Genomic DNA, 103367 nt, shown 5'->3' with positions numbered 1-103367 from the left:
ATTCCAGCTCCACCCCGAACAGTCCACCGACGCCATCGTCATCCACCACCCCGAAGCCAAGTACTTCAACGCCCGCTGAGACGCGTCTCACCGAGCACACTGATCGGATACGTCGTAGACTGGTCGGTCCACCGCAGGCCGGTTCCCCATGTGGGAACCGGCCTGATCGTCCCTCAAGGAGGTGCGCCCGGATGACCAGTACGGTCCCTGCGCCAGACACTCGTACGGCCGAAGGCTCAGCCCTGCAGGCCGTGCTCCTCGACATGGACGGAACCCTGGTGGACACCGAGGGCTTCTGGTGGGACGTCGAGGTCGAGGTCTTCGCCGGCCTCGGCCACGCTCTCGACGACTCCTGGCGCCATGTCGTGGTCGGCGGTCCCATGACCCGTAGCGCGGGGTTCCTGATCGAGGCCACCGGTGCGGACATCGCCCTCGCGGAGCTCACCGGGCTGCTGAACCAGGGCTTCGAGGACCGTATCGACCGTGCTCTGCCGCTGATGCCGGGGGCGACCCGGCTGCTGGCCGAACTCGCCGCGCACGAGATCCCGACGGCCCTGGTCTCCGCCTCGCACCGGCGCATCATCGACCGGGTGCTCACCTCGCTCGGGCCCCAGTACTTCGCCCTGACGGTCGCCGGTGACGAGGTGGGGCGCACCAAGCCACACCCCGATCCGTATCTGTTCGCCGCCGCCGGACTCGGCGTGGACCCGGCCAGATGCGCGGTCGTCGAGGACACCTCGACCGGCGTCGCGTCGGCAGAGGCCGCGGGCTGCCATGTGGTGGCGGTGCCGTCCGTGGCGCCCATCGCCCCGGCCGCCCGGCGCACCGTCGTGACCTCGCTCGAACAGGTGGACCTGGCATTTCTGCGCGGCCTGATGACGGAAATGCGCTAGGCGTTCACCCAGCGTGCGGTGCCGATAGCGCGGTAATTCCCCGAGGGTAATTCGACCGGGGCGGATGGCCGAATTCCGGTATCGGATCAGACCGCCGGGAATGTGACGTTCCCCACTCAGGCTGGGGTCGACAGGGGGAGAGGCGTATGGTCTCCGACCTCTGCCGGGGGTCTGCGGCGTGCCCTTGTGTCCCGATTCGTGAAACCCTGCACTAATCCTTCCGCCCTCGGGTTTTCGGTCCGTCCACAGCCGGTTTCGCTGCGTGATGGGGCCTCAACTCCGGTGGCTGCGAACAGTCCTGCAGGTGCGGACTAATCTCCTAGCGAGAACATCGCCCTTACCCCGTGATCCGCTGCGCCACCCCTGCATGCCGGGTACACGGACTCGACAGCTCTGGAGAAACTCGAGCATGAACCGCAAGACTTTGGTGCTGCCGGCCGTGATCGGCCTGCTCGCGCCGGTGCTCGCCGCCTGCGGTGGGTCCGGCAGCGGGAGTGACAGCGACGGTGCGATCGTCGTCGGCACCACGGACCGGTTCACCGCCTCGAAGGACGCCCCCGCGCCCCTCGACCCGGCGTACGCCTACGACGTCGGCACCTGGAACATCCTGCGCCAGACCGTGCAGACCCTGATGATCCAGCCGAAGGGCGAGGGCGAACCCGTACCCGAGGCCGCCCAGAGCTGCGGCTTCACCGACTCCGGCAACGAGCGCTACGCCTGCAAGCTCCGGGACGGCCTCAAGTTCGCCAACGGCGACGCGATCACCGCCGAGGACGTGAAGTTCTCGATCGACCGCGCCCTCGCGATCAAGGCCGACAGCGGTGTGTTCGCCCTGCTGTCCACCATCGACACCATCGAAACGCAGGGCGACAACGAAGTCATCTTTCATCTGAAGACCGCGGACGCCACCTTCCCGTTCAAGCTGTCGACCCCCGTCGCCGGCATCGTCGACCCCGACGACTACGAGAAGGGCAAGCTGCGCGACGGCTTCGACGTGGACGGCTCGGGCCCGTACACCATGCAGGCCGAGGTCAAGGACGACGAGCTCGTCGACGCCGTGTTCACCAAGAACCCCAACTACAAGGGGACGCTCAAGGTGAACAACGACAAGATCAGCCTGCGCTCCTTCGAGGGCGCCGACGCCATGGGCACCGCGCTCGACAAGGGCGACATCGACGTGATGACCCGCACCATGTCGCCGGAGCAGATCAACAAGCTCACCAACGCCACGGACGGCGACATCGACATCGTCGAGACGGCCGGCCTGGAGATCCGCTACCTGGGCTTCGACACCAACGCCCCGACGGTGAAGTCCAAGGCGGTCCGCCAGGCGATGGCCCAGCTGATCAACCGCAGCGAACTCGTCTCCAAGGTCTACGGCTCCCAGGCCGAGCCGCTGTTCTCGATGGTCCCGGCCAGCATCACGGGTCACTCCAACGCGTTCTTCAACAAGTACGGCGACCCGAACGTCACCAAGGCCAAGTCCCTGCTGAGCCAGGCCAACGTCACCGCCCCGGTGAAGCTGACGCTGCACTACACGACCGACCACTACGGCCCGGCCACCAAGCAGGAGTTCGAGGTGCTGCAGAAGCAGCTCAACGACAGCGGCCTGTTCGACGTCAGCATCGAGGGCGCCCCCTGGTCGACCTTCCGCTCCGCCGAGCAGAAGGGCGAGTACGACGTCTACGGGATGGGCTGGTTCCCGGACTTCCCGGACGCCGACAACTACCTCGCGCCGTTTCTGGACAAGGACAACACCATCGGCTCGCCGTATGTGAACAGCGAGATCCGCAACACCCTGATCCCGGAGTCCCGCCGCGAGGCGGACCGGCTGTCCGCGGCCGCCAGCCTGACGGACATTCAGGACATCGTCGCCGACGACGTTCCCGTCCTGCCGCTGTGGCAGGGCAAGCAGTACGTCGCCGCCCGCGACGACGTCACGGGGACCGCGTACGCGCTCAACTCCTCCTCGACGCTTCAGCTGTGGGAGCTCGGCCGTGGTGTGAGCGGCTGAACCTCCCGTGCCCGGGGCCCGGGAGGGTGGCCCCGGGGTTCCCGAAATCGACGACAAGGCACCTACTAGTGAACAAGCGCAACCCGTGGCCGGTCCTGCCCATCGTGGCTGGGCTGGCCTCCGGCCTGTTGACCGGCTGCGGAACGGGGTCCGGCGACTCCGGGGGCAGCGGCTCCTCCGTGGTGATGGGGATGTCCGACGAGGTCCTGGCCACCGACCCGGCCTCCGGCTACGACCCCGGCTCCTGGCTGTTGTTCAACAACGTCTTCCAGTCGCTGCTGAGCTTTCCCAAGGGCGGCACGGAACCCCAGCCGGAGGCCGCCGAGGAGTGCTCCTTCACGGACACGCGGACCCAGGTCTACGAGTGCACCCTGAAGGACGGTCTCAGGTTCAGCAACGGTGACTCGCTCACGTCCGAGGACGTCAAGTTCTCCTTCGACCGCATGCTGAAGATCAACGACGACGCCGGTCCCGCGATCATGTTCCCCATGCTGGAGAAGGTCGACACCCCGGACGAGAAGACGGTGGTCTTCCACCTCAACACGCCCGACGCCACGTTCCCGAGCAAGATCGCCTCGGGTGCCGGCTCCATCGTCGACCACACCCAGTACGACGCCGACGGACTGCGCGAGGACGGCGAGGCCGTCGGCTCCGGCCCGTACAAGCTGGACTCCTTCGGCGAGGACGAGGCCGTCTTCTCGGTCAACGAGAACTACAAGGGCACCGCCGACGCGCAGAACACCGGCGTCACGCTGAAGTTCTTCCACGGCGACCAGTCCGCACTGAAGAAGTCACTGCTCGCCAACAAGGTCGACATCGCCTACCGAGGCCTGTCCGCGAGCGACATCGCCGACATCGAGCAGGCCGACGACAGCTCCGGCGTGGAGATCGTCGAGGGCAGCAGCGCCGAGGTCCAGCACCTGGTCTTCAACATGGACGACCCGGTCACCGGCCGGCTCGGCGTCCGCAAGGCCATCGCCCACCTGCTCGACCGCGACGCCCTCATCAAGGACGTCTACCAGGGCACGGCCACCCCGCTGTACTCGATCATCCCGGCGGGTATCTCCGGCCACAACACGGCCTACTTCGACACCTACGGCGCCCGCCCCTCCAAGGCCAAGGCCGCCGCCGCCCTCCAGGCCGACGGCATCACCGGCAAGGTGAAGCTGACCCTGTGGTCGACCCCGTCCCGCTACGGCCCCGCCACCGACGACGAGCTGACGGCGATCGCCGAACAGCTCAACGCCAGCGGCCTGTTCGACGCCGAGGTGCAGTCCGTCGCCTTCGACAAGTACGAGAAGGACATCGCCGACGGCAAGTACGGCGTCTACGTCAAGGGCTGGGTGCCCGACTACCCGGACGCCGACAACTTCACGGCCCCCTTCTTCGGCGAGGGCAACGTGCTGAGCAACAACTACGCCAACAAGGCGATCACCGGCACGCTCATCCCGCAGACCGCCGCCCAGAGCGACCGCGCCGCCACCGACGACCCCTACGGCAAGCTCCAGGACATCGTCGCCGACGAACTCCCGGTCCTGCCCGTCTGGCAGGCCAAGCAGTACGCCGTCACCCGTGACGACGTCTACGGCCTGGAGTACTGCCTCGACGCCTCGACCGTGTTCCGGTTCTGGGAGCTCAGCAAGGGCTGAGCGAGGGCCCCACGAACGCCGAGGGCGCCCCCTGCTGGTGAGCGGGGGCGCCCTCGGCGTCGTAGAACCGTTTACTGCGCGCCGGGGCGCACCAGCCCGCTCTCGTACGCGTACACCGCCGCCTGAACCCGGTCGCGCAGCCCCAGCTTGGTGAGGACGTGACCGACGTGCGTCTTGACGGTGGTCTCGCTGACGAAGAGGTCGGCGGCGATCTCCGCGTTGGACAGGCCGCGTGCCACCAGCTTCAGCACCTCCACCTCCCGGTCGGTGAGGGTGTGCAGCGTGTCCGGGACCGGTTCCTCGCCGGACGGCAGATGCGTGGCGTACTTGTCGAGGAGCCGGCGCGTGATGCTCGGCGCGAGCATCGCCTCGCCCGAGGCCACCACCCGGATCGCCTGGACCAGTTCGTTGGCCGGGGCGTCCTTGAGCAGGAACCCGCTGGCTCCCGCGCGCAGCGCCTCCACCACGTACTCGTCGAGGTCGAACGTGGTCAGCACCAGCACCTTGGCCGGGCCGTCCCGCCCGGGCCCGGTGATCTGCCTGGTCGCCTCCACACCGTCCATCCGGGGCATACGGATGTCCATCAGAACCACGTCGGGCTGCAAGGCCCGCACCTGATCCAGAGCCTGGAGGCCGTCTCCGGCCTCGCCGACGACCGCGAGATCCTGCTCGGCCTCCAGAATCATCCGGAAGCCGGTACGCAGCAGCGGCTGGTCGTCGACCAGTAGGACGCGGATGGCCACGTAAGTCTCCTTCGCTAGTCCGGCCCCATTCTGCCCTGCGTCGCGTCCCCGGACTCCAGCGCCCTCACCGCCAGCGGATAGGGCGGGGGAGTGCCGCCGAACTCCGGGCAGTGGGCCTGGTGGTCGCACCAGCCGCACAGCTTGGTGGGACGGGGCCGCCATTCGCCGGTGTCCGTGGCCTCCCGGATCGCCTCCCACAGCGCGTGCAGCTTGCGCTCGACACGCTCCAGGTCGGCGAGAACGGGGTCGTACGTCACGACGTCACCGCTGCCGAGGTAGACGAGCTGGAGCCGGCGCGGGATCACGTTCTTCAGCCGCCACACCACCAGGGCGTAGAACTTCATCTGGAACAGGGCACCCTCGGCGTACTCGGGCCGGGGCGCCTTGCCCGTCTTGTAGTCGACGATCCGCACCTCACCGGTGGGCGCCACGTCGACCCGGTCGATGATCCCGCGCAGCTTCAGCCCGGACTCCAGCTGGGCCTCGATGAACAGCTCGCGCTCGGCGGGCTCCAGCCGGGTGGGGTCCTCCAGCGAGAACCAGCGCTCCACCAGCCGCTCCGCCTCGCCGAGCCAGCGCGCCAGCCGCTCACCCTCCGGATCGTCCGCGAACAGCTCGACGACCTCGGGGCGGCTCTCCCTGAGCCGGTCCCACTGGCCGGGGATGAGCGACTTGGCTCGGGGCGCGGTCCGCTCCGCGGCCGGGGCGTCGAAGAGCCGCTCCAGCACCGCGTGCACCAGCGTGCCCCTGGTCGCCGCCTCGCTCGGCTTCTCGGGCAGCCGGTCGATCACCCGGAACCGGTACAGCAGCGGGCACTGCATGAAGTCACTGGCACGCGAGGGGGACAGGGAGGTCGGTGCTATGGCGGTGGACCGGGCCGGGGCCGTCGTGGCCGCGGTGTCCCCTGCCTCTGCCTCTGTCGCCGTCACCGGCTCGGCTGGGACCGGCTGCTCCACCTCTGTGGTCTCGCCGCCGACGGCCGCCGTGACTCCCCCTGTGCTCGTCTCCATGACGACAGACCATACGGCCCGCCACTGACAGTGACCCATTCACGGTCATGGCCGGTGCGACGACGGAGGAAACGCGGGGGTGCCGGGGCGGACGCGTCGCGACGGCCGCATACCATCGACCCGAGACCCTCCCGTCCGGCAGGCACGGGAGACGCTTCGAACGAGGGGACACCGTGGACGAGAGCGGCGGTAGCGGGCAGCCGCGGCCCGGCAACGACGAGTCGGCCGAGCGCCACGCGACACCTGCGGCCCCGGCCCCCGACCCCGCACGCCCCAACCCCACCGTCACCGACGAGAACCCTCCACCCGACGAACCGACCATGGTCGTACGACGGTTGGACGCGCCCCACGAGGAGAACACCGGGGACGACCGGACGGGCAGCGAAGCCGTGGGCCACGAAGGCGAGAGCCACGAAGCCGGCGGCTCCGCGGCCAAGGGCCATGAAGCCGGCGGTGTCAACGGTCACGAAGGCAGAGCGCCCGAAGATCCCGCCTCCGGGGCAACGGGTCCGCGAACCGACACTCCCGGCACACAGGGCGCCGAAGCAGCGGGGCTCGCACCGCACGCGCCCGAAGCGGCGGGCCCCCGACCGCACGGTGCCGAAGCGCAGGGACCTGAGAATCCGGCCACGGCAGAGCTCGGCTCCAAAGCCAGGGCCGCCACAGACTTCGGCTCCGACTCCGAGGCCCAGGCGGAGCTCGGCTCTGACCCCAAGGCCCCGTCAGAGCTCGGTTCCGACGCCAAGACCCCCGCAGAGCCCAGCGGTGACGCCGGAGCTCCCGCACCCGACGGCTCCGAAACCCACGCCTCCGCAGGCCACGGACAGCGCACGCAGGGTAGCGAGGCCCAGGCCCCCGCAGGCCAGGGGCAGGGCGCCGGCGCCCCCGGCCCTGCCCCCGCCGCCGCGCCCCACACCGAGGGCCCCCCTCACACCGAAGCCCCCGTCGGCGGTCGCCCGCCCGCCCCCGCACCCCACCCCGGCGACCACCCCAGCACCGACACCTCCGTCGGCGACCGCACCCTCGCCCGCTCCGGTCTCGCCAAGGGCCGTCCGCCCAGGCGCCGCCGGGAACCCGGGCCCGGCGGTGGGCTGCTGATGGGGCGGCCGTTCGGGGTGCCGGTGTATGTCGCGCCCAGTTGGTTCCTCGTCGCCGCACTGATCACCTGGGTGTTCGGCGGTCAGCTCGACCGCGTGCTGCCGGAGCTCGGCGCCGCCCGCTACCTGGTCTCCCTCTTCTTCGCGGTCGCCTTCTACGCCTCGGTGCTCGTCCACGAACTGGCCCACACGGTCGCGGCCCTCCGCTTCAAGCTGCCCGTCCGCCGCATCCAGCTCCAGTTCTTCGGCGGGGTCTCCGAGATCGAGAAGGAGGCCGAGACCCCGGGACGGGAGTTCTGGCTGGCCTTCGTCGGCCCGCTGCTGTCCCTCGTTCTCTCCGGCCTCTTCTACCTCGCCCTGCTGCCCGTCGAGCCCGGCACGGTCCCGGGCGTGCTGCTGGCCGGCCTGATGATCTCCAACCTCATCGTCGCCGCCTTCAACCTCCTGCCCGGCCTGCCCCTCGACGGCGGCCGCATGCTCCGCGCGGTCGTCTGGAAGATCACCGGCAAGCCGATGAGCGGCACCATCGCCGCCGCCTGGGTCGGCCGCGCCCTCGCCGTCTGTGTCCTGATCGGCCTGCCGCTGCTCACCCAGTCCGGGGCGCTCGGCTCCAACGCCGAGGACAACGTCGGCATGGACACCGTCATGGACGCCCTGCTCGCCGCGATCCTCGCCGCGATCATCTGGACCGGCGCCGGCAACAGCCTGCGCATGGCGCGGCTGCGCGAGCACCTGCCCGACCTGCGCGCCCGCAACCTCACCCGTCGCGCGGTCCCCGTGGAGACGAACACCCCGCTCTCGGAGGCCCTGCGCCGCGCCAACGCGGCCGGCGCCCGCGCCCTGGTCGTCGTCGACGCCGACGGCAACCCGATGTCCCTCGTCCGCGAGGCCGCCATCGTAGGCGTACCGGAACACCGACGCCCCTGGGTCGCCGTCAGCAGCCTCGCCCAGGACCTCACCGAGGGCATGCGCGTGTCCGCGGAGCTGGCCGGCGAGGACCTCCTGGACGCCCTGCGCACCACCCCGGCCACCGAGTACCTGGTCGTCGAGGACACCGGTGAGATCTACGGCGTCCTGTNAGCTGGCCGGCGAGGACCTCCTGGACGCCCTGCGCACCACCCCGGCCACCGAGTACCTGGTCGTCGAGGACACCGGTGAGATCTACGGCGTCCTGTCGGCGGCCGACGTGGAGCGGGCCTTCGTGAAGGCGATGGCCCGCCCGAGCTGAACACCGGGTGGTCGGCGCCTCCCCCAAACGCCGGTAGGCTGGTCACATGTCCGAACCGACCGGTGCCGCCCGCAGGCGCGGGCCCTTCAAGGTCGGGGACCAGGTTCAGCTGACCGACCCCAAGGGCCGCCACTACACGTTCACGCTCGAGGCCGGGAAGAACTTCCACACCCACAAGGGTTCCTTCCCGCACGACGAACTGATCGGCGCTCCAGAGGGCAGCGTTGTCCGCACCACCGGGAACGTCGCCTACCTCGCGCTGCGCCCCCTGCTCCCCGACTACGTCCTGTCCATGCCCCGCGGGGCAGCCGTCGTCTACCCGAAGGACGCGGGGCAGATCCTCGCCTTCGCCGACATCTTCCCCGGCGCACGCGTCGTCGAGGCCGGCGTCGGCTCCGGCTCGCTCAGCAGCTTCCTGCTGCGCGCCATCGGCGACCAGGGCATGCTGCACTCGTACGAGCGCCGCGAGGACTTCGCCGAGATCGCCCAGCAGAACGTGGAGCGCTACTTCGGCGGCCCGCACCCGGCCTGGCAGCTCACCATCGGTGACCTCCAGGACAACCTGAGCGACCCCGACGTCGACCGGGTCATCCTCGACATGCTCGCCCCGTGGGAGTGCCTGGAGGCCGTTTCCAAGGCGCTCGTCCCCGGCGGCATCCTGTGCTGCTACGTGGCGACCACCACCCAGCTCGCCCGGACCGTCGAGTCCATCCGCGAGATCGGCTGCTTCAACGAGCCGTCGGCCTGGGAGTCGATGATCCGCAACTGGCACGTCGAGGGCCTGGCCGTCCGCCCGGACCACCGGATGATCGGCCACACCGGCTTCCTGCTCACCGCCCGTCGCCTCGCCGACGGCGTCGAGCCGCCCATGCGCCGCCGCCGCCCCGCAAAGGGCGCCTACGGCGAGGACTACACCGGCCCCAACGCCGACGCGGGCGCAGGCCGCTAGCGCACGCCCCCAGGGCGGCCTCGTGCCGCGACAACGCGCAAACGCCGTGGCCGAGTTCCCGCAGACCGTCGGGAACTCGGCCGCGGCGCATCCATGTTGACGCGGAGCCAGAATCCGTGGCTCCCATGGTCCGGCCCGTCGGTCCGGGGGTTCGCCGGGCCGGTGCCAGGTGAACTGCCACCCCGGCGTTCCCCCGCACTGTGACGTGTGGCACCATGCAGGCCACCCCCACCGGTACAGCCCCACGGGAGACCCACCTAGTGCAGCAATCCGCCGTCCCGGAACTGGCACACACCCACACCCGTCCGATCCACTGGGTCGCCACCGCGACGGCGGTCGCCGCGGTCGTGGCCCTCTCCTCGGTCCTTCAGCCCAACCCGGCCACGGCGGCCCAGGCGGCCGGCCCGGAGACCAAGGGCGCCCCGGCCGTCACCGCGCCCCCCGATCCCACGGGTGTCGACTTCCCGCTCGAGTGCGGTCGGGTCAAGGAACTCGTGCTGAAGAAGGCCTCCGGAGACCTTGACGGCGACGGCAGGCCGGAGACGGTGGTCGTGGTGCACTGCGACGCGGCGATGGGAACCCCGCCCGACGGCGTGTACGTCCTCACCCGGGCGGCGGACGGCGGCAAGCCCCGGGTGGTCGCCACTCTGGTCGACCCCAAGGACCGACTCACCGTGACCGACTTCGCCCTCCGTGACGGAGCCGTCCTCGCGACACTGCTCGGCTACTCGTCCGCCGACGTGCCCAGTTGCTGCCCGGACGTCAAGGACAGCGCGAAGTGGGCGTGGAAGCACGGTGCGTTCGTGCGCTCGACACCCGCCGGTGCACAGAACGTCTGAACCGCGACGACCCGCCTGTGTGACACATCAGACAGCGGTAACGGGGCGTGGTGTCAAGGTCACTCGGCGTCAGGACCGAAGACCTCGACCTTGTCCGAAACGCGACGGACGTGGATGCAGTCGCCCGGGCATTCCTTCGCGGAGTCCACCACATCGGTGAGAAGCGGCAACGGTACGGGCGTTGTGGCGCCCTTGTCCTGAAGGAGCTCGTCGCCGGAGCCCTTCACGTAGGCCAGGCCGTCGATGTCCAGCTCGAACACCTCGGGCGCGTACTGGGCGCAGATGCCGTCGCCGGTACACAGATCCTGGTCGATCCAGACCTCCAGATCCTCGCTGGTGGCCCCGGCCTGCTGCTGCACGGTCATCTCTCCTGCCGTTTCTGCGTCGAGCCGGACGGGAATCCGGCCAGCTCTGACGGGCGTTGAACACTTTGACCCTACCTCCGGCAGCTTTCCAATCATGTTCGGTGGGTATTCCCCTGGCGTGAGGGAGAGCGCAAGGGTGAAGATCGGACACACCCCGACAGTCTTTTGATCTAGGGGTTTCAATCGACACCCACCCAGGTAGGGTCTGGAAGCGTCCAGCTCCCCTTGGAGGAGGTGAGGACCGTGGCAGCCCACGACGACGACATGAACCGCGGCATCCGCCCGGGACGAGGGTCCGAGGACCCCGTCGGGCAGATTGCCTACCTTGAGCAGGAGATCGCCGTCCTGCGACGTAAGCTCGCCGACTCTCCGCGACACACGAGGATTCTCGAAGAGCGGATCGTCGAGCTGCAGACCAATCTGGCCGGCGTGTCCGCTCAGAACGAGCGACTCGCTAACACTCTCCGTGAGGCCCGAGACCAGATCGTGGCTCTCAAGGAGGAAGTCGACCGGCTCGCGCAGCCGCCGGCCGGCTTCGGTGTCTTCCTGCAGGCGAACGAGGACGGCACCGCCGACATCTTCACCGGTGGCCGCAAACTCCGGGTGAACGTCAGCCCCAGCGTCGAGGTCGACGAGCTCCGGCGCGGCCAGGAACTGATGCTCAACGAAGCTCTCAACGTGGTCGAGGCCATGGAGTACGAGAGCGTCGGCGACATCGTCACCCTCAAGGAGATCCTCGAGGACGGCGAGCGCGCCCTCGTGGTGGGGCACACCGACGAGGAACGGGTGGTGCGGCTCGCCGAGCCACTGCTGGACGTCGTCATCCGTCCCGGCGACGCCCTGCTGCTCGAACCCCGGTCCGGCTATGTCTACGAGGTCGTACCGAAGAGCGAGGTCGAGGAGCTCGTCCTCGAAGAGGTTCCGGACATCGGCTACGAGCAGATCGGCGGTCTGGGCGGCCAGATCGAGGCGATCCGCGACGCGGTCGAGCTTCCGTACCTCTACCCCGACCTCTTCAAGGAGCACGAACTGCGGCCGCCCAAGGGCGTCCTGCTGTACGGGCCTCCCGGATGCGGCAAGACACTCATCGCCAAGGCCGTCGCCAACTCGCTGGCCAAGAAGGTCGCCGAGGTGACCGGGCAGGCCACGGGCAAGAGCTTCTTCCTCAACATCAAGGGCCCCGAGCTCCTGAACAAGTACGTCGGCGAGACCGAGCGGCAGATCCGCCTCGTCTTCCAGCGTGCTCGTGAGAAGGCCAGCGAGGGCACTCCCGTCATCGTCTTCTTCGACGAGATGGAGTCCCTCTTCCGCACCCGTGGCTCCGGTGTCAGCTCGGACGTGGAGAACACCATCGTCCCGCAGCTGCTCGCCGAGATCGACGGCGTGGAGGGCCTGCAGAACGTGGTCGTGATCGGTGCCTCCAACCGTGAGGACATGATCGACCCCGCCATCCTGCGACCCGGCCGGCTGGACGTGAAGATCAAGATCGAGCGTCCGGACGCCGAGGCGGCCAAGGACATCTTCGGCAAGTACCTCACCGAGCGTCTGCCGCTGCACTCCGACGACGTCGGCGAGCACAGTGGAAGCAAGGCCGGCACGGTCCAGAGCATGATCCAGACGGCCGTGGAACACATGTACGCGGAATCCGAGGAAAACCGCTTCCTGGAGGTCACCTACGCCAATGGCGACAAGGAAGTCCTGTACTTCAAGGACTTCAATTCCGGCGCCATGATCGAGAACATCGTGGGCCGCGCCAAGAAGATGGCGATCAAGGACTTCCTGGAGCACAACCAGAAGGGCCTGAGGGTTTCCCACCTCCTGCAGGCCTGTGTGGACGAGTTCAAGGAAAACGAGGACCTGCCCAACACCACCAACCCGGACGACTGGGCCCGTATCTCCGGCAAGAAGGGCGAACGGATCGTTTACATTCGTACGCTCATCACCGGAAAGCAGGGTGCGGACACCGGACGCTCCATCGACACGGTGGCGAACACCGGTCAGTACCTGTAAAAGACAGGGCGGCTGCGGGTGCCCTTACCGGGTACCCGCAGCCGACTGTTTTTCGGGCGATGCTGGAGCAAGGCAATGACGCAAATGATCTCCCCACCAGCGCAGTGGCGTTCTAGGCTCTTCGGTACCGCCGAGTCGCGCAGTGCGGGGACGGGCACCGCACACGCACCGGAGCGCCAGCGGTACTTGAGCGGTGCCCCCGACCGAGGGCGCCGCCGGGCAAGGAGGGCCGCATGACCGTACGGCGAGTAATGGGCATCGAGACGGAGTACGGGATCTCCGTCCCCGGTCACCCCAACGCCAATGCCATGCTCACCTCGTCCCAGATCGTCAACGCCTACGCGGCGGCGATGCACCGGGCCCGCCGGGCCCGCTGGGATTTCGAGGAGGAGAACCCGCTGCGGGACGCGCGAGGCTTCGACCTCGCCCGCGAGGCCGCCGACTCCAGCCAGCTCACCGACGAGGACATCGGCCTGGCCAACGTGATCCTCACCAACGGTGCGCGGCTCTACGTCGACCACGCGCACCCCGAGTACAGCTCTCCCGAGGTCACCAACCCCTGGGACGCCGTCCTGTGGGACAAGGCCGGCGAGCGGATCATGGCCGAGGCCGCCGAGCGTGCCGCCCAGCTCCCGGGCGCACAGCCGATCCATCTCTACAAGAACAACACCGACAACAAGGGCGCCTCCTACGGGACGCACGAGAACTACCTGATGAAGCGGGAAACCCCGTTCTCGGACATCGTGCGCCACCTGACGCCGTTCTTCGTCTCCCGCCAGGTCGTCACCGGGGCGGGCCGCGTCGGCATCGGCCAGGACGGGCACGAGCACGGCTTCCAGCTCAGTCAGCGTGCCGACTACTTCGAGGTCGAGGTGGGCCTGGAGACCACCCTCAAGCGCCCGATCATCAACACCCGCGACGAGCCGCACGCCGACGCCGAGAAGTACCGCCGCCTGCACGTGATCATCGGCGACGCGAACCTCTCGGAGATCTCCACCTACCTGAAACTGGGCACGACGGCGCTCGTCCTGTCCATGATCGAGGACGGCTTCATCGCCGTCGACCTGGCGGTCGACCAGCCCGTCCGCACCCTGCACCAGGTCTCCCACGACCCGACGCTCAAGCGTCTGGTCACGCTCCGCAGCGGCCGGACCCTCACCGCGGTCCAGCTGCAGATGGAGTACTTCGAGCTGTCGCGCAAGTACGTGGAGGAGCGGTACGGCGCGGACGCGGACGACCAGACCAAGGACGTACTGGCCCGCTGGGAGGACACTCTCAACCGCCTGGAGCACGACCCCATGAGCCTGGCCGGCGAGCTGGACTGGGTCGCCAAGCGGGAGCTCATGGAGGGCTACCGGCGCCGGGACGACCTCGACTGGGATGCCGCCCGGCTGCACCTGGTGGACCTCCAGTACGCCGACGTACGCCCCGAGAAGGGCCTCTACAACCGTCTGGCGGCCCGCGGCCGCATCAAGCGGCTGCTGAACGACGACCAGGTCGAGCGGGCCCGTACGAAGCCGCCGGAGGACACGCGTGCGTACTTCCGCGGCCGCTGCCTGGAGCAGTACGCCGACGACGTCGCCGCGGCCTCCTGGGACTCCGTGATCTTCGATCTGCCGGGCCGGGACTCGCTCCAGCGGGTTCCAACCCTCGAACCGCTTCGCGGAACGCGAAATCACGTCAAGGAGCTCCTGGACCGCTGTCGGACGGCGGAAGACCTGGTCAGGGTGCTGTCGGGCAACTGAGGGGGTACTCGGGGCCGACCCGGTCCCACAGGGTGGAATCCCCGCCGTCCGGGAATCATCGAGGTGGTCCCCGGACGTTGAGGGAACTGCGGGGCCGATGTCGGACCCTGCTTGTAGGGTCTGATCAAGAACGTCGAACCGAGCGGGGTGAGGGTTATGGCGACCAAGGACACCGGCGGCGGACAGCAGAAGGCGACGCGCAACACCGAGGAGGTCGAGGAGGCGCCCGAGGCGCAGGCATCCGAAGACCTCAAGGAGCGCCAGGAGAAGCTGAGCGACGACGTCGACTCGGTACTGGACGAGATCGACGACGTCCTCGAGGAGAACGCTGAGGACTTCGTGCGTTCCTTCGTGCAAAAGGGCGGTCAGTAACGCCCGTTGTCCGTCCCGGAGTCGGCCTGCGCACAGCAGGTCGTCGCCGGGACGGATGACCGGCGTCGGCACGGGTATGGTCCGTGCACAGATTTGATGATCGGCTCGGCCGTTCCCGTCGGGCCGCCGCCTTACGTGGAAGGAATCGCGTGGAAGCCAACCCTCGTAGCACCGGGCGTCTGCCGGCTGCCTTCCTGACGCCCGGCTCGTCCTCCTTCATGGACTTCCTGTCCGAACACCAGCCGGAGATCCTCCCGGGCAACCGGCAGCTCCCGCCCACCCAGGGCGTGATCGAGGCGCCGCACGGCACCACGATCGTGGCCGTGACGTTCCCCGGCGGTGTCGTGCTCGCCGGTGACCGGCGCGCCACGATGGGCAACGTCATCGCCCAGCGCGACATCGAGAAGGTCTTCCCGGCCGACGAGTACTCGGCCGTCGGCATCGCCGGCACCGCCGGTCTCGCGGTCGAGATGGTCAAGCTCTTCCAGCTCGAGCTGGAGCACTTCGAGAAGGTCGAGGGGGCGCAGCTCTCCCTGGAGGGCAAGGCGAACCGCCTGTCGACCATGATCCGTTCCAACCTCGGCATGGCCATGCAGGGCCTCGCCGTGGTCCCGCTCTTCGCCGGGTACGACGTGGACCGGGGCAGGGGCCGCATCTTCTCCTACGACGTCACCGGCGGCCGCTCCGAGGAGCACAACTTCGCCGCCACCGGCTCCGGCTCGATCTTCGCCCGGGGCGCCATGAAGAAGTTCTTCCACGACGGCCTGACCGAGGCCGAGGCCACGATGCTCGTGGTGCAGGCCCTCTACGACGCGGCAGACGACGACTCGGCGACCGGCGGTCCCGATGTCGCCCGCCGGATCTACCCGATCGTCACCGTGATCACCGAGGACGGCTTCCGCCGGCTCGGCGAGGACGAGTCCTCCGAGATCGCCCGCTCGATCCTGGAGCGGCGCCTGGAGCAGCCCGACGGCCCGCGCGCCGCCCTGCTGTAGCCGACGGGCCGGTCCTACCAAGGTGATCCACGGAATTCGACGGAACTCAGAAGAGAGGGACGGATAACCGGTGTCGACGCCGTTCTATGTCTCACCCCAGCAGGCCATGGCCGACCGGGCGGAGTACGCCCGCAAGGGCATCGCCCGTGGCCGCAGCCTGGTCGTGCTGCAGTACGCCGACGGCATCGTCTTCGTCGGCGAGAACCCGTCCCGCGCGCTGCACAAGTTCAGCGAGATCTACGACCGGATCGGCTTCGCGGCCGCCGGCAAGTACAACGAGTACGAGAACCTCCGCATCGGCGGCGTCCGGTACGCCGACCTGCGCGGTTACACCTACGACCGTGACGACGTGACGGCCCGCGGTCTGGCCAACGTCTACGCGCAGACCCTGGGCACGATCTTCTCCTCCGCGGCCGAGAAGCCGTACGAGGTGGAGCTGGTCGTCGCCGAGGTCGGGGAGACGCCCGAGGGCGACCAGATCTACCGGCTGCCGCACGACGGTTCGATCGTGGACGAGCACGGCTCGGTCGCGGTCGGCGGCAACGCCGAGACGATCAGCAACTACCTGGACCAGCGTCACGAGGACGGTATGTCGCTCGCCGGGGCGCTGAAGCTGGCGGTCCAGGCCCTGTCCCGCGACACCAACGGCAGTGAGCGGGAGATCCCCGCGGAGCGTCTGGAGGTGGCGGTGCTGGACCGTACGCGCCCCCAGAAGCGCAAGTTCAAGCGCATCGTCGGCGGCCAGCTCGGCCGGCTGCTGGAGACCGGCGGAGCGACCACCGAGGCCGAGAGCGCCGAGGAACCCGACGAGAAGTAGTCCACCGCGACCTGATGTGCCCCGGCCGACCCTCGGCCGGGGCACAGGTGCTTCAGGAGGCCCGCGGTGGCGCCGTGGAGCCCCGGACGACCAGCTCGACGGGAATGTCCCCGGCCTCGGGCGTACGGCCCTCCAGGACCGCCAGCAGGGCCCGCATCCCGCGTTCGCCGAACAGCTCCGCGTCCAGCCGCACGGTCGTCAGCTCCGGGTCGATGGCCGTGGCCAGGGCGAGGTCGTCGAGCCCGGTGACGGACACGTCGTCGGGCACCCGCAGGCCGAGGCGGCGCAGCGCCTTGTAGGCACCGGCGGCGAGCTTGTCGTCGTCGCACACCAGCGCGGTCGGCCGTGGGCCGGGGGCGGACAGGGCGGCCTCCGCGGCGGTCACGGCGCCCTCGATGGAGATCGGCGCGCGGGCCGTGCGGACCGTGGTGCCGGGCACGGCACCGACCCGTGCGGCCAGTTCCCGGGCGCGTACCTCGAAGGTCCAGGACGGCACGTCCGCCGCGAGGTGCAGGAAGCGGCGGTGTCCGAGGCCCAGCAGGTGCTCGGCGACCTGTCGTACGCCGTCCACGATGTCCAGGTTGACCGTGGCCGCTCCGAGGCTTCCGGAAGGGTCGCTGTCCAGCATCACCAGCGGCAGCTGGTCGCCGCGGATCGCGGTGAGCGCGTCGGCGGCCATGGAGGAGGCGATGACGCCGTCCAGGGCGGCCTGCGCGGAGGCGAAGGGGTCCCGGGCGGGGCCGACGCCCTCGGGGGAGGGGTACAGGACCACACCGAAGCCGTGTTCGGCGGCGACCCGGGCGGCGCCCGTGTAGACGCCGGCGAAGAACTCGGTCGTCAGCGCGGGGACCACCAGGAGGACCGTGCGGGTGTGTCCCAGGCGCAGGTTGCGGGCCGCCAGGTTGGGCCGGTAGCCCAGCTCCCGCGCGGCCTCCCGGACGCGCTCGGCGGTCGTCTCCGACACCCGCCCGCGCCACTTGTCGCCGAGGACCAGCGAGACCGCGGCCTGCGAGACGCCGGCGGCCTGGGCGACGTCACGGCTCGTGGGGCGGGTGCTGCCTCGTGCCACCGGCTGCCTGCTCTTTCGTCTGGACGCGTGAACAGCGCACATGGTACGTATGACAGAGGACGTTATACGTAAAACCTCAAGCGTCACCGGCGCACCGGGCGAGCAAAGGGCGGGACATGGCGGCGGGATACCTGGACATCCTCAGGGCGAGGCACGCCGTCCGGCTGCTCGCCGGCACGCTGGTGGGGCGGCTGCCGAACGCCACCGCCGCCATCGCGATCGTGCTGTTCGTGCGTGCGGAGGGCGGCACCTACAGCCTGGCCGGCGGGCTCGCGGCCGCGTACGGCGTGGCCAACGCCGTGGGCCAGCCGGTGCTCGGGCGCCTGGTGGACCTGCACGGCCAGCCGCGCGTCCAACTGCCCGCCGCGCTCGCGTCGGCCCTCGCGATGGCCGCCTTCGCCTTCGCGGGCACCGACCCGCTGCCGCTCGCCTACGCCGCCGTGGCGGCAGCCGGGCTCTTCACGCCGCCCCTGGAGGGCGGCCTGCGCGCGCTGTGGCCGAACGTCCTCCCCAAGGAGGACCAGGTGCACACCGCGTACGCCATGGACGCGGTCGCCCAGGAAATCATGTTCACCGTCGGGCCGTTGCTGGTGACCCTGTGCACGGCCGTGTGGTCGGCTCAGGCGGCGCTGCTCGTCCTGAACGTCGTCGGGGTGCTGGGCGCGCTCTCCGTGGTCGTGTCGCCGCCCTCGCGCGCGTGGCGCTCGGCGCCGCGCGAGGCACACTGGCTCGGCGCCCTCAGGTCGCCCGGACTTGTCGCCCTGCTCGGAGCGTTCCTCTTCGTGGGCATCGCGCTCGGCTCCATCACGGTCGCCTCGGTGCCGTACGCGGACGACAACGGCGGTGACGCGGTGTACGGCTGGCTGATGGCGGCCATCGGCCTGGGCGCGCTCATCGGCGGCGTGTTCTACGGGGCGCGGCAGTGGACCGGTGAGCCGGCCCGGAGACTGCAGGTCCTGGTGGCCTTCCTGGCGGTGTGTTACCTGCCGCTCACCCTGATGCCGGGCGCGGTCGCCATGACGCTGCTGACGGTCCTCGCCGGCCTCTTCCTCGCGCCCGCCATCGCCTGCGCGTTCGTACTGGTGGACCGGCACGCCCCGCGCGGGACGGTCACCGAGGCGTTCTCCTGGCTCGTGACCACGTTCACCGTCGGCGCGTCGCTGGGAACGGGCCTCGCGGGCCCGGTCGTCGAGGCGGGCGGAGCCCTGTGGGGCTTCGTCATGCCGGGCGCCGCAGGAGGCGTGTCGCTGCTGGTTCTGCTGGCCACAGGGCGGGTCCTCACAGCTTCCGCCAGGGGCGCGGTGGTTGCGTCTTCATCGGAAAATGATCCAAACCGTGCTGTCGAACCCCGTTTCAGCTCGGGGGATCGGGCGTAATGTTCACTCATGGACCGCCGCATTTTCGGGCTGGAGAACGAGTACGGCGTCACGTGTACGTTCAGGGGACAGCGGCGCCTGTCTCCCGACGAGGTGGCGCGGTACCTCTTCCGCCGTGTCGTGTCATGGGGCCGCAGCAGCAATGTCTTTCTGCGAAACGGCGCCCGCCTCTATCTCGACGTGGGATCACATCCGGAATACGCGACACCCGAATGTGACAACGTGACCGAACTGGTCACCCACGACAAAGCGGGCGAGCGCATTCTCGAAGGACTACTGGTGGACGCCGAACGACGCCTGCACGAGGAAGGAATCGCGGGCGACGTCTACCTCTTCAAGAACAACACCGACTCGGCGGGCAACTCCTACGGCTGCCACGAGAACTATCTGGTGGCCCGGCACGGGGAGTTCTCCCGGCTCGCGGACATTCTCATTCCGTTCCTCGTCACGAGGCAGCTTCTCTGCGGCGCCGGCAAGGTGCTGCAGACCCCGCGGGGCGCGGTGTACTGCGTCAGTCAGCGGGCCGAGCACATCTGGGAGGGCGTCTCCTCGGCGACGACCCGCTCCCGGCCGATCATCAACACCCGCGACGAACCGCACGCCGACGCCGAGCGCTACCGCCGCCTGCACGTCATCGTGGGCGACTCCAACATGTCCGAGACGACCATGCTGCTCAAGGTCGGCGCCACCGACCTGGTGCTGCGCATGATCGAGGCGGGCACCGTGATGCGCGACCTCACCCTGGAGAACCCGATCCGGGCGATCCGCGAGGTCAGCCACGACATCACCGGCCGCCGCAAGGTCCGCCTGGCCAGCGGCCGCGAGGCCTCCGCCCTGGAGGTGCAGCGCGAGTACTACGAGAAGGCCGTGGACTTCTGCGAGCGCCGCGGCATCCGCACCGGCACCGTGGAGCAGGTCCTGGAGCTGTGGGGCCGCACGCTGGACTCGATCGAGGCCGAGGACCTCGACCGGATCGGCACCGAGATCGACTGGGTCATGAAGTACAAGCTCATCGAGCGGTACCGGGCCAAGCACAACATGACCATGTCCCACCCGCGGGTCGCGCAGATAGACCTCGCCTACCACGACATCCACCGCCGTCGTGGCCTGTACTACCTGCTGGAGAAGAAGGGCCAAGCCGCCCGGATCTGCAACGACTTGAAGATCTTCGAAGGCAAGTCGGTTCCGCCGCAGACCACTCGCGCGCGGCTGCGCGGCGACTTCATCCGGCGGGCGCAGGAACAGCGCCGTGACTTCACGGTCGACTGGGTCCACCTCAAGCTCAACGACCAGGCGCAGCGCACCGTGTTGTGCAAGGACCCGTTCCGTTCCGTGGACGACCGGGTGGAGAAGCTGATCGCAGGTATGTGAGCAACCCGTTCCGGAGGAACGTCCGGAACGCAACACGGGCGCCGTACGTTCTACGTACGGCGCCCTTCTCACGCCGTAGAGTTGCGCGCACGCCATCAACAAGATCGACGATTACGAGGCCCCCACTGTGCGCCGACGCTCACTCCTCATCGCCGTACCCACAGGACTGGTCACTCTCGCCGGATGCGGCGACGACGAGTCCGGCTCCAGTGAGGCGAGCGACAGCGCGTCGCCCTCGGCGTCGGCCTCGCCGTCCGTCCCCGCACCGAAGATCGTCGACGGGCCCCTTCCGGCGATCACCGCGGGCACGAAGTTCGGCGAGAAGCCGACGGTCGCCAAGGGCAGCGGCGACCCGTCCAAGGACCTCGCGGTGAAGACGATCACTGCGGGCAACGGCACCACGGTGGCCGAGAACGACTACATCCAGGCGAACTACCTCGGTCAGATCTGGGACACGGCGAAGGTCTTCGACAACTCCTACGACCGCAAGACGCCCCTGCTCATCCAGCTCGCCCCGAGCAGCATCATCGACGGCTGGCGTTATGCCCTGGCCGGCAAGAAGACCGGCAGCCGGGTCCAGTTCTCCGTGCCGCCCACCTGGGGGTACGGCAAGGAGGGCTACGCGGAGGGCGGCATCAAGGGCACCGACACGCTGGTCTTCGTCGTCGACCTGCTGAAGACGTTCAACGCCAAGAGTTCCGCCAAGGGCACGAACGTCGCGCAGGACAACGTGGACGTGCCGAAGGTCGGCACCAACACCGACGGCAAGGCACCCTCCATCGAGGTCCCCAAGAGCGACGCGCCGAAGAAGCTGGTCGCGAACTACGTCATCGAGGGCGACGGCGAAGAGGTCGCCGCCGAGAACACCGTGCTGGTGCAGTACAAGGGCGTCCTGTGGGACTCCGGCAAGGAGTTCGACTCGACGTACGGCCGCAAGGCACTGACGTCGTTCTCGCTCCAGCAGGTCGTCAAGGGCTGGTCGCAGGGTCTGACCGGCAAGAAGGTCGGCAGCCGCGTCCTCATCGTCGTCCCGCCGGACCTGGGGTACGGCGACAGCCCGCCGGCCGGCAGCGAGATCAAGAAGGACTCCACGCTGGTCTTCTCGGTCGACATCCTCGCCAAGATGTGACCCCACATCCTCGCGAGGATGTGACCCACTGAGATGCAAGACTGTGTCTGTTGCCTTTCCGTACACAAGCAGGAGCTAGAGACGTGAGCATCGACAAGCCCGAGATCGACTTCCCGGGCGGCGAGCCCCCGGCGGACCTGGAGATCAAGGACATCTGGGAGGGCGACGGCGAGGTGGCGCAGGCGGGCCAGACCGTCACCGTCCACTACGTCGGCGTTGCCTTCAGCACCGGCGAGGAGTTCGACGCCAGCTGGAACCGTGGTACTCCGTTCCGCTTCCCGCTGGGTGGCGGCCGGGTCATCAAGGGCTGGGACCAGGGCGTGCAGGGCATGAAGGTCGGCGGCCGCCGCCAGCTGACCATCCCCGCCCACCTCGCCTACGGCAACCAGAGCCCGACCCCGGCGATCAAGCCCGGCGAGACGCTGATCTTCGTGGTCGACCTCCTCGGGGTCTGATCGTCCGACGACCGGTCTCGACCACCTGGGGCCCATGCCTGTCCGGGCATGGGCCCTCGGCTTTTGCCGCGCCACTTCAGGGCGGTACGGTCATCGTTCGTAAGCACCATAGGGAGGCGAAGGGCGTCGATGGCCATTGCCAAGGCCGAGCGACTGATGAACCTGGCGCTGTGTCTGCTCGGGACGCGGCGGCCGCTCAGCAAGCGCGAGCTGCGTGAGTCCATCGAGGCCTACCTGGAAGCCGGGTCGGACGACTCCTTCAACCGGATGTTCGAGCGCGACAAGGACGATCTGCGCGAACTCGGCCTGATCATCGAGACCGTCGAGAACCTGGACGGCGAGATCGGCTACCTGGCCCGCCGCGACAGCAACCGCCTCCCGCCCGTCACCCTGGACGCCGAGGAGGCCGCCGCCCTGGGGCTGGCCGCCAAGGTCTGGCAACAGGCCCGGCTCGCGGGCGCGGCCAGTGGCGCCCTGCAGAAGCTGCGCGCCGCGGGACTCCCCGAGGACTTCGACCCGTACGAGACCCATGGCGCCCTGGAACCACGCATCCCGGTGCACGAGGCCGCGTTCGAGCCGCTGATGCTGGCCTGCCGCGACCGCCGCCCGGTGGTCTTCGACTACCGCAAGGCCACCGCCGCCCACCCCGAGACCCGGCACGTCGAGCCCTGGGCGCTGGAATGCTGGCGTGGCCACTGGTACCTGGCGGGCTGGGACCGCGACCGCAGCGCCGAGCGGGTGTTCCGGCTGTCCCGGATCACCGGCAAGGTACGCACCCGCGGCGCCCGGTACACCGCCCCCGTGCCCGACGTCGTCACCGTCCGCGAGACCGTCGCGAGCTGGGCCGGCGAGACCGCCGACCGCTCCGCGCTGATCCGGCTGCGCTCCGACGCGGGCTACCCCCTGCGGGCCAAGGCCGTCTCGGTACGGGAACTGGGGGACGGCTGGGACGAGTTGGAGATTCCGTACGGCCACGGCCTGGACGCCTGGCTGGTGGAGTTCGGGCCGGACGTGGTGGTCCTGGAGCCCGCCGAACTGCGGGCCGACGTGCTGGACCGGCTGCGTGCCGTGGCCAAAGGCTGAGGGGGCGTAAGAACGTGGTGGGAAAACCGGCCAGGCCGGCGAACGCCATCGACCAGACCCGGCGGATGCTCTCCCTGATGACGTATCTGAGGGAGCGCCCCGGCGCCCGGGTCGAGGACGTCGCCCGGGCCTTCGGGATCACCGAGGACGAGCTGGTCTCCGACCTCGACGTGCTGCCCATGTGCGGCACCAGCTTCCGCGGCGGCGATCTGCTCGACATCGACACCGACGGCGAGCGCATCTGGTGGCACAACCCCGATGACGTGGCCGAGCCCCTGCGGCTCGCCTCCGACGAGGCCACCGCCCTGCTGGTCGCCGCCCGCGCGGTGTCCACGCTGCCCGGCCTGCGCGAGAGCGACCGGCAGGCGCTGCTGCGGGCCACCGCCAAGGTGGAGGCCGCGGCCGGCGAGCAGGCGGGGGCGAGCTCCCGGCTGTCCGTGACCTTCGAGTCGGAGGGCGGCGTGTTCGCGGACGTCGACCGGGCCATCTCGGAGCGGCGCCGCCTGTGGATCCGCTACTACTCGCCCGCCCGCGACGAGGTCACCGAGCGCGAGATCGACCCGATCCGCCTGGTCAGCGTCGGTCACACCTACGTCGAGGCCTGGTGCCGCCGCTCCGAGGCGCGCCGCACCTTCCGGCTCGACCGGGTGGCCGAGATCAAGATCCTCGACGAGCCGTCCGCCCCGCCCGAGATCGAGCTGCGGGACCTGTCCGAGGGACTGGTGCAGCCCGCCGCCGAGGACCCCGAGGTCGTCGTCGAGGTCGGTCCCGGCGGACGCTGGGTCGCCGAGTACTACCCGCACGACAGTGCGGATGAACTGCCGGACGGCGGGCTGCGTATCACCCTGCGCACCCCGGAACCGGCCTCGCTCAAGCGGCTGGCGCTGCGGCTCGGGCGCGACGGCCGGATCGTCTCGCCGCGTGACCTCGCCGACAGCGCCCGCGAGGCGGCCCGCGAGGCACTGGCGGCGTACGACGGGATCGAGGCGCACGGCGGGGTCGAGGCGCACGGCGCTCCCGGAGCGCCCGTGGTGCACGACGGACAGGACGACAGGCAGGAGCAGGCGCTTTGAGCGAGTCGTCGACGCCCGGTGCCGGGGTCACGGTGGCCGCCGCGTTCGCCGGGATGAGGAACGTGACGCCGGTGACGTTCAGGGCGGGCTGCCCGGACTGCCGGGGCCGCTTCGAGCTCGCCGCGAGCGCCCTGCGCCTGGCCATCGGCGCCACGAGCCGCACCACCTTCTACTCGTTCACCTGCCCCGACTGCGCGTCGGTGGTCCGCAAGCCGGCGGGGGAGCGGATCGTCGAGCTGCTGACGGGCGGCGGGGTCAGGACCCTGCGGCTCCACTCGACCCTCTAGGCTCGGCTCCATGTTCTGGCCGATGTTCGCGGTAGCTGTGGGTTTCCTGGGTCTCGCCGTTCTCGGTGTGCTCGCCGTACGGGTCTTCCTGGAGGCGCAGCGTCTGGGCAGGCAGGTCACGGACTCGGCGCGGCGCATCAACCGGGCTGCGGAGGATCTGGAGCGTGCCTCCATGAGCGCGGCCCGCTCTGTGGACTCACTGTGAGTCGTCCGGTGTGTTCCCTGTGAGTCACGGGTGTGATGCGCTTTGGGCCACTTCGCCCTGTCGACTTGGTGGTTCCGGCAGGTACGCTGCATGTCGCGGTCCGGAGAACGAGGCCCGGACCGCGGACAGGGAGTATGCACAGGGATTGCCACGCGTTTACCCCTGAGCGTTACGATCGCTGTCAGCACGATCGTTCGGACACCTGTCCGACCGGTCGGACAGCTCCCCACTCCAGCCGCCTCGGTGAGAAGGTAAAGACTTATGTTCGGAAGGCTCGGCGCCCCCGAGATCATTCTCATCCTCGTCGTCATCATCCTGCTGTTCGGCGCCAAGAAGCTTCCGGACATGGCGCGCTCGCTCGGCAAGTCCGCGCGAATCCTCAAGAGCGAGGCCAAGGCGATGAAGTCCGAGGGTCAGGACAACGCGTCCGCTCCCGCGGCGCCGCCGCACGAGGACCAGCAGCCCCCCGTCCAGCGCACCATCCAGGCCGCCCCCGGTGACGTGACGAGCTCGCGCCCGGTCACCGAGCCGACGGACACGACCAAGCGCTGACGCAGGGCCGGTGACCTCCGGCCCGCCGCACGAGATGGGAACGTGGGTTGCTGAAGTCTGCCCGCAATGAGGAGAAGGATCCCGAGGGGCGGATGCCCCTCGCGGAGCACCTTCGCGAGCTTCGCAACCGGCTCGCGAAGGCGATGCTGGCCATCGTCGCCATCACTGTCGTTGCTGCCTTCTTCTACAACGACATCATCAATCTCATCACCAGGCCGATCCTGGACTCGGTCGGCTGTGAGCAGACCTTCGAGCAACTGGCCAAGTCGAAGTCCAGCGAACCGTGTGCGCAGATCACCATCAACGGTCTGCTCACCCCCTTCACCCTGGCCTTGAAGGTCTCACTGATGGCGGGCGTGGTTCTGGCCTCGCCGGTCTGGCTGTACCAGTTGTGGGGCTTCGTCGCGCCCGGCCTGCACAGGCACGAGAAGAAGTACGCCTACGCGTTCGTCGGCACCGGTGTCCCGCTGTTCCTCGGCGGCGCCTACTTCGCCTACACGGTGCTGCCCACCACGGCGAAGGTGCTGCTCGAGTTCACCCCGGCCGACGCTTCCAACCTGCTGCCGCTGGACGACCTGCTGGACCTCGTCATTCGCATGGTGCTCGTCTTCGGTCTCTCCTTCGAGCTGCCCCTGCTGCTGGTCTTCCTCAACCTCACCGGGGCGATCACCGGCAAGCGGATGCTCGGCTGGTGGCGTGGCATGATCATGGGCATCACGGTGTTCGCGGCCGTCGCCACGCCCAGCACCGACCCGCTGACGATGCTGGCGCTCGCCGGACCGATCTGGGTCCTGTACTTCGGTGCGGTCCTCTTCTCGCTGCTCAACGACCGGCGCAGGCGCCGCCGCGACGAGCTGGGTCCCGCCGACGACGAGGCTTCCGAGCTCGACCTCACCCCCGAGGAGATCGGCGAGGTGGAGACCGTCTCGGCCACCAGGGCGCTGCCCGAGCAGGCGAGCACGGAACGGGTCAACGGTTATGACGACGTGACCTGATCGACTCGGCCGCCCTTGTAACGTCCGGGGCGTGACCAGCGAGATCACCCTCTTCGTCAACCCCACCGCGGGTCGCGGCCGGGGCGCCCACGCGGCGCAGCCGGCCGCTTCGGCTGTCCGGGCGGCCGGCTTCTCCGTGCGTACGGTCCTCGGCGCGAACGCCGAGGACGCCCTTACCCGCGTGCGTGCCGCCGTCGCCGACGGCACTGGTGCCGTGATCGCCGTCGGCGGGGACGGCATGGCGAATCTGGCTCTGCAGGCCGTCGCCGGGACGCGTACCCCGCTCGGCCTGGTCGCGGTGGGCACCGGCAACGACTTCGCCCGGGCTCTTGGTCTGCCGGTGCGCGACCCCGCCGCCGCGGGCCGCGTGATCGCCGACGCCCTCAAGGGCGCCCGGATGCGCGACATCGACCTCGGCCGGGTGGACGGCCGGTGGTTCGGAACGGTCCTCGCCTCCGGCTTCGACTCCCGGGTCAACGACCGCGGCAACCGCATGCGCCGGCCGACGGGGCGTCTCAAGTACGACCTGGCGATGCTCGCCGAACTCGCCGCCTTCCGCCCGTATCCGTACCGGATCACGCTGGACGACGGCGACGTCAGGGAGGTCGAGGCGACCCTGGTGGCCGTCGGCAACGGGTCCTCGTACGGCGGCGGCATGCGGATCTGTCCGGGCGCCGACCTCACCGACGGGCTGTTCGACGTCACGGTGGTCGGGGACTGCAGTCGTACGACGCTGCTCAAGGTCTTTCCGAGCGTGTACCGGGGCCGGCACGTCGACCATCCGAAGGTCACCGTGCTCCGGGCGGCCAAGGTGGAGATCGCCGCGCAGGGGATCACCGGGTACGCGGACGGCGAGCCGCTCGGGCCGCTGCCGCTGACCGCGCGCTGTGTGCCGGCTGCCGTCCGGATCGTAGGGCCGTGAGCTGCGGGAATCCGATGTTTATCGTCATCGGATCCGGATAATGATCGTCCTGTTGTCAGTGGGGCCCGGTAGTCTCGAAAGCACGATGACAGAGGACCTCTCACCGGCCGAGCGGTATGCGGCAGCACGTAGGCGCGCTGTCGAGCAGGCCACCGCGCTCGCCGGTTTCCGCGAGATGTACGACTTCGGCCTCGACCCCTTCCAGATCGAGTCCTGTCAGGCGCTCGAGGCGGGCAAGGGCGTCCTGGTGGCCGCGCCCACCGGCTCCGGCAAGACGATCGTCGGCGAGTTCGCCGTCCACCTCGCCCTGCAGCAGGGCAAGAAGTGCTTCTACACGACGCCCATCAAGGCGCTGTCGAACCAGAAGTACGCCGACCTGTGCCGCCGTTACGGCGCGGACAAGGTCGGCCTGCTGACCGGCGACAACAGCGTCAACTCGGACGCCCCGGTGGTCGTGATGACCACCGAGGTGCTGCGGAACATGCTGTACGCGGGGTCGCAGACCCTCCTCGGTCTCGGGTACGTGGTCATGGACGAGGTGCACTACCTCTCCGACCGCTTCCGGGGGGCCGTGTGGGAGGAAGTGATCATCCACCTCCCGGAGTCGGTCACGCTCGTGTCGCTGTCGGCGACCGTGTCGAACGCCGAGGAGTTCGGCGACTGGCTCGACACCGTGCGCGGCGACACCGAGGTGATCGTCTCCGAGCACCGGCCCGTGCCGCTGTTCCAGCACGTGCTCGCCGGGCGGCGGATGTACGACCTGTTCGAGGAGGGCGAGGGCCACAAGAAGGCCGTCAATCCCGACCTCTCGCGGCTGGCCCGGATGGAGGCCAGCCGGCCCTCGTACCAGGACCGCAGGCGTGGCCGTGCGATGCGCGAAGCCGACCGTGAGCGGGAGCGCCGGCAGCGCTCCCGCATCTGGACACCGAGCCGGCCCGAGGTCATCGAACGCCTGGACGCCGAGGGCCTGCTGCCCGCCATCACCTTCATCTTCAGCCGCGCCGCCTGCGAGGCCGCCGTCCAGCAGTGCCTGCACGCGGGCCTGCGACTCAACGACGACGAGGCACGGGAGAGGGTGCGCGCCCTGGTCGAGGAGCGCACCTCCTCCATCCCGACGGAGGATCTGCACGTCCTCGGCTACTACGAGTGGCTGGAGGGCCTGGAGCGCGGCATCGCGGCCCACCACGCGGGCATGCTGCCGACGTTCAAGGAGGTCGTCGAGGAGCTGTTCGTACGCGGCCTGGTCAAGGCGGTGTTCGCGACCGAGACGCTCGCGCTGGGCATCAACATGCCCGCGCGGTCCGTGGTGCTGGAGAAGCTCGTCAAGTGGAACGGCGAGCAGCATGCCGACATCACCCCCGGTGAGTACACACAGTTGACGGGACGTGCGGGCCGGCGCGGCATCGACGTCGAGGGGCACGCGGTCGTGCTGTGGCAGCGCGGGATAAGCCCCGACCACCTCGCGGGACTGGCCGGCACGCGCACGTATCCGCTGCGCTCCAGCTTCAAGCCGTCGTACAACATGGCGGTCAACCTGGTGGAGCAGTTCGGGCGGCACCGTTCGCGGGAGCTGCTGGAGACGTCCTTCGCGCAGTTCCAGGCCGACAAGTCGGTCGTCGGGATCTCGCGGCAGGTGCAGCGCAACGAGGAGGGGCTGGAGGGCTACAAGGCCTCCATGACCTGCCACCTCGGCGACTTCGACGAGTACGCGCAACTGCGCCGCCAGCTCAAGGACCGGGAGACCGAGCTGGCCCGGCAGGGCGTCAGCGAGCGGCGCGCCGAGGCCGCCGTCGCGCTGGAGAAGCTCAAGCCGGGGGACGTCATCCATGTCCCGACCGGCAAGTACGCGGGCCTCGCGCTGGTGCTGGACCCGGGGCTGCCGGCCGGGCGGTCGAACGGCCATCGCGGCTTCGAGTACCACGACGGCCCGCGTCCGCTGGTGCTGACCGCCGAGCGGCAGGTCAAGCGGCTCGCGTCGATGGACTTCCCGGTGCCCGTCGAGGCGTTGGAGCGGATGCGGATCCCGAAGTCCTTCAACCCGCGCTCGCCGCAGTCCCGTCGGGACCTCGCCTCCGCGCTGCGCACCAAGGCCGGGCACATTCCGACGGAGCGGGCCCGCAAGAAGCGGTCCCAGGCGGCCGACGACCGGGAGATCGCCCGGCTGCGCACCGCCCTGCGCGCGCACCCCTGCCATGGCTGCAACGACCGGGAGGACCATGCGCGTTGGGCCGAGCGCTACCACCGGCTGCTGCGTGACACCTCGCAGCTGGAGCGGCGTATCGAGGGGCGCACGAACACCATCGCTCGGACGTTCGACCGGATCGTGGCGCTGCTGACCGAGCTGGACTACCTGCGCGCCGACGAGGTCACCGAGCACGGCAAGCGGTTGGCCCGGCTGTACGGCGAGCTGGATCTGCTGGCGAGTGAGTGCCTGCGGGCCGGCGTGTGGGAGGGGCTTGCCCCCGCCGAACTGGCCGCCTGCGTCTCGGCGTTGGTGTACGAGTCCCGCGTCTCAGACGACGCCATGGCGCCCAAGGTGCCCTCGGGCAAGGCGAAGGCCGCGCTCGGCGAGATGGTCCGGATCTGGGGGCGCCTGGACGCCCTGGAGGAGGACTTCCGGATCACCCAGACGGAGGGTGTGGGCCAGCGCGAGCCGGACCTCGGCTTCGCCTGGGCGGCGTACATGTGGGCTTCGGGGAAGGGCCTCGACGAGGTGCTGCGCGAGGTGGAGATGCCTGCGGGGGACTTCGTGCGGTGGTGCAAGCAGGTGATCGATGTGCTGGGGCAGATCTCGGCCGCCGCGCATGCCGAGGGGTCTACGGTCGCGAAGAACGCGCGTAAGGCGGTCGACGAGCTGTTGCGGGGGGTTGTCGCCTACTCGTCGGTGGGGTGAGTCCCCCTGGCGTCGCGGCTCGCGGCTCGCGGTTGTGGCTCGCAGGTTGGGGGTCGGGGCCGTGTCGGGGGGTGTCCGTCCTCGGAACGGCGCGGAATCGGTTGCCTGGAGAGGTGCCGGCGTTGACGCGCCAACCGCTGCGGGCGGGACACCCCCCGACACGGCCCCTTGCCGCCGTACGCGGGTGCCGCGCCGCGGGGGCGGCGCACGAGCGGGTGGCGGGGGTGTGACTTCAGCGGCTCAGGTACGCTCGCCAGCCGCCGTACGAGGTGATGTCCTCGGCGTCTGTGAGAGCGTCCGGTTCGCACAGGAAGCCGGGGAGTCGGCTGCCGTCCGCCAGTTCCACGCTGCCCAGCGTCATCGGGCGGGGGAGGGCGGTCAGGAGTCTGCCCAGGCCCTCCGCGGGGAGGCGCCATACCTCTGTCTCGATGGCGGAACCGTCCTCGCCCACGTGGACGAGGCCCGGTTTCGGCGGGTTGGTCCGTAGCGCGTGCAGACGGTAGGCCGGCGCAGTGGTCGTGGTGTGGTCCAGGCGGGCGCCCAGGGCCAGGAGCTGGGGGTTCAGGGGCTGGCCGGACAGGTGGGCGCCCATCACCGCCAGGCGGGTCTCCGGCTGGAGCAGGGCGGCGATCCGGGCCAGGCGTTCGTCCGTGAACGCCGGGCCGATCAGCATCACGCCGAAGGGCAGGCCGTTGACCTCACCGGCCGGGGCGGCGACCGCCGCCAGGTCGAAGAGGTTCGTGGAGTTGGTGAAGCGGCCCAGACGGGCGTTGGCGCCCAGGGGGTCGGCGGCCACCTCGGCGAGGGTGGGGTGGCCGGGGGCGGTGGGGAGGAGAAGGGCGTCCGCGTCGGCGAGTTCGGTGCGGGCGCGGGTGCGCAGGGCCGCCAGGCGGTCGGTGTCGGCGAAGAGCTGGTGGGCCGGGATGTCGCGGGCACGGGTGATGATGCCGGCGACCGTGGGGTCGAGGGACGTGTCACCCTCGGCCATCGCCTTGTCGACAAAGGTTCCGACTGCTGTGTAGCGCTCGGCCACGAACGCGCCCTGGTAGAGCATCGCGGCGGCCTCGGTGAAGGGGCCGAGGTCCAGTTCCTGCACCGACGCGCCCGCCTGGATGAGTTGGGTCACCGCGGCCTCGTACGCCTGTGCCCAGCCGTCGTCCAGGTCGCCGAGCTGGTCGCGTGGCGGGACCGCGATCCGCCATGGGCCCGGCGTTCGCTGGGGGAGCGGTGGGAGGTCTCGGTCGGGTGGGGAGGCCATGTGGGCGAGTGCCTGCTCGGCCTCGGGGAGGGTGCGGGCGAAGACCGTCACGCAGTCGAGGGAGGCGCAGGCCGGGACCACGCCCGTGGTCGGGACCAGGCCGCGGGTCGGCTTCAGGCCGATGATGCCGTTGAAGGCGGCCGGCACGCGGCCCGAGCCCGCGGTGTCGGTGCCGAGGGAGAGGTCGACGATGCCCAGGGCCACCGCCACGGCCGAGCCGGAGCTGGAGCCGCCGCTGATCCTGGTCGGGTCGTGCGCGCCTCGGACGGCGCCGTGCGGGGAGCGGGTGCCGACCAGGCCCGTCGCGAACTGGTCCAGGTTCGTGGTGCCCAGCACGATCGCGCCCGCCGCGCGCAGGCGGGCGACGGCCGGGGCGTCGGCCTCGGGGGCGTAGGCGTACGACGGGCAGCCGGCGGTGGTGGGCAGGCCGGCCACGTCGATGTTGCCCTTGGCGGCGAGCAGGCGTCCGGCGAGGGGGAGTCGCTTGCCGGAGGCGATCTGTTCGTCGATCGTCCGGGCTTCCGCCTCGACCTCCGGCTGCGGTCGCAGGTCGATCCAGATCTCCGGGCGGTCGACCGCTTCGATGCGGGCGTAGGCGGCGCGGACGCGGGCGAGAGTGGTGGACATAGGAGGGTCCTCTTTCAGTTCGCGGCCGGGGCCAGGACGATCAGTGCCGTCCCGGCCTCCACCTGGTCGCCCGGCCTGGCCAGGATCTCCGTGACCACGCCGTCCATCGGCGCTTGCACCCTGGACTCCATCTTCATCGCCTCCAGGGCGAGCAACGGCTGGCCTGCCGTCACCTCGTCGCCCGGCCCGACGTTCACCTGCCAGACCGATGCGGCGAATTCGGCCTCGATCAGGCGGCCGCCGGGCGGGACGGTCACCTCGGCCGGGGGAGCGGCCGGAGCGGTCGCGGCCTCCGCCCGGGTGAACTCGCCCGCCGCCTCCCACGCGTCCCGCTCCGATGAGAACGCCGCCTGCTGGCGGGACCTGAACGCGTCGATGGACTCGGCGTTCTCGGCCAGGAAGGCCTGGTACTCGGCCAGTGAGAAGGTGCCCTCCTCGATGCGCGGTACGAAGCGGCCGGAGGTGATGTCGGCGCGCAGGTCGAGGAGTTCGTCGGCCTCGACCGGGTACCACCTGATCCGGTCGAAGAAGCGCAGGAGCCAGGGGGAGCCGGGCTCGAAGGCACCGCGCTGCTGCCAGCCGGACCAGACCTGGGTCGTCCGGCCCACGAACTGGTAGCCGCCGGGGCCCTCCATGCCGTAGACGCACAGGTACGCGCCGCCGATGCCGACCGAGTTCTCGGCCGTCCAGGTGCGTGCCGGGTTGTACTTGGTGGTCACCAGGCGGTGGCGGGGGTCGAGGGGGGTGGCGACCGGGGCGCCCAGGTAGACGTCGCCGAGGCCGAGGACCAGGTACTCCGCGTCGAAGACCGTGTCGTACACGTCCGCCACCGAATCCAGGCCGTTGACGCGGCGGATGAACTCGATGTTCCACGGGCACCAGGGCGCGTCGTCGCGGACGCCCGCCATGTAGCGGGCGATCGCCTCGCGGGTCGCCGGGTCGTCCCAGGAGAGCGGGAGGTGGACCGTGCGGGAGGGGACCACCAGTTCGTCGCTCGGGGGGAGGTTGGTGGTGATCTCCCGTACGGCGGTGAGGAGTTCGTGCTGTGGCAGGCGGCGCGGGTCCGTCTGGATCTGGAGGGACCGGATGCCGGGCGTCAGGTCGGTGATGCCTTCCGGGCCCTGCTCGGCCACCGCCTCCATCAGGGCGTGGACGCGCATGCGCTGGGCGAGGTCGAGCTCCATCGGGCCGAACTCGACCAGGAGGTTGTCGTCGCCGCTGCGGCGGTAGGTCACCTCGCCGTCCCGGGCGAGGATGCCGCCGTCCACGATGGTGGGGCGGGGGGCGCCCGCCACGTCGACCGGCGTGAACCGCACGGTGTCGCCCGGGCGCAGCTGGCCCAGCTTCCAGCGTTCGGTGCTGATCACCGTCGCCGGGCACACGAACCCGCCGAGGGAGGGGCCGTCCGGGCCGAGCAGCACCGGCATGTCGCCCGTGTAGTCGACGGCTCCCACGGAGTACGGGGTGTCGTGGATGTTGGACGGGTGCAGGCCCGCCTCGCCGCCGTCGGTGCGCGCCCAGCGCGGCTTCGGGCCGACCAGGCGGACGCCCGTGCGCGCCGAGTTGAAGTGCACCTTCCACTCGGCGGCGTAGAAGTCGTGGATGTCCTCCTCGGTGAAGAACTCCGGTGCGGCGTGCGGGCCTTCGACGGCCTTGACGTGCCACACGGCGGAGAAGTCCGGGCGGTCGGTCTGCGGGACCGGCGTGCCCTGGACGGTCGTCCCGCCGTGCAGGACGTCGCCCGTGCGCAGCGCCCGGCCGCCGTGTCCGCCGAACCGGCCCAGGGTGAAGGTGCTCGCGCTGCCCAGGAAGGCGGGCACGTCGAGGCCGCCGGCGACCAGGACGTACGTCCGCAGGCCGTGCTCGGAGGGTGTGCCGATCTCCAGTACGGCCCCCGCGGGCACCGTCACCGGCTCCCACCGCGCGACCGGCGCACCGTCGACGGTGACCGGGGCCGGTGCGCCCGTCACGCACACGGTCGTGGGGTGGGTGAACCGCAGCGACGGGCCCTGGAGGGTGCACTCGAGGCCGGGGGCGCTCTCCTCATTGCCCAGGGCGCGGTTTCCGAGCCGGAAGGACAGGTCGTCCATCGGTCCGCAGGGGGGTACGCCGACCTGCCAGTAGCCGGTGCGGCCCGGCCAGTCCTGCACGGTGGTGAGGGTGCCGCCGGCGACGACCTCGATGCGCGGGGTCGGATCACTCACGGAGGTGAGCGTCGCGGTGGAGTGCGTGGCCGTGGCGAAGTTCCGGTTCGCGAGTGCCGCCCGTACCAGGCCCAGGTTCGTCTCGATGCCGTCGACGCGGGTGCGGGCCAGCGCCTCGTCCAGCCGGCGCAGGGCGTGTGCCCGGTCCGGGCCGTACGCGATGACCTTCGCGAGCATCGGGTCGTACGACGTCGTCACCTCGGTACCGGTCTCGACCCAGCCGTCGACGCGCACGCCCGGCGGGAACTCGACGCGTGTCAACAGGCCCGCGCTGGGCCGGTGCTCGCGTGAGGGGTCCTCGGCGTACACGCGGGCCTCGACGGCGTGGCCGCGCGGGGCGCCCGGGTCGCGGACGACGTCCTGCTCACCGCGCGCCAGCCGCAGCATCCAGGCGACCAGGTCGACGCCGTAGATCTCCTCGGTGACCGGGTGCTCCACCTGGAGGCGGGTGTTGACCTCCAGGAAGTACGCCTCCTCGCGGGCGGCGTCGTAGACGAACTCGACGGTTCCGGCGGAGCGGTAGCCGACGGAGGCGCACAGGTCGTGTGCGGCTGTGGCGAGTTGCTCGCGTATGTGTGCGGGCAGGCCCGGTGCCGGGGCCTCCTCCAGCACCTTCTGGTTGCGGCGCTGGAGGGAGCAGTCGCGGTCGCCGAAGGTGACGACCCTGCCCTCGCCGTCGCCGAACACCTGCACCTCGACATGGCGGGCGTGCTCGACGAGGCGTTCCAGGAAGACGCCGGCGGAGGAGAAGGAGGCGGCGGCGACGCGCTGCACGCGCTCCCAGGCGTCGGCGAGTTCGTCGGCACCGTGACAGGCCGACATGCCGATCCCGCCGCCACCGCCGGTCGCCTTGAGCATGACCGGGTAGCCGATCCCGGCGGCCTGCGCCTGTGCTTCGTCCAGGGACGCCAGCAGGCCCGTCCCCGGGGCCAGCGGCACCCCGGCCGCCTGGGCCGCCGCGCGGGCCGTGTGCTTCGCGCCGAACAGCTCCAGCTGCTCCGGCGCCGGGCCCACGAACACGATCCCGGCGTCCTCGCAGCGGCGCGCGAAGGACGCGTCCTCGGACAGGAAGCCGTAACCGGGGTGGATCGCGCCCGCGCCGGTGTCCTTGGCGGCCTTCAGCACCAGGTCGGCGTCGAGGTACGACTCCTTCGCGGGCGCCGGGCCGAGCCGCACCGCCTCGTCGGCGAGCCGGACGTGCGGGGCGGAGCGGTCCGGGTCGGAGTACACCGCGACCGTGCGCAGGCCGAGTTCGCGTGCGGTGCGGATGATCCGGACCGCTATCTCGCCCCGGTTGGCGACGAGGAGGGTGTCGAAGGTCATGCGGTGCCCGCCTCGGTGATCGTCATCTCCACCGCCGTCGGCTCGAAGCCGTTGCACGGGTTGTTGACCTGGGGGCAGTTGGAGACGAGCACGAGGACGTCCCGTTCGGCTCGCAGGCTCAGCTTCAGCCCCGGGGAGGACAGGCCGTCGACGATGCCCAGGGTGCCGTCCTTCTCGACCGGCACGTTCATGTACCAGTTGATGTTGGAGACCAGGTCACGCTTGCCGAGGCCGTGGCGCGCGCCCTCGGCGAGGAAGTTGTCCACGCACGCGTGCTGGGCCCAGGTGTGGTGGCCGTACCGGAGGGTGTTCGACTCCTTGGAGCAGGCGCCGCCGACCGTGTCGTGCCGGCCCACGTCGTCGGCGACGACGGTCATCAGCGGCGTGTGCTCGTTGGACAGCAGCACGCTGCCCGTGGTGAGGAAGATGTTGCCCTGCGCGTGGATCGTGTCGGGGGCGCTGTAGCGGACCGAGGTGTCGTGGGCGTCGTAGACGAGGAAGTCGACGGCCTGGTTGCCGTGCAGGTCGGTGACGGTGAGAGTCTCGCCGGCGCGGATCACGGCCGACCACGCGGCGCGGGCGGGAACGACGGTCGTGCTCATGCGATCCCCCTGGCGGCAAGGAACTCGGCGGTGTTCAGGAAGGCGCGGCGGCCCTCGGGCGTGGCGTCCCACCGCGGGTCGCCCGGCCGGGTGGCGTCGGCGCGCCAGGCGAGCACCTCCAGCGGGGTGCTGACGTACTCGGCGCGTGGGTCCGCCGGATGCGGGACGTTGGCGAGCAGGACCGTCACGTCCTGCTCGGCGCGCAGCGTCACGCTGCTGCCGGGGCCGGCCGAGCCGGTGAAATCCAGGACGCCGTCCTCGCGGACCTCCACGCCCTGGAAGAAGGAGAGTGACGGCGGCAGGTCGCGGGGCTCCAGGCCGTTCTTGGCGGCGGCCAGCTTGAACAGTTCGCGCCCTGCCGGGGAGGGGCTCTGCGGGGTGCCGTCGCCGTACCGCTCCGCGTTGCGGACGAGGGTGGAGGTGCCGCACAGGGCGTCGTGCCGTCCGGAGGTGTCCGAGACCACCGAGGCGAGGACCCGGCCCTGGTCGGAGAGGAGCAGCCCGCCCTCGCCGAGGTAGGCGTTCCACTGGACCTTCACCGTGTCGGCCACGTTGAGCCGCTCCCAGGGCCGGTCGGCGACGAACAGCAGCAGGTGTGCGCAGGCGTCGCCGTGCGGGTCGGTCAGGCGCAGTTCGGTGCCGCGGGCCAGCACCCGGTGTGTGTAGTTGCCACCCGCCACCGTCTCGGCCCACACCAGGTGGCCCGCTTCGCAGGGCGGGTTCGGCCAGGTGCCGGCCGGTACGACGGGCATGGCCTCGGTGCGCGTGCCCTCCTGGGCGCGGGCATGGGCGCGAGCTCCGTACGTGGTCGCTGTCGCCATCGCGGGTCCTCCGGCTCCGTGTGTCGTCGTCCTGCTGAGGATTAATTTCTGTCGCTCGACAGAAATTAATGGCGGGACGGGTCGCCGGCGTTGCCGCGTCGTTGCCGCTCGGTTACCGGGCCCTCACGAAGATCACCGAGGGCGAGCGTGTGCGAGGATCGAACGCATGGGGACAGCAGGTGCAGACCGGAGCCGACGGGTCGGCAGGCCGCGGGCCGCGCAGCGGCCGGACAGCGGTCTCGAACCGCGCGAGGAACTGCTCGCCGCCGCGGCGGAGTTGTTCACCACGCTCGGCTACGCGGCCACCTCCACCCGTGCCCTCGCTGAGCGCGCGGGCATGCGGCAGGCGTCCATGTACCACTACGTCTCCGGCAAGGAGGGGCTGCTCGCCGAGCTCCTGGAGTCCACGGTCACGCCCTCGCTGGCGTATGCCCGGGAACTCCTCGCCGACGACGCCACCCCGGCCGAGGACCGGCTGTGGGAGCTGTGCCGTGCGGACGTGGACGTGCTGTGCGGCGGGCCGCACAACCTCGGCGTCCTCTACCTGCTGCCCGAGGTGCGCACCGAGGGGTTCGCCGGCTTCCACGCGGTTCGCGCCGAACTCAAGGACGCCTACCGGCAGTTGCTCGCGGCCACGGCGGCGGGCGGTGCGCTCGCCAAGGGTGAGCTCGATCTGCGGACGGATCTGGTGTTCGGGCTGATCGAGGGAGTCATCCTCGTGCATCGCTCCGACCCCGAGCGTCCGGTGTCGGCGTTCGCGGAGGCCACGGCGGACGCCGCGCTGCGCATCGCGGGGGTCTGAGCTCCTCGCGCCGCTCCCGCCGGGGGCACGTCACTCGTCACGGTGGGTGTTTTCGTATGTCCATAGGCCGTGACGCACCGTGTGCGATTGTATCCCCAGCGTGTAAATGGAGCTGAGCGTACTCCTGTCTTCGACCCCGTTTCAGGTGCTTGCTGAATATGACACGGCGATGATCCGGTCGGACTAAGCTCGCCCGCAGCGCACCGAGTTGAGATGTATTCGGGCGCTTGTTCCCAAAAAATACCGAAGATACCGACAGATCCATGACAAACCCCCCTGCAAGCTCCCCCGACACCCAGCCGATTTGTTTCAGAGGGCCCAGATGGTGAGTGTTCAATCTCCTCCCGGTCGCCGTGAACTTCCCTACGCGCGCGTGCTGTTGCTCCCCGCCATATTGATGGCCGCGGTGACCGGGGCCGCCGTCGCCGTGGTGACGGAGCCGGCCCGGGTGGCCGTCGGCTTGTGCGGAGCCGTCGCCACGCTGCTGGTGATCGCGACGGCGGCCGACGCGACGCGGCGCCGCCGCGCACTGCGGGACCTGCGTACGGACCACGCCCGTCACACCGCGTATCTGGAACGGCGGATCGCCGCCCACGACGAGGAGATGACGCGCCTCGCCAAAGAGATCGCACCGGCCGCGCTGGACCGACTGCGCCGTGGAAATACCCCCATGGAGGTGATTCGCGACCTCGGTCTCATCAACCCCGCGTGGAGTGAACTCCCCGAAGCGCAAGTGTCGTTGATCATGACCGTGCTCAAGATCGTCGACCAGGAAGAAGTCCTGCGCGACTCCACGCAGCGCTCCTTCGTCAACATCGCCCGCCGCGTCCAGGCGATCGTCCACCAGCAGGCCAGTGAACTCCGCGAGATGGAGGAGGACCACGGCCGCAACCCCGAGGTCTTCGACGACCTGCTGCGCATCGACCACGGCACCGCGCTGATCGGCCGGCTCGCCGACTCCATCTCCGTCCTCGGCGGCGGCCGGCCCGGCCGGCAGTGGCCCGAACCGGTCGCGCTGTACAGCGTGCTGCGCGGCGCCATGTCCCGGATCCTGGAGTACGGGCGCATCGACCTGTCCTCGATCGCCAAGGTCAACGTCAAGGGCACCGCCGTCGAGCCCGTCATCCACGCCGCGGCCGAACTCCTCGACAACGCCACCCGCTACTCGCCACCGCAGACCAAGGTCCACGTCACCGCCACCGAGGTGCAGACCGGCGTCGCCATCGAGATCGAGGACGCGGGCGTCAGCCTCAGCGAGGAGACCCGAGCCAAGGCCGAGGGCATGCTGGAGCGCGCCAAGGCGGGCCTCGACCTCGAGGACCTCGGGGAGTCCCCGCGCCTGGGCCTGGCCGTCGTCGGCCGGCTCTGCAAGACGTACGACATGCAGGTGTCGCTGCGCGCCTCCGCGTACGGCGGTGTCCGCGCGATCCTCGTCGTGCCGAGCGACATGCTCACCTCCGAGCCCGGCGTCGGACTCGCCCACGGCATCGGCGCCACCGCCGTGCCCCAGGTCGACCTCGGAGCCCTCCCGGGCCCCAAGCGCACGATCAAGAAGCGCCGCCCCACCAGCCCCAAGTTCACGGCCGCGCTCTCCCTGGAGGACGACGTCCCCGACGTCACCGAGTGGACCGCGGGCGGCCTGCCGCAGCGCCGCAGCCGGGTCAAGACCTCGCTCACCCAGCGGTACGCCGAACAGGCCGCCATCGAACAGGCGGAACGGGAGGGCCGGCCGACCATCTGGTCGACCGCCAAGCGCGAGCCCGAGCCCGAGCCGGAGCCGAAGGCGCCCGAGCCCCCGCCGGGCCTGTGGGTCCAGGCGTTCTTCGACGGACTCAAGCGCCCGGGCACCACCGCATCCACCCAGCCGACCAACGAACCGGCCCACGTCGAGGCCGACGACGAGGGGAACCTCAAGTGATCCAGCAGCGAGGCAATTTCGACTGGATGCTCACGGACCTCGCCAAAGGCGTACCGGGCATCCAGATGATCGTGGTGCTGTCCGCCGACGGCCTGCGCATCGCCCGCCACGGCGGTGACCCGGACACCGCCGACCGCGTCGCCGCGGCCTGCGCCGGCCTGCAGAGCCTGGCGACCGCCGTCGCCCAGGAGATCCCGGGCAGCGACGGCGAGATGAAGATGGTGCTCATCGAGATCAACGGCGGCTACTTCTACCTGATGGCCGCCGGCGCCAACGCTTACCTCGCGGTGCTCTCCGACGTGCGCGCCGAACCCGGCTTCATGAGCTCCCGCATGAGCGACCTGGTCATCCGGATCGGCGCGCACCTCACCAGTCCGCCCAGGCGCAACGGCCAGACCGTATGACTCCTCCGCAACGCCAGCGGCGATTCCCCAACCCAGAACCGGTTCCGCAACCCCGGCAGGAGGAACAGGAACCCCCCCAGGGGCAGAAGAAGAATCCCGAGCGGCTGTACGTGATCACCGGGCCGGACGGCGTCGAGCGCGTCGAGCTCGACCTGGTGACGTTAATCGTGGCGCGCGCCGACCCTCCGCCCTCCGCCACGCCCGAGCAGGCGGCGCTGCTCCGGCTGTGCACCGCCCCCCTGTCCGTGGCCGAACTGTCGGCCTATCTCAGTCTGCCGTTCAGCGTGGTGACCGTCCTGCTCACCGAGCTGGTGGCGGCCGAACTGGTGACGGTCCGCGCCCCGGTGATCCGTCAGGCGCTGGCCGACCGTTCCCTCCTCGAAGCGGTGATGCATGGACTTCAAAAGCTCTGACACCATCACGGGTCCCCGAACCGAGGACCACCTCCCGCACACCGCCGAGGCCGCGGTGAAGATCGTCATCGTCGGCGGCTTCGGGGTCGGCAAGACGACCATGGTCGGCTCGGTCAGCGAGATCAAACCGCTGACCACCGAGGAGACCATGACGCAGGCCGGTGTCGGGGTCGACGACAACTACGGCTCCGACACCAAGACGGCCACCACCGTGGCCATGGACTTCGGCCGCATCAGCATCACCGACCAGCTCGTGCTGTACCTCTTCGGCACCCCCGGTCAGGAACGCTTCTGGTTCCTGTGGAACGGCCTGTTCGAGGGCGCGCTCGGCGCGGTCGTGCTGATCGACACCCGTCGGCTCGAGGTCAGCTTCGACGTCATGGGACGCCTGGAGGAGCGCGGCGTACCGTTCGTGGTCGCCGTCAACTCCTTCCCGGACGCGCCCCGTTACCCCGTCGAGGAACTGCGCACGGCACTCGACCTGAGCCCGGACATCCCCATCATCGAGTGCGACGCGCGCCGCCGCGCCTCCAGCCGGGACACGCTGATGACCCTCATGCGCTTCTTGCACTCCCTGGCGATGAAGGGCTCGCTACGACGATGACCGCACCCCCGCCGCGACCGGCCGGCCCCGGCCGAACCAGGCATCCGGGCCGAACCCGGGTCCCGCGCCGGACAAGGCTCCCCCGCCGGACAAGCCTCCCCAGCCAGACCTCGGCCCCGCAGACAGACACGGCCCCCGGATCCACTTCGGAGCAACCACTGTGACGCCTGAATCCCACTCCCTGACCGGTACGGACCCCTCCCTCGGCCCCCCGCCCGGCTGCCCCGCCCACGGACGTGGACCCGGCGGACTGCACCGGCTCTACGGCCCCGAGGCAGAGGACCTCGGGTCCCTGTACGAGCAACTCCGGGAGGAGCACGGCCCGGTGGCGCCCGTGCTGCTGCACGAAGACGTCCCCATCTGGGTGGTGCTCGGCCACACCGAGAACCTGCACATGCTGCGCACGCCCTCGCTGTTCTGCCGGGACAGCCGCATCTGGACCCCGCTCCAGGAGGGCATGGTCAAGCCCGACCACCCCCTCATGCCGCACATCGCCTGGCAGCCCATCGCCTCGCACGCCGAGGGCGACGAGCACCTCAGGCTGCGCGGCGCGGTCACCGGCGCCATGTCGACCATCGACCACCGCGGCATCCGCCGCCACATCAACCGCCACACCCAGCGGCTCGTCAACCGCTTCTGCGAGGAGGGCACGGCCGACCTCGTCAGCGAGTTCGCCGAGCACCTGCCGATGGCCGTGATGTGCGAGATCCTCGGCATGCCCGACGAGTACAGCGACCGGCTCGTGCAGGCGGCCCGCGACGCGCTCAAGGGCACCGAGACCGCCATCGCCAGCCATGGCTACGTCATGGACGCGCTGAGCCGGCTCACCGCCCGGCGGCGCGCCCAGCCCCAGGATGACTTCACCAGCCACCTCATCACCCACCCGGCCCGCCTGACCGACGACGAGGTCAGGGAGCACCTGCGCCTGGTGCTCTTCGCCGCCTACGAGTCCACGACCAACCTCATCGGCAACGTGCTGCGCACGGTGCTCACCGACCCGCGCTTTCGCGCCCAGCTCAGCGGCGGCCAGATGACGGTTCCCGAGGCGGTGGAGCAGTCCCTGTGGGACGAGCCGCCGATCAGCACCGTCCTCGCGTACTTCGCCAAACAGGACACGGAGCTGGGCGGCCGGCGCATCCGCAAGGGCGACGGCATGCTGTTCGGCATCGCGCCGGGCAACATCGATCCACGAGTGCGTCCGGACCTGTCCGCCAACATGATGGGCAACCGCTCCCACCTCGCCTTCGGTGGCGGGCCGCACGAGTGCCCCGGCCAGGACATCGGCCGCGCCATCGCCGACACCGGGGTCGACGCGCTGCTGATGCGACTGCCGGACGTCGAACTCGACTGCGACGAGGACGAGTTGACCTGGGCGGAGTCGATCGCCTCACGCCACCTGGTGGAACTGCCCGTGCGGTTCGACCCCAAGCCGCAGCAGGACGTGCTGGAGAAGCCCGGCCACGCCGCGGTTCCGTCCCAGCGGTCCAACTGGCAGGTCGGCACGCACCCGCCGGAGCCGGCTCCCGTGTCCGTGGCTCAGCCCCAGCCGGTCGCGGCACCCCCGCAGCCGCCCGCGCCGACGCCCGAGCCGGTCCGGCCGATGGGCGCCTGGCGGCGCTTCCTGCGCTGGTGGCGCGGTTACTGACCGGCCCACTCGTCGTACGAGGACCAGGCCTGAAGAGTCCTGGGACTCCGGAAGCGGTGCGCCTTTCCCGTGACCGGATCGGTGAACTCCAGGCTCCGCGCCAGCAGTTGGAGCGGACGTCGGAAGTCACCGGCCGGTACGGGGCCGGTCACCACCGGGTAGAGCGGGTCGCCGAGGACGGGCACGCCCAGGGCGTTCATGTGCACCCGCAGCTGGTGGGTCTGCCCGGTGGTGGGAGTGAGCCGGTACCTGCCGAGGCCGGGCCCGCCGTGCTCGGCCAGTTCGACCCGGCTGACCGCGTTCGGCTCGCCCTCGACCTCGTACGCGGCCAGCACCCCGCGTTCCTTCACGATCCGGCTGCGTACGGTCCGGGGCAGGACGAGCCCGGGGTCGTACGGCGCCACCGCCTCGTACTGCTTGCGCACCAAGCGGTCGCCGAACAGCGACTGGTACGCGCCGCGCTCCTCGGGCCGCACGGTGAACAGCACCAGCCCGGCGGTGAGCCGGTCGAGCCGGTGCGCGGCGCCGAGCGTGGGGATGTCCAGTTCCCGGCGCAGCCGGGCGAGCGCGCTCTCGGTGACATGGCTGCCGCGCGGGGTGGTGGCCAGGAAGTGCGGCTTGTCGGCGACGACGATGTGCTCGTCGCGGTGCACCACCTCGATCGGGAACGGCACCGGCACCTCGGCCGGCAGCTCCCGGTGGAACCACACGAACATCCCCGGTACGTAGGCCGCGTCCGGCGCCACCGCCCGCCCGTCCGCCCCGACGATCCGCCCGGTGTCGAACATGTGGTCGACCACACCGGTGCCCGCTCCGGAGAGCCGTTCCGTCAGGTGGGCGCGCACGGTGGCCCACGGCCCCTCGGCGGGCAGTCGCACCCGCACCGGATCCACCCCCTCGCGCTGCGGCAGGGGAGAGGGCGGGATCCGGCGGCTGCGTGTCATCACGGGCAAGCGTAAGCGTGTACGCCGTGCCCCGAGCGGGGTTACGCGGCGACCGCCTCGGGCACCTCCGCCACCACCGCACGCGCCTTGTAGGCCCGGTAGGCCACGCCGGTCACCACGGTGACGGTGAGGAACAGCACGGTGAACCACTGGAAGTACCAGTGCCCGCCCGCCGGGTCGTACACCGCTGCCCGCGGCCAGGCGAGGTTGACGGTCATGAACAGGCCGTACAGGAGCGCGAGGACGTTGACGGGAACGCCCCAGCGGCCGAGGGAGAAGAGGCGGGCGCCGGCCTCGTCGGTGCCGTCGGCGTCGTCGGCGCCGAACTCGCCGCGCAGTCGGCGGACCAGGAGCGGTCCGGTGACCATCGCGTACGCCAGGTACAGCATCACGATGCAGGTGGTGCCGATGGCCAGGAAGGCGTCCGGGGAGGCGAAGTTGAGCAGCAGCAGGGCCGCCGCCAGGACGCCGACCATCAGGGCCGGGGCGCTCGGCATGCCGGTGCGCGGGTTGACCTTGGCGAGACGGCGGGAGAAGGGGAGCTGGCCGTCCCGGGCCATGGAGAACAGCATGCGGCAGGCGGCCGTCTGGATGGCCAGGGTGGCCACGGCGATCGCCACCACCACGTCGGCCAGCAGGACGCGGCCGACGCCGTCGCCCAGGCTGCTGGTGAGGACGTAGCTCAGGCCGTCGACGGCCAGACGTCCGTCGGTGAGGCTGGGGGCGGCGAGCAGGCCGCCGAGGACGATCAGGGTGGCGAGCAGGCCCGCCGCGCCGAGCGCGACGAGGATGGTGCGGGGCGCGGTGCGCCGGGGGTGGTGCGTCTCCTCGCTCATCTCGCCCGCGCTGTCGAAGCCGATCATCACGTACGCCGCCGCGAACGAGCCCACCAGCAGGGCCCCGAGCAGGCCGGACTGGGCGGCGCCCTCGGTGTGGAAGGTGATGCCGGGGGTGCGTTCGGAGTGGGTCAGCAGCAGGACGACGATCAGGACCGCGCCGATGATCTCGGCGGTGACCCCGACGCGGTTGATCACGGACATCACGCGGTTGTCCAGGATGTTCACCAGCGTGGTCAGGGCCAGCAGGATCACGCCGAGGACGGCCGCGTTGGCCGCGCCGTCCGCCGAGGTGATCGCCGCGTCGGTGCCGATCAGCTGGAAGCCGGACCAGATCGCGGGCAGCACCAGCTGCAGCGCCAGTGCCGCGGCCGCGACCACCACGATCTGTCCGATCACCATGATCCAGCCGGCGAACCAGCCGAACGTGAGGTTCGAAAGACGCGACGACCACTGGTAGATGGCGCCGGAGATCGGATAGCGGGCGGCCAGTTCGGCGAAGCAGGCGGCCACCATCAGCTGCCCGACCAGTACCGCCGGCCAGGTCCAGAAGAAGACGGGGCCGCCGAACGCGTACCCGAAGGCGAAGAACTGGAAGACGGTCGTCAGGACGGAGATGAAGGAGAACCCGGCCGCGAAGGACGCGTACCTGCCCAGGCTGCGGTGCAGTTCCTGGCGGTAGCCGAACTCGGTGAGGGAGCGGTCGTCGGGGGAGTGCGGTGGATCGGGGCGTACCTCGGAGGGGGTGGTGGTGGTCACGGCGGCACCTGCCTTCGGGCGCAGGGAGCGGAATTCCTGTCGGGTGACAGAAATTAGGTAGGCCCTGTTTCGCCCGCGTGACGCCGCCGTATCTGTAGCGGGCCCAAGTCCTCACTCTCCAGTCGTGCCCGCTGAATCGCGATATGTCGCGTCTCGCGCGTGGGTGCCTGGGTGCCTGGGTGCGTGGGTTTCCGGGTGCCGTGCCCGTCCGCGGGATGCGGCCCCGCGGGGCAACGCTATGGCGGCCCGTGCCCCAGCCGGGGCCGCCTGTGAAGTCGACGGGTCACGCGGCGGGCGCCGACCCCTCCTGCTCCGCCTCGATGCGCGCGTTCCAGTCCCGCTTGGAGGCCTGCCAGCCGTCCTCGTTGTGGCCGAGCCGCCAGTAGCCGGAGATCGACAGGTCCTCGCGGGCGACCGCGCGCTCGACCCGCAGAAGATGGCGCAGCTGCTTCACGAAGTGCGCCTCGCCGTGCACGAACGCGTGCACGCGGCCCTCCGGGAACTCCAGCGCCCGTACCGCCTCGGTCAGCGCGTCGCCGATACGGCCCTCGCCGCGGTGCAGCCAGACGACCTCCACATCGGAGTCGATCTTCTGCTCCTCCTCCGGACCGGAGACCTCGATGAAGGCGTGGGCGCGGGCGCCGGCGGGCAGCGCCTCCAGGGAACGGGCGATCGCGGGCAAAGCGCTCTCGTCGCCGACGAGCAGGTGCCAGTCGGCGGTCGGGTCGGGGGCGTAGGCGCCGCCGGGGCCCATGAACCACACGGTTTCACCCGGCTGGGCGCGCAGGGCCCACGGTCCGGCCAGGCCCTCGTCGCCGTGGATCACGAAGTCCAGCGTCAGTTCGCGGTGTTGGGGGTCCCAGGCGCGGACCGTGTAGGTCCGGGTCACGGGCCACTGCTCGCGCGGGAACTCCTCGCGGATCCGCTGCATGTCGAAGGGCTCGGGGTAGGTCGCGCCATCCGCCGGGAACAGCAGCTTCACGTAGTGGTCGGTGCAGGTGTCCGGGGAGAAGTCGGCCAGGCCCTCGCCGCCGAGCACGACGCGCTGCATGTGCGGGGTCAGCCGTTCGGTCCGGACGACCTGTGCGAAGTGGGGCTTCCGCGGCTGTCGTCCCGGTCGTTCTGCCATGGCGGCCTCCCAGATCCCTTTGCTTAGGCTTACCTAAGTTAGCACTTCCCCCCAGTGAACACCCCCCACATGAGAGGTTGGTAAGCAAACACCTCTTCAAGAAGACCTCGACCCCCGGAGCACCGCCTACGCGACAAGCGTCGCGAGCAGCCGCTGCAATGATCCACCCAGCCCCCAGTGGGCCGCCAGCTCCTTCAACGCCACGGCATCGCGCGGCACCCGCGGCAGAGCCGTGTCGACATCCGGCAGCGGAACGTCGTCCGCGACCTTGACGACCTTCGGCGCCACCGCCAGATACGGCCGCGACTCGTCCAGACGCCTGCGCTGCGTCGGCGTGAGCTTCGCCTTCGGGTCGTCGACCGCGGCGATGATCCCGGCCAGGTCGCCGAACTCGGCGAGCAGCTTGGCCGCGGTCTTCTCGCCGATGCCGGGCACCCCCGGCAGGCCGTCGCTCGGGTCGCCGCGCAGCAGCGCAAGATCTGCGTACCCCCTGCCGTCGACCCCATACTTCTCCCGCAGCCACGCCTCGTCCGTCAGCTGCAGCGTGCCGACGCCCTTGAGCGGGTACAGCACGCGCACCCCGCGCCCGTCGTCCACCAGCTGGTACAGGTCGCGGTCGCCGGTGACGATGTCGACCGGGCCCTCGGCCCGCGCGGTGAACGTGCCGATCACGTCGTCCGCCTCGTACTCCGCCACGCCCACGCGGGCGATGCCCAGCGCGTCGAGGACGGCCTCGATGACCGGCACCTGCGGTGAGAGCGTGTCCGGCACCTCCTCCTCGTCGGGGCCCGCCACGTGCTCCTCGGCGACGCGGTGTGCCTTGTAGGAGGGGATCAGCTCGACCCGCCAGTGGGGGCGCCAGTCGGCGTCCATGCAGGCCACCAGGTGATCGGGGCGGTGGTCCTTGACCAGGCGGTCGATGAATTCCAGGAGCCCGCGCACGGCGTTCACCGGCGTGCCGTCCGGGGCCCTCACGGAATCCGGCACGCCGAAGTAGGCGCGGAAGTAGAGCGAGGCGGTGTCGAGGAGCATCAGTCGTCCGGTCACGCCACGCATCATGCCGTACGCCACGGACAGAGACGTGTCGGCGACGCAGCGCTTACCGCGCGTAAACGTCCTGTGAACTGGACCACCTGTGCGTTTGACCGGTACCGACCAGGGCAGGTGCGGCTTCCGGAGCGATGCCGGTTGCGCATTCAACTGTCTGTGGCCCTTCGCCTCCGCGTTCCTGGCCGTCGAGACAAGAGGTACGCGTGTCATCCAGACTTGAGGCCGAAGCGTTGTACAAGGTGTTCGGCAGACGACCGAACGAGGCAGTCGAACGGCTCCGACAGGGCGCCGACCGGGAGGAACTGCGTGCCGACGGCACCACGGCGGCGGTGATCGACGCCTCCTTCACCGTGGAGCCGGGCCAGATCTTCGTGGTCATGGGCCTGTCCGGATCCGGCAAGTCCACGCTGCTGCGCATGCTCAACGGCCTCCTGGAGCCGACCGCGGGAAGTGTCCGCTTCGACGGCGACGACCTGACCGCGCTCTCCGACCGCGACCTGCGCGCGGTCCGCGCGAAGAAGATCAGCATGGTCTTCCAGCACTTCGCGCTCTTCCCGCACCGCAGCGTCCTGGAGAACGCGGCCTACGGCCTGGCCGTCCAGGGCGTGCCCCGCCGCGAGCGTGAGGCGCGTGCCGCCGAGGCGCTGGGCATGTGCGGCCTGGCCGGCTGGGAGAAGTCCTGGCCCGACGAGCTGTCCGGCGGCATGCAGCAGCGTGTGGGCCTGGCCCGCGCCCTCGCCACCAACGCCGACCTGCTGCTCATGGACGAGTCCTTCAGCGCGCTCGACCCGCTGATCCGCCGGGACATGCAGGACCAGCTCCTCCAGCTCCAGCAGACCCTGAAGAAGACGATCGTCTTCATCACCCACGACCTCAACGAGGCCATGCGCCTGGGCGACCGCATCGCCGTCATGCGCGACGGCCGCATCGTGCAGAACGGCACGGCCGAGGACATCCTCATCCGCCCGGAGAACGACTACGTGGCCTCCTTCATCCAGGACGTCGACCGCTCCCGCGTCCTGACCGCGTCCGCCGTGATGGACACGGACGTCCGCGGCGACGAGGGCCGGTGCGGATGTGAGACCGCGACGCCCGACACCCCGTTCACCGAGCTGTGCGCGATCAGCGCCCGCCTGTCCCACCCCGTCACGGTTCTCGACGCGCACGGCACACCCGTCGGCGTCGTACCGAGACAGCGGCTCGTCGGGTTCCTCGGCGACGAGCAGGGCGCCCCCGTGGCCTGCGACTCCCCCCGGGACAAGGGCGGGGACAAGGTGGTGTCCCGTGCCTAGGATTCCGCTCGGCGACTGGGTCAACGACGCCGTCGACTGGCTGCTCGGCCACATGGCCTGGCTCTTCGACTTCCTGAAGACCGTCTTCACCGGCACCTACGACGGCATCAACGCCGTCCTCCAGGCGCCCGAACCCCTGATCCTCGCGGGCATCTTCGCCGTGCTCGCGTTCTGGCTGCGCGGCACGCTGGCCGGTGTCCTCACCTTCGCGGGATTCGCCTTCATCGACTCCCTCGAACTGTGGGACAACGCGATGGTGACCCTGTCGCTCGTCCTCGTCGCCACCCTCATCGCGCTGGTGATATCCGTTCCGGTGGGCATCTGGGCGGCGCGCTCCGACCGGGTCAGCGGACTGGTCCGGCCGGTGCTGGACTTCATGCAGACGCTGCCCGCGATGATCTACCTCATCCCGGCGATCCTGTTCTTCGGCACGGGCGCCTCCGCGGGCATCGTCGCGACCCTGATCTTCGCGCTCGCCCCCGGCGTGCGCATGACGGAGCTGGGCATCCGCCAGGTCGACAAGGAACTGGTCGAGGCCGCCCAGGCGTTCGGCACCACCCCGCGCGACACACTGCTGCGCGTCCAGCTGCCGCTCGCGCTGCCCACCGTCATGGCCGGCGTGAACCAGGTCATCATGCTGGGCCTGTCCATGGCCGCGATCGCCGGCATGGTCGGCACCGGGGGCCTCGGCGGCGACGTCAACCAGGCCATCGGCCAGCTCAACATCGGCCTCGGCTCCGAGGCCGGCGTCGCCATCGTGATCCTCGCGATCTACCTCGACCGCATGACCAGCGCCCTGGGCGTGCACGTCTCCCCGCTGGGCCGCCGCGCCGCCGCCAGGGCGCGCGCCGCGCAGGGCGTGAAGGTCTGGTCGTACCGGCCGCGCCCGCAGATCGCCGTGGTCGGCATCGTCGTCCTCGCCCTCGTGGCGGGCGGCATGGGCGTCTTCGGCGGCGGTACGGGCGGCTCCACGGCCGTCGCCGACGGCAAGGACGTCGGCCAGGGCAAGAAGATCACCATCGGGTACATCCCCTGGGACGAGGGCGTCGCCTCCACCTACCTGTGGAAGGAGATCCTCGAGGAGCGCGGCTACCAGGTCGACACCAAGCAGTTCGACGCCGGCCCGCTCTACACCTCGCTCGCCCAGGGCAGCGTCGACTTCCAGACCGACGCCTGGCTGCCGACCACCCACGAGCAGTACTGGAAGAAGTACGGCGGCAAGCTCGACGACCTCGGTGCCTGGTACGGCCAGACCTCCCTGGAGCTGAGCGTGCCCTCCTACATGAAGGGCATCGACTCGCTGGAGGACCTCAAGGGCAAGGCCGCCACCTTCGGCGGGAAGATCACCGGCATCGAGTCCAGCGCCGGCATGATGTCCCTGCTCAAGAGCAAGGTCCTCAAGGAGTACGGCCTCGACAAGGAGTACAAGGTCGTCGACAGCTCCACGCCGGCGATGCTGGCCGAGCTCAAGCGGGCCTACAGCAAGAAGGATCCGATCGTCGTCACGCTCTGGTCGCCGCACTGGGCGTACAGCGACTACGACCTGAAGAAGCTCAAGGACCCCAAGGGCGCCTGGGGCAAGGGCGACGGCGTGCACACGGTCGCCCGCAAGGGCTTCGCGGACGACAACCCGGTCGTCGGTGAGTGGCTGAAGAACTTCACGATGGACGAGAAGCAGCTCACCGGTCTCGAAGCCGAGATCAACAAGGCGGGCGAGGGCAAGCAGCAGGACGCCGTCCGCGCCTGGCTGAAGAAGAACCCCGGCGTCGTGGACAAGCTGGCCCCGGTCGCGGGCGGCGCCGGCTCGACCCCGGCCGAGGCCAAGAACCCCATCGACGTGGCCTGGTTCCCCTGGGACGAGGACATCGCCGTCACCTACCTGTGGAAGAACGTCCTGGAGCGGCGCGGCTACAAGCTGAACCTGAAGCAGATGGACGTCGGCCCGGTCTACACGGGCCTCGCCTCCGGTGACCTCGACGTCAATTTCGACGCCTGGCTGCCGTACGCGCAGAAGAACTACTGGGACCAGAGCAAGGACAGACTCGCGGACCTGGGCACCTGGTACGAGCCGACCTCGCTGGAGGTCGCGGTGCCCTCGTACGTCAAGGGCATCACGTCCTACGAGGACCTCAAGGGCAAGGCCGGCCTCTTCGACGGGAAGATCATCGGCATCGAGCCGGGCACCGGCGAGATGAACCTGCTCAAGACGAAGGTGCTGCCCGGCTACGGCCTCGACAAGGAGTACCAGGTCGTCGACGGCTCCACGCCCGCGATGCTGGCCGAGCTCAAGCGCGCCTACGCCAAGAAGGAGCCCGTCGCGGTCGTCCTGTGGTCGCCGCACTGGGCGTACAGCCAGTACGACCTCACCAAGCTCAAGGACGACAAGAAGTTCTTCGGCGAGGGCAACACGATCCGCACCATCTCCAACGAGAAGTTCCCCGGGCAGTACCCCCAGCTCACGAAGTGGATCAAGAACTTCACGATGAGCGAGGGCGAACTCGGCAGCCTGGAAGCCGAGATCAACAAGCACGGCCAGGGCCAGGAGGAGGAAGCGGTCGCCGCGTGGCTGAAGGAGCACCCGGACATGGTCGGCCGGATGACCCCGCCGTAGCCGCCGCACCGAAGCCGCCCGAGGGGCGGGCCTCCCCACGCGTCCTGACAGCGTGTGGTGAGGCCCGCCCCTCGGGTCATGTCCGGAACTCCTTGCCCACGGGCGGGATCCGGCCAATCACACAGAGCTACCCACCTCTGGCCCCGACCGCTGTCCGGCCTGCCGGTCGCACTCTTCGTCGCGCGGGAGACGACCGGTCCCGGTGAGCGCGGGGAGCCGATCCACTGGCGCGATCTGTGAGGTCCTGTGACGTACGGTGTGGCGTCGATGTGGCGGCCGCATGAAACGGTTTGCCGAACATGCGTAGGGTGCAGAGAAGTCATCAGAAGCACTGAGTCCGAGCCGTGGCGCAGGGGATGCGGACCGACGAGCCGAGGAGGGAGCCGAAGCGATGGGCGACCACAAAGAACAGCCCCTTCGGGTGGGCGCGGCCGTACGGCGTCGGCGCCGGGCGCTGGAGCTCACCCTCGCCGTCGTGGCCGAGCGCAGCGGGCTGTCGGTCCCGTTCCTGAGCCAGATCGAGAACGAACGCGCGCGGCCCAGCCGCGGCTCCCTCGAAAAGGTCGCCGACGCCCTGCGCACCACCGCCGTCGAACTGCTCGCCGCCGCCGACCCGGCGTGCAGCGTGGATGTCGTGCGCGTCGAGGAAACCGAGGCTCTGCCGCTCGAACCCCGGGTGCGTTCCCTGGTGCGCGGTCATCACCAGATGCACGCCTCGGAGTTCACCGGCGACCACGACGCGGGCCGTGAGTTCCAGTACCGCAACGACCAGTTGATGTACGTCGCCGACGGCGGCGTCGAGATCGAGGCCGAGGGCCGCGCCTACCGCCTCGGCCGCGGCGACACCCTGTACCTGACCGGTGGTGTCCGGCACCGCTGGCGGGCGACGGTGGCCGACACCCGCGTGGTCGTCGTCGCCGTGGCCGAGCACATCGAGGCGGTCCGCGACCGGCCGCGCCGGTGAGGGTCGTCTCGCTCGTCCCGTCCCTCACGGAGGCCGTGGCCGGGACCGGCACCCTGGTCGGCGCCACCGACTGGTGCACGCACCCGGCAGACCTCGACGTGGTCCGCGTCGGCGGCACCAAGAACCCGAAGGTCGACCGGATCCTCGCCCTCGCCCCCGATCTGGTGATCGCCAACGAGGAGGAGAACCGCGCCCCCGACCTGGCCGCCCTGCGCGAGGCGGGTGTCGAGGTGCTGGTGACCGAGGTGCGGGACGTGCCGCAGGCGTTGCGGGAACTGGAGCGCGTGCTGCGCGCCTGCGGGGCGGGGACCTGCCCGCGCTGGCTGGACGAGGCCGAGGAGGCCTGGTCGGCGCCACGGCCGCCCGAGCACCGCAGGACAGCGGTCGTCCCGATCTGGCGCCGGCCGTGGATGGTCCTGGGCCGGGACACCTTCGCGGGCGACGTCCTGGCCCGCCTGGGCGTCGACCACCTGTACACGGGACACGCGGAGCGTTATCCCCGCATCCCTGTCGAGGACCTGAGGGCCGCCGCCCCGGACGTCGTCGTCCTGCCCGACGAGCCCTACCGCTTCACCGCCGACGACGGCCCCGAGGCCTTCCCCGGCCTGCCGTGCGCGCTGGTCAGCGGGCGGCACCTGACCTGGTACGGACCGTCGCTGGCCGAGGCGCCGAGGGTGCTAGGCGAGGCGCTGCGAGCAGCGACCCGCTGAGCAGACCGCGCGCGGTGTGCACGGCGGCGGTGGCCCAGGCGGCGACGAGGACGCCGTAGAGGCCGACGGCGAGCCAGTCGTAGGCGGGCAGCCCCGTGTGCCGGGCCAGGGCCTCCGCACCCGTGACGCAGGTGCCCACCGGGAAGGTGAACGCCCACCAGGTCATCGCGAAGCCCATGCCCCGCCGCCGTGCGCGCAGGACGTGCGCGGCGGCGAGCCCGAACCACAGCAGGGCGAAGCCCATGACGGGAACGCCGTAGAGGACCGCGAAGACGCCGAAGCCCGCGCTGTACGGAGCCGGTACGACGCCCGGCGCCACGTTCGCGAAGTTGCCGGCGGCGGTCGTGGACTGGCCGAGCGGGCCGAGCACCAGGAACAGGGTCGGGGTGAGGGCCAGAGGCAGGGGCCCGCCGGTGATCACGCGGGCGACGATCATCGGCAGCATCGCCAAGGTCGCGAGCAGGCTCAGTCCGAACAGCGCGCAGCAGGCGAACAGCAGCATCTCGCGCGGCCGGCCGGGCGGCAGGTGCGGCACGAGGAGCGGTCCGAGCGCGGCCGACACCATGGGCGCGACGACGGGCAGCAGCCACACGGGCGTCGCCTGTCCCGACTCCACGCGATGGCGTACGGCCATCAGGTACGGCACGGCGACGGCGGCCGCCAGCCCCACGGCCGTTCCGGCGGTGAACAGCACGGCGTCGACGGCGACCGCCGCCTCGGTGCCGATCCAGTCCCGGCCGACGGTGAGCGTGCCGCCGCCGACGGCGAGCAGGGCCATGGCGAGGCAGCCGTAGAAGGGAGCCGTGGCCGGGTCGAGGAGGTGGGCGCGGGCCTGGTCGCGGTGGTGCCTCCAGTGCAGGGCCCGGGCGCCGAGCAGGGCCAGGAGCAGCGTCAGGGAGAGGGCCCAGACGGCGGTGCAGGCGGTGCGCAGGCCGGGGACCTGGAGGGGCAGGCCGGCTCCGGCGGTGGCGACGATGGCGGTGCCCATGACGCAGGCGTACCAGTTCGGCCCGAGGTGGCGGACGGCGAGGGCGCGCGGGGGGTGTGCGGTGGCACGGGGGAGGGGCCGGGCGGCGGTGAGCATGTGTCCACCGTCTCGCCGGTGATGGGCCGCTACCAGGGAGTATGTCTCTATGAGGACATAAGCTGTCTTTATGAGCGGCGATGTGGAACAGGAGAACTCCCGGTACGAGGTGGGCGGCTCGCTCTCGCACCGGGTGCCGGAACTCGGGGCGCTGGAACTGCTGTTGGCGGTGGCGCGGCTCGGAAGTCTCGGCCAGGCGGCGCGCGAGCTGGGCATCACCCAGCCGGCGGCCAGCAGCCGGCTCCGCTCGATGGAACGCCAGCTGGGAGTGGCGCTGGTGGACCGTTCGCCGCGCGGCTCCCGGCTCACCGACACCGGGGCGCTCGTCACGGACTGGGCCCGGCGGATCGTGGAGGCGGCCGAGGCGTTCGACGCGGGGGCGCAGGCGCTGCGGGACCGGCGGGACTCCCGGCTGCGGGTGGCGGCGAGCATGACCATCGCCGAGTACCTGCTGCCGGGCTGGCTGCTCGCCCTGCGCGCCCAGCGGCCGGACACCGCGGTGTCGCTGCTCGCGGGCAACTCGGCGGCGGTCGCGGAGCGGTTGCTGTCGGACGAGGCGGACCTGGGCTTCGTCGAGGGGCTGAGTGTTCCCACCGGCCTGGACTCCGTGGTCATCGCCCACGACCGGCTGATCGTGGTGACGGCGCCGGGTCATCCGTGGGCCCGCCGTCGCCGTGCCCTGGAGGCGTCGGAGCTGGCGGTGACGCCGCTGATCCTGCGCGAGAAGGGATCCGGCACGCGCCAGGTCCTCGACAGGGCCCTGGGCGGCCTGGCGCGTCCGCTGATCGAGCTGTCGTCCACCACGGCGGTGAAGGCGGCCGCGGTGAGCGGGGCGGGCCCGGCGGTGCTCAGCGAGCTGGCCGTGCGGGAGGAGCTGGGGATGCGGCGGTTGGTGAGCGTGCCGGTGGCGGACGTCTCGCTGGCCCGGGATCTGAGGGCGGTGTGGCCCACGGGGCACCGGCCGGTGGGACCGGCGAGGGAGCTGCTGTCGCTGACGCGCGGATGAGCGGGCGCCGGTCGGGGGCTCGCGCTACGAGGAGGCCGCCTCGACCAGCGCTCGCATGACCCGCACGTCCTCGCCCATCTCCGGATGCCACTGCACGCCCACCACCCAGGGGGAGCCCGGCAGTTCGACCGCCTCCACCGTCCCGTCCGCCGCGTACGCCGAGGCGATCAGGCCCGTGCCCAGGCGGTCGACCGACTGGTGGTGGAAGGTGGGCACCGACGTCTCCTCCGGGGCGATGTCGCCGTACGCCGTGCCGGGCACCGGCTTCACGGAGTGCCGGCCGAAGACCCCGGGCCGCACCGCGTGCCCGTCGATGTGCTGGACGAGGGTGCCGCCCAGGGCGACGTTCAGCAGCTGCATGCCCCGGCAGATCCCCAGCAGCGGGATCCGTGCGGCCAGGGCCGCGTCGATCAGGGCGAGTTCCCAGGCGTCCCGGGCGCGGGCGGGCGGTCCGGTGCGGGGGTCGGCCCGCGCGCCGTAACGGACCGGTTCGACGTCCGGGCCGCCCGCGATCACCAGGCCGTCGAGGCGGGCGACGGCCGCTCCGGCGTGCTCCGGGGCGTCCGGCGGGAGCATCGCGGCCAGCCCGCCCGCGCGCTGCACCAGGCGCGGGTAGCCGGCGGGCAGCAGCGCGGCCTCCAGCTCCCACACGCCCCAGCGCGCCCCGGCCTCCAGGTACGTACTGACTCCGATCAGCGGCCTGCCCGGCATGTGTCCCTCCGACCCGTCAATGGACTTCCGTCAAACCTTTTCCGCACGGCCAGTCTCCTCCTCACGCCAGGAATCCCCGCAACAGCGCCGCCGTCCCCGCGCAGTGCTCCCGCATCATCTCCCGCGCCCCGTCCGCGTCCCCGTCGAGGACCGCCTCGACCAGCGCGGTGTGCTGGCGCTGGGAGTGCTCCAGGTTGCGCACCAGCAGCGGGATGCAGTCGAGAAGGTCGTTCACCGAGGCGCGTACCGCCGCGTACCGCGCGGTCAGCGTCGGCGAACCGCACAGCTCGGCGAGTGTGAGGTGGAGCAGCGTGTCCAGGCGCCGGTACTCGGACAGGGGCGCGTCCTGCGTGGCGGCCAGCGCCTGCCGCAGTCGCCCGGCCTGCTCCGCCGACAGCCCGTGCGTCGCGCACAGCCCCGCGGCGCCCACCTCCAGAACCTCCCGGAAGCGGAGCACGTCCTCGATGTCGACCTCGGCGATGCGGCGCCGCAGCTCGTCCTCGCCGCCCGCGTCGGTACGCGGCAGGACGAACGTTCCGCCGTAGCGGCCGCGCCGCGACTCCACCAGCCCCTGGTCCTGGAGCACCTTCAGCACCTCGCGCAGGGTGACCCGGCTGATCCCGAGCCGCTCCGCCAGCTCCCGCTCCGCGGGCAGCCGCTCCCCGCCCTTCACCAGGCCTAGCCGTACGACCTGGAGGATCTGCTCCAACGCCTCCTCGAAGCCGTTGCCCGCCCGCACCGGCCGCAGTACCGGTGTGAGCCGGTCGTCCGGGCCGCCGCCGTCCGCCGCCATGTGGCCGTGCCCCCTTCCCAAGCAATGGTTCTCCGCAATACCTTATGGCTTCCGGCTGATCGAAGAAGCCGAAGGAGGCTTTCCCGTGGCAGACCGCACACCCCCGCTGAGCGTCGAGGAACTGCACACCCTCGTCGCCGGCGGTGAGATCGACACTGTCGTCCTGGCCTTTCCCGACATGCAAGGGCGGCTCCAGGGCAAGCGGTTCGCCGCCCGTTTCTTCCTGGACGAGGTCCTCCACCACGGCACCGAGGGCTGCAACTACCTCCTCGCCGTCGACACCGACATGAACACCGTCGACGGGTTCGCCATGTCCTCCTGGGACCGCGGCTACGGCGACTTCGCCATGCACCCCGACCTGTCCACACTCCGCCGCGTCCCCTGGAACGCCGGTACGGCGATGCTGGTCGCCGACCTCGCCTGGACCGACGGCTCCCCGGTGGTCGCCGCCCCCCGCCAGATCCTGCGCCGCCAGCTGGAGCGGCTCGCCGAGCACGGCTTCACCGCCCAGGTGGGCACCGAGCTGGAGTTCATCGTCTTCAAGGACACCTACGAGCAGGCGTGGGACGCGAACTACCGCGGGCTCACCCCGGCCAACCAGTACAACATCGACTACTCGGTGCTCGGCACCGGCCGCATCGAGCCGCTGCTGCGGCGCATCCGCAACGAGATGGCCGCCGCCGGACTCACCGTCGAGTCCGCCAAGGGCGAGTGCAACCCCGGCCAGCACGAGATCGCCTTCCGCTACGACGACGCCCTGGTCACCTGCGACCAGCACGCCGTCTACAAGACCGGCGCCAAGGAGATCGCCTCCCAGGAAGGCGTCTCGATCACCTTCATGGCCAAGTACAACGAGCGCGAGGGCAACTCCTGCCACATCCACCTCTCGCTCGCGGACGCGGCCGGAAACAACGCCATGGCGGGCTCCCCGCAGGACGAGGGCGGCATGTCGGAGGTCATGCGCCACTTCCTCGCCGGACAGCTGGCCGCCCTGCGCGACTTCTCGCTCCTCTACGCCCCCAACATCAACTCCTACAAGCGGTTCCAGCCGGGCTCCTTCGCCCCGACGGCCGTCGCCTGGGGCTACGACAACCGCACCTGCTCGCTGCGCGTGGTCGGCCACGGCCGCTCCATGCGCTTCGAGAACCGGCTGCCCGGCGGCGACGTCAACCCGTACCTCGCGGTGGCCGGACTCGTCGCGGCCGGCCTCCACGGCATCGAGCAGAAACTGGAGCTCCCCGAGGCGTGCTCGGGCAACGCCTACACCGCCGGGTTCGAGCATGTGCCGACCACCCTGCGGGAAGCCGCCGACCTCTGGGAGAACAGCCCGATCGCCAAGGCCGCCTTCGGTGACGAGGTCGTCGCGCACTACCGCAACATGGCCCGCGTCGAACTGGAGGCTTTCGACGCCGCGGTGACCGACTGGGAGCTGCGCCGCTCCTTCGAACGCTTGTGAGAGGTTTTCCCGTGTCCTACGAGCACGAGCTCCAGGTACTCAACCCGGCGACCGAGGAGGTCGTCGCCACCGTCCCGGCCGCCACCGCCGCCGACGTGGACGCGGCCGTCGTACGCGCCACCGGGGCACAGGCCCGGTGGGCCGCCCTCGCGCCCGGTGACCGGGCCCGGCTGCTGCGCCGGTTCGCCGTCGCCGTCGACGAGCACCTGGAAGAGCTGGCGCGGCTGGAGGTCCGGGAGGCCGGACACACCGTCGGCAACGCCCGCTGGGAGGCGGGCAACGTCCGCGACCTGCTCGACTACGCGGCCGGGGGAGTGGAGCGGCTGACCGGACGCCAGATCCCGGTCCCAGGCGGCCTCGACGTCACGATCCTCGAACCGCTCGGTGTCGTCGGCGTCATCGCCCCCTGGAACTTCCCGATGCCGATCGCCGCCTGGGGCACCGCCCCGGCACTCGCCGCCGGCAACGCGGTGATCCTCAAGCCCGCCGAGACGACCCCGCTCACCGCCCTGCGGCTCGCCGAACTCGCCCTGGAAGCGGGTCTGCCCGAGGGCCTGTTCCAGGTGCTGCCCGGCCACGGCCCCGTCGCGGGCACCGCGCTCGTCGAGCATCCCGGAGTGGCGAAGATCGTCTTCACCGGGTCGACGGCCGTCGGCAAGCAGGTGCTGGCCAAGGGTTCGGCCCTGCTCAAGCGCGTCACCCTCGAACTCGGCGGCAAGAGCCCCAACATCGTCTTCGCCGACGCCGACCTCGAAGCCGCCGCGGCAGCGGCTCCCATGTCCTTCCTCGACAACTCCGGCCAGGACTGCTGCGCCCGCACCCGCATCCTCGTCCAGCGCGGCGCGTACGACCGCTTCCTGGACCTGCTGGCCCCGGGGATCGAGTCGGTGCGCGTCGGCGACCCGGCAGACGAGCAGACCCAGATGGGCCCGCTCATCTCCAACGTCCAACTGCAGCGCGTCCGTTCGTACGTCGACGCCGACGCGCCCGGCATCCGGGGCAAGGCCCCCGAAGGCCCCGGGTTCTGGTTCCCGCCCACCGTCCTCACCGGCGTCGACCCGCACGCGCGCGTGGCCGTCGAGGAGGTCTTCGGCCCGGTCGCGGTCGTCCTGCCCTTCGAGGACGAGGCGGAGGCCGTGGCGCTGGCCAACGCCACCGACTACGGCCTGTCCGGCTCCATCTGGACCCGGGACGTCGGCCGCGCCCTGCGCGTCTCCCAGGCGGTCCGCGCGGGCAACCTGTCCGTCAACTCCCACTCCAGCGTCCGCTACTGGACGCCCTTCGGCGGCTACAAGCAGTCCGGCATCGGCCGCGAACTCGGCCCGGACGCCCTGACCGCCTTCACCGAAACCAAGAACGTCTTCATCAGTACGGAGGGCCCCGCACAGTGACCGCATCGACTGACGACATCATCTGCCGCCGCCTCGTCGGCCGTACCGCCGTCATCACCGGGGCCGGCAGCGGCATCGGCCTCGCCACCGCGCGCCGGCTCGCCTCCGAGGGCGCCCACGTCGTCCTCGGCGACGTCGACGAGACACGCGGCAAGGCGGCCGCCGAGGAGATCGGCGGGACGTTCGTGAAGGTCGACGTCACCGACCCCGAGCAGGTCGAGGCACTGTTCAAGGCGGCGTACGACACCTACGGCAGCGTCGACATCGCCTTCAACAACGCCGGCATCTCCCCGCCCGACGACGACTCCATCCTGGAGACCGGCCTGGAGGCCTGGAAGCGCGTCCAGGAGGTCAACCTGACCTCCGTCTACCTGTGCTGCAAGGCCGCGATCCCCTACATGCGGCGCCAGGGCAAGGGCTCCATCATCAACACGGCGTCCTTCGTGGCCCGGATGGGAGCGGCGACCTCACAGATCTCGTACACCGCGTCCAAGGGTGGCGTCCTGGCCATGTCCCGTGAACTGGGCGTGCAGTTCGCCCGGGAGGGCATCCGGGTCAACGCCCTGTGCCCGGGCCCGGTCAACACCCCCCTGCTCCAGGAGCTGTTCGCCAAGGACCCCGAGCGGGCCGCCCGCCGCCTGGTGCACATCCCGGTCGGCCGGTTCGCCGAGGCCGAGGAGATCGCCGCCGCCGTCGCCTTCCTGGCCAGCGACGACTCCTCCTTCGTCAACGCCTCCGACTTCCTGGTGGACGGCGGAATCTCGGGGGCATACGTCACACCCCTGTAGCCCGCGCCCTACAGTGCCGGAATGAGCATGACGCCCCCGCCCGGCTGGTACCCCGACCCGTCGGCGCCCCATCTGGAGCGCTGGTGGGACGGGACCGTCTGGACCGCACACCTGCGCGCATCCGAGGCCCCCGGGCCCCCGCAGCCGGCCGACCGGGTGTCCGGGCGGGCCAGGGCCGTCGCCGTCACCACCGCTGCCGTCGTCCTCGTCGCCGCGATCGTCACGGGCGTGGCGGTACTGCGCGAAGACGACGACGCCGGCGTCCCGGCCGCCGAGAGCCTGCCGACGGCCGTCACGTCCACGGCCCCCGCCGACCCGCCCACGCCGACCGTCCCGGAGCCGACCGGCGCCGCCCCGGACGTCGTGGTCGACGAACTCAACGGCATCACCCTGCCGTTGCCCGACGGCTGGACCCCGCCGAAGAACGTCGCCGAGGACGACGTCGTCATGACCACCGACGACGGGACGTACGACTGCCCGGCCGGCGTCGGCGTCTGCCGCCACGGCCTCGTCCTGACGCGCACGGTCACCGAGAACGACGAGAAGTCCCCCGAGACCCTCGCCGAGCAGGACATCCCCGAGGCCGCCGACTCGGCGTACGACCGCGACTCCCTCGACCGCCGCCTCCACGGCGGCATCGAGTCGCACGAAACCGTAGGGTCCGGGCCGGTCGCGGTGGCGGGCCGCGCCGGGTACTTCGTGCGCTGGCGGGTCAAGACCGCCCAGGGGCCCGGCGGTTACGTGCAGTCGCTGGCCTTCCGGTCCAGCGTCGGCAGCGAGGCCCCGGTGATCGTGCGGTTCGTCTTCGACGCGGGTCCGGACGGGCCGCCGCTCGCCGACATGGACCGGATCACCAAGGGGATCCGGCCGGTCGGCGACGCGGCCACGGGCGGCGGCGTGGGCAGCAGCATCGGTCCCGAGGACTGAGCTGGCCGCCTGGGCCGAGAGGACTGAGCCGAGGGACGGGCCGAGGGACTGAGCCGGGGAAGGGACCTTCGAGAGGTCCTAGAGGAAGGTGTGTCCTTCCCCGCGGTACGTCGGGACCGTCGCCGTCACCGCGTCCCCCTCGATCAGCTGCAGCACGTCGAACCGCTCGCACAGCTCACCGGCCTTGGCGTGGCGGAACCACACCTTGTCGCCGAGCAGGAGATCGTCGGCCGGGGAGCCGAGCAGCGGCGTCTGCACCTCGCCGGGCCCCTCCTGCGGGTCGTACTTCAGCCCTTCCGGCAGATACGGCACCGGCAGCCGGTCGGGCCCGGCCGCGCCGGAGGCGGGATAGCCGCCGCCCAGGACGGTCACGACCCCGACCCCGGGCCGCCTTACTACGGGCTGGGCGAACAGTGCCGCCGGACGACCGCTGAAGGACGTGTAGTTGTCGAACAGCCGCGGCACGTACAGTCCCGAACCGGCACCGATCTCGGTGACCGCGTCCTCCGCGGCGGTGTGCTGCACACTGCCCGTGCCGCCGCCGTTGACGAACTCCAGGTCCGGCACGACCGCCCGCACCGCGCGCACCACCTCGCCGCGCCGCTCGGCGAGCTCCCGGCGGGCGGTGGCCTGCATCAGCCGTACGGCCCGTGAGCGCAACGGCCGCCCGGCCACGGCGTCGCCGACACCCGCGATGTGGCCTTCGTACGCCATGATCCCGACGACCTTGAACCCCGGCCGCCGGGCCACGGCACGGGCCATGTCGGCGACCTGGGCGGCAGAGTGCAGCGGGGAGCGCAGGGCACCGACCCGCACCCGGCCCCCGAACAGCTTCAGCGAGGTGTCCAACTCCAGGCAGACGCGCACGACTTCGCGCCCGCCGCCGCGCGCCTCGTCGATGAACCTGAGCTGTGCCGGGTCGTCGACCATGACGGTCACGGCCGCGGCGAGCTTGGGATCGGCGGCCAGCTCGGCGAAGCCGGCGCGGTCGGCGGAGGGATAGGCGAGCAGGACGTCGTCGAACCCGGAGCGGGCGAGCCACAGGGACTCGGCAAGGGTGAAGGACATGATCCCCGCGAAGCCGTCCTTGGCCAGGACGCGTTCCAGCAGGGCCCGGCAGCGTACGGACTTGCTGGCGACCCGGACCGGCTTGCCGCCGGCGCGGCGGACGAGATCGTCCGCGTTGGCGTCGAAGGCGTCCAGGTCCACGATCGCCACAGGGGCGTCGAGATGGGCGGTGGCCCGGTCGTAGCGGGTCCGGTCAGCGGCGGGCGCAGTCATGGACGCAGCCTGCCAGACAGGATTACCGCAGGGTAGGGGGACGTTCCGGGCAGATGCCCCGGCCTCGTGGACTGGTTCCCGTTCGCCCAGGAACAACCCGTAGAGTGACGCGCACGCACGGAGGACGTCCCGCCCCCGGTCGCAGGCCCGCGCCGGGATGCCGGTCCCCCCGTGCGGGTATGCGTGCCCGGACGGCCAAGTCCGCCCCGGGCGGGCCACGACGACAACGGCCCGCGTACGAGGAGACGGCCCGGGCACGAGGAAACGGGGGGTGGCCCGCATGAGCACAGAAGCACGCCGCCCCGCGGTCCCCCCGCCCCCGGCCCAACCCCCGGCGACGGGGGACGCGGAGCCCGAGCGCCCGACGACGCCCTCCGCGGGCGGCGCACGCACGAACGCTCCGACCCCGGCAGAGCACGACACATGGGACGGCTTCCTCAGCCCGCGCCGCCCGAGTGCTTCGGCTGGGGGTGACGGGTCTGGTGTGCGTGGGTCGGCTGCTTCGGCCGGGGGTGACGGTTTTGGTGTGCGTCGCCCGGGTGCTTCGGCTGGGGGTGACGGGTCTGGTGTGCGTGGGTCGGCTGCTTCGGCCGGGGGTGACGGTTTTGGTGGGCGTCGCCCGGGTGCTTCGGCTGGGGGTGACGGGTCTGGGGAGCGTGGGTCGGCAGCTTCGGCCGGGGGTGACGGTTTTGGTGGGCGTCGCCCGGGTGCTTCGGCTGGGGGTGACGGGTCTGGTGTGCGTGGGTCGGCTGCTTCGGCCGGGGGTGACGGTTTTGGTGCGCGTCGCCCGGGTGCTTCGGCTGCGGGTGACGGGTCCGGGGCTCGTGGTTGGGCCGCGTCGGCGGGGCGTGACAGTTCTGATGCGCGTGGCCGGGCGGTTTCGGCGGAGGGCGAGGGGACCGGTATGCGTGACTCGGCCGCTTCGGCGCGCGGTGACGGTTCCGGTAGGCGCGGCTCCGCCGTTTCGGCGGGCGGTGACGGTTCCGGGGCGGTGACCTCGCCCCGGCGGGGCACTGAGGCGGACGAAGCCCGTAGGACCTCCGAGGACCCGGACATCCGGCTGCGCTTCCCGAATCTGCGTGCCCCGTCTCCCCGTGGCGCCGCCCTCACGTCCCCGCCCCCGCCACAGGCATCCGCGCGCTTCCCCGACACTCCGCCGACAGCCGCGCCGAGCGCGAAGCCGACTCCCGCGAACGCCGGGACGTCCACGTCCGGCTTCGTGCCGCCCAGGCCGAGCGCTCGGCCCTTCGAACAGGACTTCGTGCCGCCTCGCCCCGGGGCCGGGACCTCCACACCGGGCTCCGTGCCGCCCAGGCCGGGGACCGCGAGCCCCGCGCCAGGTTCGGTGCCGGCTCCCCCCAGCCCCGCAGCCCCGGCGTCGGGCTCCGTGCCGCCCCGACCCAGTCATCGCCCCCCGATACCGCCCCGCCGTCCCGGAGCGCCCGTCGAGACCGCGTCGGAGAGGACCTTCCGGATGCGTCCGATTCCCGCGGAGCTGCCCCCCGAGGTGGACACCCGCCGCGCCGCGACGCCCGCCGAGCCCGTACGTCGTCCCGACTTCCCCCCGCTCCCCGCGCACGAGGCCCCGGTCCCGGGCCGCACCAACTCCCCGCGCACCTCCTCGGCGTCCGACGGCCAGGGAAGCGGCCCGCGGGCGTCTTCGCCGGGCGGCGGCCCCGGAAGCAGCCCGCGCACGTCGCCTTCGCCCGCCGGCAACGGCTCGCGCACGTCCCCCTCGGCCACCGGCCCCGAAAGTGACAGGCGTGCCTCATCACCGGCCGCCGGCCCCGGCCCACGCACGTCGCCCTCGCCCACCGTCAGCGGCCCGCGCACGTCCCCTTCGGCCACCGCCCCCGGAAGCGGCTCCCGTACCCCTGCGGCCACCGGCCCCGGCAGCAGCTCCGGTACCCCTTCGGCCACCGCCCCCGGAAGCGGCTCCCGTACCCCTGCGGCCACTGGTCCCGGAAGCAGCTCCCGTCCCCCTATGGTCCCCGTCCAACCCCCGACCCGCTCGCTGCCCCCCGAGGCCCCCACCGTCCCCGGCAGCCGCTCCCGCATCCCCGCACCGCCCACCAGCCCCCCGAACGTGCCCGGCACTCCCTCGGCGCCCGCCACCCCGCCCTCCGGCACTCCCGCTCTTTCCCCGGACCCCGCCCTCTCCTGGAGCGCTCCCATGGCGCCCGGTGGGACGCCCGGGGCGGGGCGGCCCGTGATCTCGTTCGCGGAGCCGGAGGGGTACGACGACAGGGCGCGACCGCGGTCGCTCGGGATGCTCGCGATGCGGGGACGGCCCCGGATCGCCATGGTGGCCGCCTGTGTCGTGCTCGGTCTGGGGCTCATCGGCGGTGCCGCGACGGGGAGTTGGCTCATCGGGGAGCCGGGGAAGGCCGGGCCGGGCGACACCTTCGCCACGGCCCGCGGGCTGTGGCACAGCATCCCGGTCGACCAGCTGTTCCCGCCGACCGTCGAGGGCCAGGGCGCCGGCCCCGGCGGCGCCGACCGCAGTTGGACGCGCATCGCCGTCGCTCCCGACAGCGGCTGCCAGGACGCCTTCGACCCGCTGCTGCGCAAGGCCCTCACCCCCGTCGGCTGCGGACGCCTCCTGCGCGCCACCTACACCGACGCCACCCGGAGCTACGTCACCACTGTCGGCCTCCTCTTCACCAAGGCCGACGCCGCCGCCATGACCGCCCTCAGCGAACAGTTCAAGAACGAGGGTCTCGGCAGCCGCACCGACCTCATGCCCCGGCCGTACGCCGCCAAGAACACCGTCGCCGCCGACTTCGGCACCGAGCAGCGCGCCTCCTGGACCGTCTCCGTCCTCACCGACGCCCCCGTCGTCGTCTACGCCGTCTCCGGCTGGGCGGACGGCCGTACGGTCGACACCCCGCTGCCCGCCGCCGAGGCCATGGAGTCCGGCGCCACCACCGCCCCCGCCCAGGCCGGCCTCGGCAACGAGGCCCAGGGTCTCGCCGACCGCGTCGAACGCGGGCTGCGCAAGACCGTCAGCTCGCCCTCGGAGAAGCCCTCATGAGCCGCACGAGTCCCGTGAGCCGCACGACCCGCCGAGCCGGCCTCCTGAGCGTCCTGCTCGCCGCCTCGGTCGCGCTCGTCCCGCCCACCGTCGCGCACGCCGACGGCATACGCGCCAAGCAGTGGGCCCTGGACGCGATGCACACCCAGCAGGCGTGGCGCACCACCAAGGGCGCGGGCGTCACCGTCGCCGTCCTGGACACCGGCGTCGAGGCCGACCACCCCGACCTGAACGGCAACGTCCTCACCGGCAAGGACATGATCGGCTTCGGCGCGAAGGAGGGCGACCGCGCCTGGGCCCGCCACGGCACGGCGATGGCGGGCATCATCGCGGGCCACGGACACGGCGCGGGCAACGGCGACGGCGTCCTCGGCATCGCCCCCGAGGCCAAGATCCTCCCCGTCCGCGTGATCCTCGAGGACGGCGACCCGGCCCGCGCCAAGGCCCGCAGCACCCGCGGCAACGCCCTCGCCGAAGGCATCCGCTGGGCCGCCGACCACGGCGCCGACGTCATCAACCTCTCCCTGGGCGACGACTCCGCCTCCGCCCACCCCGAACCCGCCGAGGACGAGGCCGTCCAGTACGCGCTGAGGAAGGGCGCCGTCGTCGTCGCCTCGGCCGGCAACGGCGGTGAGAAGGGTGACCACATCTCCTACCCGGCCGCCTATCCGGGGGTGATCGCCGCGACCGCCGTCGACCGCTTCGGCACCCGCGCCTCCTTCTCCACGCGCCGCTGGTACGCCACGGTCAGCGCCCCCGGCGTCGACGTCGTCATCGCCGACCCCGACCACAAGTACTACGAGGGCTGGGGCACGAGCGCCGCCTCCGCCTTCGTCTCCGGCGCGGTCGCCCTCATCAGGGCCGCCCACCCCGACCTGACCCCGGCACAGGTCAAGAAACTCCTGGAGGACACGGCCCGCAACGCCCCGGCCGACGGCCGCGATGACTCCAGAGGCTTCGGCTTCATCGACCCCGCGGCCGCCCTCACCGAAGCAGGCCGCCTCAAGCCGGAGGGCCTCCAGGCCGCCGCCTACGGCGACAAGTACTTCGGCTCCGGCCCCGACGCGGCCGAGTCCGGCAACGACACCGCCGACTGGGCGGCCCCCCTCGCGGGCGGCCTCGGCGGGCTGCTCCTGGTCGCGGCGGTGGTGCTGTGGCGCGGCCGCCGCGAGCGGCAGGAAGACTCCTGACGGACTGACGGCCCACGACGGCGTACGGCGGCCTCCGGGCGGCTACTTGGAGACAGCCGTCGGGGCGGCAACCGATGCCGACGCGCCGTCACCCGCGAACACCGACACCGCCGCCTTCGCCGCCGCCTCCGCGAGCGAAATACCCTTCGCCTGTGTCGAGTTGCCCTTCGACAGCACCGCCACCAGGTAGTCGTGGCCGTCCACCGTCACCCGCCCGATGCTGTTGATGTCCCACAGCCCGGTCGTGCTGCGCGCCAGCCAGCCGTTCTTCAGGGCCCACGCGGAACCGTCGGCCGCGGCCGACACCCCCCAGTGCTGGTCGACGGCTATCTGCCCCATCAGCCCCTGGACATACGCCCGCGAGGCCTCGCTCAGCTCCGAGTCCCCGCCGAACACCTGCTGGAGCAGGGCCAGTTGGTCGGTGGCTGTGGTCTGGGTGAGCCCCCACAGCATGTCGTCGCCGCCCGAGGTGTCCGTGAGACCGAGCCGCTCGTTCGCGGCGTCGAGACCGTCCGCCTTTCCGATGATCCGCCACAGGGCCGACGCGGCGGTGTTGTCGCTGTTCTCGATCATCGCGGTGGCGTACGACTTCTCCCGCGCGGTGAGATGCCGGTCCGCGTCCTGGGCCTGGAGCAGCAGTGTCGCCAGGATGTCGACCTTGACGATGCTCGCCGTGTCGAACGTACCGTCGCCGTACGAGGCGCTCCCGCCGGAGTCCGGGTCGAGCACGGCCGCGGCCACTTCGGCACTGTCCTCCACGCTCACCGACTTCAGCGCGTGGGCCAGCAGTTCGTCGTGGTCGACGGTCGGCTCCGCCACGGTCTCCACCGATGTCTCCCCGTTCGCCGAAGTGGAAGCGGCAGCCGACGACGAGGCCGACGGCGTCCCCGCCGACGATACGGCGCCCGCACCGGAGTGCGCCTGCGCCTTCACGTACACGGTTCCGGCCGCCGTGGCGCCGAGGACGGCCACGGACGCGAGCGCGGTGTACAGCAGGGGACGGCGCCGGGACGGACCGGAGCGGACGCTGCGGGCGGCTCTGGAAGACTCCATGCCCGCGATGCTCGGGGTACCGGCTGTGCGGGCCGTTAGACGGACGTTAGATGTGTGTCAGGGATATCTGAGAAACCCGTGAAAGTCGTCACGGGCAGGTTTCCGGGCCCGCACAAGCCCAGCAGCATCCCCCCTATAGGGTCGGTGACCGTGGCGAACAAGAACATTCCCGACTCCGGTTTCTCCGACGACGACGGCTCGGCCGACCCCCGGCTGAGCGCGGCGCTCGCCGCCTGGGCCGAGGACCGCACCGCCGCGGGCCCCGTCCTGGAGGCCCTCAAGGGGGCCCGGCTGCTCGTTCCCGTCGTGGCCGTGCTGGGCGAGGTCGAGGAGGACGAGAACGGGCTGCGCCGCGAGAAGACCAGCGACATGGCCGTACCGACCCTGAAGGCCGGTTCCCGCACCGCCCTGCCGGCCTTCACCTCCACCGAGTCGCTGGCCCGCTGGGACCCGGCGGCCCGCCCCGTCGCCGTACCGCTGCACCAGGCCCTCCAGGCCGCCGCGCACGAGAAGGCGGACACGGTCCTGCTGGACATGGCCGGTCCGGTGCCGTTCGAGCTGACGGGGGCCGCGCTGCTGGCGCTGGCGGAGGGGCGTACGACCACGGACCCGCTCGCCGACCCGGCCGTCGTGCGGGCCGTACGGGAAGCGGTGGCCGCCGAGCCCGCCGTGCTGCGCGCCCACCTCGGGCCGGGGCAGGCCGACGGCACTCTCGCCCTGGTACTGGATGCGTCCGCACCGCCCGCCGAGGCCGCCCGGGCCCTCGCGCAGCGGCTCGCCGCCGACGACACACTGAGGGCCCGCCTGGTGCGCGGCCTCGACCTGGCACTGCTGCCGGCCGGAGCGACGCCGCCGGGCGAGCCCCTGTACGTACGCCCGTGAGTCAGCCGTAGATCGGGCCGGTGTACTTCTCACCGGGGCCCTGGCCCCGCTCGTCCGGGACGAGCGACGCCTCGCGGAACGCCAGCTGCAGCGACTTCAGGCCGTCGCGCAGCGGGGCTGCGTGGAACGAGCTGATCTCGGTCGCGCTCGCGTCCAGGAGGCCGGCGAGGGCGTGCACCAGCTTGCGGGCCTCGTCCAGGTCCTTGTACTTGTCGCCCTCCTCCGTCAGACCGAGCTTCACGGCGGCGGCGCTCATCAGGTTGACGGCGACCGTCACGATCACCTCGACGGCGGGGACCTCGGCGATGTCGCGGGTCATCTCGTCGAAGTCGGGGCCCGCGGCGGACTCGGCGGACTCAGCAGGGGTGTCACTCATGCCCCACACGATAGGCCCCGGTGTACGACGGTTCGCACCACCCCCGACAAGCTGCTAACCTTGTGTGACGACCGGCCGGACAGCAATGCCCGGCCCACAAGTGGAGGCTCCGATCTCCCACCTGACCGTCCCCCGGGGCGGCGGGTCACCCCGGTCAGGCGGCCACCATCGTTCCGTACGGACGATGGAGTCGCCCGAATGTGCGCCCCGCGGCATCACCGCGGCGGTGCTCCGGTAGTGCCAGGAGCCCCGCCTGTGATCGTCCGGGGCATTTTTTGTGCTTCGGCGCGGTTAGGTCTGTCTAACAGAGACAAACGCGGCCGTCCGCCAGATGGCCGTGTGGTGCTAACCGAGGAGGATCCATCAGCGCCGAGCCCCGCATCAACGACCGGATTCGCGTTCCAGAGGTGCGACTTGTCGGTCCCAGTGGCGAGCAGGTGGGCATTGTCCCGCTGGCCAAGGCACTGGAGCTTGCGCAGGAGTACGACCTGGACCTGGTCGAGGTGGCGGCGACCGCCCGTCCGCCTGTGTGCAAGCTCATGGACTACGGGAAGTTCAAGTACGAGTCGGCCATGAAGGCCCGTGAGGCGCGCAAGAACCAGGCGCACACGGTCATCAAGGAGATGAAACTCCGGCCGAAGATCGACCCGCACGACTATGACACCAAGAAGGGTCACGTCGTTCGGTTCCTCAAGCAGGGCGACAAGGTCAAGATCACGATCATGTTCCGTGGTCGCGAGCAGTCCCGGCCGGAACTCGGCTACCGACTGCTGCAGCGTCTCGCGGAGGACGTGGCCGACCTCGGGTTCGTCGAGTCGAACCCGAAGCAGGACGGCCGAAACATGATCATGGTTCTCGGTCCGCACAAGAAGAAGACCGAGGCGATGGCCGAGGCCCGCCAGGCTCAGGAGGCCCGCAAGGCCGACGCGAAGGCCAACCCCGGCCGCTCGCAGAACCTCGCGGAATCCGACAGCGTCGAGAACGAAGCCGAGGCCCCGGCCGAGGCTCCCGCCGAGGCGTGATCCCGGGGGACGAGAGTCCCCAGGACCCAACCGATACAAGAGCGACGCTCCACCGTGCCCGGTTTTCGTGACCGGGCACCGGAGCGCCACCGACGAGGAGTGAACGGCGCTATGCCGAAGAACAAGTCGCACAGCGGTGCCAGCAAGCGCTTCAAGATCACCGGCTCCGGCAAGGTGCTCCGCGAGCGTGCCGGCAAGCGCCACCTGCTCGAGCACAAGCCGTCCCGCGTGACGCGGCGCCTCACCGGCAACGCCGAGATGGCCCCGGGCGACGCCAAGAAGATCAAGAAGCTTCTCGGCAAGTGACCTGTCGGCGCGGTCGATCCTCCGGATCACCGAGCGCCACACGTCTGGACCGGGACCCAATCGATTTCGGGCCGTGTGAAGACCACCACGGCCCCGCTACAAGGAGTTAACAAGTGGCACGCGTCAAGCGGGCAGTCAACGCCCACAAGAAGCGCCGGGCGATCCTCGAGGCGGCCTCCGGCTACCGCGGTCAGCGTTCGCGCCTGTACCGCAAGGCCAAGGAGCAGGTCACCCACTCGCTGGTCTACAACTACAACGACCGCAAGAAGCGCAAGGGTGACTTCCGCCAGCTGTGGATCCAGCGCATCAACGCCGCTGCCCGCGCCAACGGCATCACGTACAACCGCTTCATCCAGGGTCTCAAGGCCGCGAACGTCGAGGTCGACCGCAAGATCCTGGCCGAGCTGGCCGTCAACGACGCCGGTGCCTTCGCGGCGCTCGTCGAGGTGGCCCAGAAGGCTCTGCCGAGCGACGTCAACGCGCCGAAGGCCGCGTGACGCTGGCGCTGGCTTGAAGCCGACGTGACTGGACGGACCCGTGGGTACTTGCCTGCGGGTCCGTTGTGTTGCGTGGTGCGGGCGGGTCGGCACCACCCCCACTGCCTTGAGGGCGTGGGGGGACCCCAGATCCGCCGTCGTGGTTGATCGCCGTTGCGGCGGAAAATCGGTTACCGAAGGTGAGTTGCATGCCCCCCGTCACCCCCGAGCTCATCTCCCCGCGTTCCTCCCGTGTCCTGGCCGCCCGGCGGCTCGCCAAGCGGAACTTCCGGGGCAAGGAGCGGCTGTTCCTCGCGGAGGGGCCGCAGGCGGTGCGGGAGGCGGCGGCACACGCGTCCACGCTGGTCGAGCTCTTCGCCACACCGGACGCGGCGGAGCGGTACGCCGACATCATCGGTGAGGCCCGTGCCGCGGGGGCCCGGGTGCATCTCGCCGACGAGCAGGTCATCGCCGACATCTCCACCACGGTCACCCCGCAGGGCCTGGTCGGGATCTGCCGGTTCCTCGACACGCCCTTCGAGGACATCCTCGCCGCCCGGCCCAAGCTGGTCGCCGTGCTCGCGCACGTACGCGACCCGGGCAACGCCGGCACCGTCCTGCGGTGCGCAGACGCCGCCGGCGCCGAGGCCGTCGTCCTGACCGACGCCTCCGTCGACCTGTACAACCCCAAGGCCGTGCGGGCCTCCGTGGGCTCCCTCTTCCACCTTCCCGTCGCCGTCGGCGTGCCCGTCGAGCGAGCCGTGGCCGGGCTGAAGGACGCCGGGGTCCGCATCCTCGCCGCCGACGGAGCCGGGACGGACGACCTGGACGGCGAGCTCGACAAGGGGACCATGGGCGGGCCGACCGCCTGGGTGTTCGGGAACGAGGCATGGGGGCTCCCCGAGGAGACCCGCGCGCTCGCGGACGCCGTGGTCCGCGTCCCGATCCACGGGAAGGCCGAGAGCCTGAACCTCGCCACCGCGGCTGCCGTATGTCTGTATGCGTCAGCCCGTGCACAGCGCGCCTCCGGAGGGTGCCGCTCCGTCACCGAGAGCTAGTAGGGTGACCTGCTCGGGGGCCCTGCGCCGTCTGAGAGGTGGGGTACGGGGATGAGCGTCGGCACGAGCAGCGCACCGGGAGCACGGGACGTACGGCGCCCGCCCGCGTCCCGGCCCGGTGATCTCGCCGAGCTCGGCATCGATCCCGACCAGCTGCCCGACGGGCTGGTCGTCGCGGACGAGGACGGGCGCGTGATCTGCTTCAACGCCGCCGCGGCGCGGATCACCGACCTGCCCGCCGAGGACGCCCTCGGACAGCGGCTGGAGAAGGCCCTGCCGTTAGAAGACCTGGAGGGCCGGCGCTGGTGGCAGCTGACCGATCCCTACGGCGGTCTCGCCATCCGGGTGGGACAGCCCGAGCGCAATCTGCTGCTGCACGGGGGGCGCGAGGTGCTGGTCTCCGCGAAGTACGTGCGCACGCGGCCCACCGGACCGGTCCGCCGGGTCGTCGTCTCCCTGCGTGACACCGAGGCCCGCCGCCGCACCGAGCGCAGCCACGCCGAACTGATCGCCACCGTCGCCCACGAGCTGCGCTCCCCGCTCACCTCGGTCAAGGGGTTCACGGCCACCCTCCTCGCCAAGTGGGAACGCTTCACCGACGACCAGAAACGGCTGATGCTGGAGACCGTCGACGCCGACGCCGACCGGGTCACCCGGCTCATCGCCGAACTGCTCGACATCTCGCGGATCGACTCCGGGCGGCTGGAGCTCAGGCGCCAGCCCGTCGACATCGGCGCCGCCGTCGGGCGGCACATCCAGGCGTACGTCGCCGCCGGCCTGGCCGCCGACCGGTTCCTGCTGCGTCTCGAACAGCCGCTGCCCGACCTGTGGGCCGACCCCGACAAGGTCGACCAGGTGCTCAGCAACCTGCTGGAAAATGCGGTGCGGCACGGCGAGGGAACCGTCACGATTGACATCGCGCCCACGGCGTCCCCGCGCGAAGGGGAGGACGTCGGTACGTCGGTCACGGTGAGCGACGAGGGGTCCGGCATCCCGGAGGAGTCCATGAACCGCGTCTTCACCCGCTTCTGGCGGGGCAGCAAGCGCGGCGGCACCGGCCTCGGGCTCTACATCGTCAAGGGCATCGTCGAGGCCCACGGCGGCACCATCACGGTCGGCCGCGCCCCCGGCGGCGGCGCCGAGTTCCGATTTACGTTGCCCGTGAGCGCTCCGGCCTACCTGACCTGAGCAGCCCGCGGGCGCATTCGAACATCCCCACCCCGTTAGACTCGGCCTTTGGCACCTTTGTGTCCCGAAGCCGACGACGATTCGTCCATGGATCGGTGACGGGGACTCCAGCCAGCCAATCGGAAGCACGGGAAGAGATGTCGGCACCGAATAAGTCGTACGACCCTGTCGAGGTCGAGGCGTTGAAACCGGAAGCGATCGAGCGCATGCGGGACGAGGCGCTCGCCGCCTTCACCGCCGCCGATTCCCTCGACGCGCTCCAGGAGGCCAAGGTCGCGCACACCGGCGGCACCTCGCCGCTGGCCCTCGCCAACCGCGAGATCGGCGCGCTGCCCCCGCATGCCAAGGCCGAGGCCGGCAAGCGCGTGGGCCAGGCCCGCGGCGCCGTGAACAAGGCCCTGGCCGCCCGCCAGGTCGAGCTGGAGGCGGAGCGCGACCAGCGGGTGCTGGTCGAGGAGGCGGTGGACGTCACGCTGCCGTACGACCGCGTACCGGCCGGCGCCCGCCATCCGCTCACCACGCTCTCCGAGCGCATCGAGGACGTCTTCGTGGCCATGGGCTACGAGGTCGCCGAGGGCCCGCAGGTCGAGGCCGAGTGGTTCAACTTCGACGCCCTGAACATCGGCCCGGACCACCCGGCCCGCGGCGAGGCCGACACGTTCTTCGTGCAGGGCCAGGGCGGCGGCACCGAGTCCGGCGTCGTGCTGCGCACCCACACCTCGCCCGTGCAGATCCGCTCCCTCCTGGAGCGCGAGCTGCCGGTCTACGTGATCTGCCCGGGCCGCGTGTACCGCACCGACGAGCTGGACGCCACGCACACGCCCGTCTTCCACCAGGTCGAGCTCCTCGCCATCGACGAGGGCCTGACCATGGCCGACCTCAAGGGCACCCTGGACCACATGGTCCAGTCGCTGTTCGGCGAGGGCATGAAGACCCGGCTGCGGCCCAACTTCTTCCCCTTCACCGAGCCGTCCGCCGAGATGGACATGGTGTGTTACGTCTGCCGCGGCGAGTCCGTCGGCAACCCCGACCGGCCCTGCCGCACCTGCTCCAGCGAGGGCTGGATCGAGCTCGGCGGCTGCGGCATGGTCAACCCCAAGGTGCTGACCGCGTGCGGCGTCGACCCGGAGAAGTACAGCGGCTTCGCCTTCGGGTTCGGCATCGAGCGGATGCTGATGTTCCGCCACAACGTCGAGGACATGCGAGACATGGTCGAGGGTGACGTCCGGTTCACCCGGCCGTTCGGGATGGAGATCTGATGCGGGTCCCGCTTTCCTGGCTGCGGGAGTACGTCGACCTGCCGGCCACTCAGACCGGGCGTGACGTCCAGGCCAAGCTCATTTCGGCCGGCCTCGAGGTCGAGACGGTCGAGCAGCTCGGCCACGACCTCAAGGGCCCGCTCGTCGTCGGCCAGGTGCTGACCATCGAGGAGCTGGAGGGCTTCAAGAAGCCGATCCGCTTCTGCACGGTCGACGTCGGCCAGGCCAACGGCACCGGCGAGCCCCAGGAGATCGTCTGCGGCGCCCGCAACTTCGTCGTCGGCGACAAGGTCGTCGTGGTGCTCCCCGGCGCCACGCTGCCCGGCGGCTTCTCGATCGCCGCCCGCAAGACGTACGGCAAGACGTCCCACGGCATGATCTGCTCCGGCGACGAGCTGGGCATGGGCGACGACGGCAGCCACGGCATCATCGTGCTGCCCCCGGAGACCGAGGTCGGCAAGGACGCCATCGAGCTGCTCGAACTGGTCGACGAGGTCCTGGACATCGCCGTCACCGCCAACCGCGGCGACTGCCTGTCCATCCGCGGCGTCGCCCGCGAGACGGCCATCGCCTACGGCCTGCCGCTGAGCGACCCGGCACTGCTCGACGTCCCGGGACCGAACGCCTTCGGCTATCCGGTACAGGTCCTTGACCCCGTCGGCTGCGACCGCTTCACCGCACGCACCGTCACCGGCCTGAGCCCCGAGGCGCGCTCCCCGATCTGGCTCCAGCGGCGTCTGCAGAAGGTCGGCATGCGTCCGATCTCGCTCGCCGTCGACGTCACGAACTACGTGATGATGGAGCTCGGCCAGCCGCTGCACGCCTACGACCGCTCGCTGGTCCAGGGCACCATCGGCGTCCGCCGGGCCGAGGAGGGCGAGAAGATCGTCACCCTCGACGGCGTCACCCGCACCCTGCACGCCGAGGACCTGGTGATCACCGACGAGCGCGGCCCGATCGGCCTCGCCGGTGTCATGGGCGGCGCCAACACGGAGATCGCCGACCACACCGAGGCCGAGGGCACGACCGATATCGTGATCGAGGCCGCGCACTTCAACGCGGTCTCCATCGCCCGCACGGCCCGCCGCCACAAGCTGTCCTCGGAGGCGTCCAAGCGCTTCGAGCGCGGCGTCGACCCGCAGGCGGCCTCCGCCGCCGCCCAGCGGACGGTCGACCTTCTGGTGCTGCTCGCGGGCGGCACCGCCGAGGCCGGCGTCACCGAGGTCATCGCGCCGTCCGGGCCGCACACCATCGCGGTCGCGGCCGACCACCCGGACAAGGTCGCGGGTGTCGAGTACGGCCGCGAGACGGTCGTACGCCGTCTCCAGGAGGTCGGCTGCGACGTGTACGGGCAGGACGAGCTGATCGTCACCGTGCCGTCCTGGCGGCCCGACCTCGCCGAGGTCAACGACCTGGCCGAAGAGGTCATCCGCCTGGAGGGCTACGAGAACCTGCCCTCCACGCTGCCCAAGCCGCCCTCCGGCCGTGGCCTGACCCACCGGCAGCGGCTGCACCGCCGCGTCGGCCGCGCCCTGGCCGGTGCCGGGTACGTCGAGGCGCCGAACTACCCGTTCGTCAGTGAGCAGGTCTTCGACCAGCTCGGCCTCGCGGCCGACGACCCGGCCCGCCGCGTCGTCAAGCTGGTCAACCCGCTCAACGACGAGGAGCCGGCCCTTCGTACCTCGCTGCTGCCGGGTCTGCTCGCCGCCCTGCGGCGCAACGACGGCCGGGGCTCGCACGACCTGGCGCTGTTCGAGACCGGCCTGGTCTTCCTGCCGCGTGAGGAGCAGCGGGCCGCTGTCTCGCCGCCCGTCGACCGGCGACCGACCGACGAGGAGATCGCCGAGCTTGACGCCGCGCTGCCCGAGCAGCCGCGCCACGCCGCCGTCGTCCTCGCGGGCGCCCGCGAGCAGGCCGGCTGGTGGGGCAAGGGCCGCCCGGCCGACTGGGCCGACGCCGTCGAGGCGGCGCGGACCGTGGCGCGTGAGGCCGGTGCCGAACTGGTCGTCCGCGGCGGCCAGTACGGGCCGTGGCATCCGGGGCGGTGCGCCGAGCTGGCGGTCGTCGCGGACGGTGCCGAGCGGGTCGTCGGTCACGCGGGTGAGCTGCACCCGCGCGTGCTGAAGGCGCTGGGCCTGCCCGCGCGTACCTCCGCGATGGAGCTGGATCTGGACGCCCTGGAGCGGGTCGGTGACGGCACCCCGCAGGCGCCGAGCATCTCCACGTTCCCGGTCGCCACGCAGGATGTCGCGCTGGTCGTCGACAGGTTCGTACCGCACGCCGATGTGGAGGCCGCACTGCGCGACGGTGCGGGTGAACTCCTGGAGGCGATCCGGCTGTTCGACGTGTACGAGAACGCCGAGCAGCTCGGTGAGGGGCGCAAGTCGCTGGCGTACGCGCTGCGGTTCCGCGCGGCCGACCGGACGCTGACGGTGGATGAGGCGTCGGCGGCTCGGGACGCAGCGGTCGCCCTCGCGGGCGAGCGTACGGGGGCTGTTCTCAGGGGTTAGTCGTTGCGGGGCAGGCGGTTGTCGACCGGCTACGGGTTCGTTGTGGCTGGTCGCGCCGTTCCCCGCGCCGCTCGTGGGGGCACGCCCCCACACGCCCAATTCGGTCACCTCACTCGATTGAGTGACTTCTCCTGGTGATCCGGCCCTTTCGGGGATGCGGTCGACAGAATCGGACTGGCCTTTCGGGGTCGGTCCGATTGCGCTGTCAGGCCTAATTGGGGGGCCATCGGCATGATCCGCATCAAGGCTGGGGTGCCCCGCGGGACGGGGCGGACCCGTACGGACTCACGGGGGCCTGGTCGCCGGGGCCTTCCCGCATGGGTCCGGGCCGGCACCCGTCGACCCCTGCGGCAGGTCCTCTCGCTCGGGCTGCCCACGGCCTGGGGCGCCGCCGCGGTCTGGTACAAGCTGGCCTGTCCGCTGGCCCAGCAGGACGGCTTCGGCGCGCGCGCCGTCAGCAGCGCCGTCTTCTTCGCCGTGGGCGCCGGGCTCATTTTCCACGTCCGGCACTCTCTGCTGCGCGAACTCCGGCAGGCGCGTGAGGTCGCGAGCGCCGCCCAGAGCGCGCTGCTGCGGCCGCTGCCCCCGCGCATCGACGGACTGGACGTCGCCGCCGCCCAGCTGTCCGCCGACCGCGGCGCCACCATCGGTGGCGATCTGTACGAGGTCGCCGCCACCGAACACGGCGTACGGGTCGTCATGGGCGACGTCCGCGGACACGGGCTCGCGGGGATCGGCACGGCCGCCGCCGTCCTCGGCAGCTTCCGTGAGGCCGTCCACGACGAGGCCCGACTCGACGGTGTGCTGCGGCGACTGGAACGGGCGCTGGCCCGGCACCTTCGCGAGCGCGCCCGCGCCGAACACCCCTCGGTCGGTCCGGAGCCCGACCATCCGGTCGCCGAGGAGTTCGTGACCGTACTGCTGCTGGAGATCGGCCGGGACGGGGAGGTGCAGGCCCTCAACTGCGGTCATCCGTGGCCCTATCTGCTCAGCGGCACGGGGGTCGAGCCGCTCGCTCGTGCCGACCCGCTGCCGCCCCTCGGCCCGTTCCCGCTGCCGTCCGAACTGTCGCCCGTGCCCTGCGGGCAGCTGTTGCCGGGCGAGGCGTTGGTCCTGCACACGGACGGAGCGGAGGACGCCAGGGACGCACGAGGCCAGTTCTTCTCCCTGGCGGACGCGCTGTCCGAGGCCGTCCGTGATCGTCCCGTGGCTGTCCCCGAGGTGGTCCTGGGAGCGGTTTTCACCGCTCTCCTGCACCACACCCGAGGCGCGCCGACGGACGACGTGGCCCTATTGGTGCTTCGCAACGACCGCTCGGGCCGACGTCCCTCAGGGACGCGAGACGGTGACGCGTGCGGCTCCGCCGCGCGGGTGCGAGCCACCGATCCGCAGCCGACCACGCACCTCTAGCCGATGGCTGACTCGGCCCGGCCGGCGGGGCCGTCCGCCCCGCCACGGAGTGTCGGGCAGGCAGCTGGGCGGACGGCGCGGAATCGGGCCGCCGCACTGTACGAGGGGGAGCCGGCGGCCCGGCCGGCCTCTTGCGAGGCATTTCAGTCAACCGGCTGGAAACTCTCCGCGACAGTGTGCACACAGTGCGGATTCGAGTACTCCGTTCGCACCCCGTGTGAAGGAGGACCCACTACTCTGTCGGCACCGATGCACCCGGGGGGCATCTCATGCAGCCCAACACTCTGCTCGACGCGATCCTGGACGAGGCGGGCATCTCGCACGCGGGACTCGCCGCCCATGTGAACCAGGCGGGCCGGGCGCGCGGCCTCGCGCTGAGATACGAACACACCGCCGTGGCACGGTGGTTGAAGGGGCAGCGGCCCCGCGGTCAGGTGCCCGACCTGATCTGCGAGGTGCTCGCCGTCCGGCTGCAACGACCCGTCACCCTCGACGACATAGGCCTCGGCGTACCCGGTGAGCCGTCCGCCCCGCACGGCACCTCGCTGTCCGGGTTCGTGGAGCGGGCCACCGCCCTGTGGCGCTCCGACGAGCAGCAGCGCCCGCACATCCTGGGCGCTCCCGCGGTCACGGGCACGCCCGCCGTCATGCCCGTGTGGGAGTGGGAGAACCCGCCCGAGGACGTCGACGTATCGCGCGGTGGCCGGCACCGGGTCACGGCGGCCGACCTCGAGATGCTGCGCGCGGCCCGTACGCACTACGAGCAGATGTACCGCAAGGCCGGCGGGGTCGCGACCCGTGCCCGGATCGTGGGCTTCCTGAACGCCGAGGCCGCCCCACTGCTGCGCGGCAGCTACACCGACGAGACGGGCCGGCAACTGCACCGGGCCACCGGCGGTTTGGTGGCGGTCGCCGGGATCTGCGCCTACGACTCCGACGCGCACGGTCTCGCCCAGCGCTACTTCCACCAGGCGCTCAGGCTCGCGAAGGCCAGTGGCGACCGGGGACTTGGCGCGTACGTGATCGCCCTGCTGGTCAACCAGGCGCTGTTCATGCGGGAGTACCGGCAGGCCGTCGCCTTCGCGGAAGCCGCGCTGCGTGCCGCCGGCCGGCACATCACCCCGGCGCTCGCCTCCGACCTGTACGCGATGCAGGCGAAGGCGTACGCGCACCTCGGCGACGGCACGAGTGCGCTGTCCTGCATCCGGCGGGCCGAGCAGGCCGCCGAACGCATCCGGCGCGGTTACGAGCCGGACGAGACGGGCTATGTCCAGCCGGGACTGGTCAACGTCCAGGTGGCGGAGGCGCTTCTGAGCCTGGGTGAGGTGGCGGCGGCTCGGGAGCACGCCATGGCCGCCGTCGACAACCCCGCCCACGACCGGGGCCGGGTGCACCGGCTCGCGATGCTCAGCACGATCGAACTGCGGCAGGGCAACGCCGACAAGGCGGTGGCCATCGCCGTGCAGATGGCCGAGCAGGCCCGGGGAATGGAGTCCCAGCGCCTGCGCGACAGACTCCGGGCGGTGCGCGAACACCTGGTGCGCAGCGGCTGCGCGGGCACCGCCGAGGCCGCCGCACTCATCGACGGGGCACTGCGCGTACCGCTCTAGGACCGGCTCACCACCGCCGACACTCATCGTCCCTGCTGCGATATTGCCACTTACTCGACGGAAGGTGGCAGAACCGTGCAGTGGACGAAGCAGAACGAACGAACTGTGTATGGAAATCGCTGGTTCACCGTCAACCTGGCAGATGTGGAGCTGCCGGACGGCCGGCACCTGGACCACTTCCTCATACGACTGCGTCCCGTCGCCGTGGCCACAGTGGTGAACGAGGCCAATGAGGTCCTCCTCCTGTGGCGACACCGCTTCATCACCGACAGCTGGGGCTGGGAACTCGCGGCGGGCGTCGTCGAGGACGGCGAGGACATCGCGACGGCGGCCGCCAGGGAACTCGAGGAGGAGACCGGCTGGCGGCCGGGACCCCTGCGCCACCTGATGAGCGTGGAGCCGTCCAACGGGCTCACCGACGCCCGGCACCACATCTACTGGGCCGACGAGGGCGAGTACCTCGGACACCCCGTGGACGACTTCGAGTCGGACCGCCGGGAATGGGTCCCCCTCAAGCTCGTCCCCGACATGGTCGCCCGCGGTGAGGTCCCGGCCGCGAACATGGCGGCCGCGTTACTGCTGCTGCATCATCTCCGACTCGGACAGGACGCCACGCCCTGATACGCCCCCCATCGCGTCCTGGAGCCTGCTAGTGCCCCAGGGCCTGCCAGATCGTCACGACGAGCGCGCCCATGGCGGTGAGTACCGCGACCGCGGGCAGCGGCCAGCGGGCGTGCTCCAGGGCGGTGAGCCGGGCGGCCAGGTCGTCGAGTTCCTTGTCGGTCTCCTCGGTGCGATGACTGAGCAGGGCCAGCCCTCCCTCGACGCGCGTGTACGCCACGTCGAGTCGGCGCCGTAACTCTGCGAGTTCCCCATGGACCACGGGATGCTCTGGGTCGGCGGTCACGAGTCCGCTCCTCTCTGTAGTCTTCACATCCCTTGCATGCGCATGAAGAGTCAACTCGCCTGGTGGGCGCGTGGGGAGAGTGTGCGAGGGGCATATGCGAGCCCGGGGCGCACACGGTGTGTGAATGCGACGGGCCCGGCACTCGAAGAGCGCCGGGCCCGTGTTCGTCGCACTGTGTCATCGGCACCCTGGAACGGGCACTGTGCAATCAGCCGTAGGTGTAGAAGCCCGATCCCGACTTCCGGCCCAGCCGGCCCGCGTCGACCATGCGCTGGAGCAGCGGGGGAGCGGCGTACAGCGGCTCCTTGTACTCCTCGTACATCGAGTACGCGACCGAGGCGACCGTGTCCAGGCCGATCAGGTCGGACAGCTTCAGCGGGCCCATCGGGTGGGCGCAGCCCATCTCCATGCCGTTGTCGATGTCCTCGCGGCTGGCGATGCCCGACTCGAACATCCGGATCGCGGAGAGGAGATACGGGATCAGCAGCGCGTTGACCACGAAGCCGGAGCGGTCCTGGGCGCGGATGGCGTGCTTGCCGAGCACCTTCTCGGCGAAGACCTGGGCCCGGCTGAGCGTGCCCTCCGAGGTGGTGAGCGCGGGGATCAGTTCGACGAGCTGCTGCACCGGGGCCGGGTTGAAGAAGTGGATGCCGATGACGTGGTCGGGCCGCGCTGTGGCGACCGCCAGCTTCACCAGGGGGATCGAGGAGGTGTTGGAGGCCAGGATCGCGTCGGGCCGGGTGACGACCTGGTCGAGCACCTGGAAGATCTCGGTCTTCACCTGCTCGTTCTCGACGACGGCCTCGATGACCAGGTCGCGGTCCGCGAACTCGCCGAGGTCGGTGGTGAAGCTGAGACGCGCCAGTGTGGCGTCCCGCTCCTCCTCGGAGATCTTGCCGCGTTCGGCGGCCTTCGCCAGGGAGTTGAACAGCCGGGTCCGGCCGATCTCCAGGGCCTCGCCGGTGGTCTCGGCGACCTTCACGTCCAGGCCGGCGCGGGCGCACACCTCGGCGATGCCCGCTCCCATCTGGCCGCAGCCGACCACTCCGACGCGCTCGATGTCGGTCACATCGTCCCTTTCGCTGGTCTACGGGCATCGCAGGCGCGTGGGTCCGGTGCGCCTGCTCCGTTCGTGCACGTTACCGCCAAGTATCGATGATCGATCGCCGGGGTGGGGCATCCGTCGGGCATCCTGGGCCGCGGAGACGGTCCGTGACCACGCGGACCTGCCTGTTCGGGGGTGTGTATGGGACGAGTGTCACGACGGATGTTCGCGCTGGCCGCGCTGGCGACGCTCACGTCGGCCTCGGGAGGCGCGTGGGCCGCTCCGGGCCACCGGGCGGCCCGGGCGGGGAGGGCCGCCGGGATGCGGGGCGTGTGGCTGGCGACCGTGATGAACCGGGACTGGCCCTCACGGCCGGGCCTGAGCGCGGCGGACCAGCGGGCCGAACTGGTCGCCCACCTCGACAAGGCCGTGGAGACCGGCCTCAACGCGGTGATCTTCCAGGTCCGTCCCACCGCCGACGCCCTGTGGCCCTCGCCGTACGAACCCTGGTCGCAGTACCTCACCGGCGTCCAGGGCAGACACCCAGGCTGGGATCCGCTGGGCACGGCCGTCCAGGAGGCGCACGCGCGCGGCCTGGAACTGCACGCCTGGTTCAACCCGTACCGGATCGCCGCCCACGACGATCCCGGACAGCTCGTCGCGGCCCACCCCGCCCGCCGGCATCCGGACTGGGTGGTGCCGTACGGCGGGAAGCTCTACTACAACCCGGGTCTGCCCGAGGTCCGCGCCTTCGTCCAGAACGCGATGCTCGACGCGGTGAGGAAGTACTCCGTCGACGCCGTGCACTTCGACGACTACTTCTACCCGTATCCGGTGGCGGGCCAGAGTTTCGACGACGACGTGGCCTACGACAGGCACGGCGGCGGCTTCCCGGACCGGGCCGCCTGGCGGCGGAACAACATCGACCTGCTGGTGCGCGAGACCTCGGCCCGGATCAAGGCGATCCGGCCCGCAGCGCGCTTCGGCGTCAGCCCCTTCGGGGTGTGGCGCAACGTCGCCACCGACCCGCTGGGCTCCGACACCCAGGCGCTGCAGACGTACGACGATCTGTACGCGGACACTCGCAAGTGGGTGCGGCAGAACTGGATCGACTACATCGTCCCGCAGCTGTACTGGCACATCGGCTTCGCCGCCGCCGACTACGCGAAGTTGCTGCCCTGGTGGGCGGAGGTGGCCCGGGGCACCGGGACGCGGTTGTACGCCGGTGAGGCGCTGTACAAGGCGGGCGCCCCGGCGCAGCCCGACGCTTGGCGGGACGCCGCCGAACTCTCCCGGCACCTCGCGCTCGCCCAGGACCATCCCGAGGTGCGCGGCCATGTCTTCTTCGCCGCCAAGGACGTGGCGGCGGATCCGATCGGGGCCATGGCACGGGTGGTCGCCGACCACTACGGACGGCCGGCGCGGACTGCGCGGGACGGGTCCTAGGGGTGCCCTGCCCGAGTGCGCTGGTGGTCCCCTAGTGGTTGGTTTCCCGGTGCCGGATCTCGGTGTCCGGGCCGGGTGAGCAGACGCCCTCATGCCCATCCTGGAAGCGGACGCGGTACGGGGGGTTGCCCTCCTGTCCCATCACCTCGACGATCTCGCCGACCTTGTCGTTCTGTCCGACCACCCTGCCGTGCTGGACAAGCTGGTCGCCCACGGTTGCACGCATCTGTCAGGCCTCCTCACCCTGTGCGGGAGCAGCGGTCCGTGGCCTTGAGTTTACGGCGCAGGGCCCCGTCGGGACCGGTGCGTGCAAGCCGCTCAACCTCGCGCCCGCTGCGTGACGGCGATGCACACGAGCACCGCCGCGGCCGTCAGCGGTGCGGCCACCGTCAGCTGCTCGCCCAGCAGCAGCACCGACCACACCAGTGTGAGCAGCGGCTGGGCCAACTGCAACTGGCTGGCCTTGGGGATGCCGATGGCGGCCATGCCCCGGTACCAGACGACAAGGCCGAAGAACTGCGACCCGGCCGCCACCCACAGCAGCCCGGCCACGCTGTGCGCGGTGAGCCGGAGGGGTTCGTACGACAGCGCCAGCGCGGCGGCGGGCACGGCGAGCGGCAGGCACAGCACCAGCGCCCAGCCGATGACCTGCCAGCCCGGCATGACCCGGGCCAGCCGGCCGCCCTCGGTGTAGCCGGCCGCGCACACCAGCAGCGCCCCGAAGAGGTACAGGTCGGCGGTGCTGAGGGCGCCACCGCTCTGCTGCACGGTGAAGACGGCCACCGCGGCGGCGCCAGTGAGCGCCGCGGCCCAGAACGTGCGGGAGGGGCGTGTGCCCATGCGCAGGGCGGAGAACAGGGCGGTGGTCAGGGGGAGCAGACCGACCACGACGGCGGCGTGCGCGGTCGTCGACGTCTTCAGCGCGAGCGTGCTCAGCAGCGGGAAGCCGACGACGACGCCGGCGGCGACCACCGCGAGCCCTGTCCAGTGGCGCCGGGCGGGTACCGGTACGCGCAGCGCGAGCAGGCAGGCGCCCGCGATCAGCGCCGCGAGGACGCTGCGCACGGCGACCAGGGACCAGGGGCCGAAGCCCTCCAGGCCCCAGGCGGTGGCGGGGAAGGTGAGGGAGAAGGCGACGACGCCGAGGGCGGCCTGGAGGGTGCCGGCGCCGGTCGTCCCGCCGGCCGCGCTCGTCCCGCTCCCGCTGGTTCCGGTCGTCCCGGTCGTCCTGTCCGAAGCGGTGACCGCTATCGGGTTCGGTGCGGTAGCGCTACTCTGTGCTCTCATGCAGGAGCGTAGCAGTGTGGCGGATCTGGCGGAGCGACTGCGGCGGGAGCTCGACCGCTACTCGCCGGGTGGAAAGCTCCCGTCGAGCCGTGCCCTCGTCGAGCGATTCCGGGTCAGCCCGGTGACCGTCTCGCGAGCCCTCGCCCAGCTGGCTGCCGAGGGGCTGGTGGTCACCCGGCCCGGCGCCGGCGCCTTCCGGGCGCGACCGCGCACGCGGGCCGCCGCCGCGGGTGACACCTCCTGGCAGGAGGTCGCCCTCAGTGCGGACGGCGCCGCCGACCTCGTACCGCGCTCGGTGGACGCGTCCGGTGTCCTGGTCTCGCTGGCCGCCCCGGCGCCCGGCGTGATCGAGTTCAACGGCGGCTATCTGCACCCCTCCCTGCAGCCGGAGCGGGCGATGGCCGCCGCGCTGTCCCGCGCGGGCCGTCGCCCCGGCGCCTGGGGGAGACCGCCCATCGAGGGACTGCCGGAACTGCGGGAGTGGTTCGCGCGGAGCATCGGCGGCCCCGGCGGGAGTCTCACGGCCGCGGAGGTGCTGGTCACCTCGGGCGGCCAGTCCGCGCTCACCACCGCGCTGCGCGCGCTCGCCCCGCCCGGCGCGCCCGTGCTCGTCGAGTCGCCCACCTACCCGGGCATGCTGGCGATCGCCCGCGCGGCCGGTCTGCGTCCGGTCCCGGTGCCGGTCGACGCGGACGGCGTACGGCCGTCCCTGCTCGCCGACGCGTTCCGGGCCACCGGTGCCCGGGTCTTCGTCTGCCAGCCGCTGTTCCAGAACCCGACCGGCGCCGTGCTCGCCCCCGAGCGGCGCGGCGAGGTGCTGCGCATCGCGCGCGAGGCGGGCGCGTTCGTCGTCGAGGACGACTTCGTGCGGCGGCTCGTGCACGAGGACGCGGGGCCGCTGCCGCGTCCGCTGGCCGCCGACGACCCCGACGGCGTCGTCGTCCACGTCGGCTCGCTGACCAAGGCGACCTCGCCCAGCTTCCGGGTGAGCGCGCTCGCCGCGCACGGGCCGGTGCTGGAGCGGCTGCGCGCCATCCAGGTCGTCGACACCTTCTTCGTGCCCCGCCCCTTGCAGGAGGCGGCCCTCGAACTGGTCGGCTCGCCCGCCTGGCCGCGCCATCTGCGCGCGATCTCCGCGGAGTTGAGGACCCGCCGCGACACGATGACGGCCGCGCTGCGGCTCGACCTGCCCGACCTCGCCCTCCCGCACATCCCGTCCGGCGGCTACCACCTGTGGCTCCGCCTCCCCGACGGGACCGACGAAGTGGCCTTGGTGGCGGCCGCCCAGCGCGCGGGCGTCGCGATCACTCCCGGCCGCCCCTACTTCAGTGCCGAACCGCCCGCCGGACACGTGCGGTTGAGCTTCGCGGCGGTGGCGGGGACCGGGGAGATCGCGGAAGGGGTACGGCGGCTTCGTACGGCCTGTGAGGAGGTGCTCTAGACGTGCTGCGGAGCAGCTTCAACGGTGCTGCGGAGGTGCGTCAGGGGCGCAACGGTGCTGCGGAGGTGCGTCAGGGGTGCCCCACGGGGTGCGTCGGGGGTGTACGGAAAACTGCTCGACGAGATCGCCCGCGAACTGCGAACCTCCCCGCATGACCGACACCCCGAGCCTCGCCGAGGGCTACGAGATCTCCACCGACCCCGACCGCCTCGACGGCGAGCGCGTGCACCGCTGGCTGTCCACCGACGCGTACTGGGCGATCGGGCGGCCCCGGGAGAAACACGACCAGGCGATCCGGGAGTCGCTCAACTTCGGGGTGTACGAGTCGGTTTCGGGGGATCAGGTGGCGTATGCCAGGATCGTCACGGACCGGGCGACCTTCGCATGGCTGTGTGACGTGTACGTCGATCCTTCGGTGCGCGGCAAGGGGATCGGCACGGCGCTCGTCGGGGCCGTGCGGGAGGAGCTGCAGCCGTACGGGCTGCGGCGGATCCTGCTCGCCACGCACGACGCCCACGGAGTCTACGAGAAGCTGGGGTTCGCGCCGTTGGAGAAGCCGGACCAGTGGATGGCGCTGGTCCTCGGGCGGCCGACTCCATAACTCCCAGGTAACACCTCTTGACCTGCGGACTTTCGCGACTCACCATCGCCGCATGCAACTACGGGTCACGTTCGTCGCCGCCGCGCGCAGCTCCCCGCTGCTCGCCGAGCGCTTCGAGGACGACCGTCCGCTGGACCAGGCCGGCTGGGACGAGGTGCAGCGCGTCGCCCACGACCTGATCCCGCTCGCGGTGGCCGAGCTGCGCTACTGCTCGCCGACCCCGCGCAGCCGCGCCACCGGGGACGCCCTCGGCTACTCGCCGCTGGTGCAGCTCGCCCTGCGCGACTGTGACATGGGGCGCTGGCGCGGGCTGACGCTCGGCGAGGCGATGGCCCGCGAGCCGGAGGCGGTGGACGCCTGGCTCGCCGACCCGAACAGCACGCCGCACGGTGGTGAGTCGCTGCGGGAGTTCATCTCCCGGGTCGGCAACTGGCTGGACACCCGCCCCGTCGAGGACGGCGGCCGGATCGTCGCCGTGGCCGAGCCCTCGGTGGTCCGCGCCGCCCTGGTGTACGCCCTGAAGGCGCCGCCCTCGACATACTGGAACATCGACGTCCGCCCGCTGTCGACGACCGTCGTCACGGGCCGTGCGGGGCGCTGGAACCTCCGCCTCGACGGCGTGCCGACTCAGCCCTCGCGGGCGTAGTCGGTGGTCAGGACCAGGTCCTTCGCCGGACCGCCCACGCGCCACACGGTCCGCCAGTGGTCCTGGTCGCGGACGGTGAACTCCCCGCGATAGAGGTCGGCCGAACAGGGATGGTCGGCGACATGACGCCCCGAGGTCAGGTCCAGGGCGTGGAAGGGGCGTCCGTCGGCGAAGCGCACGTCCGCCGGTCCGGGTGAGCCGCCCGGCCCGGGCAGGAAGCGCAGGGTGCGTTCGGCGGGGCGTGGGACGCCCTGCCAGGTGAAGGTGCCGGACTCGTGGTGCAGCAGTCCACCCTCGTACAGCGGGCTGAAAGTCGTCGTGCCGGTGAAGTGGCCCTCCGCACCGCTCACCATGTCCCGCACGGTTCGTTCCACCTGCCAGCTCCCGGCCAGGTAGGCCAGCACGTCCGGCACTGGCCAGAACTCGCCCATCCCGTCCGCTCCTTCGTCACATCCGTTGTTGTGCGACCCATTGACGCGTCCCTGCCCCCTCCCTATCTTGCCGTTCGAAGTGTTGATCATTGTCCGACATTTCGAACAATGGTCTGTGTGCCCCCACAACTCCACACCTCTGAGCCGCGGAGTATCCATGTCACGCACCCGCACCCGCTGGAGACTCGGTCTCACGGCCACCGCCTTCCTGGTGGCGGCCGGTCCGGTCCCGGCGCCCGCGCACGCCGAGGACGTCACCGACTACGCGATCACCGTCGATCCGACCGCCAAGGGCGCGAAGATCGACGACACGATGTACGGCGTCTTCTTCGAGGACATCAACCGGGCCGCCGACGGCGGTCTGTACGCCGAGCTCGTGCAGAACCGGTCCTTCGAGTACTCCACCGCCGACAACACCTCGTACACCCCCCTCACCTCCTGGACGGTGGACGGCACCGGGCAGGTCCTGAACGACGACGGCCGCCTCAACGACCGCAACCGCAACTACCTCTCCCTGGCCGCCGGTTCGTCCGTCACGAACGCCGGCTACAACACGGGCGTCCACGTGGACGAGGGCAAGAAGTACGACTTCTCGGTGTGGGCCCGCGCCACCGGCGGCACCACCCTCACCGTCACCCTCCAGGACGCCGACGGCACCCTGGCGACCGCCCGCAAGGTCGCGGTCACGAAGAGCGGCTGGGCCAAGTACACCGCCGCCTTCACCGCGACCCGCACCAGCAGCGACGGCCGGCTCGCCGTCGCCTCCTCCGCCGCGGCCGCGCTCGACATGGTGTCCCTCTTCCCGCGCGACACCTACAAGCACCAGTCCAACGGCCTGCGCAAGGACCTCGCCGAGAAGGTCGCCGCCCTGCACCCGGGCTTCGTGCGCTTCCCCGGCGGCTGCCTGGTCAACACCGGCTCCATGGAGGACTACAGCGAGGCCTCCGACTGGCAGCGCAAGCGCTCCTACCAGTGGAAGGACACCATCGGCCCGGTCGAGGAGCGTGCCACCAACTCCAACTTCTGGGGATACAACCAGAGCTACGGCCTCGGCTACTACGAGTACTTCCGCTTCGCCGAGGACGTCGGCGCGATGCCCCTGCCCGTCGTCCCGGCCCTGGTGACCGGCTGCGGCCAGAACAAGGCCGTCGCCGACGAGGCGCTGCTCGAGCGGCACATCCAGGACACCCTCGATCTCATCGAGTTCGCAGGCGGACCGGTGACGTCGACCTGGGGCAAGAAGCGCGCGCAGATGGGCCACCCCAGGCCGTTTCACCTCACGCACCTGGAGGTCGGCAACGAGGAGAACCTCCCGGTCGAGTTCTTCGCCCGGTTCAAGGAGTTCCGCGCCGCCATCGAGGCCCAGTACCCGGACATCACCGTCGTCTCCAACTCCGGCCCGGACGACGCCGGTTCGACCTTCGACACGGCCTGGCAGCTCAACAAGGACGCCAAGGTCGACATGGTCGACGAGCACTACTACAACAGCCCGCAGTGGTTCCTGCAGAACAACGACCGCTACGACTCCTACGACCGCAGCGGCCCGAAGGTCTTCCTCGGCGAGTACGCCTCCTGGGGCAACGCCTTCAAGAACGGCCTCGCCGAGGCCGCGTTCATGACCGGCCTGGAGCGCAACGCCGACGTCGTCAAACTCGCCTCCTACGCGCCGCTGTACGCCAACGAGGACTACGTCCAGTGGAGCCCGGACCTGGTGTGGTTCAACAACCACGCCTCCTGGAACTCCGCCAACTACGAGGTCCAGAAGCTGTTCATGAACAACGTCGGCGACCGCGTGGTCCCCTCGACGGCCACCGGCACACCCTCGCTGCTCGCCCCCATCACCGGAGCCGTCGGCCTGTCTACGTGGGCGACCACGGCGGCGTACGACGATGTGTCGGTCACCGGCGCGGACGGGACGGCCCTGCTCGGCGACGACTTCAGCACTGACGCCTCGAAGTGGACCCACACCGGCGGCGGCAGCTGGAGCGTCCAGGACGGACAGTACGTGCAGAGCGACGTGGCCGCCGAGAACACCATGGTCTCGGCCGGCGACCCGTCCTGGCACGACTACGACCTGCACGTCAAGGCCACCAAGAAGGCCGGCAAGGAGGGCTTCCTCGTCGCCTTCGGCGTCAAGGACACCGGCAACTACTACTGGTGGAACCTGGGCGGCTGGAACAACACCCAGTCCGCCGTCGAGCAGGCCGTGGACGGCGGCAAGTCGACGCTCGTCTCCAAGGCCGGGTCGATCGAGACGGGCCGCGCCTACGACATCGACATCAAGGTGCGGGGCCGACAGGTCACCCTCTACCTCGACGGCCAGGAGTGGGGCAGCTTCACCGACGACAAGCCGGCCGAGCCGTTCCGGCAGGTGGTCACCAAGGACAGGAAGACGGGCGACCTGATCGTCAAGGTCGTCAACGCCCAGTCCTCGGCGGCGCGCACGGCGGTCGACCTGGGCGGCGCGAAGGTCGCCTCCCGGGCGAAGGTCACCACACTGGCCGCCGCGCCGGACGCGGTGAACACGGAGACCGCCACAGCGGTGGCCCCGGTGTCGACCACCTTCGAAGGGGTCGCCGACACGTTCACGTACACCTTCCCGGCGAACTCGGTCACCTTCCTGCGGATCAAGCAGAGGTGACCGGATCGGGCGTGGGCCGCCGCCCCCAGGGGGCAGCGGCCCACGCCCGGCACTCCCGGCGGCCGGAGCGCCGGTTCCGGCACCCGTGGCAGAAAAAGCACCCTTCCCGGTGCGGCGGCGCACTCAGCACCCGGTGCGGTAGGCAGCAGGCCATGGGTGAATCGAATTGCATAAACGTGCATCGCAACGTATAGTCATGCCATTCCAGAGGAGGATGAATTCCCATGGCGGTACGTGCGGCAGTGGCCGGAGCGAGTGGATACGCGGGCGGGGAGCTCCTGCGTCTGCTCCTGGCGCATCCCGAGGTCGAGATCGGCGCCCTGACCGGCAACTCCAACGCGGGACAGAGGCTCGGCGCGCTGCAGCCGCACCTGCTGCCGCTGGCCGGCCGTGTGCTCCAGGAGACCACGGCGGACGTCCTGGCCGGACACGACGTCGTCTTCCTCGCCCTTCCGCACGGGCAGTCCGCCGCCGTCGCCGAACAGCTCGGCCCGGACGTGCTCGTCGTCGACATGGGAGCCGACTTCCGGCTGAAGAACGCCGGCGACTGGGAGCGGTTCTACGGCTCCGCGCACGCCGGCACCTGGCCCTACGGCCTTCCCGAACTGCCGGGTGGCCGCGCCGCGCTGGAGGGGTCCAAGCGCATCGCGGTGCCCGGCTGCTACCCGACCGCCGTCTCACTCGCGCTCTTCCCGGCCTACGCCGCCGGACTCGCCGAGGCGGAGGCCGTCATCGTCGCCGCGTCCGGGACCTCCGGCGCCGGCAAGGCGCCCAAGCCGAACCTGCTGGGCAGTGAGGTCATGGGCTCCATGTCGCCGTACGGCGTCGGCGGCGTCCACCGGCACACCCCCGAGATGATCCAGAACCTCAGCGCGGCCGCCGGCGAGAGCGTCTCCGTCTCCTTCACGCCGACCCTCGCCCCGATGCCCCGCGGCATCCTCGCCACCTGCACCGCGAAGGCGCGCCCCGGCGTCACCGCCGAGTCCGTCCGCGCCGCCTACGAGAAGGCCTTCGCCGACGAGCCCTTCGTGCACCTCCTGCCCGAGGGGCAGTGGCCCGCCACGGCGTCCGTCTACGGTTCCAACGCCGTTCAGGTGCAGGTCGCGTACGACGAAGCCGCCGGCCGCATCATCGCGATCAGCGCCATCGACAACCTGACCAAGGGCACCGCGGGCGGTGCCGTCCAGAGCATGAACATCGCCCTCGGCCTTCCCGAGGAGCTCGGTCTTTCCACGATCGGAGTCGCACCGTGAGCGTCACGGCAGCACAGGGATTCCAGGCGGCGGGCATCGCCGCCGGAATCAAGGAGAACGGCAACCCGGACCTGGCCCTCGTGGTCAACACCGGGCCGCGCCGCGCCGCCGCCGGCGTCTTCACCTCCAACCGCGTCAAGGCCGCGCCCGTCCTGTGGTCCGAGCAGGTCCTCAAGACCGGCCAGGTCTCCGCCGTGATCCTCAACTCCGGTGGCGCCAACGCCTGTACGGGCCCGAAGGGTTTCCAGGACACGCACGCCACCGCCGAGAAAGTCGCCGAGGTGCTCGGTCTCGGCGCCGTCGAGATCGCCGTCGCCTCCACCGGCCTGATCGGCGTCCTGCTCCCCATGGACAAGCTGCTCCCGGGCGTCGAGCAGGCGGCCGAGGCCCTGAGCGAGCACGGCGGTGAGAAGGCCGCCATCGCCATCAAGACCACCGACTCCGTCCACAAGACGTCCGTCGTGACGAAGAACGGCTGGACCGTCGGCGGCATGGCCAAGGGCGCCGGCATGCTCGCCCCGGGCCTCGCCACCATGCTCGTCGTCCTCACCACCGACGCCGACCTGGACAGCGCGACCCTGGACAAGGCCCTGCGCGCCGCCACCAAGGTCACCTTCGACCGCGTCGACTCCGACGGCTGCATGTCCACCAACGACACCGTGCTGCTGCTCGCCTCCGGAGCGTCCGGCGTCACCCCGCAGTACGAGGAGTTCGCCGAGGCCGTACGCGCCGTCTGCGACGACCTCGGACAGCAGCTCATCCGGGACGCGGAGGGCGCCAGCAAGGACATCAAGGTCGAGGTGGTCAACGCCGCGAGCGAGGACGACGCCGTGGAGGTGGGCCGCTCCATCGCCCGCAACAACCTCCTCAAGTGCGCCATCCACGGCGAGGACCCCAACTGGGGCCGTGTGCTCTCCGCGATCGGGACGACGAAGGCCGCCTTCGACCCCGACCAGCTCAACGTCGCCATCAACGGCGTCTGGGTGTGCAAGAAGGGCGGCGTGGGCGAGGACCGGGAGAAGGTCGACATGCGCTACCGCGAGGTGCACATCGTCGCCGACCTCGCGGCCGGCACCGAGACGGCCACCATCTGGACCAACGATCTCACCGCCGACTACGTCCACGAGAACAGCGCGTACTCCTCATGAGCATGACCCGCAAGCACACCGCCCTCCCCAAGGCGCAGATCCTCATCGAGGCGCTGCCCTGGCTGGTCCGGCACAACGGCAAGACGGTCGTCATCAAGTTCGGCGGCAACGCCATGATCGACGAGGACCTGAAGGCCGCCTTCGCCCAGGACGTCGTGTTCCTGCACCACGCCGGCCTCAAGCCCGTCGTCGTGCACGGCGGCGGCCCGCAGATCAGCGCCGCCCTCGACAGACACGGCATCGTCAGCGAGTTCAAGGCGGGCCTCAGGGTCACCACCGAGGAGGCCATGGACGTCGTCCGCATGGTGCTGGCCGGACAGGTCCAGCGCGAGCTGGTCGGGCTGCTCAACCAGCACGGGCCGCTCGCCGTCGGCCTCACCGGCGAGGACGCGCACACCATCACCGCCGTCAAGCACCAGCCCGAGATCGACGGGGAACTCGTCGACATCGGGCGGGTGGGCGAGATCACCGACATCGACACGGGCGCGATCGACGCACTGCTCGCCGACGGCCGGATCCCGGTCGTCTCCTCGATCGCCCGAAGCCAGGACGACGGACATGTCTACAACGTCAATGCTGATACGGCGGCTGCGGCACTCGCTGCTGCTCTGGGCGCCGAAACCCTCATGGTCCTCACGGACGTCGAGGGCCTCTACGAGGACTGGCCGAACAGCGACGAGGTGATCAGCCGCCTCACCGCTTCCCAACTGGAGAAACTGCTGCCGGAGTTGAGCTCCGGCATGGTGCCGAAGATGGAGGGCTGCCTGCACGCCGTGCGCAACGGCGTGACCAACGCCCGCGTCATCGACGGCCGGGTCCAGCACTCGATCCTGCTGGAGATCTTCACCGACGAGGGCATCGGCACCATGGTCGTGCCCGACGAGAAGACGGACGTACCGGACGCACAGGGGGAGTCATGAGCAACGAGGAACTGACCACGCGGTGGCAGGGCGCCCTCATGAACAACTACGGCACTCCGCGGCTGCCCCTCATGCGCGGCGAGGGCACCAGGCTGTGGGACGCCGACGGCAAGCAGTACCTCGACTTCGTCGGCGGCATCGCGGTCAACGCGCTCGGCCACGCCCACCCGGCGATCGTCGAGGCGGTCAGCAAGCAGATCGCCGCCCTCGGCCACGTCTCCAACCTCTTCATCGCCGAGCCGCCCGTCGCGCTCGCCGAGCGGCTGCTCCAGCACTTCGGCCGCGACGGCAAGGTGTACTTCTGCAACTCCGGTGCCGAGGCCAACGAGGGCGCCTTCAAGATCGGGCGGCTGACCGGGCGGACCCACATGGTCGCCACCGACGGCGGCTTCCACGGCCGGACCATGGGGGCCCTCGCGCTCACCGGACAGCCCGGCAAGCGGGAGCCCTTCCTGCCACTGCCCGGTGACGTGACGCACGTGCCGTACGGCGACGCGCAGGCGCTGGCCGCCGCGGTCACCGAGGAGACGGCCCTCGTCGTCATCGAGCCGATCCAGGGCGAGAACGGCGTCGTGGTGCCCCCGGCCGGCTATCTGAAGGCGGCCCGGGCGATCACCGCCGCGACCGGCAGCCTGCTGGTACTCGACGAGGTGCAGACCGGGATCGGGCGCACCGGGCACTGGTTCGAGTACCAGGCCCACGAGGGTGTCCTGCCGGACGTCGTCACGCTCGCGAAGGGTCTCGGCGGCGGGCTGCCGCTCGGTGCGACGGTCGCCTTCGGGCGGGCCGCGGAACTGCTGCAGCCCGGCCATCACGGTACGACCTTCGGCGGCAACCCGATCGCCTGCGCGGCCGGGCTCGCCGTTCTCGAGACCATCGCCTCCGAGGGCCTCCTCGAGAACGTCAAGCAGCAGAGCGAGAAACTGCGGGACGGAATCGAGTCGCTCGGGCACCCGTTGATCGCCCACGTCCGGGGAGCTGGCCTGCTCCTGGGTATCGTGCTCACCGAGCCGCTCGCGCCGAAGGCGCAGCAGGCGGCTCAGGACGCCGGCTTCCTGGTGAACGCGCCCGCCCCTGACGTCGTACGGCTGATGCCGGCGCTGAACCTCGGCGACGACGAAGTGGACGCGCTTCTTCAGGCACTGCCCGGCATCCTGGACGTGGCCAAGGGGGACGGATGATCCGGAGAATGAGTCGACGATGAGCCAGGCGCAGGAGCACGAGCAGACCGCAGGGCCTGCCGTACCGCAGACCCGCACCGCACGCCACCGCCGGATCGTGGACATCCTCAACCGGCAACCGGTGCGCAGCCAGAGCCAGTTGGCGAAACTTCTCGCCGACGACGGGCTGAGCGTCACCCAGGCGACGCTCTCCCGGGACCTCGACGAGCTGAACGCGGTGAAGATCCGCAACACCGACGGCGACCTGATCTACGCGGTGCCGAGCGAGGGGGGCTTCCGTACCCCTCGGGCGCCGTTGGGCGGGTCGGCGAAGGAGGAGCGGATGCGGCGGCTCTCTTCGGAGCTGCTGATCTCCGCGGAGGCCTCGGCGAACCTGGTGGTCCTGCGGACACCGCCGGGTGCCGCGCAGTTCCTGGCCTCGGCCATCGATCAGGCCGAGCTGCACGACATCTTGGGGACCATCGCGGGTGACGACACGTTGCTGTTGATCAGCCGGGATCCGGTCGGGGGACAGGCGTTGGCGGATCATCTGCTGCGGCTGGCACAGAACGGGAACGGACACGGTCAAGGGCACTGAGGGGCCGGGTTCCGGTGGCGTGCCGGGTGCGGCTGCGTGAGGGCCGGTCGCGCAGTTCCCCGCGCCCCAGAGGTCCGCTCGGCCGCGGACAGTCGTGCCGCTTGGGGTCTCGCAGTTCCCCGCGCCCCAGAGGTCCGCTCGGCCGCGGACAGTCGTGCCGCTTGGGGTCGCGCAGTTCCCCGCGCCTGCGAGGTCCGCTGAGCCGCGGGCAGTTGTGCCGCTGGGAGGTCGGGGGAGTTCCCCGCGCCCGTGGGGTCCGCTCGGCCGCGGGCAGTCGTGTCGCCTGGGGTCGCGTAGTCCCCGCGCCCGTGAGGTCCGCTGAGCCGCGGGCAGTCGTGCCGCTGGGGCGGCACGGGTGGGCGCGGCGGCACCTCGTCAGCGCCGGGCTGCGCGACCCACCCCCCAGCAGCCCCCAGCAGCCGAGCCGGTCAGCCCAGCCGGGCCGCCAGGCCGCCCGTGCACCGCACCTCGTCGCCCGCCGTGATCAGGAGCGCCTCCACGTCCGGGAGGGACTCCAGCCAGCCCAGTGCCTCCCGCGAGCCCATCGCGAAGGCCGCGGTCGCCCAGCAGTCCGCCCAGACGAGCCGAGGGGCCACCACGGTGACCGCCACCAGGTCGGTCACCGCGGAGCGGCCGGTCCGGGGGTCGACGATGTGCGTGCCGCGCTCGGCCGTGCCGGACGTGGCGACGGCCAGTTCGGGGACCCCCGCCGCGGAGACCACCGCCGCCAGTCCTCCCGGCCGCAGCGGATCCGACACCCCGACCCGCCACGGACGTTCCGGGCCGGGCACGCCGATCAACTGCACGTCCCCGCCGCCGTTGACGCTCACCCCGGTGGCCCCGGCCTCCGCCATCCGCCGGGCGGCCCGTTCCGCGGACCAGCCCTTGACGATGCCGGTCGGGTCGAGGCGGCCCTCGTAGCGCATGCTGAACCAGCCGTCGCTGACCCGCTCCGCCTCGGCGCCCAGTTCGAGCACCTCGGCGACCATCGGGTCGCAGTCGTCGACGGTCAGCTCGCCCCGGGCCAGCCGGGAGACCTGGCTGTCGCCGCGGTAGGTGCTGAACACCTCGTCGACCCGGTGCAGCCCGGCCACCGCCTCGCGCAGTGCCGCCTGTACCCCACCGGGATCCCCGCCGCGGACGTCAAAGGAGAAGACCGTCCCCATGACCTCCTCCGCATGACGAACCGCGGCGGGAGTATGTGCCGGCTCGGCCACCGTGTCAGCCACCGGCCTGGTCCAGGGCCGACTGCAGGGACTGCTTGTAGCCGGCGCTGGTGTAGGTCGCTCCGGAGACGGCGTCGATGTCCGCGGTGCCGGCCGCGACCGCCGCCTGGTTGAGCTTGGGGACGGCGTTGGCGGTGATCTGGTCGCTCTGGCCGCCCTTGGGTGCCTGGACGGTCTCGGCCTTGGTGATCTTGCCGCCGCTGACCGTGATGCGGACCTGGACCGCGCCGTACTGCGTCTGGGCGGCGTCCCCGGTGACGGTCTTGGCGGCCGGGGCGCTGCCCGAGCCCTGGGAAGCCCCGGACTGGGCCCCCGCCGAGGCCTTCGCCTTGTCCAGGGCCGACTGCAGGGACTTCTTGTAACCGGCGCTGGTGTAGGTCGCTCCGGACACCGCGTCGATGTCCGCGGTGCCGGCCGCGACGGCCGCCTGGTTGAGCTTGGGGACGGCGTTGGCGGTGATCTGGTCGCTCTGGCCGCCCTTGGGTGCCTGGACGGTCTCGGCCTTGGTGATCTTGCCGCCGCTGACCGTGATGCGGACCTGGACCGCGCCGTACTGCGTCTGGGCGGCGTCCCCGGTGACGGTCTTGGCGGCCGGGGCGCTGCCCGAGCCCTGGGAAGCCCCGGACTGGGCCCCCGCCGAGGCCTTCGCCTTGTCCAGGGCCGACTGCAGGGACTTCTTGTAACCGGCGCTGGTGTAGGTCGCTCCGGACACCGCGTCGATGTCCGCGGTGCCGGCCGCGACGGCCGCCTGGTTGAGCTTGGGGACGGCGTTGGCGGTGATCTGGTCGCTCTGGCCGCCCTTGGGTGCCTGGACGGTCTCGGCCTTGGTGATCTTGCCGCCCGCGACGGTGATGCGGACCTGGACGGCGCCGTACTGGGTCGTCACCGCGTCCCCGGTGACGGTCTTGGCGGCCTGTGCGTCGCCCGCGTCCTCGGCGGCGCCCGACCCCGCCGAGGCGTTGGCCTTGTCGATGGCCGACTGCAGGGACTGCTTGTAGCCGGCGCTGGTGTACGTCGCTCCGGACACCGCGTCGATCTTCGCGCTCTGTGCGGCCACCGTCGCCTGGTTGAGCTTGGGGACGGCGTTGGCGGTGATCTGGTCGCTCTGGCCGCCCTTGGGTGCCTGGACGGTCTCGGCCTTGGTGATCTTGCCGCCCGCGACGGTCAGCCGGACCTGGACGGCGCCGTACTGGGTCTTCACCGCGTCCCCGGTGACCATGCCGGTCCCGGCGGCCTGGGCGCCGCCCTGGGCCGACTCCTGCGCCGCGGCCGGGGGCACCGCTCCGCCCGCCGCCGCGGCGGACGGGTCGGACGACGGTTTCAGCGACAGCAACAGCACGACACCGGACACGGTGGCGGCGGTCGCGAGCACGACCCGTCGCAGGGGATGACTCTTCCTCATCGCTTCTACAGCTCCTGAAGTCCCGTCGCTCACATCTCGAACGACTCGTGATGGATGCGGCGGGCGGGCACACCCGCACCGCGCAGTGCTTCGTACACGGACTGCGCGAACCCGGGCGGGCCGCACATGAAGACGTCGTGGTTGTCGAGGTCCGGCAGCTTCTGCCGCAGCCGCTCCGCCGAGATGTCGGGGCGTTCGCCGTCCGGGCTGTTGACCGCGTACATCAGCCGGGCCCCGCGCTCGTCGGCGATGGCCGCCAGCTCGTCCCACAGGGCCAGGTCGTGCGTGCTGTTGGCCCGGTAGAGCAGGGTGATGTCGCCGGCCCCGCCGGGCAGCGTCTCGAACAGCGCCCGCATCGGGGTGATCCCGACGCCGCCCGCGACCAGCAGCACCTTGCCGCGGCTGCGGCGGGCCGCGGTCAGCGCGCCGTACGGGCCCTCGGCCCACACCTTGGTGCCGGCCGTCAGCTCACGCAGCCGCTCGCTGTGGTCGCCGATCGCCTTCACCGTGATCCGCAGCATGTCGGGTCGTGGCGCCGCCGACAGCGAGTACGGGTGCGAGCTGAACCGCATGCCCGGCGCCAGGAACCGCCAGCGGAAGAACTGGCCCGCCTCCGCGCCCATCCGGTGCAGCTTCCGCCCGCCGATCAGCACCGACACGATGCCGGGTGTCTCCTCGATGACCGCCGCCACGTACATCCGGTGCCGCAGGTTGAGCCGGATCGGGGTGAGGATCCGGTACCAGATCACCAGCGCGGTCACCGAGCCGTACAGCCCGTACCAGACGGTCTTCGCGGCCGGTTCGACGGCGAACTCGTTGCCGGTGGTGAGCTGGTGCCAGAACGTCAGGAACACCGCCGCGTACGTCAGCAGGTGCACGTGGTACCAGGTGTCGTACGGAATGCGGCGGCGGACCGGGCCGATCGAGAGCAGCCCGATGAGGAACAGCAGACCGGTGCCGATGGCGGCCTTGCCCATGTCCGGCAGCTGGTTGATGGAGTCCATCGTCTGCTGGACGATGTCGCCGAGGCCCTTGCCGGCCTGGAGGGCGTAGCCCCACATGATCAGGAAGACGTGGGCGACCGTCAGGCAGAGCGTGTACCGGCCGCTCATCGCGTGCCAGCGCGCCACCCGGTCGGAGCCCACCCGGCGTTCCAGCGCGGGCACCCGGGCCATCTGGAGCACCACGAGTGCCATGAGGTAGCCGGCGAGCAGGCCGGTGATCCGGCCCGCGTTGAGGATCTTGCCGTTGTTGTCGCTGATGGACGGGGTGTTGGCCCACCACAGCCACAGCACGCCCGCCGCCCCGGCCCATACGGCGAGCAGCAGCAGGGTCGCCGGGGAGCGGCGCGGGCGGATGCGGCGCATCGTCTGGCGGCGGGCGGCGCGGCCGCCTGCGAGCGTGGTGGTCACGGTTCCTCCGGGGCGGGGCAAGGGGGGTGGCGTGGTCCCTTGGCCCACAGATACGTGCCGCGACGCCCGTGTGTTCAGCCGCCTGCCGAGTCCGGTGCACACTGGAGTGACTGGCGGTAACCCTCACTCGTGCACGTCGCTCCCGAGACCGTGTCGATGTCGGCGCTCTGCGCGGTAAACGCCTCGCTCCGGCACCCGGGCCAGGGCGTAGCCGTCGACGGCGTTCACCGTGCGACTCAGTACCGGATGACCGCCGTACGACCGCTCACCGTTCCGATCGCGATGTGCGGCCCCTTCCCGGCCTGGGCCCACGCGAGGATCCGCCGCATGGCGTCCGCCGGCACCGACACACAACCGGCCGTCGCCCCACGCCCGTTGACGTGCAGGAAGATACCGGCGCCACGCCCGCGCACCGGCTTGGCGTAGTTGAACCCGACGACGAGGCCGTACGCGTACTGCGTCCGGTAGGAGATCAGCCGCTCCGCCTCGGCCGCCCCGCAGTCCGCGGGGCGCGGCTCGACCCAGCGGTTGTAGGACCGGGAGTCGTTGTCCTGGCACCACCAGGAGTTCCGCCGCACCGCCCGGTACGGGTACGTCGTCCCGTCCGGCGCCGCCTTGATCCCGAACGCGTACGGCAGGTCGTACAGCCCGGTCGGTGTGGTGTTCGTCCCCTGCTTGCGTGAGGCGCCCTCCACCAGCCCGTTCGCGCCGAAGCGGGCCTTGGCGGAGCCTGCCTTGGTCCACCGCCCCTCCCGCAGGTCCCACCAGGTCACCGTGCCGGACGTCGAGCCGGTCTTCGCGGCCACCGCCGTGATCAGCTGGCTGCCGCCGCCGGTGTCGGCCATGCGTGCGGGCAGCGGCGGCCCGCCGCCGGGCGCGGCACCGAGGACGAGGAGGGACGCGGACACCAGGGTGGCGACGGCAGCGGAGCGCATGGCAACGACCGTACGGTCGCGCGGCGGCGACGGCAGCGGGGATGGGCCGTTCGGGACCGCCCCCGGGGGGTGCCGTCGCCGCCGGTGTCACCGCTTCCGGCGACCTGAGGGCTCAGGGGCCCAGCGGATTGAGCAGGTCCGCCCTCTCCTTGAAGGCGTACAGCAGCAGGTCGGTCATCCCGAACGTGTCCTTGGCCCTGCGCTCGGCGACCGGGCTGAGGAACGGCTGCCAGAACGGGTCGCGCACGACGGAGTACCGGCTGCCCTCCATGGCGCGGTGGAAGACCTCGGCGACGATGCGCCCGCCGACGCCCGTCAGCCGCCCGCTGCCGTTCACCTCGGCCTCGCGCAGGATGTAGAACCACAACGGGCAGTTCTCGGCGAGCTTCTTGCGGAGCCCCTCGCTGAGCTGGACTCCGCCGACGCTGTCGAAGTCGGACGGCCCGAGTGGCTTCACGCCGAGGAACTCGGCCATCTGCTGACCCGTCGCCAGGCTCATCATGTTCGCCCGGGTGAGGTTGCGGAAGGCCAGGTTCAGCTCGACCGGGTCGGGAGCCGGCGCTCCCCGGCCGCCGAACGAGCCGAGCGGAAGGTCGGCCAGCGGGTTGACCAGCTGGGTGTCGATCCGCTTGGCGAGGTTGAACTGCTCGGCCGGCACGGCCAGGTCGTCCCGGCCCGCCTCACGGAAGTCGAACAGGCGCCGGAAGTCGGCGATCCAGTTGGTGGGAAGCCGCTCGAAGGAGCCCGCCTCGGGGTCGGAGGCGTCGGCGGGCGGCGGAGAGAGGATGCCGCTGGTGCCGGTGAACCGGAAGAGCAGCGGTAGCGTCCCCGCCCCCCTGTCGAAGATCCGGTTCCAGTTGTACGCCCCGCGCACCATGCTGTGGCCCAGCCGGTAGGCGGCCACGGAGAACTCGATCGGCATGGTCGGGCGGTCCTTCTGGCCCGGGTACGGCTCGAAGAACTTCCGGCCCCGGGTGAACACCTCGTCGACGACGCCGGGGTCGACGATCCGGGGCAGGAAGTCGTGGCGCAGCATCCACTGGTAGTGCTTGACCACCGTCTCGCGTGCCGTCTCGAACAGGACCGCGCTCGACACACCCTTGTCGACCAGGTCGGCCACGACCCGGTTGTGGAAGCGGATGAAGGCGCAGTGGACCTGGGCGACGACGAGGTTCTCGTCATTGCGCGCGTCCGGGATCAGCGGCCGGCGCCGCTCGGAGATCAGCGAGCCGGCGCCCACCCGGGGCAGGTCGAACCCGCCGAGGGGCAGGCCGACGATGTGGTCGCCGTCAGGGTCGGGCAGCCCCTGGGTGGTGCCGGTGCGCAGCCGCAGGCCGTCGTCCTCGTAGAAGCGGCGGTCGAAGCGGTGGTCCGGGCCGAGGCCGTAGAGGCTGTCGAGGTCCAGGGCGGGCGAGCGGCCCTGCAGGAGCTGGCCGAGCGTGACGTCGTCCTCCAGCTGCGCGGCCGTGGCGTCCAGGGTCAGGTCGTGGTCCACGAACTGGCCCAGGTACGTGAAGCCCGCCGGAACCGCCGGGTTGCCGGAGTCGGGCTGCGGCCCCGCCTTGGTCATCGCCTCGGCGAGTTCCTTGCGGGCGGCACGGTCGAGGAGCCGGTCCGGCCCGGCCTGCGGGCCCAGCCGGGAGAACTGGAACTTGCGCAGGGCCGCGACGGTCGACGCCGTCCGCGGCTGGGCCGGGCCGTCGTCCGCGGAGCCGGCGAGGATGCCCTCGCCGACCACGAAGTACGCGTCACGGACATGGCGTTTGCTCTGTGGCTCGCGTGTAGGTCGGAACATGATTCCCCCATCTGTTCGTGCGCCCAGGCTAGGTGGGGGAGCACGGCGGACGGGAGAATTCCGTCAATATTCACAAGAGGGCCGTGTATGTATAGATCAAATAAAATCGGCTAAATCGGGCCTAGGGGCAACGGCAGCCCGGGCAGCCCGTCCAGGCTCGTCGCGATGTGTTCCTTCTTCGCGAAGTACTCGCTCAGTGACTCGTCGTCCTCGCGCGCGAAGCGCCTGCCGTGCAGGTCGCGGTCCTCGTCGTACGACATGAAGGGCACGGCGTAACCACAGGAGTCCCGGACGAGTTCGGCCCGCACGACGATGATCGCGCGCAGGCCGTGCGAGGTCGGGTCGATGTCCGGGAAGTGGGCGAGCAGTTCCCGGAAGCGCGGATCGTCGCGGAAGACCGGCTCGCCCCGGCCGTGCACCCGCACGATGTTCGGCGGCCCCTGGAAGGCGCACCACATGAGGGTGATCCGGCCGTTCTCCCGCAGGTGCGCGACCGTCTCCGCGGTGGACCCGGCGAAGTCGAGGTAGGCGACGGTGAGTTCGTCCAGGACCGCGAACGAGCCCTTCAGGCCCTTGGGGGAGAGGTTGACCGTGCCGTCGCCGGACAGCGGGGCGGTCGCGGTGAAGAAGAGGGGCTGCGCCTCGATGAAGGTGCGGAGCCTGCCGTCGATGCGCTCGTAAGTCTTTCCCATGTCTAACGATTATGGGGGAAAGTGTTTTGCCTGTCTAAGGAATTCCGGCATCCGCTTCCTCCGGCCGTACGCCCTTGCCCCCAGACGTCCGTGGCCGCCCCGGCCGGCGCTCACTCGGGGCGGCCACAGCGCCTGTCACGTCACTCGGTGACCGTGCAGGCGGCCAGGGATTCCAGGCCCTGCGGCTTCTCGGCGGTGCGGCCGATGGAGATGGCGATGCGGTCGATGGTCGACGCGCGCTTGCCCTCCAGCGGGCCGACGATCGCGTTCTGCACGAAGTTGGGTCCGCCCTGGCCGACCGTGTCGACCAGTCGCTTGTTGGCCTCGTCGATCTGGGTCTGGAGCAGGGCCAGGTTGCGGTCCACCTCGGCCTGCGCGGAGGCCGGGATCGCGGGCAGCTGGGAGGCGACGTCGGGGCAGCTGATGGCCCCCGCCGCGCCGGCCTCGCCCGCCTCGCCGGCGTCCGCGCCGGCCTCCTCGGTGGCGGTCTCGCTCGGCGTGGCCTCGGCCTCGCCGCC

General features: G+C 71.0%; 88 protein-coding genes and 5 pseudogenes. 61 read left to right on the top strand and 32 right to left on the bottom strand.

All coding sequences use genetic code 11. The features are described from left to right. Window positions 1–191: 191 nt before the first annotated feature. The 3 genes from ACWBNA_RS34975 to ACWBNA_RS34965 all read left to right on the top strand — a co-directional run bounded on the left by ACWBNA_RS34975 (window position 192) and on the right by ACWBNA_RS34965 (window position 4556). The gene (locus ACWBNA_RS34975; RefSeq protein WP_482708526.1) at window positions 192–893 is read left to right on the top strand and encodes an HAD family hydrolase; all 702 of its coding nucleotides are present in this window, start codon (window positions 192–194) and stop codon (window positions 891–893) included. A gap of 409 nt (window positions 894–1302) precedes the next feature. Then, entirely contained in the window at window positions 1303–2907 is a 1605-nt protein-coding gene (locus ACWBNA_RS34970; protein WP_482708525.1) for an ABC transporter substrate-binding protein, read from the top strand. A 68-nt stretch (window positions 2908–2975) separates the two neighbouring features. Continuing rightward, entirely contained in the window at window positions 2976–4556 is a 1581-nt protein-coding gene (locus ACWBNA_RS34965) for an ABC transporter substrate-binding protein (RefSeq protein WP_482708524.1), read from the top strand. Between the two features lie 71 nt (window positions 4557–4627). On the opposite strand, the gene ACWBNA_RS34960 is transcribed toward ACWBNA_RS34965, so the two are convergent. Continuing rightward, complete coding sequence (locus tag ACWBNA_RS34960; RefSeq protein WP_030038367.1) at window positions 4628–5299, bottom strand: response regulator; 672 nt, start codon at window positions 5297–5299, stop codon at window positions 4628–4630. Between the two features lie 14 nt (window positions 5300–5313). Beyond that, window positions 5314–6309: a RecB family exonuclease gene (locus tag ACWBNA_RS34955; RefSeq protein WP_482708523.1), complete on the bottom strand. Its 996-nt coding sequence runs from the start codon at window positions 6307–6309 to the stop codon at window positions 5314–5316. A 1046-nt stretch (window positions 6310–7355) separates the two neighbouring features. On the opposite strand from ACWBNA_RS34955, the pseudogene ACWBNA_RS34950 reads away from it, so the two are divergent. The 3 genes and pseudogenes from ACWBNA_RS34950 to ACWBNA_RS34940 all read left to right on the top strand — a co-directional run. Next, window positions 7356–8634, top strand: a pseudogene (locus tag ACWBNA_RS34950) (site-2 protease family protein); the annotation flags it as partial. 46 nt (window positions 8635–8680) lie between these two features. Beyond that, complete coding sequence (locus ACWBNA_RS34945; RefSeq protein WP_482708522.1) at window positions 8681–9583, top strand: tRNA (adenine-N1)-methyltransferase; 903 nt, start codon at window positions 8681–8683, stop codon at window positions 9581–9583. 260 nt (window positions 9584–9843) lie between these two features. Beyond that, window positions 9844–10422 carry a hypothetical protein gene (locus ACWBNA_RS34940; RefSeq protein ID WP_482708521.1) on the top strand — a complete coding sequence of 193 codons (579 nt, stop codon included), beginning with the start codon at window positions 9844–9846 and terminating at the stop codon, window positions 10420–10422. Window positions 10423–10481: 59 nt separating this feature from the next. Here the strand turns inward: ACWBNA_RS34940 and ACWBNA_RS34935 are convergent, their stop codons facing one another. Continuing rightward, the gene (locus ACWBNA_RS34935; RefSeq protein ID WP_482708520.1) at window positions 10482–10787 is read right to left on the bottom strand and encodes a ferredoxin; all 306 of its coding nucleotides are present in this window, start codon (window positions 10785–10787) and stop codon (window positions 10482–10484) included. A 243-nt stretch (window positions 10788–11030) separates the two neighbouring features. Here ACWBNA_RS34935 and arc point away from each other — a divergent pair, with 243 nt between their 5' ends. From arc to prcA, 5 genes are all read left to right on the top strand, one after another. Further along, window positions 11031–12797 carry a proteasome ATPase gene (gene arc / locus ACWBNA_RS34930; RefSeq protein ID WP_482708519.1) on the top strand — a complete coding sequence of 589 codons (1767 nt, stop codon included), beginning with the start codon at window positions 11031–11033 and terminating at the stop codon, window positions 12795–12797. A 233-nt stretch (window positions 12798–13030) separates the two neighbouring features. Further along, window positions 13031–14542, top strand: a complete 1512-nt coding sequence (dop, locus tag ACWBNA_RS34925) for a depupylase/deamidase Dop (protein ID WP_482708518.1) — start codon at window positions 13031–13033, stop codon at window positions 14540–14542. A gap of 156 nt (window positions 14543–14698) precedes the next feature. Then, window positions 14699–14914 (top strand): ubiquitin-like protein Pup, encoded by a 216-nt coding sequence (locus ACWBNA_RS34920; RefSeq protein WP_030038375.1) that lies wholly within the window; start codon window positions 14699–14701, stop codon window positions 14912–14914. A gap of 149 nt (window positions 14915–15063) precedes the next feature. Beyond that, window positions 15064–15909 (top strand): proteasome subunit beta, encoded by an 846-nt coding sequence (gene prcB, locus ACWBNA_RS34915; RefSeq protein WP_053754280.1) that lies wholly within the window; start codon window positions 15064–15066, stop codon window positions 15907–15909. A 70-nt stretch (window positions 15910–15979) separates the two neighbouring features. Continuing rightward, window positions 15980–16726, top strand: a complete 747-nt coding sequence (prcA, locus tag ACWBNA_RS34910) for a proteasome subunit alpha (RefSeq protein WP_482708517.1) — start codon at window positions 15980–15982, stop codon at window positions 16724–16726. A 52-nt stretch (window positions 16727–16778) separates the two neighbouring features. On the opposite strand, the gene ACWBNA_RS34905 is transcribed toward prcA, so the two are convergent. Continuing rightward, window positions 16779–17795: a LacI family DNA-binding transcriptional regulator gene (locus tag ACWBNA_RS34905; protein ID WP_482708516.1), complete on the bottom strand. Its 1017-nt coding sequence runs from the start codon at window positions 17793–17795 to the stop codon at window positions 16779–16781. A 116-nt stretch (window positions 17796–17911) separates the two neighbouring features. Between ACWBNA_RS34905 and ACWBNA_RS34900 the strand changes: the two genes are divergently transcribed. From ACWBNA_RS34900 to ACWBNA_RS34845, 12 genes are all read left to right on the top strand, one after another. Beyond that, entirely contained in the window at window positions 17912–19171 is a 1260-nt protein-coding gene (locus ACWBNA_RS34900; RefSeq protein WP_482708515.1) for an MFS transporter, read from the top strand. 9 nt (window positions 19172–19180) lie between these two features. After that, window positions 19181–20542, top strand: coding sequence for a Pup--protein ligase (gene pafA, locus ACWBNA_RS34895; RefSeq protein WP_053192758.1), 1362 nt, complete (start codon window positions 19181–19183; stop codon window positions 20540–20542). 127 nt (window positions 20543–20669) lie between these two features. After that, the gene (locus tag ACWBNA_RS34890; RefSeq protein ID WP_482708514.1) at window positions 20670–21671 is read left to right on the top strand and encodes an FKBP-type peptidyl-prolyl cis-trans isomerase; all 1002 of its coding nucleotides are present in this window, start codon (window positions 20670–20672) and stop codon (window positions 21669–21671) included. A gap of 83 nt (window positions 21672–21754) precedes the next feature. Further along, on the top strand, window positions 21755–22126 hold the full coding sequence (locus ACWBNA_RS34885) for an FKBP-type peptidyl-prolyl cis-trans isomerase (RefSeq protein ID WP_030835713.1): 372 nt from the start codon (window positions 21755–21757) through the stop codon (window positions 22124–22126). A gap of 129 nt (window positions 22127–22255) precedes the next feature. Then, window positions 22256–23209, top strand: a complete 954-nt coding sequence (locus tag ACWBNA_RS34880) for a helix-turn-helix transcriptional regulator (RefSeq protein ID WP_482708513.1) — start codon at window positions 22256–22258, stop codon at window positions 23207–23209. A gap of 14 nt (window positions 23210–23223) precedes the next feature. Beyond that, window positions 23224–24282, top strand: a complete 1059-nt coding sequence (locus ACWBNA_RS34875) for a helix-turn-helix transcriptional regulator (protein ID WP_482708512.1) — start codon at window positions 23224–23226, stop codon at window positions 24280–24282. After that, window positions 24279–24569, top strand: coding sequence for a hypothetical protein (locus tag ACWBNA_RS34870; protein ID WP_482708511.1), 291 nt, complete (start codon window positions 24279–24281; stop codon window positions 24567–24569). Before ACWBNA_RS34875 ends, ACWBNA_RS34870 begins: the two co-directional genes overlap by 4 nt. Window positions 24570–24579: 10 nt before the next feature. After that, the gene (locus tag ACWBNA_RS34865; RefSeq protein WP_266442604.1) at window positions 24580–24774 is read left to right on the top strand and encodes a hypothetical protein; all 195 of its coding nucleotides are present in this window, start codon (window positions 24580–24582) and stop codon (window positions 24772–24774) included. Window positions 24775–25035: 261 nt separating this feature from the next. Next, window positions 25036–25326: a Sec-independent protein translocase subunit TatA gene (gene tatA, locus ACWBNA_RS34860; RefSeq protein ID WP_482708510.1), complete on the top strand. Its 291-nt coding sequence runs from the start codon at window positions 25036–25038 to the stop codon at window positions 25324–25326. A gap of 47 nt (window positions 25327–25373) precedes the next feature. Next, a complete protein-coding gene (gene tatC, locus ACWBNA_RS34855; protein WP_482708509.1) occupies window positions 25374–26321 on the top strand; it encodes a twin-arginine translocase subunit TatC in 948 nt (315 codons plus the stop codon). A gap of 31 nt (window positions 26322–26352) precedes the next feature. After that, on the top strand, window positions 26353–27243 hold the full coding sequence (locus ACWBNA_RS34850) for a diacylglycerol kinase (protein ID WP_482708508.1): 891 nt from the start codon (window positions 26353–26355) through the stop codon (window positions 27241–27243). 40 nt (window positions 27244–27283) lie between these two features. After that, the gene (locus tag ACWBNA_RS34845; RefSeq protein ID WP_482708507.1) at window positions 27284–30136 is read left to right on the top strand and encodes a DEAD/DEAH box helicase; all 2853 of its coding nucleotides are present in this window, start codon (window positions 27284–27286) and stop codon (window positions 30134–30136) included. A gap of 232 nt (window positions 30137–30368) precedes the next feature. Here the strand turns inward: ACWBNA_RS34845 and atzF are convergent, their stop codons facing one another. Genes atzF through ACWBNA_RS34825 form a run of 4 tightly spaced genes read right to left on the bottom strand, consistent with a single transcriptional unit; the run spans window position 30369 to window position 36971 of the window. Then, window positions 30369–32021 carry an allophanate hydrolase gene (gene atzF, locus ACWBNA_RS34840; RefSeq protein WP_482708506.1) on the bottom strand — a complete coding sequence of 551 codons (1653 nt, stop codon included), beginning with the start codon at window positions 32019–32021 and terminating at the stop codon, window positions 30369–30371. 14 nt (window positions 32022–32035) lie between these two features. Next, window positions 32036–35548, bottom strand: a complete 3513-nt coding sequence (locus ACWBNA_RS34835) for a 5-oxoprolinase/urea amidolyase family protein (RefSeq protein WP_482708505.1) — start codon at window positions 35546–35548, stop codon at window positions 32036–32038. Beyond that, entirely contained in the window at window positions 35545–36150 is a 606-nt protein-coding gene (locus ACWBNA_RS34830) for an urea amidolyase associated protein UAAP2 (protein ID WP_482708504.1), read from the bottom strand. Before ACWBNA_RS34830 ends, ACWBNA_RS34835 begins: the two co-directional genes overlap by 4 nt. Next, window positions 36147–36971 carry an urea amidolyase associated protein UAAP1 gene (locus ACWBNA_RS34825; RefSeq protein ID WP_482708503.1) on the bottom strand — a complete coding sequence of 275 codons (825 nt, stop codon included), beginning with the start codon at window positions 36969–36971 and terminating at the stop codon, window positions 36147–36149. Before ACWBNA_RS34825 ends, ACWBNA_RS34830 begins: the two co-directional genes overlap by 4 nt. Before the next feature lie 166 nt (window positions 36972–37137). On the opposite strand from ACWBNA_RS34825, the gene ACWBNA_RS34820 reads away from it, so the two are divergent. From ACWBNA_RS34820 to ACWBNA_RS34795, 6 genes are all read left to right on the top strand, one after another. Next, on the top strand, window positions 37138–37773 hold the full coding sequence (locus tag ACWBNA_RS34820) for a TetR/AcrR family transcriptional regulator (RefSeq protein WP_482708502.1): 636 nt from the start codon (window positions 37138–37140) through the stop codon (window positions 37771–37773). Window positions 37774–38095: 322 nt separating this feature from the next. After that, the gene (locus ACWBNA_RS34815; protein WP_482708501.1) at window positions 38096–39691 is read left to right on the top strand and encodes a sensor histidine kinase; all 1596 of its coding nucleotides are present in this window, start codon (window positions 38096–38098) and stop codon (window positions 39689–39691) included. After that, the gene (locus ACWBNA_RS34810) at window positions 39688–40095 is read left to right on the top strand and encodes a roadblock/LC7 domain-containing protein (protein WP_383864963.1); all 408 of its coding nucleotides are present in this window, start codon (window positions 39688–39690) and stop codon (window positions 40093–40095) included. The genes ACWBNA_RS34815 and ACWBNA_RS34810 overlap by 4 nt, the downstream gene beginning before the upstream one ends. Further along, a complete protein-coding gene (locus ACWBNA_RS34805) occupies window positions 40092–40508 on the top strand; it encodes a DUF742 domain-containing protein (protein WP_482708500.1) in 417 nt (138 codons plus the stop codon). Before ACWBNA_RS34810 ends, ACWBNA_RS34805 begins: the two co-directional genes overlap by 4 nt. After that, a complete protein-coding gene (locus ACWBNA_RS34800; protein WP_482708499.1) occupies window positions 40489–41112 on the top strand; it encodes a GTP-binding protein in 624 nt (207 codons plus the stop codon). Before ACWBNA_RS34805 ends, ACWBNA_RS34800 begins: the two co-directional genes overlap by 20 nt. Before the next feature lie 160 nt (window positions 41113–41272). Then, the gene (locus ACWBNA_RS34795) at window positions 41273–42757 is read left to right on the top strand and encodes a cytochrome P450 (RefSeq protein WP_482708498.1); all 1485 of its coding nucleotides are present in this window, start codon (window positions 41273–41275) and stop codon (window positions 42755–42757) included. On the opposite strand, the gene ACWBNA_RS34790 is transcribed toward ACWBNA_RS34795, so the two are convergent. From ACWBNA_RS34790 to ACWBNA_RS34775, 4 genes are all read right to left on the bottom strand, one after another. Beyond that, window positions 42751–43701 carry an RluA family pseudouridine synthase gene (locus ACWBNA_RS34790; RefSeq protein WP_482708497.1) on the bottom strand — a complete coding sequence of 317 codons (951 nt, stop codon included), beginning with the start codon at window positions 43699–43701 and terminating at the stop codon, window positions 42751–42753. The genes ACWBNA_RS34795 and ACWBNA_RS34790 overlap by 7 nt on opposite strands. Window positions 43702–43742: 41 nt before the next feature. Next, window positions 43743–45296 carry an amino acid permease gene (locus ACWBNA_RS34785; protein WP_482708496.1) on the bottom strand — a complete coding sequence of 518 codons (1554 nt, stop codon included), beginning with the start codon at window positions 45294–45296 and terminating at the stop codon, window positions 43743–43745. A 283-nt stretch (window positions 45297–45579) separates the two neighbouring features. Next, window positions 45580–46425, bottom strand: coding sequence for a siderophore-interacting protein (locus ACWBNA_RS34780; RefSeq protein WP_482708495.1), 846 nt, complete (start codon window positions 46423–46425; stop codon window positions 45580–45582). Between the two features lie 126 nt (window positions 46426–46551). Next, the gene (locus tag ACWBNA_RS34775; RefSeq protein ID WP_482708529.1) at window positions 46552–47457 is read right to left on the bottom strand and encodes a 5'-3' exonuclease; all 906 of its coding nucleotides are present in this window, start codon (window positions 47455–47457) and stop codon (window positions 46552–46554) included. A 221-nt stretch (window positions 47458–47678) separates the two neighbouring features. On the opposite strand from ACWBNA_RS34775, the gene ACWBNA_RS34770 reads away from it, so the two are divergent. The 4 genes from ACWBNA_RS34770 to ACWBNA_RS34755 all read left to right on the top strand — a co-directional run bounded on the left by ACWBNA_RS34770 (window position 47679) and on the right by ACWBNA_RS34755 (window position 53052). Next, on the top strand, window positions 47679–48767 hold the full coding sequence (locus ACWBNA_RS34770; protein ID WP_482708494.1) for a quaternary amine ABC transporter ATP-binding protein: 1089 nt from the start codon (window positions 47679–47681) through the stop codon (window positions 48765–48767). Continuing rightward, a complete protein-coding gene (locus ACWBNA_RS34765) occupies window positions 48760–51378 on the top strand; it encodes an ABC transporter permease/substrate binding protein (RefSeq protein WP_482708493.1) in 2619 nt (872 codons plus the stop codon). Before ACWBNA_RS34770 ends, ACWBNA_RS34765 begins: the two co-directional genes overlap by 8 nt. A 391-nt stretch (window positions 51379–51769) precedes the next feature. Then, entirely contained in the window at window positions 51770–52342 is a 573-nt protein-coding gene (locus ACWBNA_RS34760; RefSeq protein ID WP_482708492.1) for a helix-turn-helix domain-containing protein, read from the top strand. Beyond that, a complete protein-coding gene (locus ACWBNA_RS34755) occupies window positions 52339–53052 on the top strand; it encodes a helical backbone metal receptor (RefSeq protein ID WP_482708491.1) in 714 nt (237 codons plus the stop codon). Before ACWBNA_RS34760 ends, ACWBNA_RS34755 begins: the two co-directional genes overlap by 4 nt. On the opposite strand, the gene ACWBNA_RS34750 is transcribed toward ACWBNA_RS34755, so the two are convergent. Next, entirely contained in the window at window positions 52964–54136 is a 1173-nt protein-coding gene (locus tag ACWBNA_RS34750) for a TDT family transporter (RefSeq protein WP_482708490.1), read from the bottom strand. The two genes, ACWBNA_RS34755 and ACWBNA_RS34750, sit on opposite strands and share 89 nt — an antisense overlap. Window positions 54137–54206: 70 nt before the next feature. On the opposite strand from ACWBNA_RS34750, the gene ACWBNA_RS34745 reads away from it, so the two are divergent. Beyond that, window positions 54207–55142: a LysR family transcriptional regulator gene (locus ACWBNA_RS34745; protein WP_482708489.1), complete on the top strand. Its 936-nt coding sequence runs from the start codon at window positions 54207–54209 to the stop codon at window positions 55140–55142. 24 nt (window positions 55143–55166) lie between these two features. Here the strand turns inward: ACWBNA_RS34745 and ACWBNA_RS34740 are convergent, their stop codons facing one another. Together ACWBNA_RS34740 and ACWBNA_RS34735 are read right to left on the bottom strand one after the other, a co-directional pair. Beyond that, entirely contained in the window at window positions 55167–55853 is a 687-nt protein-coding gene (locus ACWBNA_RS34740) for a gamma-glutamyl-gamma-aminobutyrate hydrolase family protein (RefSeq protein WP_482708488.1), read from the bottom strand. 61 nt (window positions 55854–55914) lie between these two features. Beyond that, complete coding sequence (locus ACWBNA_RS34735) at window positions 55915–56646, bottom strand: FadR/GntR family transcriptional regulator (protein WP_482708487.1); 732 nt, start codon at window positions 56644–56646, stop codon at window positions 55915–55917. Window positions 56647–56731: 85 nt separating this feature from the next. Here ACWBNA_RS34735 and ACWBNA_RS34730 point away from each other — a divergent pair, with 85 nt between their 5' ends. From ACWBNA_RS34730 to ACWBNA_RS34715, 4 genes are read left to right on the top strand one after another with little or no spacing between them, the layout of a single operon-like run. Further along, window positions 56732–58102: a glutamine synthetase family protein gene (locus ACWBNA_RS34730; protein ID WP_482708486.1), complete on the top strand. Its 1371-nt coding sequence runs from the start codon at window positions 56732–56734 to the stop codon at window positions 58100–58102. An 11-nt stretch (window positions 58103–58113) separates the two neighbouring features. After that, window positions 58114–59493, top strand: coding sequence for an aldehyde dehydrogenase family protein (locus tag ACWBNA_RS34725; protein WP_482708485.1), 1380 nt, complete (start codon window positions 58114–58116; stop codon window positions 59491–59493). Next, window positions 59490–60281: a 3-oxoacyl-ACP reductase gene (locus ACWBNA_RS34720; RefSeq protein WP_482708484.1), complete on the top strand. Its 792-nt coding sequence runs from the start codon at window positions 59490–59492 to the stop codon at window positions 60279–60281. The genes ACWBNA_RS34725 and ACWBNA_RS34720 overlap by 4 nt, the downstream gene beginning before the upstream one ends. Window positions 60282–60308: 27 nt before the next feature. Beyond that, complete coding sequence (locus ACWBNA_RS34715; protein ID WP_482708528.1) at window positions 60309–61208, top strand: DUF2510 domain-containing protein; 900 nt, start codon at window positions 60309–60311, stop codon at window positions 61206–61208. A gap of 78 nt (window positions 61209–61286) precedes the next feature. Here ACWBNA_RS34715 and ACWBNA_RS34710 read toward each other — a convergent pair whose 3' ends face one another. Then, a complete protein-coding gene (locus tag ACWBNA_RS34710; protein WP_482708483.1) occupies window positions 61287–62489 on the bottom strand; it encodes an amino acid deaminase/aldolase in 1203 nt (400 codons plus the stop codon). A 1984-nt stretch (window positions 62490–64473) separates the two neighbouring features. Between ACWBNA_RS34710 and ACWBNA_RS34705 the strand changes: the two genes are divergently transcribed. Together ACWBNA_RS34705 and mycP are read left to right on the top strand one after the other, a co-directional pair. Further along, window positions 64474–65523, top strand: a complete 1050-nt coding sequence (locus tag ACWBNA_RS34705) for a hypothetical protein (RefSeq protein WP_482708482.1) — start codon at window positions 64474–64476, stop codon at window positions 65521–65523. Next, complete coding sequence (gene mycP, locus ACWBNA_RS34700) at window positions 65520–66713, top strand: type VII secretion-associated serine protease mycosin (protein WP_482708481.1); 1194 nt, start codon at window positions 65520–65522, stop codon at window positions 66711–66713. Before ACWBNA_RS34705 ends, mycP begins: the two co-directional genes overlap by 4 nt. 42 nt (window positions 66714–66755) lie before the next feature. On the opposite strand, the gene ACWBNA_RS34695 is transcribed toward mycP, so the two are convergent. Further along, entirely contained in the window at window positions 66756–67766 is a 1011-nt protein-coding gene (locus ACWBNA_RS34695) for a serine hydrolase (protein ID WP_482708480.1), read from the bottom strand. Window positions 67767–67916: 150 nt separating this feature from the next. On the opposite strand from ACWBNA_RS34695, the gene ACWBNA_RS34690 reads away from it, so the two are divergent. Then, the gene (locus tag ACWBNA_RS34690; RefSeq protein ID WP_482708479.1) at window positions 67917–68648 is read left to right on the top strand and encodes an SseB family protein; all 732 of its coding nucleotides are present in this window, start codon (window positions 67917–67919) and stop codon (window positions 68646–68648) included. A gap of 1 nt (window position 68649) precedes the next feature. On the opposite strand, the gene ACWBNA_RS34685 is transcribed toward ACWBNA_RS34690, so the two are convergent. Continuing rightward, a complete protein-coding gene (locus ACWBNA_RS34685) occupies window positions 68650–69024 on the bottom strand; it encodes a DUF1844 domain-containing protein (protein ID WP_482708478.1) in 375 nt (124 codons plus the stop codon). Between the two features lie 337 nt (window positions 69025–69361). Here ACWBNA_RS34685 and infC point away from each other — a divergent pair. From infC to ACWBNA_RS34635, 10 genes and pseudogenes are all read left to right on the top strand, one after another. After that, window positions 69362–70046 (top strand): annotated as a pseudogene (gene infC / locus ACWBNA_RS34680) (translation initiation factor IF-3). Window positions 70047–70157: 111 nt separating this feature from the next. Beyond that, complete coding sequence (rpmI, locus tag ACWBNA_RS34675) at window positions 70158–70352, top strand: 50S ribosomal protein L35 (protein ID WP_482708477.1); 195 nt, start codon at window positions 70158–70160, stop codon at window positions 70350–70352. A 113-nt stretch (window positions 70353–70465) separates the two neighbouring features. Next, complete coding sequence (gene rplT, locus ACWBNA_RS34670) at window positions 70466–70849, top strand: 50S ribosomal protein L20 (RefSeq protein WP_007495403.1); 384 nt, start codon at window positions 70466–70468, stop codon at window positions 70847–70849. 188 nt (window positions 70850–71037) lie between these two features. Then, window positions 71038–71886, top strand: a complete 849-nt coding sequence (locus ACWBNA_RS34665; protein WP_482708476.1) for a TrmH family RNA methyltransferase — start codon at window positions 71038–71040, stop codon at window positions 71884–71886. Between the two features lie 51 nt (window positions 71887–71937). Next, window positions 71938–73074: a sensor histidine kinase gene (locus ACWBNA_RS34660; protein WP_482708475.1), complete on the top strand. Its 1137-nt coding sequence runs from the start codon at window positions 71938–71940 to the stop codon at window positions 73072–73074. A gap of 137 nt (window positions 73075–73211) precedes the next feature. Further along, the gene (gene pheS, locus ACWBNA_RS34655; RefSeq protein ID WP_482708474.1) at window positions 73212–74333 is read left to right on the top strand and encodes a phenylalanine--tRNA ligase subunit alpha; all 1122 of its coding nucleotides are present in this window, start codon (window positions 73212–73214) and stop codon (window positions 74331–74333) included. Further along, on the top strand, window positions 74333–76843 hold the full coding sequence (pheT, locus tag ACWBNA_RS34650) for a phenylalanine--tRNA ligase subunit beta (RefSeq protein ID WP_482708473.1): 2511 nt from the start codon (window positions 74333–74335) through the stop codon (window positions 76841–76843). The genes pheS and pheT overlap by 1 nt, the downstream gene beginning before the upstream one ends. Before the next feature lie 231 nt (window positions 76844–77074). Next, complete coding sequence (locus tag ACWBNA_RS34645) at window positions 77075–78253, top strand: PP2C family protein-serine/threonine phosphatase (RefSeq protein WP_482708472.1); 1179 nt, start codon at window positions 77075–77077, stop codon at window positions 78251–78253. A 269-nt stretch (window positions 78254–78522) separates the two neighbouring features. Beyond that, complete coding sequence (locus ACWBNA_RS34640) at window positions 78523–79863, top strand: NsdA family TPR-like regulatory protein (RefSeq protein WP_482708471.1); 1341 nt, start codon at window positions 78523–78525, stop codon at window positions 79861–79863. A 75-nt stretch (window positions 79864–79938) separates the two neighbouring features. After that, a complete protein-coding gene (locus ACWBNA_RS34635) occupies window positions 79939–80484 on the top strand; it encodes an NUDIX hydrolase (protein ID WP_383864876.1) in 546 nt (181 codons plus the stop codon). A gap of 28 nt (window positions 80485–80512) precedes the next feature. On the opposite strand, the gene ACWBNA_RS34630 is transcribed toward ACWBNA_RS34635, so the two are convergent. Beyond that, window positions 80513–80770: a hypothetical protein gene (locus tag ACWBNA_RS34630; RefSeq protein WP_482708470.1), complete on the bottom strand. Its 258-nt coding sequence runs from the start codon at window positions 80768–80770 to the stop codon at window positions 80513–80515. A gap of 208 nt (window positions 80771–80978) precedes the next feature. Further along, window positions 80979–81839 (bottom strand): 3-hydroxybutyryl-CoA dehydrogenase, encoded by an 861-nt coding sequence (locus tag ACWBNA_RS34625; RefSeq protein ID WP_482708469.1) that lies wholly within the window; start codon window positions 81837–81839, stop codon window positions 80979–80981. Between the two features lie 177 nt (window positions 81840–82016). Here ACWBNA_RS34625 and ACWBNA_RS34620 point away from each other — a divergent pair, with 177 nt between their 5' ends. Next, window positions 82017–83261: a glycoside hydrolase family 10-like protein gene (locus ACWBNA_RS34620; protein ID WP_482708468.1), complete on the top strand. Its 1245-nt coding sequence runs from the start codon at window positions 82017–82019 to the stop codon at window positions 83259–83261. A 31-nt stretch (window positions 83262–83292) separates the two neighbouring features. Here ACWBNA_RS34620 and ACWBNA_RS34615 read toward each other — a convergent pair whose 3' ends face one another. Together ACWBNA_RS34615 and ACWBNA_RS34610 are read right to left on the bottom strand one after the other, a co-directional pair. Continuing rightward, a complete protein-coding gene (locus ACWBNA_RS34615; RefSeq protein ID WP_217239707.1) occupies window positions 83293–83487 on the bottom strand; it encodes a DUF1918 domain-containing protein in 195 nt (64 codons plus the stop codon). Window positions 83488–83579: 92 nt separating this feature from the next. Next, entirely contained in the window at window positions 83580–84548 is a 969-nt protein-coding gene (locus ACWBNA_RS34610) for a DMT family transporter (protein ID WP_482708467.1), read from the bottom strand. Here ACWBNA_RS34610 and ACWBNA_RS34605 point away from each other — a divergent pair. From ACWBNA_RS34605 to ACWBNA_RS34595, 3 genes are all read left to right on the top strand, one after another. Beyond that, window positions 84547–85989, top strand: a complete 1443-nt coding sequence (locus ACWBNA_RS34605; protein WP_482708466.1) for an aminotransferase-like domain-containing protein — start codon at window positions 84547–84549, stop codon at window positions 85987–85989. The two genes, ACWBNA_RS34610 and ACWBNA_RS34605, sit on opposite strands and share 2 nt — an antisense overlap. A gap of 151 nt (window positions 85990–86140) precedes the next feature. Continuing rightward, on the top strand, window positions 86141–86590 hold the full coding sequence (locus ACWBNA_RS34600) for a GNAT family N-acetyltransferase (protein WP_482708465.1): 450 nt from the start codon (window positions 86141–86143) through the stop codon (window positions 86588–86590). A gap of 52 nt (window positions 86591–86642) precedes the next feature. Further along, window positions 86643–87236, top strand: coding sequence for a histidine phosphatase family protein (locus tag ACWBNA_RS34595; protein ID WP_482708464.1), 594 nt, complete (start codon window positions 86643–86645; stop codon window positions 87234–87236). On the opposite strand, the gene ACWBNA_RS34590 is transcribed toward ACWBNA_RS34595, so the two are convergent. Continuing rightward, window positions 87218–87667 (bottom strand): DUF6314 family protein, encoded by a 450-nt coding sequence (locus ACWBNA_RS34590; RefSeq protein WP_482708463.1) that lies wholly within the window; start codon window positions 87665–87667, stop codon window positions 87218–87220. The genes ACWBNA_RS34595 and ACWBNA_RS34590 overlap by 19 nt on opposite strands. A 157-nt stretch (window positions 87668–87824) precedes the next feature. Here ACWBNA_RS34590 and ACWBNA_RS34585 point away from each other — a divergent pair, with 157 nt between their 5' ends. The 6 genes from ACWBNA_RS34585 to ACWBNA_RS34560 all read left to right on the top strand — a co-directional run bounded on the left by ACWBNA_RS34585 (window position 87825) and on the right by ACWBNA_RS34560 (window position 95387). Then, window positions 87825–90308: an alpha-L-arabinofuranosidase C-terminal domain-containing protein gene (locus tag ACWBNA_RS34585; protein WP_482708462.1), complete on the top strand. Its 2484-nt coding sequence runs from the start codon at window positions 87825–87827 to the stop codon at window positions 90306–90308. 224 nt (window positions 90309–90532) lie between these two features. Next, complete coding sequence (gene argC, locus ACWBNA_RS34580; RefSeq protein ID WP_482708461.1) at window positions 90533–91561, top strand: N-acetyl-gamma-glutamyl-phosphate reductase; 1029 nt, start codon at window positions 90533–90535, stop codon at window positions 91559–91561. Next, entirely contained in the window at window positions 91558–92709 is a 1152-nt protein-coding gene (gene argJ / locus ACWBNA_RS34575) for a bifunctional glutamate N-acetyltransferase/amino-acid acetyltransferase ArgJ (RefSeq protein ID WP_482708460.1), read from the top strand. Before argC ends, argJ begins: the two co-directional genes overlap by 4 nt. Next, complete coding sequence (gene argB / locus ACWBNA_RS34570; RefSeq protein WP_482708459.1) at window positions 92706–93629, top strand: acetylglutamate kinase; 924 nt, start codon at window positions 92706–92708, stop codon at window positions 93627–93629. Before argJ ends, argB begins: the two co-directional genes overlap by 4 nt. Then, window positions 93626–94810, top strand: coding sequence for an acetylornithine transaminase (locus ACWBNA_RS34565; protein ID WP_482708458.1), 1185 nt, complete (start codon window positions 93626–93628; stop codon window positions 94808–94810). The genes argB and ACWBNA_RS34565 overlap by 4 nt, the downstream gene beginning before the upstream one ends. A gap of 19 nt (window positions 94811–94829) precedes the next feature. Continuing rightward, a complete protein-coding gene (locus ACWBNA_RS34560; RefSeq protein ID WP_482708457.1) occupies window positions 94830–95387 on the top strand; it encodes an arginine repressor in 558 nt (185 codons plus the stop codon). A 428-nt stretch (window positions 95388–95815) separates the two neighbouring features. Here ACWBNA_RS34560 and ACWBNA_RS34555 read toward each other — a convergent pair whose 3' ends face one another. The 9 genes and pseudogenes from ACWBNA_RS34555 to ACWBNA_RS34515 all read right to left on the bottom strand — a co-directional run. Further along, complete coding sequence (locus tag ACWBNA_RS34555; RefSeq protein ID WP_482708456.1) at window positions 95816–96553, bottom strand: FAD:protein FMN transferase; 738 nt, start codon at window positions 96551–96553, stop codon at window positions 95816–95818. A 55-nt stretch (window positions 96554–96608) separates the two neighbouring features. Beyond that, window positions 96609–97499: an FMN-binding protein gene (locus tag ACWBNA_RS34550; protein ID WP_482708527.1), complete on the bottom strand. Its 891-nt coding sequence runs from the start codon at window positions 97497–97499 to the stop codon at window positions 96609–96611. 93 nt (window positions 97500–97592) lie between these two features. Continuing rightward, window positions 97593–97832: pseudogene (locus tag ACWBNA_RS34545) on the bottom strand (FMN-binding protein); the annotation flags it as partial. 212 nt (window positions 97833–98044) lie between these two features. Next, window positions 98045–99427 (bottom strand): ferredoxin reductase family protein, encoded by a 1383-nt coding sequence (locus ACWBNA_RS34540; RefSeq protein ID WP_482708455.1) that lies wholly within the window; start codon window positions 99425–99427, stop codon window positions 98045–98047. 74 nt (window positions 99428–99501) lie between these two features. Further along, window positions 99502–99627: pseudogene (locus ACWBNA_RS34535) on the bottom strand (FMN-binding protein); the annotation flags it as partial. A 36-nt stretch (window positions 99628–99663) separates the two neighbouring features. Further along, window positions 99664–100362, bottom strand: coding sequence for a L,D-transpeptidase family protein (locus ACWBNA_RS34530; RefSeq protein WP_482708454.1), 699 nt, complete (start codon window positions 100360–100362; stop codon window positions 99664–99666). A 112-nt stretch (window positions 100363–100474) separates the two neighbouring features. Next, entirely contained in the window at window positions 100475–102157 is a 1683-nt protein-coding gene (locus ACWBNA_RS34525) for a peroxidase family protein (protein WP_482708453.1), read from the bottom strand. 110 nt (window positions 102158–102267) lie between these two features. Beyond that, window positions 102268–102849 carry a pyridoxamine 5'-phosphate oxidase family protein gene (locus ACWBNA_RS34520; RefSeq protein WP_482708452.1) on the bottom strand — a complete coding sequence of 194 codons (582 nt, stop codon included), beginning with the start codon at window positions 102847–102849 and terminating at the stop codon, window positions 102268–102270. Between the two features lie 140 nt (window positions 102850–102989). Beyond that, a pseudogene (locus ACWBNA_RS34515) lies at window positions 102990–103367 on the bottom strand (hypothetical protein); the annotation flags it as partial.

It is taken from the genome of Streptomyces sp. Q2, from assembly GCF_056820935.1.
This window is presented reverse-complemented; position numbering and strand designations above follow the sequence as displayed.

Coding starts and splice junctions, on each gene's coding strand:
- ACWBNA_RS34815 (WP_482708501.1), top strand. CDS start 38,096: ATGGTGAGTGTTCAATCTCCTCCCGGTCGCCGTGAACTTCCCTACGCG.
- ACWBNA_RS34900 (WP_482708515.1), top strand. CDS start 17,912: ATGGCGGCGGGATACCTGGACATCCTCAGGGCGAGGCACGCCGTCCGG.
- ACWBNA_RS34945 (WP_482708522.1), top strand. CDS start 8,681: ATGTCCGAACCGACCGGTGCCGCCCGCAGGCGCGGGCCCTTCAAGGTC.
- ACWBNA_RS34790 (WP_482708497.1), bottom strand. CDS start 43,701: ATGACACGCAGCCGCCGGATCCCGCCCTCTCCCCTGCCGCAGCGCGAG.
- ACWBNA_RS34685 (WP_482708478.1), bottom strand. CDS start 69,024: ATGAGTGACACCCCTGCTGAGTCCGCCGAGTCCGCCGCGGGCCCCGAC.
- ACWBNA_RS34620 (WP_482708468.1), top strand. CDS start 82,017: ATGGGACGAGTGTCACGACGGATGTTCGCGCTGGCCGCGCTGGCGACG.
- ACWBNA_RS34520 (WP_482708452.1), bottom strand. CDS start 102,849: ATGGGAAAGACTTACGAGCGCATCGACGGCAGGCTCCGCACCTTCATC.
- ACWBNA_RS34805 (WP_482708500.1), top strand. CDS start 40,092: ATGACTCCTCCGCAACGCCAGCGGCGATTCCCCAACCCAGAACCGGTT.
- ACWBNA_RS34525 (WP_482708453.1), bottom strand. CDS start 102,157: ATGTTCCGACCTACACGCGAGCCACAGAGCAAACGCCATGTCCGTGAC.
- ACWBNA_RS34775 (WP_482708529.1), bottom strand. CDS start 47,457: ATGCTCCTCGACACCGCCTCGCTCTACTTCCGCGCCTACTTCGGCGTG.
- ACWBNA_RS34560 (WP_482708457.1), top strand. CDS start 94,830: ATGAGCCAGGCGCAGGAGCACGAGCAGACCGCAGGGCCTGCCGTACCG.
- ACWBNA_RS34780 (WP_482708495.1), bottom strand. CDS start 46,425: ATGGCAGAACGACCGGGACGACAGCCGCGGAAGCCCCACTTCGCACAG.
- ACWBNA_RS34800 (WP_482708499.1), top strand. CDS start 40,489: ATGGACTTCAAAAGCTCTGACACCATCACGGGTCCCCGAACCGAGGAC.
- ACWBNA_RS34695 (WP_482708480.1), bottom strand. CDS start 67,766: ATGGAGTCTTCCAGAGCCGCCCGCAGCGTCCGCTCCGGTCCGTCCCGG.
- ACWBNA_RS34820 (WP_482708502.1), top strand. CDS start 37,138: ATGGGGACAGCAGGTGCAGACCGGAGCCGACGGGTCGGCAGGCCGCGG.
- ACWBNA_RS34665 (WP_482708476.1), top strand. CDS start 71,038: ATGCCCCCCGTCACCCCCGAGCTCATCTCCCCGCGTTCCTCCCGTGTC.
- ACWBNA_RS34645 (WP_482708472.1), top strand. CDS start 77,075: ATGATCCGCATCAAGGCTGGGGTGCCCCGCGGGACGGGGCGGACCCGT.
- pafA (WP_053192758.1), top strand. CDS start 19,181: ATGGACCGCCGCATTTTCGGGCTGGAGAACGAGTACGGCGTCACGTGT.
- ACWBNA_RS34605 (WP_482708466.1), top strand. CDS start 84,547: ATGCAGGAGCGTAGCAGTGTGGCGGATCTGGCGGAGCGACTGCGGCGG.
- ACWBNA_RS34710 (WP_482708483.1), bottom strand. CDS start 62,489: ATGACTGCGCCCGCCGCTGACCGGACCCGCTACGACCGGGCCACCGCC.
- ACWBNA_RS34715 (WP_482708528.1), top strand. CDS start 60,309: ATGACGCCCCCGCCCGGCTGGTACCCCGACCCGTCGGCGCCCCATCTG.
- ACWBNA_RS34845 (WP_482708507.1), top strand. CDS start 27,284: ATGATCGTCCTGTTGTCAGTGGGGCCCGGTAGTCTCGAAAGCACGATG.
- ACWBNA_RS34615 (WP_217239707.1), bottom strand. CDS start 83,487: ATGCGTGCAACCGTGGGCGACCAGCTTGTCCAGCACGGCAGGGTGGTC.
- ACWBNA_RS34920 (WP_030038375.1), top strand. CDS start 14,699: ATGGCGACCAAGGACACCGGCGGCGGACAGCAGAAGGCGACGCGCAAC.
- ACWBNA_RS34585 (WP_482708462.1), top strand. CDS start 87,825: ATGTCACGCACCCGCACCCGCTGGAGACTCGGTCTCACGGCCACCGCC.
- ACWBNA_RS34935 (WP_482708520.1), bottom strand. CDS start 10,787: ATGACCGTGCAGCAGCAGGCCGGGGCCACCAGCGAGGATCTGGAGGTC.
- ACWBNA_RS34865 (WP_266442604.1), top strand. CDS start 24,580: ATGTTCTGGCCGATGTTCGCGGTAGCTGTGGGTTTCCTGGGTCTCGCC.
- ACWBNA_RS34705 (WP_482708482.1), top strand. CDS start 64,474: ATGGTCCCCGTCCAACCCCCGACCCGCTCGCTGCCCCCCGAGGCCCCC.
- ACWBNA_RS34975 (WP_482708526.1), top strand. CDS start 192: ATGACCAGTACGGTCCCTGCGCCAGACACTCGTACGGCCGAAGGCTCA.
- ACWBNA_RS34955 (WP_482708523.1), bottom strand. CDS start 6,309: ATGGAGACGAGCACAGGGGGAGTCACGGCGGCCGTCGGCGGCGAGACC.
- ACWBNA_RS34640 (WP_482708471.1), top strand. CDS start 78,523: ATGCAGCCCAACACTCTGCTCGACGCGATCCTGGACGAGGCGGGCATC.
- ACWBNA_RS34555 (WP_482708456.1), bottom strand. CDS start 96,553: ATGGGGACGGTCTTCTCCTTTGACGTCCGCGGCGGGGATCCCGGTGGG.
- ACWBNA_RS34530 (WP_482708454.1), bottom strand. CDS start 100,362: ATGCGCTCCGCTGCCGTCGCCACCCTGGTGTCCGCGTCCCTCCTCGTC.
- ACWBNA_RS34745 (WP_482708489.1), top strand. CDS start 54,207: ATGAGCGGCGATGTGGAACAGGAGAACTCCCGGTACGAGGTGGGCGGC.
- argC (WP_482708461.1), top strand. CDS start 90,533: ATGGCGGTACGTGCGGCAGTGGCCGGAGCGAGTGGATACGCGGGCGGG.
- pheT (WP_482708473.1), top strand. CDS start 74,333: ATGCGGGTCCCGCTTTCCTGGCTGCGGGAGTACGTCGACCTGCCGGCC.
- ACWBNA_RS34600 (WP_482708465.1), top strand. CDS start 86,141: ATGACCGACACCCCGAGCCTCGCCGAGGGCTACGAGATCTCCACCGAC.
- ACWBNA_RS34735 (WP_482708487.1), bottom strand. CDS start 56,646: ATGGCGGCGGACGGCGGCGGCCCGGACGACCGGCTCACACCGGTACTG.
- ACWBNA_RS34595 (WP_482708464.1), top strand. CDS start 86,643: ATGCAACTACGGGTCACGTTCGTCGCCGCCGCGCGCAGCTCCCCGCTG.
- ACWBNA_RS34660 (WP_482708475.1), top strand. CDS start 71,938: ATGAGCGTCGGCACGAGCAGCGCACCGGGAGCACGGGACGTACGGCGC.
- ACWBNA_RS34880 (WP_482708513.1), top strand. CDS start 22,256: ATGGCCATTGCCAAGGCCGAGCGACTGATGAACCTGGCGCTGTGTCTG.
- ACWBNA_RS34830 (WP_482708504.1), bottom strand. CDS start 36,150: ATGAGCACGACCGTCGTTCCCGCCCGCGCCGCGTGGTCGGCCGTGATC.
- mycP (WP_482708481.1), top strand. CDS start 65,520: ATGAGCCGCACGAGTCCCGTGAGCCGCACGACCCGCCGAGCCGGCCTC.
- ACWBNA_RS34610 (WP_482708467.1), bottom strand. CDS start 84,548: ATGAGAGCACAGAGTAGCGCTACCGCACCGAACCCGATAGCGGTCACC.
- ACWBNA_RS34825 (WP_482708503.1), bottom strand. CDS start 36,971: ATGGCGACAGCGACCACGTACGGAGCTCGCGCCCATGCCCGCGCCCAG.
- pheS (WP_482708474.1), top strand. CDS start 73,212: ATGTCGGCACCGAATAAGTCGTACGACCCTGTCGAGGTCGAGGCGTTG.
- argB (WP_482708459.1), top strand. CDS start 92,706: ATGAGCATGACCCGCAAGCACACCGCCCTCCCCAAGGCGCAGATCCTC.
- dop (WP_482708518.1), top strand. CDS start 13,031: ATGACCGTACGGCGAGTAATGGGCATCGAGACGGAGTACGGGATCTCC.
- ACWBNA_RS34750 (WP_482708490.1), bottom strand. CDS start 54,136: ATGCTCACCGCCGCCCGGCCCCTCCCCCGTGCCACCGCACACCCCCCG.
- ACWBNA_RS34740 (WP_482708488.1), bottom strand. CDS start 55,853: ATGCCGGGCAGGCCGCTGATCGGAGTCAGTACGTACCTGGAGGCCGGG.
- rpmI (WP_482708477.1), top strand. CDS start 70,158: ATGCCGAAGAACAAGTCGCACAGCGGTGCCAGCAAGCGCTTCAAGATC.
- ACWBNA_RS34760 (WP_482708492.1), top strand. CDS start 51,770: ATGGGCGACCACAAAGAACAGCCCCTTCGGGTGGGCGCGGCCGTACGG.
- ACWBNA_RS34835 (WP_482708505.1), bottom strand. CDS start 35,548: ATGACCTTCGACACCCTCCTCGTCGCCAACCGGGGCGAGATAGCGGTC.
- atzF (WP_482708506.1), bottom strand. CDS start 32,021: ATGTCCACCACTCTCGCCCGCGTCCGCGCCGCCTACGCCCGCATCGAA.
- ACWBNA_RS34565 (WP_482708458.1), top strand. CDS start 93,626: ATGAGCAACGAGGAACTGACCACGCGGTGGCAGGGCGCCCTCATGAAC.
- tatA (WP_482708510.1), top strand. CDS start 25,036: ATGTTCGGAAGGCTCGGCGCCCCCGAGATCATTCTCATCCTCGTCGTC.
- ACWBNA_RS34590 (WP_482708463.1), bottom strand. CDS start 87,667: ATGGGCGAGTTCTGGCCAGTGCCGGACGTGCTGGCCTACCTGGCCGGG.
- ACWBNA_RS34970 (WP_482708525.1), top strand. CDS start 1,303: ATGAACCGCAAGACTTTGGTGCTGCCGGCCGTGATCGGCCTGCTCGCG.